Annotated in this window: 116 protein-coding genes and 2 tRNA genes (2 of these 118 running past the window's edge); 42 read left to right on the top strand and 76 right to left on the bottom strand. The window is 70.2% G+C overall.

Annotation, left to right across the window (positions count from 1 at the left end):
• On the bottom strand, positions 1-1,708 hold the 5' portion of the coding sequence (locus EXE57_RS14710; protein ID WP_135078749.1) for a helix-turn-helix transcriptional regulator. The gene continues 1,034 nt to the left of window position 1, outside the view; the window shows 1,708 of its 2,742 coding nt (coding positions 1-1,708); it begins with the start codon at positions 1,706-1,708; its stop codon lies off the left edge, out of view.
• A gap of 135 nt (positions 1,709-1,843) precedes the next feature.
• Between EXE57_RS14710 and EXE57_RS14705 the strand changes: the two genes are divergently transcribed.
• Positions 1,844-2,923, top strand: coding sequence for a class I SAM-dependent methyltransferase (locus EXE57_RS14705; protein ID WP_135078747.1), 1,080 nt, complete (start codon positions 1,844-1,846; stop codon positions 2,921-2,923).
• Positions 2,920-5,055: an alpha/beta fold hydrolase gene (locus tag EXE57_RS14700; RefSeq protein WP_135078745.1), complete on the top strand. Its 2,136-nt coding sequence runs from the start codon at positions 2,920-2,922 to the stop codon at positions 5,053-5,055. Before EXE57_RS14705 ends, EXE57_RS14700 begins: the two co-directional genes overlap by 4 nt.
• Before the next feature lie 3 nt (positions 5,056-5,058).
• Here EXE57_RS14700 and EXE57_RS14695 read toward each other — a convergent pair whose 3' ends face one another.
• Positions 5,059-5,340 (bottom strand): MerR family transcriptional regulator, encoded by a 282-nt coding sequence (locus EXE57_RS14695; RefSeq protein ID WP_135078743.1) that lies wholly within the window; start codon positions 5,338-5,340, stop codon positions 5,059-5,061.
• Between the two features lie 103 nt (positions 5,341-5,443).
• Here EXE57_RS14695 and EXE57_RS14690 point away from each other — a divergent pair, with 103 nt between their 5' ends.
• Positions 5,444-5,866: an Hsp20/alpha crystallin family protein gene (locus EXE57_RS14690; protein WP_135081016.1), complete on the top strand. Its 423-nt coding sequence runs from the start codon at positions 5,444-5,446 to the stop codon at positions 5,864-5,866.
• A 32-nt stretch (positions 5,867-5,898) separates the two neighbouring features.
• Here the strand turns inward: EXE57_RS14690 and EXE57_RS14685 are convergent, their stop codons facing one another.
• Positions 5,899-6,171, bottom strand: coding sequence for a MoaD/ThiS family protein (locus tag EXE57_RS14685; RefSeq protein WP_135078741.1), 273 nt, complete (start codon positions 6,169-6,171; stop codon positions 5,899-5,901).
• 48 nt (positions 6,172-6,219) lie between these two features.
• On the opposite strand from EXE57_RS14685, the gene EXE57_RS14680 reads away from it, so the two are divergent.
• The 4 genes from EXE57_RS14680 (at position 6,220) to EXE57_RS14665 (ending at position 9,839) form a co-directional block, all read left to right on the top strand.
• A complete protein-coding gene (locus tag EXE57_RS14680) occupies positions 6,220-6,957 on the top strand; it encodes a response regulator transcription factor (RefSeq protein WP_135078739.1) in 738 nt (245 codons plus the stop codon).
• Positions 6,958-7,015: 58 nt separating this feature from the next.
• Positions 7,016-7,579, top strand: a complete 564-nt coding sequence (locus EXE57_RS14675; RefSeq protein WP_135078737.1) for a TetR family transcriptional regulator — start codon at positions 7,016-7,018, stop codon at positions 7,577-7,579.
• 218 nt (positions 7,580-7,797) lie between these two features.
• Positions 7,798-8,637 carry a mycothiol synthase gene (mshD, locus tag EXE57_RS14670; RefSeq protein WP_135078735.1) on the top strand — a complete coding sequence of 280 codons (840 nt, stop codon included), beginning with the start codon at positions 7,798-7,800 and terminating at the stop codon, positions 8,635-8,637.
• A 65-nt stretch (positions 8,638-8,702) separates the two neighbouring features.
• Positions 8,703-9,839 carry a nucleotide sugar dehydrogenase gene (locus EXE57_RS14665; protein ID WP_208543107.1) on the top strand — a complete coding sequence of 379 codons (1,137 nt, stop codon included), beginning with the start codon at positions 8,703-8,705 and terminating at the stop codon, positions 9,837-9,839.
• 5 nt (positions 9,840-9,844) lie between these two features.
• Here the strand turns inward: EXE57_RS14665 and ygfZ are convergent, their stop codons facing one another.
• From ygfZ to EXE57_RS14650, 3 genes are read right to left on the bottom strand one after another with little or no spacing between them, the layout of a single operon-like run.
• Positions 9,845-10,780 (bottom strand): CAF17-like 4Fe-4S cluster assembly/insertion protein YgfZ, encoded by a 936-nt coding sequence (gene ygfZ, locus EXE57_RS14660; RefSeq protein ID WP_135078731.1) that lies wholly within the window; start codon positions 10,778-10,780, stop codon positions 9,845-9,847.
• Positions 10,771-11,181, bottom strand: a complete 411-nt coding sequence (locus tag EXE57_RS14655) for a Fur family transcriptional regulator (protein ID WP_135078729.1) — start codon at positions 11,179-11,181, stop codon at positions 10,771-10,773. Before EXE57_RS14655 ends, ygfZ begins: the two co-directional genes overlap by 10 nt.
• A gap of 11 nt (positions 11,182-11,192) precedes the next feature.
• Positions 11,193-11,693, bottom strand: coding sequence for a heme-binding beta-barrel domain-containing protein (locus EXE57_RS14650; protein ID WP_135078727.1), 501 nt, complete (start codon positions 11,691-11,693; stop codon positions 11,193-11,195).
• Between the two features lie 23 nt (positions 11,694-11,716).
• Between EXE57_RS14650 and EXE57_RS14645 the strand changes: the two genes are divergently transcribed.
• Positions 11,717-12,079, top strand: a complete 363-nt coding sequence (locus EXE57_RS14645; RefSeq protein ID WP_135078725.1) for a DsrE family protein — start codon at positions 11,717-11,719, stop codon at positions 12,077-12,079.
• A gap of 9 nt (positions 12,080-12,088) precedes the next feature.
• Here the strand turns inward: EXE57_RS14645 and EXE57_RS14640 are convergent, their stop codons facing one another.
• Positions 12,089-12,940, bottom strand: coding sequence for a beta-keto acid cleavage family enzyme (locus EXE57_RS14640; protein WP_135078723.1), 852 nt, complete (start codon positions 12,938-12,940; stop codon positions 12,089-12,091).
• On the bottom strand, positions 12,937-13,359 hold the full coding sequence (locus EXE57_RS14635) for a VanZ family protein (protein WP_167305923.1): 423 nt from the start codon (positions 13,357-13,359) through the stop codon (positions 12,937-12,939). The genes EXE57_RS14640 and EXE57_RS14635 overlap by 4 nt, the downstream gene beginning before the upstream one ends.
• Positions 13,360-13,377: 18 nt before the next feature.
• Here EXE57_RS14635 and dtd point away from each other — a divergent pair, with 18 nt between their 5' ends.
• On the top strand, positions 13,378-13,803 hold the full coding sequence (gene dtd / locus EXE57_RS14630) for a D-aminoacyl-tRNA deacylase (RefSeq protein ID WP_135078719.1): 426 nt from the start codon (positions 13,378-13,380) through the stop codon (positions 13,801-13,803).
• Here the strand turns inward: dtd and EXE57_RS14625 are convergent.
• The gene (locus EXE57_RS14625; protein WP_135078717.1) at positions 13,781-14,830 is read right to left on the bottom strand and encodes an alpha/beta hydrolase; all 1,050 of its coding nucleotides are present in this window, start codon (positions 14,828-14,830) and stop codon (positions 13,781-13,783) included. The two genes, dtd and EXE57_RS14625, sit on opposite strands and share 23 nt — an antisense overlap.
• A gap of 70 nt (positions 14,831-14,900) precedes the next feature.
• Here EXE57_RS14625 and EXE57_RS14620 point away from each other — a divergent pair, with 70 nt between their 5' ends.
• From EXE57_RS14620 to EXE57_RS14610, 3 genes are all read left to right on the top strand, one after another.
• Positions 14,901-17,042 (top strand): RNA degradosome polyphosphate kinase, encoded by a 2,142-nt coding sequence (locus EXE57_RS14620; protein WP_135078715.1) that lies wholly within the window; start codon positions 14,901-14,903, stop codon positions 17,040-17,042.
• 85 nt (positions 17,043-17,127) lie between these two features.
• Positions 17,128-17,745: a DUF47 domain-containing protein gene (locus EXE57_RS14615; protein WP_135078713.1), complete on the top strand. Its 618-nt coding sequence runs from the start codon at positions 17,128-17,130 to the stop codon at positions 17,743-17,745.
• A 10-nt stretch (positions 17,746-17,755) separates the two neighbouring features.
• Positions 17,756-18,760, top strand: a complete 1,005-nt coding sequence (locus EXE57_RS14610) for an inorganic phosphate transporter (protein WP_135078710.1) — start codon at positions 17,756-17,758, stop codon at positions 18,758-18,760.
• Positions 18,761-18,858: 98 nt separating this feature from the next.
• Here the strand turns inward: EXE57_RS14610 and EXE57_RS14605 are convergent, their stop codons facing one another.
• From EXE57_RS14605 to EXE57_RS14555, 11 genes are all read right to left on the bottom strand, one after another.
• A complete protein-coding gene (locus tag EXE57_RS14605; RefSeq protein WP_135078708.1) occupies positions 18,859-19,911 on the bottom strand; it encodes a hypothetical protein in 1,053 nt (350 codons plus the stop codon).
• A gap of 167 nt (positions 19,912-20,078) precedes the next feature.
• Positions 20,079-20,858 (bottom strand): phosphate ABC transporter ATP-binding protein PstB, encoded by a 780-nt coding sequence (gene pstB, locus EXE57_RS14600; protein WP_135078706.1) that lies wholly within the window; start codon positions 20,856-20,858, stop codon positions 20,079-20,081.
• Between the two features lie 18 nt (positions 20,859-20,876).
• Positions 20,877-21,950: a phosphate ABC transporter permease PstA gene (gene pstA / locus EXE57_RS14595; RefSeq protein ID WP_135078704.1), complete on the bottom strand. Its 1,074-nt coding sequence runs from the start codon at positions 21,948-21,950 to the stop codon at positions 20,877-20,879.
• Positions 21,950-22,882: a phosphate ABC transporter permease subunit PstC gene (gene pstC / locus EXE57_RS14590; protein ID WP_135078702.1), complete on the bottom strand. Its 933-nt coding sequence runs from the start codon at positions 22,880-22,882 to the stop codon at positions 21,950-21,952. Before pstC ends, pstA begins: the two co-directional genes overlap by 1 nt.
• 93 nt (positions 22,883-22,975) lie before the next feature.
• A complete protein-coding gene (pstS, locus tag EXE57_RS14585) occupies positions 22,976-24,079 on the bottom strand; it encodes a phosphate ABC transporter substrate-binding protein PstS (protein ID WP_135078700.1) in 1,104 nt (367 codons plus the stop codon).
• Positions 24,080-24,225: 146 nt separating this feature from the next.
• Positions 24,226-25,326: an ArsO family NAD(P)H-dependent flavin-containing monooxygenase gene (locus EXE57_RS14580; protein ID WP_208542866.1), complete on the bottom strand. Its 1,101-nt coding sequence runs from the start codon at positions 25,324-25,326 to the stop codon at positions 24,226-24,228.
• Positions 25,327-25,328: 2 nt separating this feature from the next.
• On the bottom strand, positions 25,329-25,979 hold the full coding sequence (locus tag EXE57_RS20235) for an arsenate reductase ArsC (protein ID WP_135078696.1): 651 nt from the start codon (positions 25,977-25,979) through the stop codon (positions 25,329-25,331).
• Positions 25,976-27,082 (bottom strand): ACR3 family arsenite efflux transporter, encoded by a 1,107-nt coding sequence (gene arsB, locus EXE57_RS14570; protein ID WP_135078694.1) that lies wholly within the window; start codon positions 27,080-27,082, stop codon positions 25,976-25,978. Before arsB ends, EXE57_RS20235 begins: the two co-directional genes overlap by 4 nt.
• Positions 27,082-27,393, bottom strand: coding sequence for an ArsR/SmtB family transcription factor (locus tag EXE57_RS14565; RefSeq protein WP_135078692.1), 312 nt, complete (start codon positions 27,391-27,393; stop codon positions 27,082-27,084). The genes arsB and EXE57_RS14565 overlap by 1 nt, the downstream gene beginning before the upstream one ends.
• 45 nt (positions 27,394-27,438) lie before the next feature.
• On the bottom strand, positions 27,439-28,665 hold the full coding sequence (locus EXE57_RS14560) for an MFS transporter (protein WP_208542865.1): 1,227 nt from the start codon (positions 28,663-28,665) through the stop codon (positions 27,439-27,441).
• Positions 28,666-28,670: 5 nt separating this feature from the next.
• Positions 28,671-29,990 (bottom strand): FAD-dependent oxidoreductase, encoded by a 1,320-nt coding sequence (locus EXE57_RS14555; protein WP_135078690.1) that lies wholly within the window; start codon positions 29,988-29,990, stop codon positions 28,671-28,673.
• Positions 29,991-30,085: 95 nt separating this feature from the next.
• Here EXE57_RS14555 and EXE57_RS14550 point away from each other — a divergent pair, with 95 nt between their 5' ends.
• Positions 30,086-30,937: a helix-turn-helix domain-containing GNAT family N-acetyltransferase gene (locus EXE57_RS14550; protein ID WP_135078688.1), complete on the top strand. Its 852-nt coding sequence runs from the start codon at positions 30,086-30,088 to the stop codon at positions 30,935-30,937.
• 9 nt (positions 30,938-30,946) lie between these two features.
• On the opposite strand, the gene EXE57_RS14545 is transcribed toward EXE57_RS14550, so the two are convergent.
• The gene (locus EXE57_RS14545; protein ID WP_135078686.1) at positions 30,947-31,813 is read right to left on the bottom strand and encodes an NUDIX hydrolase; all 867 of its coding nucleotides are present in this window, start codon (positions 31,811-31,813) and stop codon (positions 30,947-30,949) included.
• Between the two features lie 56 nt (positions 31,814-31,869).
• On the opposite strand from EXE57_RS14545, the gene EXE57_RS14540 reads away from it, so the two are divergent.
• A complete protein-coding gene (locus EXE57_RS14540; RefSeq protein WP_135078684.1) occupies positions 31,870-32,919 on the top strand; it encodes a hypothetical protein in 1,050 nt (349 codons plus the stop codon).
• Positions 32,920-32,922: 3 nt separating this feature from the next.
• Here the strand turns inward: EXE57_RS14540 and EXE57_RS19825 are convergent, their stop codons facing one another.
• The 3 genes from EXE57_RS19825 to EXE57_RS14530 form a co-directional block, all read right to left on the bottom strand.
• On the bottom strand, positions 32,923-33,081 hold the full coding sequence (locus EXE57_RS19825; RefSeq protein ID WP_167305757.1) for a hypothetical protein: 159 nt from the start codon (positions 33,079-33,081) through the stop codon (positions 32,923-32,925).
• 186 nt (positions 33,082-33,267) lie between these two features.
• Positions 33,268-33,471 (bottom strand): transcription antiterminator/RNA stability regulator CspE, encoded by a 204-nt coding sequence (cspE, locus tag EXE57_RS14535; RefSeq protein ID WP_135078682.1) that lies wholly within the window; start codon positions 33,469-33,471, stop codon positions 33,268-33,270.
• Positions 33,472-33,730: 259 nt separating this feature from the next.
• Entirely contained in the window at positions 33,731-33,934 is a 204-nt protein-coding gene (locus EXE57_RS14530; protein WP_135078680.1) for a hypothetical protein, read from the bottom strand.
• Positions 33,935-34,245: 311 nt separating this feature from the next.
• Here EXE57_RS14530 and EXE57_RS14525 point away from each other — a divergent pair, with 311 nt between their 5' ends.
• Positions 34,246-36,765: a LuxR C-terminal-related transcriptional regulator gene (locus EXE57_RS14525; RefSeq protein WP_135078678.1), complete on the top strand. Its 2,520-nt coding sequence runs from the start codon at positions 34,246-34,248 to the stop codon at positions 36,763-36,765.
• An 8-nt stretch (positions 36,766-36,773) separates the two neighbouring features.
• Here the strand turns inward: EXE57_RS14525 and EXE57_RS14520 are convergent, their stop codons facing one another.
• Positions 36,774-37,313, bottom strand: coding sequence for a hypothetical protein (locus tag EXE57_RS14520; protein WP_135078676.1), 540 nt, complete (start codon positions 37,311-37,313; stop codon positions 36,774-36,776).
• A gap of 136 nt (positions 37,314-37,449) precedes the next feature.
• On the opposite strand from EXE57_RS14520, the gene EXE57_RS14515 reads away from it, so the two are divergent.
• The 3 genes from EXE57_RS14515 to EXE57_RS14505 all read left to right on the top strand — a co-directional run bounded on the left by EXE57_RS14515 (position 37,450) and on the right by EXE57_RS14505 (position 39,811).
• Positions 37,450-37,941: a DUF1269 domain-containing protein gene (locus EXE57_RS14515; RefSeq protein WP_135078674.1), complete on the top strand. Its 492-nt coding sequence runs from the start codon at positions 37,450-37,452 to the stop codon at positions 37,939-37,941.
• 160 nt (positions 37,942-38,101) lie between these two features.
• Positions 38,102-39,346, top strand: a complete 1,245-nt coding sequence (locus tag EXE57_RS14510; protein WP_135078672.1) for a S8 family peptidase — start codon at positions 38,102-38,104, stop codon at positions 39,344-39,346.
• Positions 39,347-39,490: 144 nt separating this feature from the next.
• A complete protein-coding gene (locus tag EXE57_RS14505; protein ID WP_135078670.1) occupies positions 39,491-39,811 on the top strand; it encodes a hypothetical protein in 321 nt (106 codons plus the stop codon).
• Positions 39,812-39,888: 77 nt separating this feature from the next.
• Here the strand turns inward: EXE57_RS14505 and EXE57_RS14500 are convergent, their stop codons facing one another.
• The 4 genes from EXE57_RS14500 to EXE57_RS14485 are packed head-to-tail and all read right to left on the bottom strand — an operon-like array spanning position 39,889 to position 43,097.
• Positions 39,889-40,485 carry a rhodanese-like domain-containing protein gene (locus EXE57_RS14500; protein ID WP_135078668.1) on the bottom strand — a complete coding sequence of 199 codons (597 nt, stop codon included), beginning with the start codon at positions 40,483-40,485 and terminating at the stop codon, positions 39,889-39,891.
• 32 nt (positions 40,486-40,517) lie between these two features.
• On the bottom strand, positions 40,518-41,342 hold the full coding sequence (locus EXE57_RS14495) for a sulfite exporter TauE/SafE family protein (protein ID WP_135078666.1): 825 nt from the start codon (positions 41,340-41,342) through the stop codon (positions 40,518-40,520).
• Positions 41,339-42,739, bottom strand: a complete 1,401-nt coding sequence (locus EXE57_RS14490; protein WP_135078664.1) for an MBL fold metallo-hydrolase — start codon at positions 42,737-42,739, stop codon at positions 41,339-41,341. The genes EXE57_RS14495 and EXE57_RS14490 overlap by 4 nt, the downstream gene beginning before the upstream one ends.
• A gap of 25 nt (positions 42,740-42,764) precedes the next feature.
• Entirely contained in the window at positions 42,765-43,097 is a 333-nt protein-coding gene (locus EXE57_RS14485) for a rhodanese-like domain-containing protein (protein ID WP_135078662.1), read from the bottom strand.
• Positions 43,098-43,293: 196 nt separating this feature from the next.
• Here EXE57_RS14485 and EXE57_RS14480 point away from each other — a divergent pair, with 196 nt between their 5' ends.
• From EXE57_RS14480 to EXE57_RS14470, 3 genes are all read left to right on the top strand, one after another.
• Positions 43,294-44,061 carry a CPBP family intramembrane glutamic endopeptidase gene (locus EXE57_RS14480; protein ID WP_135078660.1) on the top strand — a complete coding sequence of 256 codons (768 nt, stop codon included), beginning with the start codon at positions 43,294-43,296 and terminating at the stop codon, positions 44,059-44,061.
• Between the two features lie 78 nt (positions 44,062-44,139).
• Positions 44,140-44,382 (top strand): hypothetical protein, encoded by a 243-nt coding sequence (locus EXE57_RS14475; RefSeq protein ID WP_135078656.1) that lies wholly within the window; start codon positions 44,140-44,142, stop codon positions 44,380-44,382.
• 85 nt (positions 44,383-44,467) lie between these two features.
• A complete protein-coding gene (locus tag EXE57_RS14470; RefSeq protein WP_135078654.1) occupies positions 44,468-45,289 on the top strand; it encodes a hypothetical protein in 822 nt (273 codons plus the stop codon).
• Here EXE57_RS14470 and EXE57_RS14465 read toward each other — a convergent pair.
• From EXE57_RS14465 to EXE57_RS14425, 9 genes are all read right to left on the bottom strand, one after another.
• Entirely contained in the window at positions 45,286-46,182 is an 897-nt protein-coding gene (locus EXE57_RS14465; protein WP_244246853.1) for an HNH endonuclease family protein, read from the bottom strand. The genes EXE57_RS14470 and EXE57_RS14465 overlap by 4 nt on opposite strands.
• 843 nt (positions 46,183-47,025) lie before the next feature.
• Positions 47,026-47,934, bottom strand: a complete 909-nt coding sequence (locus tag EXE57_RS14460) for an SDR family oxidoreductase (RefSeq protein WP_244246852.1) — start codon at positions 47,932-47,934, stop codon at positions 47,026-47,028.
• Positions 47,935-47,950: 16 nt separating this feature from the next.
• A complete protein-coding gene (locus EXE57_RS14455; protein WP_135078651.1) occupies positions 47,951-48,754 on the bottom strand; it encodes an ABC transporter permease in 804 nt (267 codons plus the stop codon).
• A complete protein-coding gene (locus tag EXE57_RS14450; protein ID WP_135078649.1) occupies positions 48,751-49,674 on the bottom strand; it encodes an ABC transporter ATP-binding protein in 924 nt (307 codons plus the stop codon). Before EXE57_RS14450 ends, EXE57_RS14455 begins: the two co-directional genes overlap by 4 nt.
• A 40-nt stretch (positions 49,675-49,714) precedes the next feature.
• The gene (locus EXE57_RS14445; RefSeq protein WP_135078646.1) at positions 49,715-50,371 is read right to left on the bottom strand and encodes a hypothetical protein; all 657 of its coding nucleotides are present in this window, start codon (positions 50,369-50,371) and stop codon (positions 49,715-49,717) included.
• A gap of 118 nt (positions 50,372-50,489) precedes the next feature.
• Entirely contained in the window at positions 50,490-52,703 is a 2,214-nt protein-coding gene (locus EXE57_RS14440; RefSeq protein WP_167305922.1) for an MMPL family transporter, read from the bottom strand.
• A gap of 625 nt (positions 52,704-53,328) precedes the next feature.
• On the bottom strand, positions 53,329-54,072 hold the full coding sequence (locus EXE57_RS14435; protein WP_135078642.1) for a DUF4386 domain-containing protein: 744 nt from the start codon (positions 54,070-54,072) through the stop codon (positions 53,329-53,331).
• A 55-nt stretch (positions 54,073-54,127) separates the two neighbouring features.
• Positions 54,128-54,367 carry a hypothetical protein gene (locus EXE57_RS14430; protein WP_135078639.1) on the bottom strand — a complete coding sequence of 80 codons (240 nt, stop codon included), beginning with the start codon at positions 54,365-54,367 and terminating at the stop codon, positions 54,128-54,130.
• Positions 54,368-54,467: 100 nt separating this feature from the next.
• Complete coding sequence (locus EXE57_RS14425) at positions 54,468-57,194, bottom strand: winged helix-turn-helix domain-containing protein (protein ID WP_135078636.1); 2,727 nt, start codon at positions 57,192-57,194, stop codon at positions 54,468-54,470.
• A gap of 289 nt (positions 57,195-57,483) precedes the next feature.
• On the opposite strand from EXE57_RS14425, the gene EXE57_RS14420 reads away from it, so the two are divergent.
• Positions 57,484-58,695, top strand: coding sequence for an MFS transporter (locus EXE57_RS14420; protein WP_208542864.1), 1,212 nt, complete (start codon positions 57,484-57,486; stop codon positions 58,693-58,695).
• A gap of 168 nt (positions 58,696-58,863) precedes the next feature.
• On the opposite strand, the gene EXE57_RS14415 is transcribed toward EXE57_RS14420, so the two are convergent.
• Entirely contained in the window at positions 58,864-59,823 is a 960-nt protein-coding gene (locus tag EXE57_RS14415) for a GlxA family transcriptional regulator (RefSeq protein WP_208542863.1), read from the bottom strand.
• A 170-nt stretch (positions 59,824-59,993) separates the two neighbouring features.
• Here EXE57_RS14415 and EXE57_RS14410 point away from each other — a divergent pair, with 170 nt between their 5' ends.
• The 4 genes from EXE57_RS14410 to EXE57_RS14395 all read left to right on the top strand — a co-directional run bounded on the left by EXE57_RS14410 (position 59,994) and on the right by EXE57_RS14395 (position 63,673).
• Positions 59,994-60,623 carry a DJ-1/PfpI family protein gene (locus tag EXE57_RS14410; RefSeq protein ID WP_135078630.1) on the top strand — a complete coding sequence of 210 codons (630 nt, stop codon included), beginning with the start codon at positions 59,994-59,996 and terminating at the stop codon, positions 60,621-60,623.
• Entirely contained in the window at positions 60,623-62,122 is a 1,500-nt protein-coding gene (locus EXE57_RS14405; protein WP_135078627.1) for a serine hydrolase domain-containing protein, read from the top strand. The genes EXE57_RS14410 and EXE57_RS14405 overlap by 1 nt, the downstream gene beginning before the upstream one ends.
• A 362-nt stretch (positions 62,123-62,484) precedes the next feature.
• Positions 62,485-62,557 (top strand) — tRNA-Lys (locus tag EXE57_RS14400).
• Positions 62,558-63,232: 675 nt separating this feature from the next.
• Positions 63,233-63,673 (top strand): methyltransferase domain-containing protein, encoded by a 441-nt coding sequence (locus EXE57_RS14395; protein WP_167305921.1) that lies wholly within the window; start codon positions 63,233-63,235, stop codon positions 63,671-63,673.
• Positions 63,674-63,835: 162 nt separating this feature from the next.
• Here EXE57_RS14395 and EXE57_RS14390 read toward each other — a convergent pair whose 3' ends face one another.
• The 5 genes from EXE57_RS14390 to EXE57_RS14365 form a co-directional block, all read right to left on the bottom strand.
• On the bottom strand, positions 63,836-64,039 hold the full coding sequence (locus EXE57_RS14390; RefSeq protein WP_244246851.1) for a CDGSH iron-sulfur domain-containing protein: 204 nt from the start codon (positions 64,037-64,039) through the stop codon (positions 63,836-63,838).
• Positions 64,036-64,995 carry an iron-containing redox enzyme family protein gene (locus EXE57_RS14385; protein WP_244246850.1) on the bottom strand — a complete coding sequence of 320 codons (960 nt, stop codon included), beginning with the start codon at positions 64,993-64,995 and terminating at the stop codon, positions 64,036-64,038. Before EXE57_RS14385 ends, EXE57_RS14390 begins: the two co-directional genes overlap by 4 nt.
• Complete coding sequence (locus tag EXE57_RS14380) at positions 64,992-66,173, bottom strand: alcohol dehydrogenase catalytic domain-containing protein (RefSeq protein WP_135078623.1); 1,182 nt, start codon at positions 66,171-66,173, stop codon at positions 64,992-64,994. The genes EXE57_RS14385 and EXE57_RS14380 overlap by 4 nt, the downstream gene beginning before the upstream one ends.
• Before the next feature lie 334 nt (positions 66,174-66,507).
• On the bottom strand, positions 66,508-66,831 hold the full coding sequence (locus EXE57_RS14370) for an AzlD domain-containing protein (protein ID WP_135078621.1): 324 nt from the start codon (positions 66,829-66,831) through the stop codon (positions 66,508-66,510).
• Entirely contained in the window at positions 66,828-67,451 is a 624-nt protein-coding gene (locus EXE57_RS14365; RefSeq protein WP_244246849.1) for an AzlC family ABC transporter permease, read from the bottom strand. The genes EXE57_RS14370 and EXE57_RS14365 overlap by 4 nt, the downstream gene beginning before the upstream one ends.
• 369 nt (positions 67,452-67,820) lie before the next feature.
• Between EXE57_RS14365 and EXE57_RS14360 the strand changes: the two genes are divergently transcribed.
• From EXE57_RS14360 to EXE57_RS14350, 3 genes are all read left to right on the top strand, one after another.
• The gene (locus EXE57_RS14360; protein WP_135078617.1) at positions 67,821-68,864 is read left to right on the top strand and encodes a YihY/virulence factor BrkB family protein; all 1,044 of its coding nucleotides are present in this window, start codon (positions 67,821-67,823) and stop codon (positions 68,862-68,864) included.
• Positions 68,865-69,079: 215 nt separating this feature from the next.
• Complete coding sequence (locus EXE57_RS14355; protein ID WP_135078615.1) at positions 69,080-69,385, top strand: hypothetical protein; 306 nt, start codon at positions 69,080-69,082, stop codon at positions 69,383-69,385.
• Positions 69,378-69,872 carry a DUF6328 family protein gene (locus tag EXE57_RS14350; RefSeq protein WP_244246848.1) on the top strand — a complete coding sequence of 165 codons (495 nt, stop codon included), beginning with the start codon at positions 69,378-69,380 and terminating at the stop codon, positions 69,870-69,872. The genes EXE57_RS14355 and EXE57_RS14350 overlap by 8 nt, the downstream gene beginning before the upstream one ends.
• A 258-nt stretch (positions 69,873-70,130) precedes the next feature.
• Here the strand turns inward: EXE57_RS14350 and EXE57_RS14345 are convergent, their stop codons facing one another.
• Complete coding sequence (locus EXE57_RS14345; protein ID WP_244246847.1) at positions 70,131-70,739, bottom strand: endonuclease; 609 nt, start codon at positions 70,737-70,739, stop codon at positions 70,131-70,133.
• A 58-nt stretch (positions 70,740-70,797) separates the two neighbouring features.
• Complete coding sequence (locus EXE57_RS14340) at positions 70,798-70,977, bottom strand: hypothetical protein (RefSeq protein ID WP_135078609.1); 180 nt, start codon at positions 70,975-70,977, stop codon at positions 70,798-70,800.
• A 208-nt stretch (positions 70,978-71,185) separates the two neighbouring features.
• On the opposite strand from EXE57_RS14340, the gene EXE57_RS14335 reads away from it, so the two are divergent.
• The 3 genes from EXE57_RS14335 to EXE57_RS14325 are packed head-to-tail and all read left to right on the top strand — an operon-like array spanning position 71,186 to position 73,742.
• The gene (locus EXE57_RS14335; RefSeq protein WP_244246846.1) at positions 71,186-71,725 is read left to right on the top strand and encodes a flavodoxin family protein; all 540 of its coding nucleotides are present in this window, start codon (positions 71,186-71,188) and stop codon (positions 71,723-71,725) included.
• A gap of 3 nt (positions 71,726-71,728) precedes the next feature.
• The gene (locus EXE57_RS14330; RefSeq protein WP_135078607.1) at positions 71,729-72,160 is read left to right on the top strand and encodes an SRPBCC family protein; all 432 of its coding nucleotides are present in this window, start codon (positions 71,729-71,731) and stop codon (positions 72,158-72,160) included.
• A 4-nt stretch (positions 72,161-72,164) separates the two neighbouring features.
• A complete protein-coding gene (locus tag EXE57_RS14325; RefSeq protein WP_135078605.1) occupies positions 72,165-73,742 on the top strand; it encodes a phytoene desaturase family protein in 1,578 nt (525 codons plus the stop codon).
• A gap of 600 nt (positions 73,743-74,342) precedes the next feature.
• On the opposite strand, the gene EXE57_RS14320 is transcribed toward EXE57_RS14325, so the two are convergent.
• Together EXE57_RS14320 and EXE57_RS14315 are read right to left on the bottom strand one after the other, a co-directional pair.
• On the bottom strand, positions 74,343-74,549 hold the full coding sequence (locus EXE57_RS14320; RefSeq protein WP_135078603.1) for a hypothetical protein: 207 nt from the start codon (positions 74,547-74,549) through the stop codon (positions 74,343-74,345).
• Positions 74,550-75,379: 830 nt separating this feature from the next.
• The gene (locus EXE57_RS14315; RefSeq protein ID WP_167305920.1) at positions 75,380-75,982 is read right to left on the bottom strand and encodes a response regulator transcription factor; all 603 of its coding nucleotides are present in this window, start codon (positions 75,980-75,982) and stop codon (positions 75,380-75,382) included.
• A gap of 547 nt (positions 75,983-76,529) precedes the next feature.
• Between EXE57_RS14315 and EXE57_RS14310 the strand changes: the two genes are divergently transcribed.
• The 4 genes from EXE57_RS14310 to EXE57_RS14295 all read left to right on the top strand — a co-directional run bounded on the left by EXE57_RS14310 (position 76,530) and on the right by EXE57_RS14295 (position 79,528).
• A complete protein-coding gene (locus tag EXE57_RS14310; RefSeq protein WP_135078599.1) occupies positions 76,530-77,054 on the top strand; it encodes an RNA polymerase sigma factor in 525 nt (174 codons plus the stop codon).
• On the top strand, positions 77,051-77,377 hold the full coding sequence (locus EXE57_RS14305; protein WP_135078598.1) for a hypothetical protein: 327 nt from the start codon (positions 77,051-77,053) through the stop codon (positions 77,375-77,377). Before EXE57_RS14310 ends, EXE57_RS14305 begins: the two co-directional genes overlap by 4 nt.
• Positions 77,370-78,101, top strand: a complete 732-nt coding sequence (locus EXE57_RS14300; RefSeq protein ID WP_135078596.1) for a mechanosensitive ion channel family protein — start codon at positions 77,370-77,372, stop codon at positions 78,099-78,101. The genes EXE57_RS14305 and EXE57_RS14300 overlap by 8 nt, the downstream gene beginning before the upstream one ends.
• Before the next feature lie 212 nt (positions 78,102-78,313).
• Entirely contained in the window at positions 78,314-79,528 is a 1,215-nt protein-coding gene (locus EXE57_RS14295; RefSeq protein WP_135078594.1) for a mechanosensitive ion channel, read from the top strand.
• 117 nt (positions 79,529-79,645) lie between these two features.
• Here EXE57_RS14295 and EXE57_RS14290 read toward each other — a convergent pair whose 3' ends face one another.
• The 13 genes from EXE57_RS14290 to EXE57_RS14235 form a co-directional block, all read right to left on the bottom strand.
• Positions 79,646-80,266, bottom strand: coding sequence for an alpha/beta hydrolase (locus EXE57_RS14290; protein WP_244246845.1), 621 nt, complete (start codon positions 80,264-80,266; stop codon positions 79,646-79,648).
• 153 nt (positions 80,267-80,419) lie between these two features.
• Positions 80,420-80,641 carry a hypothetical protein gene (locus tag EXE57_RS14285; protein WP_135078590.1) on the bottom strand — a complete coding sequence of 74 codons (222 nt, stop codon included), beginning with the start codon at positions 80,639-80,641 and terminating at the stop codon, positions 80,420-80,422.
• Positions 80,642-80,691: 50 nt separating this feature from the next.
• Positions 80,692-80,982, bottom strand: a complete 291-nt coding sequence (locus tag EXE57_RS14280) for a gas vesicle protein K (protein WP_135078588.1) — start codon at positions 80,980-80,982, stop codon at positions 80,692-80,694.
• A complete protein-coding gene (locus EXE57_RS20000) occupies positions 80,979-81,185 on the bottom strand; it encodes a gas vesicle protein (RefSeq protein ID WP_208542862.1) in 207 nt (68 codons plus the stop codon). Before EXE57_RS20000 ends, EXE57_RS14280 begins: the two co-directional genes overlap by 4 nt.
• Positions 81,182-81,937: a GvpL/GvpF family gas vesicle protein gene (locus tag EXE57_RS19995; protein WP_208542861.1), complete on the bottom strand. Its 756-nt coding sequence runs from the start codon at positions 81,935-81,937 to the stop codon at positions 81,182-81,184. The genes EXE57_RS20000 and EXE57_RS19995 overlap by 4 nt, the downstream gene beginning before the upstream one ends.
• Positions 81,930-82,274, bottom strand: a complete 345-nt coding sequence (locus EXE57_RS14270; RefSeq protein ID WP_135078586.1) for a gas vesicle protein — start codon at positions 82,272-82,274, stop codon at positions 81,930-81,932. The genes EXE57_RS19995 and EXE57_RS14270 overlap by 8 nt, the downstream gene beginning before the upstream one ends.
• Positions 82,271-82,675 carry a gas vesicle protein GvpO gene (locus tag EXE57_RS14265; protein ID WP_135078584.1) on the bottom strand — a complete coding sequence of 135 codons (405 nt, stop codon included), beginning with the start codon at positions 82,673-82,675 and terminating at the stop codon, positions 82,271-82,273. Before EXE57_RS14265 ends, EXE57_RS14270 begins: the two co-directional genes overlap by 4 nt.
• Positions 82,668-82,922 carry a gas vesicle protein GvpG gene (locus EXE57_RS14260; protein ID WP_135078582.1) on the bottom strand — a complete coding sequence of 85 codons (255 nt, stop codon included), beginning with the start codon at positions 82,920-82,922 and terminating at the stop codon, positions 82,668-82,670. The genes EXE57_RS14265 and EXE57_RS14260 overlap by 8 nt, the downstream gene beginning before the upstream one ends.
• Positions 82,923-82,926: 4 nt before the next feature.
• The gene (locus EXE57_RS14255; RefSeq protein WP_135078580.1) at positions 82,927-83,715 is read right to left on the bottom strand and encodes a GvpL/GvpF family gas vesicle protein; all 789 of its coding nucleotides are present in this window, start codon (positions 83,713-83,715) and stop codon (positions 82,927-82,929) included.
• A complete protein-coding gene (gene gvpJ / locus EXE57_RS14250) occupies positions 83,712-84,125 on the bottom strand; it encodes a gas vesicle protein GvpJ (protein ID WP_135078578.1) in 414 nt (137 codons plus the stop codon). Before gvpJ ends, EXE57_RS14255 begins: the two co-directional genes overlap by 4 nt.
• A 24-nt stretch (positions 84,126-84,149) precedes the next feature.
• Entirely contained in the window at positions 84,150-85,334 is a 1,185-nt protein-coding gene (locus EXE57_RS14245) for an SRPBCC family protein (protein WP_208542860.1), read from the bottom strand.
• Between the two features lie 24 nt (positions 85,335-85,358).
• Positions 85,359-86,198, bottom strand: coding sequence for a histone H1-like repetitive region-containing protein (locus tag EXE57_RS14240; RefSeq protein WP_135078575.1), 840 nt, complete (start codon positions 86,196-86,198; stop codon positions 85,359-85,361).
• Positions 86,199-86,612: 414 nt separating this feature from the next.
• Positions 86,613-88,010 (bottom strand): FAD-dependent oxidoreductase, encoded by a 1,398-nt coding sequence (locus EXE57_RS14235; RefSeq protein ID WP_167305919.1) that lies wholly within the window; start codon positions 88,008-88,010, stop codon positions 86,613-86,615.
• A 271-nt stretch (positions 88,011-88,281) separates the two neighbouring features.
• Between EXE57_RS14235 and EXE57_RS14230 the strand changes: the two genes are divergently transcribed.
• Complete coding sequence (locus EXE57_RS14230; RefSeq protein ID WP_135078571.1) at positions 88,282-88,917, top strand: response regulator transcription factor; 636 nt, start codon at positions 88,282-88,284, stop codon at positions 88,915-88,917.
• Between the two features lie 544 nt (positions 88,918-89,461).
• On the opposite strand, the gene EXE57_RS14225 is transcribed toward EXE57_RS14230, so the two are convergent.
• Positions 89,462-89,695, bottom strand: coding sequence for a hypothetical protein (locus EXE57_RS14225; RefSeq protein ID WP_135078569.1), 234 nt, complete (start codon positions 89,693-89,695; stop codon positions 89,462-89,464).
• Positions 89,696-89,954: 259 nt separating this feature from the next.
• Between EXE57_RS14225 and EXE57_RS14220 the strand changes: the two genes are divergently transcribed.
• Entirely contained in the window at positions 89,955-90,191 is a 237-nt protein-coding gene (locus EXE57_RS14220; RefSeq protein ID WP_135078567.1) for a helix-turn-helix domain-containing protein, read from the top strand.
• 9 nt (positions 90,192-90,200) lie between these two features.
• On the opposite strand, the gene EXE57_RS14215 is transcribed toward EXE57_RS14220, so the two are convergent.
• From EXE57_RS14215 to EXE57_RS14175, 9 genes are all read right to left on the bottom strand, one after another.
• The gene (locus EXE57_RS14215) at positions 90,201-90,566 is read right to left on the bottom strand and encodes a hypothetical protein (protein WP_135078565.1); all 366 of its coding nucleotides are present in this window, start codon (positions 90,564-90,566) and stop codon (positions 90,201-90,203) included.
• 61 nt (positions 90,567-90,627) lie between these two features.
• Positions 90,628-91,782, bottom strand: coding sequence for a tyrosine-type recombinase/integrase (locus EXE57_RS14210; RefSeq protein WP_244246844.1), 1,155 nt, complete (start codon positions 91,780-91,782; stop codon positions 90,628-90,630).
• The gene (locus EXE57_RS14205; RefSeq protein ID WP_208542859.1) at positions 91,775-92,020 is read right to left on the bottom strand and encodes a helix-turn-helix domain-containing protein; all 246 of its coding nucleotides are present in this window, start codon (positions 92,018-92,020) and stop codon (positions 91,775-91,777) included. Before EXE57_RS14205 ends, EXE57_RS14210 begins: the two co-directional genes overlap by 8 nt.
• Before the next feature lie 1,476 nt (positions 92,021-93,496).
• Complete coding sequence (locus EXE57_RS14200; RefSeq protein ID WP_135078561.1) at positions 93,497-94,612, bottom strand: PD-(D/E)XK nuclease domain-containing protein; 1,116 nt, start codon at positions 94,610-94,612, stop codon at positions 93,497-93,499.
• 7 nt (positions 94,613-94,619) lie between these two features.
• On the bottom strand, positions 94,620-95,261 hold the full coding sequence (locus tag EXE57_RS14195; protein ID WP_244247094.1) for a metallophosphoesterase: 642 nt from the start codon (positions 95,259-95,261) through the stop codon (positions 94,620-94,622).
• 20 nt (positions 95,262-95,281) lie between these two features.
• Positions 95,282-96,055 (bottom strand): nucleotidyltransferase domain-containing protein, encoded by a 774-nt coding sequence (locus EXE57_RS14190; protein WP_135078557.1) that lies wholly within the window; start codon positions 96,053-96,055, stop codon positions 95,282-95,284.
• Between the two features lie 360 nt (positions 96,056-96,415).
• On the bottom strand, positions 96,416-97,072 hold the full coding sequence (locus EXE57_RS14185) for a hypothetical protein (protein ID WP_135078555.1): 657 nt from the start codon (positions 97,070-97,072) through the stop codon (positions 96,416-96,418).
• Positions 97,073-97,362: 290 nt separating this feature from the next.
• Entirely contained in the window at positions 97,363-98,295 is a 933-nt protein-coding gene (locus tag EXE57_RS14180) for a hypothetical protein (RefSeq protein WP_135078553.1), read from the bottom strand.
• 202 nt (positions 98,296-98,497) lie between these two features.
• Positions 98,498-99,109, bottom strand: coding sequence for a hypothetical protein (locus tag EXE57_RS14175; RefSeq protein WP_135078550.1), 612 nt, complete (start codon positions 99,107-99,109; stop codon positions 98,498-98,500).
• A gap of 455 nt (positions 99,110-99,564) precedes the next feature.
• On the opposite strand from EXE57_RS14175, the gene EXE57_RS19820 reads away from it, so the two are divergent.
• Positions 99,565-99,629, top strand: a tRNA-Lys gene (locus tag EXE57_RS19820).
• A 121-nt stretch (positions 99,630-99,750) separates the two neighbouring features.
• Here EXE57_RS19820 and EXE57_RS14170 read toward each other — a convergent pair.
• A complete protein-coding gene (locus tag EXE57_RS14170; protein ID WP_135078547.1) occupies positions 99,751-100,857 on the bottom strand; it encodes a ThuA domain-containing protein in 1,107 nt (368 codons plus the stop codon).
• A 196-nt stretch (positions 100,858-101,053) separates the two neighbouring features.
• Here EXE57_RS14170 and EXE57_RS14165 point away from each other — a divergent pair, with 196 nt between their 5' ends.
• Positions 101,054-102,256, top strand: coding sequence for an ROK family protein (locus tag EXE57_RS14165; RefSeq protein WP_167305917.1), 1,203 nt, complete (start codon positions 101,054-101,056; stop codon positions 102,254-102,256).
• Between the two features lie 25 nt (positions 102,257-102,281).
• On the opposite strand, the gene EXE57_RS14160 is transcribed toward EXE57_RS14165, so the two are convergent.
• Both EXE57_RS14160 and EXE57_RS19815 read right to left on the bottom strand, forming a co-directional pair.
• The gene (locus tag EXE57_RS14160) at positions 102,282-103,829 is read right to left on the bottom strand and encodes a sensor histidine kinase (protein WP_244247093.1); all 1,548 of its coding nucleotides are present in this window, start codon (positions 103,827-103,829) and stop codon (positions 102,282-102,284) included.
• A gap of 78 nt (positions 103,830-103,907) precedes the next feature.
• Positions 103,908-104,282, bottom strand: a complete 375-nt coding sequence (locus EXE57_RS19815) for a response regulator (protein WP_167305916.1) — start codon at positions 104,280-104,282, stop codon at positions 103,908-103,910.
• A gap of 178 nt (positions 104,283-104,460) precedes the next feature.
• Here EXE57_RS19815 and EXE57_RS14150 point away from each other — a divergent pair, with 178 nt between their 5' ends.
• Positions 104,461-105,543 (top strand): hypothetical protein, encoded by a 1,083-nt coding sequence (locus EXE57_RS14150; RefSeq protein ID WP_167305915.1) that lies wholly within the window; start codon positions 104,461-104,463, stop codon positions 105,541-105,543.
• Positions 105,544-105,583: 40 nt separating this feature from the next.
• Here EXE57_RS14150 and EXE57_RS14145 read toward each other — a convergent pair whose 3' ends face one another.
• Together EXE57_RS14145 and EXE57_RS14140 are read right to left on the bottom strand one after the other, a co-directional pair.
• Positions 105,584-106,795 (bottom strand): sodium/calcium exchanger protein, encoded by a 1,212-nt coding sequence (locus EXE57_RS14145; RefSeq protein ID WP_135078536.1) that lies wholly within the window; start codon positions 106,793-106,795, stop codon positions 105,584-105,586.
• An 11-nt stretch (positions 106,796-106,806) separates the two neighbouring features.
• Positions 106,807-110,403, bottom strand: a complete 3,597-nt coding sequence (locus EXE57_RS14140) for a UPF0182 family protein (protein ID WP_167305914.1) — start codon at positions 110,401-110,403, stop codon at positions 106,807-106,809.
• A 318-nt stretch (positions 110,404-110,721) separates the two neighbouring features.
• Here EXE57_RS14140 and EXE57_RS14135 point away from each other — a divergent pair, with 318 nt between their 5' ends.
• Positions 110,722-110,840: the beginning of a response regulator gene (locus EXE57_RS14135; protein WP_135078532.1), read on the top strand. 556 nt of this gene lie beyond the right edge of the window; the window shows 119 of its 675 coding nt (coding positions 1-119); the start codon lies at positions 110,722-110,724; the stop codon falls past the right edge of the window.

Genomic DNA, 110,840 nt, shown 5'->3' with positions numbered 1-110,840 from the left:
GCAGCCACAGGGCACCGTGCACGCGGACGGGGTGGCGGAACAGCTCCGCGGTGGGCGGCTGGGTGTCGACCAGGGAGCGCAGCGCCTCGCGCACCCGCTCGACGCCCGCCGGCCCCCGGCCCGCGTGCACCAGTGCCATCCCGGTCGCCATCAGGCCGATCGCCCGGGTGTCGGGGTCGACGACGCCGGGGAGCAGCCGCTCGACGACAGCGCACGAGCGCATCCCCGCCTCGGCGTCGGCGAGGTAGAAGCAGACGTGGACCGCGTCGGCGTGGATCCGGACCGCGAGCCCCGGGTCCGCGCTCTCCACGGTGGCGGCGGCCTCCAGCAGCGTGGCGTGGGCGTCGCTCAGCGAGCCCGACCGGGTCAGCACCGCCCCGCGCAGCTCCAGCGCCCGGGCCCGCAGGACCGCGTCGGGCTCGCACACCAGCGCCCGCTCCACCAGCGCGAGCGCCAGGTCCATCCGGCCCGCCAGCCAGCTCGCGGCCGCGGCCTCGACCAGCCGTTCGGCCCGCTGCGACCGGGACGCCGTCAGCGCGGCGGCCCGCTCGTGGGCGGTCGCGGCGATCGCGTGGGCACCCCGGACCGCGGCCCGCCGCGCCACGTCGTCCAGCGTCCTGGCGACCTCCTCGTCGGGGGCGACCGCGCTCTCCGAGAGGTGCCAGGCGAGCCGGTCGGTCTCACCCGGCGCGACGACCTGCGCCAGCGCCCGGTGGACCGTACGCCGGGTGGCCGGTGGCGCCGCGCCGTACACCGCCGAGCGGACCAGGGGGTGGCGGAACTCGACCCGGTCGCCCCGGACCGCGACCAGCCCGGCGTCCACGGCCTCGGCCAGCGCCGGACCATCGACCCCGAGCACCCGGCAGGCGTCGAGGACGGTGGCCGCGCTCGCGCCGTCGGTGGCCGCGACCAGCAGCGCCGTCCGGGCCTCCTCGCCCAGCCCGGCCACCTGGCCGATGAACGCCCGACTCACCGCCTCGGGGACCGCGACCGGGGAGTCCGCCGGTGCCGGGTCGAGGAGGTCGGCCCGGTCGCCGAGCTCGAGCAGCGCGAGCGGGTTGCCGCCGGTGGCGCGGTGCAGGCGGGACAACCAGGTCGACGGCTGGCCGGGCACCGTGGCGGCGAGCAGGTCCGCGGCGGACGGGAGGTCCAGACCGGTCAGGGTCAGGGTCGGCAGCGCCGCCCAGGTGTCGGCGCCGGGTTCGCCCTCCCGGACGGCCACGACGAGAGCGACCGGGTCGGTGAGCAGGCGACGTGCGGCGAAGGCGAGCGCCTCCGCGGAGGCCTCGTCGACGAGGTGGCCGTCGTCGACCACGACGACCAGCGGCCGTTCCTCGGCGGCCCGGCTCAGCAGGCTCAACGTCGCCGCCCCCACCGCGAACCGCGTGGGTGGGCCGTCCGGTCCCGGCGGCGCGAGCAGCAGCGCGGCCGCGAGCGCCGACGCCTGCGGGGTCGGCAGCAGGTCGAGCAGCGGGAGCAGCGGGTGCAGCAGCTGGGACAGTCCGGCGAAGGGCACCAGCCGCTCGGACTCCACGCCCTCGGCGCGCAGCACCCGCATCCCCTCGGCCAGCGGCAAGACCTCGCCGAGCAGGGCGGTCTTGCCGATGCCCGGCTCACCGCTGAGCACCAGCACCCGGCTGTCACCGACGCGCGCCCCCGCGAGCAGCTGCTCGAGGGCCCGCCGCTCGGTCTCCCTCCCGACCAGCACCTGCCCACTCTAGGCCCGTCCGGCCTGCTCCTAGGGGGGTCACCTGATGCGATGCAGCGGCTGGCCGACCTAGGTTCGCCGACGGTGAGGGGTCGCCGGAGGGGGACGGCTCCCACCGCCACCGGAGGAGAGACCATGACCGACGTCCAGCAGCCCGCCGAGGTGGACTTCGACACGCTGATGGGGTTCGTGTTCCGCGCCGTCGACGAGGTCGGCGCCACGCTCAACACCGCCCTGGTCGTGATGGGCGACAAGCTCGGCTACTACCGCACGATGGCCGGGTCGGGGCCGATCACGCCCAGCCGCCTCGCCGACGCCACGGGCACCGCCGAGCGGTACGCCCGCGAGTGGCTCAACGCCCAGGCGGCCGGCGACATCGTCCGCTACGACCCCGAGGCCGGCACCTACGAGCTCCCGGCCGAGCACGCGGTCGCGCTCGCCGACGAGTCCAGCCCGGCGTACCTCCCGGGCTTCTTCCAGATCGCGCTCGGCACGGTGCAGGACGCGACCCGGATCGTCGAGCTCGCCCAGAGCGGTGCCGGGCTCGGCTGGCACGAGCACAACCACGACGTCCACGAGGGGTGCGAGCGGTTCTTCCGGCCCGGCTACAACGCCAACCTGGTCGGGGAGTGGCTGCCCGCCCTCGACGGCGTGGTCGACAAGCTGGAGCGCGGCGCCCGCGTGGCCGACATCGGCTGCGGCCACGGCGCCTCCACGATCATCATGGCGCAGGCCTTCCCGCACTCGACGTTCGTCGGCTCGGACTACCACCGCGAGTCGATCCAGCAGGCCCGGGCACGCGCCGAGGAGGCCGGCGTCGCCGACCGGGTGCAGTTCGAGGTGGCGAGCGCGCAGGGCTTCACCGGGAGCGGCTTCGACCTGGTGACGACCTTCGACGCGCTGCACGACATGGGAGACCCCGTCGGGGCGGCCCGTCACGTCCGGCAGGCGCTCGCCGAGGACGGGACCTGGATGGTCGTCGAGCCGATGGCGGGCGACCGGGTCGAGGACAACCTCACGCCGGTCGGGCGGGCCTACTATGGGTTCTCCACGCTGCTGTGCACCCCGGCGTCCCTCTCGCAGGAGGTCGGCCTCGCGATCGGCACCCAGGCCGGCCCCGCGCGGATCAGGGACGTCGTCACGACGGGCGGGTTCACCCGCTTCGCCAAGGTCGCCGAGACCCCGTTCAACCAGGTGCTGGAGGTCAGGCCGTGACCGAGGCCGTGCTCCGCCGGGCCCGCGAGCCGGACCGCTCCGGCGTCACGGTGCGCGACGGCGTACGGCTGGCGTGGGAGGTCTTCGGCGACGGCGACACCACGGTGCTGCTGATGCCGACGTGGAGCCTGGTCCACTCCCGGGTGTGGAAGGCGCAGGTCGCCTACCTGGCCCGGCACCACCGGGTGCTCACGTTCGACGGACGGGGGTGCGGCCGCTCGGGACGGCCGACGGGGGCGGCGGCGTACACCGACGGGGAGTACGCCGCCGATGCCCTGGCCGTCATGGACGCGACCGGCACGCGGGAGGCCGTGCTGGTCGCGTTGTCCTGCGGGGCGGCCTACTCGGTGCACCTCGCCGCCGACCACCCGGATCGCGTGCTCGGGATCTTCGCGATCGCACCCTCGTGCGGCTTCGCCGGCATCCACGCCGACCGCGACGACGTGTCCTGGCACGACCGGTACGAGGACCACGACGGGTGGCGCAAGTACAACCGGCACTACTGGCTGGAGGGCGACTACGAGGACTTCCTGTCCTTCTTCTTCGCCCGGATGTTCAGCGAGCCGCACTCGACCAAGCAGATCGAGGACGCCATCGGCTGGGGCCGCGAGATCGACCCGCAGACCCTCGTCGACACCACTGCCGGGAGGATCGGCTGCGACGGGGCGGTCTGCGAGCCGCTGGAGCCGGTGTGCGCAAGGGTCAGGTGCCCGGTGACCGTGGTCCACGGCACCGACGACCGGATCCGGCCGCACGCGATCGGCGAGGAGCTGGCCCGGGCGACCGGTGGGTCGCTGGTGCTCTTCGAGGGGAGCGGCCACGGTCCGCCGATGCGGCAGCCGGTGCGCGTCAACCTGATGATCCACGAGTTCGTCGAGCAGCTGCGGCCACCGGTGCGGCGACAGACCTGGCTGCCGGCCGTACGCCGACGCAAGCGGGTGCTCGTGCTGTCCTCGCCGATCGGGCTCGGGCACGCCCGGCGCGACCTGGCCATCGTCGAGGAGCTGCGCAAGGTGCAGCCCGACCTCGAGGTCGACTGGCTCACCCAGCACCCCGTCACGGCGGTGCTCGAGGCCGCCGGCGAGCGGGTGCACCCGGCCTCGCGGTGGCTGGCCAACGAGTCCGCGCACATCGAGCACGAGGCCGGCGAGCACGACCTGCACGCCTTCGAGGCGATCCGCCGGATGGACGAGGTGCTGGTCAACAACTTCATGGTCTTCGAGGAGGTCGTCCGCGACGACGGCTATGACCTCGTCGTCGGCGACGAGGCCTGGGACGTCGACCACTTCCTGCACGAGAACCCCGAGCTGAAGCGGTTCTCCTTCGCCTGGCTGACCGACTTCGTCGGCTGGCTCCCGATGCCCGACGGCGGCGACCGGGAGGCCGCGCTGACCGCGGACTACAACGCCGAGATGCTCGAGCAGCGGGCCCGCTTCGCGCGGGTCCGTGACCGGTCGGTCTTCGTCGGTGACCCCGAGGACGTGGTGCCCGCGAGCTTCGGGCCGGGACTGCCGAGGATCGACGAGTGGGTGCGCGAGAACTTCGACTTCTCCGGCTACGTCAGCGGCTTCGACACGGCCGCGCTCGGCGACCGGCAGGCGCTGCGGACCCGGCTGGGGCTCGATCCCCAGGCCCCGCTGTGCGTCGTCACGGTGGGCGGGTCGGGGGTGGGCGAGCCGATGCTGCGCCGGGTCCTCGACGCCGTACCCCTGGTCCGCCGGCGCGAGCCCGACCTGCGCTTCCTGGTCGTCGCCGGTCCGCGGATCGACCCGCGCACGCTCCCGCGGCGCAGGGGTGCGTCCGTCCGGGGCTTCGTGCCGGACCTGCACCAGCACCTCGCGGCGGCCGACGTCGCGGTCGTGCAGGGCGGGCTGACGACGACCATGGAGCTCACGGCCGCCGGCCGGCCCTTCGTCTACGTGCCGCTGCGCCACCACTTCGAGCAGAACATCCACGTCCGGCACCGGCTCGACCGCTACGAGGCCGGCCGCTGCCTCGACTACGCCGACGCGGCCGATCCCGACGCACTGGCCGAGGTGGTGCTGGCGGAGCTGGGACGCGAGGTCAGCTATCGGCCCGTCGCCACCGACGGCGCGGCCCGGGCGGCGGCGATGCTGGCCGAGCTGGTCTGAGGCTCACCGCCGGGCGTCGAGCTCGGCGAGCCGGGAGCGCAGCCGGCGTACCTCCTCCTCCAGGGCGACCACCCGAGCGATGCCCGCCAGGTTGAGTCCCTCGGCGAGCAGCTCGCGGACCCGATGCAGCCGTTCCACGTCTGCCCGGCTGTAGCGGCGGGTGCCGCCGTCGGTGCGCTCCGGGGCGACCAGGCCGTGGCGCTCGTAGACGCGGAGGTTCTGCGCCGGCATGGCGACCATCTCGGCCACGACCGAGATCGCGAAGACCCCGCTCTCACGACTCATTCCGACCTCCTGCTTGAAATCTCCGGTGCAGGGAATCTATAACAGTCATTGCAGGTTACACCTGAGGGACATCACCACACACGACCCGGAGGAGGACTTCGTGATGTTGCTTCGTACGACGGACCCGTTCCGCGACTTCGACCGCCTGACCCAGCAGATCTTCGGCACCACCAACCGCCCCGCGGTCATGCCGATGGACGCCTGGCGCGAGGGCGACCACTTCGTCATCGAGTTCGACCTGCCCGGCATCAGCCGCGACAGCATCGACCTCGACGTCGAGCGCAACGTGCTGACCGTGCGGGCCGAGCGGGTGGCGCGCAACGGCGACTGGGAGATGCTCGCCTCCGAGCGGCCTCGCGGCGTCTTCAGCCGGCAGCTGGTGCTCGGCGACAACCTCGACCTCGACCGGATCGAGGCGGCGTACGACGGCGGCGTGCTGCGGCTCACCGTCCCGGTCGCCGAGAAGGCGAAGCCGCGCAAGATCGAGATCGGCGGCACCTCGGACCGGACCGCGATCCAGGCCTGAGCCTCGAGAGCCCTCCCCCCGGGCGCCGGCGCTCAGCCGCCCGCGAACGGGGGGAGGAACTCGACCGTCTCGCCCGGACGGACCTCGACGGTGGTCGGGTCCTCGGTGGCGACCGGTCGGTCTCCGACGAGCACCGAGCAGATCTCCAGCACGCCGGCGAGCCGGGTGCCGGGGTGGGTCGCCACCGCCCGGCGCACGACCTCGTCGAGCGTCAGCGGGCCGTCGACGGGCAGGGCGTCCTGGCCGACGCCGGCCGCGGTCCGGGCGGCCGCCCAATAGCGGACAACGATCTCGGAGTCACTCATCGTTGACTATCCTGTCGCATCAGACCCACCTGTGGAGGAGGCGGCCTGATGAGTCAGGTGCTGTTGCTGACGAGCGCACTGCAGCCCTCGGCGGAGGTGCTGCCCGGGCTCGCCCTGTTGTCGCACCAGGTCCGCATCCTGCCCGCCGAGGGCAGCGCGCTGATCGACGCGCCCGACGCCGACGTGCTGCTGGTCGACGGTCGACAGGACCTCGCCCAGTCGCGTGACCTGTGCCGCCTGATCCGGACCACCGGAGTGGACGTCCCCCTCCTGCTCGTCATCACCGAGGGCGGCCTGGCCGCGGTCACCCACGACTGGGGCATGGACGACGTCGTCCTCAACACCGTCGGCCCGGCCGAGCTCGAGGCCCGGATCCGGCTCTCGATCAGCCGGCTGCGCGCCGAGCGAGACGCCGACGACCCCGACGCCCACGTGATCCGCTCCGGCGAGGTCGTCGTGGACGAGGCGACCTACACCGCCAAGCTCGGTTCCCGGGTGCTCGACCTGACCTTCAAGGAGTTCGAGCTCCTCAAGCACCTCGCCCAGCATCCCGGCCGGGTCTTCAGCCGCCAGCAGCTGCTGCAGGAGGTGTGGGGCTACGACTACTTCGGCGGCACCCGCACCGTCGACGTCCACGTACGCCGGCTGCGCGCCAAGCTCGGTCCCGAGCACGAGACGCTGATCGGGACCGTCCGCAACGTCGGCTACCGGTTCGTGCTCCCGTCCAAGCCGGACTCCTCGTCCTCCGCCCCGCAGGGCTCGCGGCGGGACTCCCAGGACGCCTGACCCGGCTGCCTGTGGAGGAGCTCGGCGAGCGACTCCTGATCCGTGATCTGCTCGCGACGTGGACGACCTCCGACACCTGATGCTCGTCCCCGACTCGATGTCGCGGGAGGACATCGCCGCCAACGCGGCGATCCCGCTCGTCGCGGCCGGGGGGCCTGCGGCCCTGACGCTGCGAGCCGTGGGCGAGCAGTCGGGCTACAGCCCGCAGGCGGTGCACCAGTGGTTCGGCTCCCGGGCCGCCCTGCACCGTGCCGTGGCAGGACGGTTCGTGGCGCGCTGGACGCGCTGGGTCGACCTACGGACCGGGCGCCAGGGCATCGCCTCGCTCCTCCCCGAGAACGACGAGGTCGCCGGGTGGGCGCGGGTGTGGTTGGCACTGCACCACCTTGCCCGTGCGGACGACGAGGTCGCCTCCTACCTGGCGTACACCCGGTCCGTCGAACGGGACTCCCTCGCCAGGCTCGCCGGTCCCGGCGGATCGCCCGAGGCCCTCGTCGAGCTCCACGCGCTGGTGGAAGGGCTGCGACTGCAGCTGTGCAGCGAGGTGTCGACGGACTCCTATGCCGAAGCCTGCCGGCTGCTCGACCGCGCCCTCGCCCGCAGCCAGGTCCCGTCCGCTTGATTGACTTCAAGCAAGCACGCGCCGCGGCCCCTCCGGCCACGACCCGCGAGGGGCCCGTCCGGGTGCCCGCCCCGGCCACACCCCCGTCGCGCCCGCTTGATTGATTTCAAGCAAGCCTCCGGAACGCCCCCCTTCAGGCGCCGCGGGCGAGCAGGCCGCAGCGGCGCCAGGCTCGGACCACCGGCCGGCCCGCCGACGGCACCGCCTACCCTCGAAGGGTGCATGCCGACGGACTCCGCCAGATCGCCGACATCGCCGCCGACGCCGAGGCCAGCGACGGGGCGGCCCCCCTCGACGAGGCCACCTGGCTGGCCCTGCGCCACCGCGGTGACGAGCTCGCCGCGTGGGTCGAGGCCGACGGGTTCGCGCTGGTCATCGAGCACGACCTGTCCCTCGTCGTGCGCCCGGGGAGCCGTCGCCACGGCCTCGGCGCCCGGTTGCTCGCGCAGGCGCTGGCCGAGAGCCCGACCGACGGCGTCGCGCTGCAGGCCTGGTCGCACACCGACCACCCCGCGGCCGCGAGCCTCGCGGAGCAGCACGGCTTCGAGCGGGTCCGCGAGCTGTGGGTGATGCGGCGACCCAGCCACGAGCCGATCGGCAGCGTCGAGGTGCCGGAGGGCGTCCTCGTCCGCCACTACCGCCCCGGCGACCGTGACGAGCTGCTGCGTGTCAATGCCGCGGCCTTCGCCCACCACCCCGAGCAGGGCGGCATGACCGAGGAGGACCTCGAGGAGCGGATGGCCGAGCCCTGGTTCGACCCCGCCGGACTGATCGTGGCGAGCCGGGGCCGGACGCTGCTGGGCTTCCACTGGACCAAGCAGCACTCCGCGGACCTCGGCGAGGTGTACGTCGTCGGCATCGACCCTGCCGCCCAGGGCACCGGCCTGGGCCGTGCCCTCACGCGCGCGGGCCTCCGGCACCTCGCCGACCACGGCATCCGCGAGGTGCTCCTCTACGTCGAGGCCGACAACGCCCCGGCCATCCGCCTCTACGAACGTCACGGGTTCACCCACGCGTCACCGGACACCCACGTCATGTACCGCCGTGGGCCGGCCTGACACGGCCTAGACTCGCCGCCGTGCCCACCATCGCCGTCGTCGGCCTCGGATACGTCGGCCTCTCCATGGCCGTCCTCCTCGGCCAGCACCAACGCGTGGTCGGCATCGACCTCGACGAGGACCGGATCGAGCTGCTCCGGTCGGGGCGGTCACCGATCGCCGATCCCGAGCTCGAGCAGTACCTCGAGCAGCACCGTGTCGGCGAACGTGCGCTCGATCTGACCTTCACGACCGACACGGCGGCCTACGCCGGCGCCGAGTACGTCGTGGTCGCCACCCCGACCAACTACGACCCGGAGACCGACGCCTTCGACACGACGAGCGTCGAGCAGGTCGTCAGGGACGTGGTCGCGGCCAACCCCGACGCCACGCTGGTCGTGAAGTCCACGGTGCCGGTCGGCTTCGTCGAGGACGTCCGGGCGCGGCTCGGCACCGACCAGGTGATCTTCTCCCCCGAGTTCCTCCGGGAGGGGCGGGCCCTCAAGGACAACCTGCACCCCTCGCGGATCATCGTCGGCGAGAAGTCGGACCGGGCGCGCCGCTTCGCGGACATGCTGGTGGCCGGGTCGCTCGAGCCCGACGTACCGGTGCTGCTGACCGATCCCACGGACGCCGAGGCGATCAAGCTGTTCGCCAACACCTACCTCGCGATGCGGATCGCCTTCTTCAACGAGCTCGACTCCTTCGCGATCGGCCACGGGCTGTCCTCGCGGCAGGTGATCGAGGGCGTCGGGCTCGACCCCCGCATCGGCACCCACTACAACAACCCGTCGTTCGGGTACGGCGGCTACTGCCTGCCCAAGGACACCCGGCAGCTGCTGGCCAACTACTGGAACGTCCCGCAGAACCTGATCCGCGCGATCGTCGACGCCAACACGACCCGCAAGGACTTCATCGCCGTCGACATCCTCAACCGGTCACCGAAGGTCGTCGGCATCCACCGGCTCGTCATGAAGTCCGGCTCCGACAACTTCCGCTTCTCGGCCGTGCAGGGCGTGATGAAGCGGATCAAGGGCAAGGGCGTCGAGGTGATCGTCTACGAGCCCGAGCTCGAGGAGGACACCTTCTTCGGGTCGACGGTGTGCCGCGACCTCGAGGCGTTCAAGGAGTCTGCCGACCTGATCGTCGCCAACCGGATGGTCGAGGAGCTCGAGGACGTGGCCGAGAAGGTCTACACGCGCGACCTGTTCGGCTCCGACTGACGCCTCTAGCGCAGCTTCGGTCGAACGTGGAGCCCCACCTCGGGGTCGACCACGACCTCCTGCGAGGCGACCAGCCCGTCGGCCTCCAGCGTCGCGTCGATCGCGACGTTCCGCTTGACCAGGGCCAGCGCGATCGGGCCGAGCTCGTGGTGGCGTGCGCTGGTGCCGACGAACCCGACGACCTTGTCGCCCAGGCGGAGCTCGGCCCCGCGAGCGGGGAGCCGGTTCTCGGACCCGTCGAGGTGCAGCAGCGTCAGCCGGCGCGGCGGCCGGCCGAGGGTGTGGACCCGGGCGACCGTCTCCTGGCCGCGGTAGCAGCCCTTGTCGAGGTGGACCGCCGACGGGATCCAGCCCGCCTCGTTGGGGATCGTCCGCTGGTCGGTGTCCATCCCGAAACGCGGCTCGCCCCGCTCGATCCGCAGCGCCTCGAAGGCCCAGAGACCGCAGGCCGGGCCGGCCGCCTCGGCGTACGCCGTGAGCTTCTCGCGCGGCACCAGGTCGTAGCCCTTGGGCCGCCACGCGACCGCCACCTCCCCGGTCACGTCGGTCATCTCGACCCGCGTCATGAAGACCATCCGCTGCAGGAACTCCCGCAGCGGCTGGCCGGCGCCGGGCTCGGTGTGGACCGTGAGCGCCTCGCCGTCGTCGACGCCGGTGAAGGCGTGCTCGACGTGGCCCTGGGGGCTCAGCACCAGCGACTGCGTCCAGGTTCCGGGCTGCAGGTCGGACAGGTGCTGGGTGGTCAGCGAGTGGAGCCAGGTGAGCCGGTCGGGGCCGGTGATCCGCAGCACGTCGCGGTGGGAGAGGTCGACGAAGCCCTCGCCCTGGGCGAGGCTGCGCTGCTCCCGGTTGAAGGAGCCGTAGTGGGCCGCGACGCCGGCGTCGACGCCCTCGGCGGAGACCGCGCCCGGCAGGTCGAGGAGGGGGCTGGTCAGCGGCATTCCTCGCACCTCCCGAACACGGTCAGGTGGCCGACGTCGACCGCGAAGCGGTGGTCGGTCTCGAGCTGGGCGAGCAGGGGTGAGAGCACATCAGGGTCAACCGAGATCACCCGCCGGCAATTCCGGCAGACCAGGTGGAAGTGCTCGTGGCCGTCCACCGAGTGGTACGTCGGCGCGCGGTCGGACAGGTGGGCGTGGCGCACCAGCCCGAGCTCCTCGAGCACCTCCAGCGTCCGATAGACCGTCGAGGCGTTGACCGCCTCGGAGTGCTGGCGCACCTCGACGAGCACCTCGTCGGGCGTGGCGTGGCCCAGCCGCTCGACCGCGGCGAGGATCAGCTCCCGCTGCGGGGTGAGCCGGTAGCCGCTCCCGCGGAGCCGCTCGCGCCAGTCGGTGCCCATCGCCGCCCCGGTCACTGCCTCTTCAGCTGGGCGTGGGTGTGGGGCTGCAGCTCGTGGCCCATGGCCGCCATGTCGAAGGCGTAGAGCAGGTCGCCGTTGACGTAGCCGTAGAGCCGCTTGCCGGCGACGTACTCCTTGGCGGAGCTGGTGCGGGCGACCGCGTCGGTGGTGATCTCGAACCGCGGCTGGTCGGCGTGGACGTCGCCGTGCCAGACCTCGACGAAGCCGAGGTTGTGGGTCATGACGACCTCGAGGGTGCCGTCCTCCTGCGGCCGGAGGAACCCGGTCTCCTGCGCGGCCGGCCGGATCGTGTTGCCCTCGGCGTCGGTGATCCACGCGCGGCTGAAGTAGTGGATGAACGGCCGCCCGTCCTGCTGGAAGATCACCTCCTGGCCGAACTGGAACGGCTCGATCCCGGGATACTCACCGTGGCCGTTGCCGACCCAGGTGCCGATCAGCCAGGCGAGCCGGGCACAGCTCGGGTGGATGTTCTGCGGGATCTCGAACGGCATGCCCCTGAGTCTAGGGTTTGGCCATGGCTCGCTCACTCGTGGTCAAGGTGACCTGCGGCGCGGAGGACCCCGAACGCTGCAACCAGGCCTTCACGGTCGCAGCGGCCGCGGTCGCCTCCGGGGCGACGGTCTCGCTGTGGCTGACCGGCGAGGCGGCCTGGTTCGCCGTGCCCGGCCGGGCCGAGGAGTTCTCGCTGCCGCTCGCCACGCCGCTCGCCGACCTGCTGGACGCGGTCGTCACCGGCGGGACGGTCACGCTGTGCTCCCAGTGCGCCGCCCGGCGGGAGATCACCGAGGCCGACGTACGACCCGGGGTGGGGATCGCCGGCGCGGCGCTCTTCGCCGAGGCGGTCCTCACCGACGGGGTCCAGGCCCTCGTCTACTGACCGCCGGGATCAGGCGGCGGGCCGGATGCCGAGGAAGCTCCGCGCCTCGTCGGTCGTCATCGGCGTGCGCTGGGCGATCGCGCCGAGCTCGACGACCCGCTCGACGAGCTGGCGGTTGCTCTCGACGGGCACCCCGCGGGCGATGGTGAGCACGTCCTCCATGCCCACCCGCAGGTGACCGCCCTTCGACAGCGAGGCCAGGGCGACGGCGAGGGTGGAGCGGCCGATGCCGGTCGCCGACCACGACGTGACCGCGTCCGGCAGGTCGCGTACGGCGGCCACGAGCGCGTCGGCGGTGCCGTTCATGCCGCCCGGCACCCCCATCACCAGGTCGCAGTGGACCCGGCCGCCGAAGGGCAGGCCGTACCGGTCGAGGAGCCGCTGCAGGGCGTGCACCTGGCCGAGGTCGAAGAGCTCGAACTCCGGGACGACCTCCCGCTCCTGGCTGAGCTGGTAGAGGTCGCACACGAACGGCCACGGGTTCGAGAAGACGTCGTCGCCGAAGTTGGTCGTGCCCATCGTCAGCGAGCAGGAGTCGGGGGCGGCGTCGAGGACCCGCAGCCGGTCGGCCAGCGGGTCGTGCACCGAGCCACCGGTGGAGAGCTGGACGACCAGCGAGGTCTGCTCGCGCAGCGCGGCGACCGTGTCCTGCAGCCGACCGAGGTCCAGGGTGGGCCGGTGGTCGTCGTCACGGATGTGGACGTGGACCATCGCCGCGCCGGCGGCCTCGCACTCCACGGCCGTCGCGACCAGCTCCTCGAGCGTGGTCGGCAGCTGGGGACAGTCCTCCTTCGTCGTCTCCGCGCCGGTGGGCGCGACGGTGATGAGGAGGCGGTCGGCAGGCAGTGGTGCGGTGGTCACGGCGCCATCCTGTCAGCCCAGGCGGCCGGGAGGACACGGCGCACCAGCAGCGCCAGGAGGATCCCCAGCAGCGCGCCACCGGTGTTGGCCAGCACGTCGCGCGCCGACGGGGTCCGCGTCGGCAGGAACGCGCCCTGCACCCCCTCCACCAGAAGCGTGCCGAGCAGTCCCACGACCACCCACCAGGCGATCCCCCACCTCCCCAGCAGGAACGCCCCGGGCAGGCTCAGCGGCACGAAGAGGACCACGTTGAGGAGCAGCTCGACGCCGTCGACGCCGACCGGCAGCCCGAGCGTCGCGAACAGCTCCGCGACCTCGACGACCGCACCGCCGGGCGTCGACGAGTCGGGGTTCCAGACCAGGAAGCCGACCGCCACGAGGTAGCCGGCGTACGCCACCGCCAGCAGGGTTCTCACCACGGCTGGGACACTAGCCGCGTGCGAGCGGTCGTCCAGCGGGTCCTGTCGGCATCGGTGAGCGTGGCGGGGGAGGTCGTCGGCGCGATCGACGAGCCGGGGCTGCTGGTCTACCTCGGCGTCACCCACGACGACGGCGACCGCGAGATCGCGTGGACCGCCGCCAAGATCCGCGACCTGCGGCTGCTCCGCGAGGAGCGGTCGGTCGCCGACGTCGGCGCGCCCGTGCTGGTGGTCAGCCAGTTCACGTTGTACGGCGACGGCCGGAAGGGCCGCCGGCCCACCTGGCTGGCGGCTGCTCCGGAGCCGGTCAGCCGCCCGGCGTACGAGGCCGTCTGCGCGGAGCTCGAGCGCTCCGGGATCCGGGTCGAGCGCGGCGTGTTCGGCGCCGACATGCAGGTCACCAGCGTCGGCGACGGCCCGGTCACGCTGATCGTGGAGACCTGACCCCGACCGAGAGACCGGTCGCCAGCGCGGCCGCGAGCTCCCGGTTGGCAGCCCGGCCGGTCCGGCCGACGCCGACGAACTGGACGAACCCGTGCACCTGCTCGGGGAAGCGGCGCAGCTCCACCGCCACGCCGGCGGCGGCGAGCGCCCGGGCGTACGCCTCGCCCTCGTCGCGCAACGGGTCGAACCCCGCCGTGGCGACGTACGCCGGCGCCAGCCCGCCCGGCAGGTCGGCCAGCAGCGGGGAGGCGCGGGGATCGGTCTCGTCACCGGGCCGGGTCAGGTAGCTCGCCTTGGCGACGTCCATGAACGACTGCTCGAGCACCAGCCCCTCGGCGAACGCCCGCCGGCTGTCGGTGCCGCCCCTCATGTCGGTGCCGGGGTAGACGAGCAGCTGGAAGGCCAGCGGCAGGCCCTCCCGCGCGGCCGCGATCGCGGTCGTGGCGGCCAGCGTCCCGCCCGCGGAGTCGCCACCGACGGCCAGCCGCTCGGGGTCGGCCCCCAGGTCGGCAGCGTGCTCGACCACCCAGCGGTACGCCGCGACGCAGTCGTCGTGGGCCGCCGGGAACGGGTGCTCCGGCGCGAGCCGGTAGTCCACCGCGAGCACGCGGACGCCCGCCTGCTCGGCGAGGAAGCGGCACACCGGGTCGTGGGTCTCGAGGTCGCCGATCACCCAGCCGCCGCCGTGCAGGAAGACCAGCAGCGGGCCGACGTCGGCGGCGCCCCGCGGGACGTACAGCCGCCCGGGCCGCTCGCCCACGGTCACGTCCCGCACCGACCCCACCGGCTGCTGCCCGCCCACGAGGACCGCCTGGCGGCGCAGCAGCGTCCGCGCACCGATCACCGGCAGGTCTCCCAGCCCGGGCTCCCGCACCAGCCGGGCGAGGCGCAGCGTGAGCTGGACGTCGCACGCCAGCGTCTGCCCCTGCCGGGCCAGCGGTCGACCCGCGAGCAGGCGTTGCGCCGGGGCGGGCAGGCCCATCAGGGTCCGGTAGGCCGCGGCCTCCAGCCGTTCGCGCACGCTCATGGGCGGCGAACCTACCCGGCGCCGGAACTCGGGACAGCCGCCGTTCACCTGTCGGTGCCAGACTGTGTCCATGACCACAGCCGAGGCCGCCGACACCGACATCGAGGTCGCGGAGACCGAGGACGCGGTGGTCGTGGACCTCCTCGAGATCGAGGCCGGGCTCGCCGAGGTCGAGAAGCACGACCACCGGTTCCTGGACCGCGAGCTCTCCTGGCTCCACTTCAACCGACGCGTGCTCGAGCTCGCCGAGGACCCCCAGGTCCCGTTGCTCGAGCGCACCCGCTTCCTCGCCATCTTCGCCAGCAACCTCGACGAGTTCTTCATGGTCCGCGTCGCCGGCCTCAAGCGCCGGATCGCGGCCGGCATGGCCGTCCGCGCCGCCTCCGGGATGCTGCCACGCGAGGTGCTGGAGGCGATCTGGGCCGAGACCCGCGAGCTCACCAGCCGCCACGCCAACCTGTTCCGCGACGAGATCGTGCCGGCGCTGGCCGACCAGGGCATCGAGCTGGTCCGCTGGGACGACCTCGACCGCGAGGAGCAGAAGAAGTGCAAGCGGCTCTTCCGCGACCGGGTCTTCCCGGTGCTGACGCCGCTGGCCGTCGACCCGGCCCACCCCTTCCCCTACATCTCCGGCCTCTCGCTCAACCTCGCCGTCCTGGTCCGCAACCCCAAGACCGGCAAGGAGCACTTCGCCCGGGTGAAGGTCCCGCCGACGTTCAGCCGCTTCGTCGCCCTCGGCAACCAGCGCTTCGTGCCCCTCGAGGACGTGATCCGCGAGCACCTCAAGCGGCTGTTCCCGGGCATGGACGTGCTGCAGGTCCACTCCTTCCGCGTCACCCGCAACGAGGACCTCGAGGTCGAGGAGGACGACGCCGAGAACCTCCTCGCTGCCCTGGAGAAGGAGCTGCTCCGCCGCCGCTTCGGCCCGCCCGTACGCCTCGAGGTCGAGGCCTCGATCACCCCGGCGGTGCTCGAGCTGCTGGTCTCGGAGCTCGGCATCACCGAGGAGGAGGTCTTCCGGCTGCAGGGACCGCTCGACCTCACCGGCCTCCACGACATCGCCGACCTGTCCCGCGAGGAGCTGAAGTACCCCGCGTTCATCCCGAGCGCCCACAGCCACCTCGCAGAGGTGGAGTCGGCCGCGCCGGTCGACGTCTTCAAGGCGACCCAGCGCCACGACGTGCTCCTGCACCACCCCTACGACTCCTTCGCCACCAGCGTGCAGCGGTTCATCGAGCAGGCGGCCGCCGACCCGCACGTGCTGGCGATCAAGCAGACCCTCTACCGCACCTCCGGCGACTCCCCGATCATCGACGCCCTCGTCGACGCGGCCGAGGCCGGCAAGCAGGTGCTGGTGATCGTCGAGATCAAGGCCCGCTTCGACGAGCAGGCCAACATCCGCTGGGCGCGCAAGCTGGAGCAGGCGGGCTGCCACGTCGTCTACGGGCTCGTCGGCCTCAAGACCCACTGCAAGCTCGCGATGGTGGTGCGCGACGAGCCCGAGGGCATCAAGCGTTACGTCCACATCGGCACCGGCAACTACAACTCCAAGACGGCCCGCAGCTACGAGGACCTCGGCCTGATCACGACCGACGACGTGATCGGCGAGGACGTCGCCCACCTGTTCAACAACCTCAGCGGCTACAGCCGCAACGCGTCGTACGAGCAGCTGCTCGTGGCGCCCGACTCGGTCCGCCAGGGGCTGCTCGACCGGATCCACCGCGAGATCGGCCACGCCCGCGCGGGCCGGCCGGCGCGGATCCGGATCAAGGCCAACTCGATGGTCGACGAGAAGGTCATCGACGCCCTCTACCTCGCCTCACGCGAGGGCGTCGTGGTGGAGGCGCTGATCCGCGGCATCTGCGCGTTGCGCCCGGGCGTCCCCGGCCTCTCGGAGAACGTCCACGTCCGCTCGGTCCTGGGCCGGTTCCTCGAGCACAGCCGGATCTACTGGTTCGAGGACGCCGGCCGGCCGCAGGCCTGGATCGGGTCCGCGGACCTGATGCACCGCAACCTCGACCGCCGGGTCGAGGTGCTGGTGCGGATCCCCGGCCAGGACAACATCGACTCCATCGGGTGGCTGCTCGACCTGGCCTTCGGCGACGACACCGAGGCGTGGGTCCTCCAGCCGGACGGGAGCTGGCAGCGCCACCCGGGTGACGTACATCTCCAGGAGGCGCTCATCGAGCGGCAGCGGAGCCGTCGCACGTAGTCAGGTGCGGGCCCTCGGTTGCCGGAATCGCCGGCGGACCCCCTAGTGTGGTCGCGGTTCGACCCCCGCTCACCAGGAGTTCGCCATGCGTTTGAAGTTCCGTCCCGTTGACGGGGACTTCTACGATCTGTTCACGGACCAGGCCCGTCACCTGCTGCTCGGCTCCGAGCTGCTGGCGGAGATGCTGGCCGAGGGCAGTGACCGCGACGACGTCGCCCGCCGGATGCGCGAGGCGGAGCACGCCGCCGACGAGACCACCCACGACATCGTGAGGCGGGTCAACAGCACCTTCGTGACGCCGTTCGACCGCGAGGACATCTACGCCCTCGCGTCCGGCCTGGACGACGTCATGGACATGATCGACGAGGTCGTCGACCTGGTGCTGCTCTACGAGGTCGCCACCCTCCCCTCCGAGGTCGACAGCCTGGTCGAGGTGATCCAGCGCTGCGCCGAGATCACCTGCGACGCGATGCCGCGGCTGAAGGCGATGAAGGACCTCGACGAGTACTGGATCGAGATCAACCGGCTCGAGAACGCCGGCGACAAGACCTTCCGCCGTACGCTCGCCAAGCTCTTCGGTGGGGGCTACGAGGCCCTCGAGGTGCTGAAGCTGAAGGACATCGTGACCTCGCTGGAGGGCGCGATCGACGCCTTCGAGAAGGTCGCGAACATCGTGGAGCAGATCGCCGTCAAGGAAAGCTGAGCACCCCCTGATGGAACTCGCGATCATCGTCGCGGTGGTCGTCGTCGCCCTCGTCTTCGACTACACGAACGGCTTCCACGACGCCGCCAACGCCATCGCCACCTCGGTCTCGACCCGAGCGCTGACCCCGCGGGTGGCGCTGGCGATGGCCGCCGTCATGAACTTCGTCGGCGCCTTCCTGGGCCAGGAGGTCGCCAGCACCGTCTCCGAGACGATCAACCCCGGAGCGGGCACGCACGGCCTGGTGATCGTGATGTCGGGCCTGCTCGGCGCGATCACCTGGAACATCATCACCTGGTACTACGGCCTCCCGTCGTCGTCCTCCCACGCCCTCATCGGCGGCCTGGTCGGCGCCGCCGTCGCGGCCGGTGCGACCGCGAACTGGGACGTCGTGGTGTCCAAGGTCGTGATCCCGATGTTCCTGTCGCCGGTCGTCGCCTTCGGGCTCGGCTTCCTGGTGATGCTCGGCATCATGTGGGCCTTCCGGCGCGCCAACCCCGGTCGCGCCCAGCGCGGCTTCCGCATCGCCCAGACCGTCTCCGCCGCCGCGATGGCCCTGGGCCACGGCCTGCAGGACGCCCAGAAGACGATGGGCGTGATCTTCCTGGCGCTGCTCACCGGCGACTACGTCTCCCCCGGCGACGACCTCCCGCTCTGGGTGATCTTCTCGGCCGCGGCCGCGATCTCGCTCGGCACCTACTCCGGCGGCTGGCGGATCATGCGGACCCTCGGCCGCCGGATCATCCACCTCGACCCCGCCCGCGGGTTCGCCGCGGAGAGTGTCGCTGCGTCGGTGCTCTACACCACGGCGTACGCCTTCGAGGCGCCGATCTCGACCACCCACACCATCACCTCCGCGGTGATGGGCGTCGGCGCCACCAAGCGCCTCTCGGCGGTCCGGTGGGGGGTCGCGCGCTCGATCCTCATCGCCTGGGTGCTGACCTTCCCGATGGCCGGTCTCGCCGCCGCGGCGTGCTACTGGCTCAGCCACCTGTTCATCGAGGTCCTGCCCTGACGGGTGGTTCGCCCCGGGTGAGATAGTCCCCGAACCTTCTGTCGTCTGGGTCGCCCCATCGCGACAGAAGATCCGGGGACTATCCATCCATCCGCCGGTCACGCCGTACGGCGGATCCGCAACAGGCGCTCCCGCTCGGCGTCGGTCAGGTTGCGCCGCTGCTCGACCGTCCACGTCGGGACCCACCACCGGGGCGGCTCGATCGTCCACGGCCGCTGCGACGGCGCCGCCCACCGGGCCCGGCTGCGGACCTCCCGCATCCGAGCAGCGAGGTGACCGCGGTCGCGGTCCCCGGCCAGGACGGTGAGGTACTCGATCCCGACCCGGCGGAAGGCCTCCTCCCGGTCGCGGTCCCTTCGGCGCTGCGACCCCACGAGGTGGACGGCCCCGTCGTAGTCGACCGCCACGCCGGCCTCCTCGTCGAGCAGGTCCGGCGTCCCGACCATCGTCCCCCACCGGTCGAAGACCGGGCGGTTCGTCCAGGGCCTCGGCAGCTCCGCGTCCTCGGTCCACACCAGACGGGTCCTGACCTCGCGTGGAGACCAGGCGTTCTCGTCGGCGTGGGCGGTCGCCTTCCTGCACTGCCCGATGCCCGTCCACGCCGGGAGCGTCTCCTGGTAGCGGCGGACCTCCGCGGTCGACACCAGGTCGTGGTAGGCGGCCATGTCGATGGCCACGACGGCGTCGCGCCAGTCGGCTGCGTAGCGGGCGAGGTAGGTGACCGACCGGAGCGGGATGGTGACCGGCATGCCGTCCACCAGGACGACGTCGTACGGCCGCAGGTGCTCCTCGGAGATCTCGAACCCGGGCTGCGCCACGATCGTGGAGTCGCCCGTCGCGAGGGTGACCGGCAGGCGGGTGAGCCCGTCGCCGCCGAGACCGTCGAACCAGTGTCCGCCGTACCACCGCAGCCCCGCCCACCCGGAGACCCCGCCCTCGCGAGGGAGGACGGCGGCGGCCTCGACGATCCGCTGCTCCACGACCGAGTCGTCGACGTCCGCCGGCACCCGCAGCCCGCGGCTGGTGGTGCGCCACCGAGGTCCTCTGGCCTGCCCGGGTGTCGGGCCGCTCCGGCCGGTGGGATCGGTCCGCACGGGCATGGTCAGGCCGGGCCGCTCCAGCTCCCACCAGGTGATCGTCGTACCTCGCACCCCCAGGATGCTGCCCCGGATCGGGTCCGCCGTGATCGGCTCTCCACAGGGCTGCCGGGGGGCTGGGTAGTCCCCGGATCTTCGGTCGCGGGAACCGCCTGCCGCCGACAGGAAGTTCGGGGACTATCCGTCCGTCGCGGGGCGCTACCGGAGAAGCAGCCGACCGCTCAGCCGAAGCGACCGGAGATGTACGCCTCGGTCGACTCGTTGTCGGGGGTGGCGAACATCTTCTTGGTGGGGTTGAACTCCACCAGGTGCCCGGGCTCGCCAGCGGCCTTGAGGTTGAAGAAGCCGGTCTCGTCGGAGACGCGGGCGGCCTGCTGCATGTTGTGGGTGACGATCACGATCGTGTAGTCGGTCTTGAGGTCGTGGATCAGGTCCTCGATCGCGGAGGTGGAGATCGGGTCGAGGGCCGAGCACGGCTCGTCCATCAGCAGCACCTGCGGCTCGACGGCGATCGCGCGGGCGATGCAGAGCCGCTGCTGCTGGCCACCGGAGAGACCCATGCCGGGCTTGCCCAGACGGTCCTTCACCTCGGTCCAGAGGTTGGCGCCACGGAGCGAGCGCTCGACGATGTCGTCGGCCTCCGCCTTCTTCATCCGCTTGGCGTTGAGCTTGTTGCCGGCCAGGACGTTGTCGTAGATCGACATCGTCGGGAACGGGTTGGGCCGCTGGAAGACCATGCCGATCTGCCGCCGCACCTCCACCGGGTCGACGTCGGGGCCGTAGAGGTCCTGGCCGTCGACGACGACCTTGCCCTCCACGGTCGCACCGGGGATCACCTCGTGCATCCGGTTCAGGGAGCGGAGGAAGGTCGACTTGCCGCAGCCGGACGGGCCGATGAACGCCGTGACGGAGCGTGCCTTGATCGTCATCGTGACCCCCTCCACGGCGAGGAAGTCCCCGTAGCGGATGTCGAGGTTCGAGACGTCGATGCTCTTGGCCATGATGTGGATTCTCCTCCGTCAGCGGCCGGTCTTGGGGGTGAAGTACCGGCCGATCGCCCGGGCCAGCAGGTTGAGGCCCATGACGATCACGATCAGCACCAGCGCCGCGCCCCAGGCGCGTTCACGCCCGAACTCGGGCGGGATGCCGGGCTGGGTGTACGAGTAGTAGATGAAGACGGGCAGCGTCGCCATCCGCTCCGAGAAGGCGTTGAAGTTCGTGCCGTCGGTGTCGCCCGCGATGATCAGCAGCGGCGCGGTCTCGCCGGCGACTCGCGCCACGGCCAGCATCACGCCGGTGAGGATGCCGGCCATCGAGGTCGGGAGCACCACCTTGGTGATGGTGCGCCACTTCGGGACGCCCAGGGCGTACGACGCCTCACGCAGCTCGTCCGGGACGAGCTTGAGCATCTCCTCGGTCGACCGGACCACGATCGGGATCATCAGCACCGACAACGCGATCGACCCGCCGAAGCCCATCCGGACGCCCGGGCCGAAGAAGATGACGAACAGCGCGTAGGCGAACAGGCCCGCGACGATCGACGGGATGCCGGTCATGACGTCGACCAGGAACGTGATCACCCGTGCCAGCGGCCGGCCCTTGCCGTACTCGATCAGGTAGATCGCGGCCATCACGCCGACCGGGACCGAGATCGCGGCCGCCCACGCGGTGACGATGACGGTGCCGATGATGGCGTGGTAGATGCCGCCGCCCTCGCCGACGACGCTGAACATCGAGTTGGTGAAGAACTCGACCGAGAGCGCCGGCGCACCGTTGCTGACGACCGTCCACACCAGGCTGAACAGCGGCAGCATGGCCAGGACGAACGCGCCCCAGATCAGGGTGCTGACCAGACGGTCCGTGGAGCGGCGTGAGCCCTCGACCGCCCTCGACCAGACCGGGAGCGCGACGACGTAGACCAGCGCCGCCAGCACGACGGCGCCGACGATGCCCCAGCCGAGGACGATCATCGGCAGCGCACCGACCGCTGCCGCGACCACCGCGACCAGCGCGGGCGCCCAGCGGGGAAGCTGCGGCCGTACGAGCGGCAGCGAGGACCGGGTCGGGGTCGGCCGGGTGTCCGTCGTGCTCATCAGCGGCTCTCCTTGACGACGCCGCGCGAGGCGATGGCACGGCCGAGGAAGTTGACGACGAACGTGACCAGGAAGAGCACCAGGCCGGTGAAGATCAGGACGTTCACGTCGACACCGGTCGCCTCGGGGAACTTCAGCGCGATGTTGGCGGCGATCGTCGACGGGTTGACGCTGGAGATCAGGTTGAAGGTGACCACGCCCGTGGCCGACAGCACGACGGCCACCGCCATGGTCTCGCCCAGGGCGCGACCCAGGCCCAGCATGACGGCGGAGACGATGCCCGAGCGGCCGTACGGGAAGACGGTCATCCGGATCATCTCCCAGCGCGTGGCGCCGAGGGCCAGCGCGGCCTCCTGGTGCAGCGTCGGCGTCTGGGAGAAGATCTCGCGGCAGATGGCGGTGATGATCGGCAGCGCCATGATCGCGAGCACGATGCTGGCAGTGAGGATGCTGCGGCCGTTGGCCGGACCCTCGAAGAACGGGAGCCAGCCGAGGTTCTCCGCGAGCCACTCGTAGACGGGGTAGATCTGCGGGCCCAGGAAGCCGATGCCCCAGAGGCCGTAGACGATGCTCGGCACCGCGGCCAGCAGGTCGATCAGGTAGCCGATGGGCTTGGCCAGCCGTCGCGGCGCGTAGTGCGAGATCACCAGCGCCAGGGCGATGCTCAGCGGCGCCGCCATCAGGATCGCGAGGAACGCAGCGAGCAGCGTGCCGAAGAGCAGCGGCCAGACGTAGACGATGATGTTGTCGCCGCCGAGCTCCTCGGGGGTGGCCGTGATGGCCGGCGCGCTCTCGAGGGTGAGGAAGATCGCCACACCCGCGAGCGCCACCAGGATCGTGATCCCCGCCGCGCGGGCGAGGCCCGCGAAGATCACGTCACCGCGGCGACGCACCACAGGGGGAGCCGCTGCTTCCACTGACACGCTGTTCATCCTTCCTGCGGACCGCCGCCACGCACAACCGGTGGTCCACTCATGCCGGTGGACCCTGCCCGGACGACTCCGGGCAGGGTCCCCAGTCTCACGTCACTCGCCGGCAGTGATGCCGTCGACGATGCCCTGCGCCTCCTCGGCCAGCTCGGGCGACAGCGGTGCGGAGCCGGCGTTCTCGGCCGCGGTCTGCTGTCCCTCCTCGCTGATGATGTAGGACAGGTAGCCCTTGACCAGCTCGCCCTCCTCGGGGTCCTCGTAGGACGTGCAGGCGACGAGGTACGAGGTGAGGACGATCGGGTAGGTGCCCGCCTCCTCGGTCTCGTAGTCGAGCTCGAAGGCCATCGACGTCTCGGGACGACCCTCCGTCCGCGGCGAGACCTCGAGGATCTGGGCGGCCGCCTCGGGCGTCGGACCGACGAACTCGTCGCCCACCCCGATCAGCGCGGTACCGAGGTCCCCGGCCTGGCTGGCGTCGGCGTACCCGATGGTGTTGGTGCCGTTCTGGACGGCGGAGACCACACCGGAGGTGCCGTTGCCGGCCTCGCCGGCGTCGATCGGCCACTCGCCGACCTCGCCGTGGGGCCACTCGTCCTCCGCGACCGTGCCGAGGTAGTTGGTGAAGTTCTCGGTGGTGCCCGACTCGTCGGAGCGGTGCACGGCGGTGATCTCGGCGTCGGGGAGGTCCGCGTTCGGGTTGTCCTCGGCGATCGCCGGGTCGTTCCACGTGGTGATCTCGTCGTTGAAGATCGACGCCAGCGTCTCGGGCGAGAGCTGGAGCTCGTCGACGCCGTCGACGTTGAAGATGACGGCGATCGGGCTCACGTAGTTGGGGACCTCGACGAAGTCGCCGCCGCAGCGCTCGGTCGCGCCCTCGACCTCGCCGTCCTCCTCGGACAGGGCGGAGTCGGTGCCGGCGAACGGGTAGCCGCCCCCGATGAACTGCTCACGGCCACCGCCGGAGCCGATCGGGTCGTAGTTGACCTGCACGCCCGGGTTGGCGTCCTGGAAGCCTGCACGCCAGGCGTTCTGGGCCGCCTCCTGCGAGCTGGCGCCACCACCGCTCAGGGTGCCGCTCAGGCCGCTCTCGCCCTCGCCGCCCTCGGCGGGCTGCTCGTTGGCGGCCGAGCAACCGGCCAGGGCCAGGGCCACGGCCGCGACGCCGGGCACGAGGGCCCGACGGATGGAAGTGGTCTTCACTTCGTACTCCTGACACGTCTGTATGTCTGTCGGAACTGACACTGCGAAGGTAGGGAGCGCAGGTGACCGGATCCGGGGTCGTCGGTGAACGGACGGTGAACGAGGTGCGGCAAGTCGTCCACAGCCAGGCGAGCGTGAGACGACCGTCACATGAAGGGAAGGTCGGCGAGGTCCCGGGCCGCGTCCCGGGCGGTCCGCCCCACCCCGATCAGGGTCGCCGAGGCCGGGCCGGTCCAGTCGCCGTAGCCCAGCAGGTGCACCCGGGGGTCCGCAGCGGCGCGGGTGCCGGCCACCGGCCCCACCGGCACGGTGGGGACGACCCCGTGCGCCCGGCCGAGGTGCAGCGGTGCCAGGTGGGCCAGCGCCGGCCGGAAACCGGTGCACCACAGGATCACGTCGGCGGGCTCGTGGGAGCCGTCCCGCCACGCGACGCCGTCCGGGACGACGTGGCTGAACATCGGTCGCGCGTCCAGCACCCCGCGGTCGCGGGCCTCGCGCACGGGCGGGACCATGACGATGTCGCCGAGGCCGCCGACCCCGGCGTCCCCCGTGTCGCCGGCGTCGAGCGCCCGTCTGCGGCGGGTGGCCACGCCGAAGAGCACGCGGCCGTCGACGTCGTCGGGCATGAAGCGGGGCGGACGCGGCGCCACCCAGGTGGTGTGCGCGACGGTAGAGACCTCGGCGAGCAGCTGGGCCGCGGTGTTGCCCCCGCCCACGACGACCACCCGGGCTCCCTCGAAGCCCTCCGGACGCCGGTAGTCCGCAGCGTGGAGGTGCCGGCCCCGGAAGCCGGCCATGCCGGAGTACGCCGGCCAGAACGGCCGCTCCCAGGTGCCGGTCGCCGACACCACCCCCCGCGCCCGCCAGGTGGCGCCGGCCTCGCTCTCCACGACGAGCCGACTGTCGGGCCGGGCCTCCTCCGCACGTACCGAGGTCACCCGCACGGGGCGCACCACGTCGAGGTCGTAGCGCTGCTCGTAGGCGGCGAGGTAGCTGCTCACGTGGCCGGCCGTCGGGAAGCCCGGACCGGGGAACGGCGGCATCCGCATCCCCGGCAACGACGAGTACGCCGCCGGGGAGAAGAGCCGCAGCGAGTCCCAGGTCCGCGGCCACGCGCCACCGGGCCGGTCCGCCGCGTCCAGGATGACCGGGTCGAGCCCGGCGCGCCTCAGGTGGAACCCGGCGGCGAGGCCGGCCTGGCCACCCCCGACGACGAGGACGTCGACGTCACGGTCGCCGGGGGCCAAGGTCAGGCGTTGCTGTCGCTGGGCTGTGCGGTCAGCTCGGCCAGCAGCCCGCGCACCCGGCCGTCGATGTCGTCACGGATCACCCGGACGGCGTCCGCGCCCTGCCCGGCGGGGTCGTCGAGCTGCCAGTCGAGGTAGCGCTTGCCGGGGAAGATCGGGCACGCGTCGCCACAGCCCATCGTGATGACGACGTCGGCGGCCTGCACCGACTCGGTGGTGAGGGGCTTGGGGAACTCCTGGGAGAGGTCGAGCCCGAGCTCGGCCATCACCTCCACGACGGCCGGGTTGATCGAGTCGGCCGGCGCGCTGCCCGCCGACCGTACGACGACGCTCCCCTGCGCGTGGTGGGCCAGCAGGGCGGCCGCCATCTGGGAGCGGCCGGCGTTGTGCACGCAGACGAAGAGGACCTCGGGACGGTCGGACATGATCGTGCCTTTCGTGACGGCGATCGCCCGCAGGCGCTCGCGGGCGAAGCGTTGGGTGAGCAGGGGGACGTACGTCGCCACGGAGTAGCCGGCCAGCGCGTCGTGGCTGTCGGCGACCACCTCGGCGACCGTCTCGCGTGCGAAGACGCCCGCGAACTCCTCGTGCAGGCGGTCGGCGGCGTGGTCGAGCGCCACCTCGAGGGCGGGGTCGACGGGGACGTGGGTCATCGGGTGCTCCCGACGGTCGTGGGGGTGTGGAAGGTGAGCCGCCGCCGGAGCCACAGCGACACGTAGACCAGGGCCACCAGCACGGGGACCTCGATCAGGGGTCCGACGACGCCGGCGAGCGCCTGGCCCGAGGTGACGCCCCAGACCCCGACGGACACGGCGATCGCGAGCTCGAAGTTGTTGCCCGCGGCCGTGAACGCGACCGTGGCGGTGCGCTCGTACGTCAGCCCGGCCCGGCGGGACATCTCGAACGCGACCACCCACATCACCGCGAAGTAGACGAGCAGCGGGAGCGCGATCCGGGCCACCGACGACGGGTCGCTGGTGATCGCCTCGCCCTGCAGGCCGAAGAGCACGACGATGGTGAAGAGCAGCCCGTAGAGCGCGACCGGGCCGATGCGGGGAAGGAAGACCTCCTCGTACCAGTCGGTGCCCCGGCGTGCGATGCCGATCCGGCGGGTGAGGTAGCCGGCGACCAGCGGGATCCCGAGGAAGACCAGCACCGCCTTGGTGATGTCCCACGTCGAGAACGTGACGTCCTCTCCGCCGAGGCCCAGCCACTCGGGGAGCCACTTGAGGTAGAAGGTGCCGAGCAGGGCGTAGGCGCCGATCTGGAAGACGGAGTTGACCGCGACGAGCAGGGCGCCCGCCTCGCGGTCGCCGCGCGACAGGTCGTTCCAGATCAGCACCATGGCGATGCAGCGGGCGAGCCCGACCACGATCACGCCGGTGCGGAACTCGGGCTGGTCGGCCAGGAAGGTCCACGCCAGGGTGAACATCAGGGCCGGGCCGATGACCCAGTTGAGGACCAGCGAGAGCCACAGCATCCGCCGGTCGGAGGTCAGGTGGCCGATCTCCTCGTAGCGCACCTTGGCGAGCACCGGGTACATCATGAGGAGCAGGCCGAGGGCGATCGGCAGCGACGTCTCCCCCACCTTCACCGAGTCCAGCCCCTCGGTGACGCCGGGGACCCAGCGGCCCAGGGCGAGGCCGACCAGCATCGCGGCGACGATCCAGACCGGGAGGAAGCGGTCGAGCAGCGAGAGCCGCTGCAGCACGCCGTCCTCGCCGGTGCGGGACCGCTCCGTCGTCGCGTCGCTCATCAGCACGGCCTCCGCGCGGCGGCCGCCGCCCGCGCGCCGCCGGAGAGGTGACCGAGGTGGTCGGACAGCTCGTCGAGGACGTCCGGGCGCAGGCTGTAGTAGGTGAAGCGGCCGCACGGCTCGGTCTCCACCAGTCCCATCTCGCGGAGCACCTTGAGGTGGTGGGAGACGGTGGTCTGCTTGGCGCCCGTCTCCTCGACGAGGTGGCACGTGCACAGCTGCTCGCGGGCCAGGAGCGCGATGATCTCGCAGCGGAGCGGGTCCGCGAACGCCGTCAGGCGTTGATCAATCTGAACTGATGTCAACGACATGTCTCGATGAGACAGGAGGGACACCGTCGCTGTCAAGGCGTCGGATCACCCGGTGCCGACCGGGTCCCGGCGTGGGTAGGACGCCAGGCACACCACGGCGGCCAGGCCGTTGACCGCCGCCAGCACCAGGAAGGCAGCGGAGTAGCTGCCGAGCAGTCCCGCCAGGGAGGCGCCCACCCACGGCGCCAGGGCGATCGCGACCGTCGCGGGGGCGGTGAGCACGCCGTTGAGGTGTCCGTAGTGACGGCCTCCCCACCGCTCGGTCACGGCCGTCGCCTGGAGCAGCGTGAAGATCCCCCGGCCGATCCCGGCCAGCAGGCCGGCGACGACGACCAGCGCCAGGGAGTCCACGACACCGAGGAGCGCGGTCGTGGCCGCGAGCAGGGCGAGGACGAGGACGGTCGTCCCCCGGCCGCCGAGCCGGCTGCGGAGCAGGCCGAAGCCGAGGCGCCCGGCGACCTGTCCCAGCCCACCGAGGCCGAGGACGAGGCCGGCGGTCGCGAGGCCGATGCCCCGCTCGGCCAGGAGGGGAACCAGGTTGACGATCACGGCGAACGCCGAGAGGGCGGTCAGCGTGAACGCGACCGCGAGCGCCACGAAGGCCCGGCTGGTGACGACCTCCCGGGGGACCGTGCCGGATTCGTCCCGGCCCGCCGGCGCAGCGGGCCACGGCCCCCGCAGGCCCCACAGGTGGGCGGGCACCGTCAGGGCGGCCAGCACGACCGCGAGCACGACGTACGTCGTCCGCCAGCCGAGCTCGCCGAGCAGCGACGCCGTGAGCGGGGCGAACACGGTGCTGGCCAGACCTCCGGCGATGGTCAGCACCGTCAGCGCGCGCAGCCGGTCGTGCGCGTCGTGCCACCGGGTGACGGCGGCGAACGCCGGTGGGTAGAGGACGGCCGACATCGCCGTCCCGGCCAGGACCCACGCCGCGACGAACCACGGCAGGGACGACGACGACGCGACGAGCAGGACGGCGACGGTGGCGAGGAGGGACCCGGTCGTCATCACGGCACGCGGACCGTGCCGGTCGATCCGGCGCCCCACCCAGATCCCGACCGCAGCCGACACCAGCTGGGCGACGGTGAAGGCCGCGATGACCGCGGACGTCGCCCAGCCGGTGTCCTCGGCGATGGTCGGCGCGAGGACCGGGAACGCGTAGAAGAGCACGCCCCACCCGGTCACCTGCGTGAGGCACAGGACCGCGGTCACCCGCCGCCGGCCGGCTCTGTCGAGCCCGGACGGCAGCGTGCTCGTGGCGGCGATCGGCAAGGCGCTCAGCGCGAGGAGATGGTGAGCAGCTCGGTCTCGACCGACGTGCCGCAGCAGCCACCCGCGGCCTCCGGCTCGTCGAACTGCCCCGCCCCGCCGCACACCCCGGTCTCCGGCAGCACCAGCTCGACCCGCTCGGCCGCCTCGGTGTCGCCGTCGATGGCCGCGACGATGCTGCGGACCTGCTCGAAGCCGGTCAATGTCAGGAACGACGGCGCCCGTCCGTACGACTTCATCCCGGCAAGGTAGAAGCCCTGCTCCGGATGCGCCAGCTCCCGCGCCCCGTGGGGGTAGACGGTGCCGCACGAGTGCACGTTGGGGTCGATCAGCGGTGCCAGCGCCCGCGGCGCCTGGAGGACCGGGTCGAGGTCGAGGCGGACCTCGGAGACGAAGCCCAGGTCGGGCCGGAAGCCGGTCACGACCACGACCTCGTCGACGTCGGTCACGACCTGGCCGTCGACCGACTCGATCGCGAGGCGCCCGGCTGCCTCGCGGACGGCGGTCGTACGGAAGCCGTTGCGGATCGTGACCACCGAGGACTCCGCGACCGCCTGCGCCCGCCGCCCGAGCGCGCCGCGCTCCGCCAGCTGGTCGTTGTCCCCGCCGCCGAAGGTGGCCGCGGCCCGGCGCACGAGCCAGGTGACCCGCGTGTCGGGGTGGTCGACGGCGAGCCTGGCCAGGGCGACGAGGGCGTTCTGGGCGGAGGCTCCGGTGCCGGCCACGACGACGTGGCGCCCGGCGTAGCGGTCCCGGACGGCAGGGTCGTCCACGTCGGGCATCCCGTGGTGGATGTGCTCCGCGTGCTCGTGCTCCCCGTCGGCGGGGTAGCCGTCGGCCCCCAGGGGGTTCGGCCCGGTCCACGTGCCCGAGGCGTCCACGACAGCGCTCGCGAGGAACCGCGCGGGCCCCTCCGGGGTGGTGACGTGGACGACGAACGGCTCGCTCTCGCGGCCGGCGTCGACCATCACGTCGCGTCCCTGGCGGGCGACGCCGGTGACGCGGTGCCTGAAGCGCAGCTCGACCGACGCCTCGTCGCCGAGCGCCGCGGCCAGCGGCTCGAGGTAGCGCTCGACCCACTCGTCCCCGGTCGGGTAGGAGTCGGCTGCCGGCGCGACCCAGCCGGTGGGCTCGAGCAGCGCGACGGAGACAGGGTCCAGCAGCTCCGACCACGGCGAGAAGAGACGGACGTGCCCCCACTCCCGGACCGACGCGCCGGCACCGGCGCCCGCCTCCAGCACGACGGCGCGCAGGCCGCGGGACCGGGCGTGGGCCGCGGCGGCGAGGCCGATCGGGCCGGCACCGATGACGACGACGGGGTGCACCATGACTGTCTCCTTGGATCGATGGGCGTCGATCGACAGAGTATCGAGCCGGATCGATGAAAGCAACCATCGATCGCTGTCGATGTAGAGTGTGTGCCATGACCACGGTGACGACGCCTCCCGCGACCAGGACCGGACTCAGCGGCGACGCCGCCCAGACGTACGCCGAGTGGTTCGCCACCCTGTCCGACGCCACCCGGGTGCGGCTGCTCCACACGGTGGCGACCAGCCCCACCGGCTCGCTGCGCGTCGGTGACCTCGCCGACCGGCTCGGCATCAGCCAGTCCACGTGCTCCCACCACGTCCGCAAGCTCGCCGAGGTGGGCTTCGTGCTGGTCGAGAAGGTCGGCACGAGCAGTGTCGTGACCGTCAACCAGGCCTGCTGCACCGGGCTGCCGCACGCCGCCGACGTCGTCATGGGCACGCTCGCCGAGCTCCCCTGCTGCCCGGCGGACCTGCCGGCGGACGTCGTGGTCGAGGCGACCTCGGACGACCACATGCCCGCGGTCCTCGACATCTATGCCCAAGGCATCGCCACCCGGCAGGCCACCTTCGAGACCCGGGTGCCCACGGTCCGCCAGCTCCGCGCCCGGTGGCTGCCGGGGCACGCGTGGGTCGCCATCCGCGAGGGTCAGGTGGTCGGGTGGACCGCCCTCAGCCCGACCTCCCAGCGGGAGTGCTACGCCGGGGTCGCGGAGTCGACCGTCTACGTCGCGGAGTCGGCGCGGGATCGTGGTGTGGGCAAGTCGCTGCTCCACACCCAGGTCAACCAGGCCGACGCCGGGGGCCTCTGGACGTTGCAGACCTCGATCTTCCCGGAGAACCGCGCCAGCCTGGCACTGCACCACTCCGCCGGCTACCGCACCCTCGCCGTCCGCAGCCGGATCGCCCAGCTCGACGGCGAGTGGCGCGACACGGTCCTTCTGGAGCGCCGCAGCACCGTCCGCTGACGCACCACCTCAGGGCCGTGCGTGGACCTCCGCAGCCACGACGACGCCCTTGCGATGGTGGACGACGAGCACCCCGCCCGGCTCGAGCCCGGTCACGGGCAGCCCGACCGCGTCGAGCACCATCGGCAGCACCGGGCGGTGGGTGCAGAGCACGGCACCGGCGGAGCCGTCGACCAGGCGCGCGACCACCTTGCCCACGGACTTCGGCGTCGCCTGCTCCTCGGTCAGCCCGTCGGACTCCTCCAGCTCCCAGCCGGTGCTGTCGACGTACGGCTGGACGGTCTGCACGCACCGGGTCGCCGACGAGCTCACCACCCGGGTGGCGTCCCACACCGCGAGCAGGGCTACCAGCCGCTGCGCCTGGTCGTGCCCGAGCGAGATCAGCGGACGCTCGGTGTCCGGGCGCTTGCGACCCCACGACTTGCGCGAGCGGGCCTTCCCGTGGCGGAGCACGACGAGCGCGCGGGTCTTCTTCCGCAGCCGCTTGGCCTCCTCGAGGGTGGCCCGGTCGTGCGCGTAGCTCAACCGCGCCATCGCCTCGTCGTAGGGCAGCCAGACCACCTCGTCGATCTCGTCGTTGACGAGGTAGGACTCGACGTCGTCGTCACCCACCGGCCAGCCGACCCAGTAGTGGACGGTCTTCCACCGCGAGCCGGTGGCGTAGCGCTGGTGCGACAGCGGGGGTCCGAGCCGGACGTGCACGCCGGTCTCCTCGGCGACCTCGCGCACCGCCGCGACCGCGCAGTGCTCACCCGGGTCGAGCTTGCCCTTGGGGAAGGACCAGTCGTCGTAGCGGGGACGGTGCACCAGCAGCACCTCACGACCCGGTCGGAAGACGACGGCGCCCGCGGCGACCACGTCCCTGCGCTGTGGCATGGGGTTAGTCTCACACCACCCGAGCCCGAACAGGAGACCCGATCAGAGGTGAGCACGTGAAGCGGTGGCCGGCCGTGGTCGTCGCCGGGCTCGTGGTCGTGCTGGTGGCCGGCGGCGTGCTCTGGTGGCGGTCCTCGCAGCAGACCGACCTGCAGCGGGCCGTCGCCCTGGCCCCCGAAGGGTCCCAACGGCTGACGTGGACCGACTGGGCCGGCGTACGCCGGGAGCTCGGTGCGGGCGGCCTGTCCGGCTCCTCGGGCACCGGGGAGCTGGCGACCTTCCTGGACGACGCCTACGACGCCGACCTGTCCCCGATGTCCTCGTTGGTCGAGTCCGCCGAGACGATGCAGGCGGAGTACGGCTTCTCACCCGCCACGCTCGAGTGGGAGCTCTTCACCCAGTCACCCGACGGCGCGGCCGTGCTGATGAAGCTCCCCGAGGACGCCGACACCGACGCCCTCGCCGACGGGCTCGAGGAGCTGGGCTACACGCCACCCGACGAGGAGGGCGGCACCTGGCGGGGCGGCGCCGACCTGCTGCCGGCGATCGGCACGCTGACCCCCGAGCTCCAGTACCTCGCCCTCGACGCCGACCAGGGGGTGGTGGTCGCCTCCGACACCGGTGACTACGCCGAGCGAGCCATGGAGTCGGTGACCGGGGAGGCCGACGCGGTGTCCGGGCTCGACGAGGTCGTCGAGGCGGTCGGCACCCCGCTCGCTGCCGCGGTCTACGACGCCGACGTCGCGTGCAGCTCGCTCTCGATGGGCAACGCCGGGCCGGCCGACCAGGACCAGGCCGACCAGCTGGTGGAGGCGGCCGGCGAGGTCAACCCGCTCACCGGCTTCGCCATGGGGCTGCTCCCCGACCGCGACGTGCGTGTCGCGATGTCGTTGGAGACCGAGGACCAGGCGCGGGCCGACGCCGACAGCAGGGCGGCCCTGGCCGCCGGACCCGCGCCGGGGCAGGGCGGTGAGTTCGGCGACCGGTTCCGGCTGGGCCGGGTGGCCGCAGAGGGCGAGGTCGTGACCATGGAGCTCGACCCCGTCGAGGGGAGCTACGTGCTCTCGGACCTCACCAGCGGTCCGGTGCTCTTCGCGACCTGCTGACCCTCAGCCGCGGGGGCGTACGCCGAGGATGCGGTCGATCTCCGCAGCACTCAGGTGCTCGTCGGACTCACTGGCGGCGATGATGAGGTTGGTGGTCAGCTCCACCTCGCCCAGCAGGTCGCCGTCCTCGAGCGACACGTCGAACTGGTCGTGCACGGACACCCACCCCCTCCCTGACAGCAGTCTTCGACGGCCCCGGTTCGTGCCCGGAGATCATCCCCACGACCCATTGTGCCGGGTCGCGGGTCGGAGCGGACCGCCTCCACCGGAAAATCACGGACGGCTCCGGACGCAACGAGGCCCCACCCTCGCGGGTGGGGCCTCGTCGAAGGTCTGATCAGAAGATGATCAGAGGGCGCGAACGTTCTCCGCCTGCGGGCCCTTGGGGCCCTGGGTGACGTCGAACTCGACCTTCTGGTTCTCGTCGAGGGACTTGTAGCCCTGCGACTGGATCGCCGAGTAGTGCACGAAGACGTCGTCGCCGCCGTCCTCCTGCGCAATGAAGCCGAAACCCTTCTCGGCGTTGAACCACTTCACGGTGCCTTGAGCCATGTGCTCGATACTCCTGTTATCGGAACGAGAGTCGCCACTTCGACGACCCGCATCAGATGCGGTGACACGTCGCTCCGTCTTGCGTGACTGGCAGACACACCCGAAGAAACGCCGTTGGATCACAAACTCCGCTGGCGTCAGACCATCTGGAACTTGCACCTTCTGCAACACCGAGCCTACCAACACGGACCGCGAAATGAAGCATGCCCGCCACAGTCCGGATGGCGGGCAGGTGAAGGTCCGACGACCACCGGGTGACTCAGCCTCCCGGGATGGTCACCACCTCGATGATCTGGATGCCGAGCGAGGCCAGGAGCTGGAGCACGCCCTGGAGCTCCTCCTGGTCGGTGAGGTCGCCCACGAGCGTCGTCTGCGGGCGGTGGTGCTGGACCGCGAGGTGGGGGAACGCGCCGGCGAGCTCGTCGGACAGCTCGGCGTCGACGCGGATCAGCATCTTGGTCATGCCCTGGGCACCTCCTGGTCCCCCTCCTCCCGCCTCGTGGACGGCCATGACCCACGGTAGGCAGGACCGGCCCGGCCACGCCCCACCCGAAATGGGCGGACCGTCGGCGCTCCGGACCACCCCTTGTGCCGAGGCGAGCGCTGGTCGAGACTTTCCCCTTGAGGACATGGGGCTCAGCGTCCGAAGGGAACCTCATGACCGGGGGAGCGGGAACGACGGGGACCAGGCAGGCGGCCCTGCCGCGCCTGCCGCGCGTCTACGTGCCCAGGCCAGACCTGTGGCGACGGCTGGACGACGCGTGCGAGCGTCCGATGACGCTGCTCGTGGCCCCGGCAGGCGCCGGCAAGACGCTCGGGATCAGCGGCTGGCTGCACCACTCCGGCCAGACCGGCGAGGTCACCTGGGTGCACGCCGACCGGACCTGGCGCCCCGAACGGCTGTCGTCGTTGCTGAGCGAGGCGCGCGGCGACCGGGAGGGCGTACGCCCTCGCCTGGTGGTCATCGACGACGCCCACGCCCTGCCGGCGTCCTCCCTCCACGAGCTCGACCGCCTGCTCGGCGAGGACCCGCTCTCGATGCGGCTGCTGCTCGCCGCCCGCTGGGACCTGCCCGTCACCCGGTTGGTCCCCGAGCTGCTCGGTCACTTCACCGTGCTGCGTGGTGACGTGCTGCGGCTCGACGAGGCGGAGGCCCGCTCGCTGATCGAGGCCCACACGGGGACCGCGGACCCGGCGGTCGTCGACCCGCTCGTCGAGCGGACCCAGGGATGGTGCGCCGCGACCGTGCTCGCCGCCCGGGCCGCCGGGAGCGCACAGGACCCGGCGGCGGCGGCCGCCCGGATCGGCGCCGGCGGCGCCTCGGTCACCGACCGGGTGGCGCGCGAGGTCTTCGAGAGCCTGTCCCCACGCCAGCGGCACGTGCTGCTGTCGCTCGCCGCGGAGCCCGTCGTCACGACCACGACCGCCGCCCAGCTGTCCCGCGACCGCGGTGCCGGCGACCTGCTGGCCGACCTCGAGTCGACCGGCCTGCTCGTCTCGCGGGTGCCGGCCACACCCGACGGTCCGGTAGGTCTTCCGCAGGAGGCAGCGGACGAGGTCACCTACCGGATCCATCCCCTGCTGACCGAGCTCGCCCGGCGTACGCTCGCGGCCGGCGGTGCGGAGGTGGAGCGGGCCCGCGAGTCGGTGGTGGACGCCGTCCGGCTGGACCGCTCCCGCGGGGACACCCGGTTCGCCCTCCCCCGGCTCATGGCCGTGGGGGCGCTCGATGCCTGCGTCGAGCTGCTGGCCGAGGAGGGCGTCACGCTGACCGCGCAGGGGCGGGGCGAGCGGATCGGTGACCTCGCCCGGCTGCACCCCGACACCGTCGACGAGCACCCCGAGACGTGGTTCAGCCTGGCGATGAACCGCTGGTTCGCCGGCGACATCCCGCAGGCCACCCACTGGATGGACCGGATCCTGCGTTCCGACCTGCCCACCGAGCACCCCTCGCAGCTGGCGATGCTGCGGCTGATGCGGGCGCGGCTCGGCCTGGAACCGATGTTCGCGGCGGTCGGCAACGCCAAGCGCGTGGTCCTCGCGGAGGACCGGGAGCGGGCCGGCAGCGAGCTGCCGCTGCTGCTCACCGAGCTGGCAGTCACCCAGAACTGGCTCGGCGAGCTCGGCGAGGCCGAGGTCAACCTGACCGCCGCGATCTGGCTGTGCCGCACCCGCGACCTGCCCGCGCTCGAGGCGGCGGCGCTGTCCCACCTCGCGGTCACCCAGTTCATGGCCGGTCACGAGCAGTCCTGCATCGAGCTGGCGACCGAGGCACTCGCCAGGCTCGAGGCGATGCCCTACTGGCGGGCCCGGCACACCCCCGCCCGCGCGCGGCTGGCGCTGCACCTCGCCCGACTCTGCGAGGCGCCCGCGGTGCTCGACCACGCCTGGCTGGCGGCGCTCGACCCTCCCGAGCACCTGCAGGGACCCTCCGCGCCGATCCACCCCGCCGACCTGTGCTCGAAGTTCTGGACCCGCGAGCTCGTCGCACGGCTCGCGCTGGCGCGCAGCGCCCTCATCGACGCCGAGCGGGCCCTGGAGTCACACCTGGACCTCCCGCCCCTGCCCGACCACCTGGCCGTCGTGGTGCTGCTCGAGCAGTCCTTCCTGGCCCACCTCTCCGCGGACGCCCACGTCCTGCGCGACAGCGCCGACCGGCTGCTCGAGGTCGGGGCGCTCGGTGAGGCGGCCCTGGTCGAGGGGCTCGCCCGGGACCTCGCCGGTGACCGCAAGGGCGCGGCGGCCGAGTTCGTCCGGGCCGCCGCCGACACGACCTACTCCCAGCCGGCGACCCGGCCGCTGGCGCTCGCCTGCGCGGCCCAGCTGCTCGACGCGCTCGGCCAGACCGAGGATGCCCTCGAGCACCTGCGGGAGGCGGCGGTGGCGACGGAGGTACGCCGGAACGCGGTCCCCTTCATGGGCTGGTGCCGTCTCGGCACGCCGATCCGCGCGCTGCTCGGCGCCCTGGTCCGGAGCACGCCCACGCCGTGGTCGGTCGAGCTGGACGAGGCGGCGGCGCAGCGACCCGACTACGTCACGATGATCGCGTCGAGCACGCCGACCGGGCGCGAGCGGTCGACGCCCACCGAGGCGACCGTGCGGCCGCCCCTGAGCCCCCGCGAGCGGGAGGTCCTCAACGAGCTGGCCCGCGGGTCGACGTACGCCGACATCGCGGCCGCGCTGTTCGTCTCCGAGAACACCGTGAAGACCCACGTCTCCAGCCTCTACGGCAAGCTGGCCGTCGGGCGGCGCAGCGAGGCGCTGACGGTGGCTCGCAACCTGCGGCTGATCTGACCCTGAGCTCAGCCGCTGCGCCGGGTGTCCCGCGCGGCCTGGCGGCGGGTGCCGGCAGCGCGGGTGTGGGCGTCCTTCTTGATCCCGCCCGTGGTCTTGGTCGTACGTCGGCGCGTGCTCGCCCGCTCCGGCGTCGACGCCGCTGCGGAGCCGCCCACCGCCGGCCCGGCGCCCTTCTCGGCACGAGCAGCGGCCAGCCGCTCCTGACGCAGCTCCGCGGCGGTCCGGTTAGCGGCCCGGCCCACCTCCCGGCTCACCCGCGCCAGGGCGGTCTCGAAGACCTCGGCCTTGTCGCGCGCCCGCTGGTTGGTCCGGAACGACGCTCCCCGGCCGCCGCGCTCGGCCACCGCGGAGCTGGCGCCGCGGCGGTACTGGCCGAGGTACTTCTTCCGCGCCCGACGTACCCGGTCGTGGAGCAGGAGGAGGTCGTCCTCCCCGAGGGAGGCGAGGGCGGCGGGCTCGGTCTCCTGCACCAGCAACCACTCCGCTTCCGTGAGGCTGTTGAGCACGGCCCGGTTGGTGCGGCCGCTTGCGCGTGAGGTGGTCATGGGTCCCACAGTGCGCATCCCCTGGGCGGGCCGGGTTCACCCGTTCCGGGGGAACCCGGGCGACACGGGCGGACCGGAGTCTGGTCCCCGGCCGGGCGGTCCCGCGCGGCCCCACCGACGAAGGGGAGAGAGCCCGATGGCCACGCTGACCGTGTGGAAGTTTCCCGACGCAGCCGGGGCGGACGCCGCCACCGACACGTTGCGCAACCTCGCCACCCAGAAGCTGATCACCATCCACGACGCCGCGACCGTCTCGTGGCCCGAGGGGAAGAAGAAGCCGAAGACGCGTCAGCTGCAGAACCTCGCCGGCGCCGGCGCCCTCGGTGGCGCCTTCTGGGGCATGCTCTTCGGGCTCATCTTCTTCGTGCCGCTGCTCGGGGCCGCCATCGGTGCCGCGAGCGGCGCCCTGGCCGGGTCGCTGGCCGACGTCGGCATCGACGACTCGTTCATCAAGAAGGTGCGGGACCAGGTGACGCCCGGGACCTCGGCGCTGTTCGTCATGTCCTCGGACGCCGTGATGGACAAGGTCCGCGAGGCGTTCACCGGCCAGCAGCCCGAGCTGATCTTCACCAACCTCAGCGACGACCAGGAGCAGGCGATCCGCGACGTCTTCGACGAGACCGACTGAGTCCGGTCACGGAGAACCGGACGGAGGCCGTGGCGCGGCACCTTGCAGGATCCTGCGCTGCAGAGACCTGAGGCCGCCGTGTCCGTGACCCGGACGCCCCCGGCCGCGTTGCACCCCGGTCAGGCCGCCCCCAGCGGCACACCGGAACGCAAGGACCTCCATGCACAGGACCTTCCTCGTCACCGCGGCGGCCACGGCCTCCGCCCTCGCCCTCGCCACCACGGCCCTCACCTCGTCCGCGACCGCTGCCCCCCAGGACGCCTCGGCGCCCAGCGGCTACGTCGTCGTCCTCGAGGACTCGATGGTGGCCCGCAGTGTCGCGAACCTGCACGCCGACCGGTTCGGGCTGGACCTCGGTCACGTCTACTCCTCGGCCCTGCAGGGGTACTCCGCGACGATGACCCCGCAGACCGCCGCCCTGGTGGAGGCCCTGCCGGGCGTCGACTTCGTGCAGCCCGAGCGGCAGCTGACCGCGACGGCGCAGGAGACGCCGACCGGGGTCGACCGGGCCGAGGCCGACGTGAGCCCGACCGCCGCGATCGACGGGACCGACCAGCGGGTCGACGTCGACGTGGCCGTCATCGACACCGGGGTCGACCTCGACCACCCGGACCTCAACGTGAACACCGCCGGCGCGAAGAACTGCACCCTCTTCGGGATCGGGAACGCCGACGACGGGAACGGCCACGGCTCCCACGTCGCCGGCACGATCGGCGCCCTGGACGACACCAACGGCGTCGTCGGTGTCGCGCCCGGCGCTCGGATCTGGCCCGTCAAGGTGCTCAACGCCGCCGGCAGCGGCACCAACGCGGACGTGATCTGCGGCATCGACTACGTCGCCGCCCACGCCGACGAGATCGAGGTCGCCAACATGAGCCTGGGTGGTGGCGGTGAGGACGACGGCAGCTGCGGCGCCAGCAGCGGCGACGCGATGCACGCCGCCATCTGCGAGGCGACCGACGCGGGGGTGACCTTCGTGGTCGCCGCCGGCAACGAGTCCGCCGACGCGGCCACGTCCACGCCCGCGGCGTACGACGAGGTGATCACGGTCAGCGCCCTGGCCGACTTCGACGGCGCCCCCGGCGGCGCCGGTGCGTCGACCTGCCGGGCCGACGAGGACGACACCTTCGCGTCGTTCTCCAACTTCGGCCAGGACGTCGACATCATCGCGCCCGGCGTGTGCATCGACAGCACCTCGATGCAGGGCGGGTACGCCACGCTCTCGGGGACCTCGATGGCCGCACCGCACGTGGCCGGTGGCGCCGCGCTGCACGCCGCCACCCACCCCGGCGCGACGCCGTCGCAGGTGAAGGCCGCGCTCCTCGGCTCGGGCTCCTCGGCGTGGAACGACGTCGACGACCCCGACAGCACGAAGGAGCCGCTGCTCGACGTGTCGACCTCCTGACCCGTCACGACACCGCCCGGCCCGTCCCCCGCGGGCCGGGCGGTGTCCTGGCCGGGAGGACGACGAAACTCCCTCGTCACCTTCCGCACACCGCCGGTTCACGCCCGTGGGGCAGGCTGGCCGAGACACAGGTGGAGGACGAGCATGACGACGTGGACCGGACCGGTCCGGCAGCGCCGGACCGTGCGGGGTGACCGGCCCGCCGCCGAGGCGATCGCGGACGCGATCGCGCGTGAGGTCGACCGCACCGCCAGCCTCGAGGACCGCGCGCAGGCGGTGCGCGAGCTGGAGGAGCTGCTCGACCGGGTCGACAGCCAGCTCGACGCGCTCCGGCTGGAGCAGCTCACCGCGGTCAGGTCGCTGCGCCGCCAGGGCTGGTCGTTCACCCGGCTCGCCGAGGCGACGGGGCTGCCGGTGGCCCGGGTCGCCGCCCTGGTGAGGGCCACCCGGGCCCGCCGGCTCTGAGGGCGTAACGGTGTCGCCGCCGCTTGCTTGATCTCAAGCAAGCGGCCGAGGAGGGCGCCGCTTCCGCGGGCGGCGGCTCACCCGGCGCGCAGCGACGCCATCACGTCGTGGATGTCGACCTGCGCGGCTCCACGGTTCCACGGCAGTCGTGAGAGCACCGCGCCCATCGCGCAGGTGTTGGTGACGGCCGCGACGGAGAGCCCGGAACCGACGGCCGCCGCCAGCCACTTCAGGCGGGGAACCCGGCTGCTCGCGATCACGCTGGAGGCGACGAGCGAGCCGGCGGCGAGGCGTACCTGCCGCTCGAGGTCCCACGTCTGCCGGCCTCGGATGACGGGCGCGCCGCTGGCCTCCCAGCCGGCCATGCCGCCGGTCAGCACGCGCAGCCCGGTCAGCCCGGCCTCCGCCAGGGCGTGCTCGGCCTGGTCGGCCCGGGCGCCGGAGCGGCACACCAGCACGGTCCCACGGCCGAGGCGGTCGGCGAGGTCGGCGCGGTGCTCGCGCAGCAGGTCGAGGGGGACGTTGTCGGCACCGCTGATGTGCGAGGTCTCGAACTCGGCGGGCGTGCGGACGTCGAGGATCCGGGGGGCGTCACCGGCGTCGATCGCTTCGCGCAGCGTCGCGGGGTCGATGCCGAAGCCGGTCGAGGGGGTGGTGGGGGCGTACGAGGACACAGGGTTCCTTTCGGGGATGGGGTGGATCGGGGTCAGACCAGGGAGGGGACGGCCTGCCAGGCCGTGTAGCCGGCGACGGCCAGCAGCAGCCCGGTGAAGCCGGCCTGCAGCCGCTCGGTGGGGGTCCGGCTCGCGAGCCGGGCGCCGAGGTGTCCGCCGACCACGGCGAAGATCGTGAGCAGCGCCACCAGGCCCCAGTCGGGCTGGACGACGGTGCCCGCACGGACGGCGAGCGCCGAGGCCGAGGTGATCGTGATGACCACCAGGGAGGTGCCGGCCGCGAGCTCCATCGGGAGGCCCAGGGCGAGCACCAGCGCCGGCACCACGAGGAAGCCGCCGCCGACACCGAGGAAGCCGGTCAGCAGGCCGACCGCGGTCGCGGTGACCAGCACCTTGAGGGCGCGCGGGCAGGCGCACGCGAAGTGCGGGCTGAAGGTGATGATGGGGTCGTCGAGGCGTACGTCGCGGCGGCGCCGTCCGGTGCCGCGGCCGCGACGGACCTGGCGGATCACCATCAGGGCTGCCACGACCACGAGCAGGACCGCGAACGACGCCAGCAGCACCGCGTCGGGGACCAGGCCGGACGCCGTGGCCCCCAGCGCCGCTCCCCCGATCGCGACCGCACCGAAGGCGATCCCGCGACCGAGCATCAGGTTGCCGGACCGATAGGCGGTCACGGCGCCGACGAGGCTGGTGAGCCCGACCACCACCAGCGAGCCGGTGGTGGCCTGCCCGGCCGTCTGGCCGAGGGCGTAGACCAGCACGGGCACGGCCAGGACGGAGCCACCGCCGCCGAGGGCGCCGAGGCTCAGGCCGATGAGCAGCCCGGCCACGACGGCGACGAGGGCGAGGGTCATGCGTCGCGACCGACCGTCGGGAGCCCGACCTCGGCCACCTGGTCGAAGGAGTCGTCGACGGCGACGAGGGGGCGCCCGGCGGCGGACAGGAACGACGCCGCGACGGAGGCGCGGTAGCCCCCGGCGCAGTGCACCCAGAGCTCGCCGGCCGGAACGTCGGCGAGCCTCGTCGGCAGCTCGTGCAGCGGGATGTTGACCGCGCCGTCGATCCGGGACGCGTCGTGCTCGTCGGCACGGCGTACGTCGAGGACGGTGACCGTGCGGTGGTGCCGCACCTGGGCGAGGTCCGCGAACGTCGCGGTCGGGAAGCTCGCGAGCTCGTGACTGGTCCCGGCCACCCAGTCCTCCGGCTTGCCGGTCGCAGCCGCAGCGGGTCGGTCGATGCCGATCCGGACCAGCTCGCGCTGGGCGGTCGCGACGTCCTCCGCGGTCTCGCCGAGCAGCGTCAGCGGGGTGCCCCACTCGACCAGCCAGCCGAGGTATGTCGCGAAGCCGCCGTCGAGCCCGAAGTTGAGGGAGCCGGGCACGTGGCCGGCCGCGAAGACGGTCCGGTTGCGCAGGTCGACGACCCACTCCCCCGCGTCGATGCGGCGGCGCAGCTCGTGCGGGTCCGCCTGGGCGGGCGTCGAGAGGTCGGGCTCGACCGGTCCGGCGAGGTTGGCCGGCGCCATGTGGGCGTAGTAGGCGGGGTACGCCGACAGTCCGGCCAGCAGCTCGCGGACATAGGTCTCCTCGTCCTGGACGAGCACCGGGTTGGCCTGCTTCTCCTGGCCGATGGTCGACGCGGTCGCCTCCGACTGGGTCGCGGAGCAGAAGGACCCGAAGCCATGGGTCGGCAGCACCTCGGCGTCGTCGGACAGCGTGTCGGCCAAGCGGCGCGCGGAGGCGTGCTGGGCACGGACCAGGTCGTGCGTGTGCTCCTCGCCGAGCAGGTCCGGACGGCCGGTCGCACCGAAGAGGAGCGACCCGCCCGAGAAGACCGCCACGTCGGCACCCTGCCCGTCGTCGGCGGCCGCGTCGGCCAGGGCGTACGACAGGTGGGTGAAGGTGTGGCCCGGGGTCGCCAGCGCGGTGACGCGCATCCGCTCGCCCACCGCGACCACCTCGCCGTCGGCGATCGGCGTCCGTGCGAACGAGACCGGGTCCTCGCCGTTGACGAGGTAGGCGGCACCGGTGCGCTCGGCCAACGCCAGGCCACCGGTGACGTAGTCGTTGTGGATGTGGGTCTCGAAGACGTGGGTCAGCCGGACACCGTGCTCCTCCAGCAGCGAGAGGACGCGGTCGATGTCCCGCTGCGGGTCGACGACGAGGGCGACCTCGCCGTCGTGGGCGAGATAGGACCGGTCACCGAGGGTGGGCGTCTCGATGGGGACGATGGTCAGGTCGGGTGCGCTCATGGCGATCTCCTCTCGGTGGCGGCGGTCAGGCGGTGGGCCGCGGCCCGGGGACGACGGCGCGGCCGGACTGCAGCCAGCCGCGGGTGCCGCCGGCCACGGACACGGCGTCGAAGCCGGACGCGGTCAGCAGGTCGGTCATCGCGGCGCTCCGGTTGCCCGACGCGCAGACGACGTACACCGGGGCGGTGCGGTCGAGCTCGTGCATCCGGGCGGGGAGCTGTCCCATCGGGACCAGGTGGGCGCCGGGGACATGGCCCTCGACGTACTCGCCCGCCTCGCGGACGTCGATGACGGTGGCGCCGTCGCGCAGCGCGGCGTCGAGGACCTCGACGGAGACCTCAGGGGTGGGACCGGGCATCGTTCATCTCTCCCGACTCATACCTAGGGGGGTATCTGGTCGTGGTCAACCGTAACACCCCCTGGGGTATTCCTCGCAAGTCGGTCCTCACCGAATCGGGGGATCACAGCGCGAGCCGCCGCCGCCACGGTGGACAGCGGCGGAGGGCCGGCCCGGCCAGGGGTTTCCGCCCGGTGACACATGACTGGGAGGACCCATGACCACCACCTCGACCGCGCGCCCGCGCTACCGCATCGCCCCCACACCGGCGATCGGGATCGGCGTCCTGGCCGCCTACCTCGTCGTGTTCTACGCCGTGTGGATGTTCAACGACATCGACTACGAGCGCGTCGGGGACTCGGCCTCCACCCTGCTTCGCTGGTACGTCTCGCCGTTGGCTGCGGGCGCCGTGGTGCTGGTCGTGGCCACCACCTGGCTCGGCTGGTGGCGCCCCGCCCTGCACGAGGAGCACCGCGCCGGCCCTCGCTGGCTGGTCATCGCCCCGCTCTACATGGTCGGCGTGAGCCTGCTGATGCTGGCCACCAAGAGCTACGACTCCACGACCTCCACGATGTTGCTGTGGCTGGTGCTGGGCAGCATCGGGGTCGGCTTCTGCGAGGAGCTCGCCACGCGGGGCGTGCTGCTCACCGGCCTGCGTGGCGGGATGGGAGAGATGGGGGCGTGGTTCCTGAGCTGCCTGCTGTTCGGCCTCCTGCACCTGCCGAACTGGTGGTTCGGCGCCGGCCCGGGCGCCATGGCCCAGGTGGCGTTGGTCTTCGGAGCCGGCTCGATGCTCTACGTGGTCCGCCGGTGGAGCGGCACCCTGGTCCTCGCGATGTTCGTGCACGGGTTCTGGGACTTCTCCAGCTTCATCGGCGAGGACGCCCCAGCCTGGATCACCCCGCTCGTGTTCCTCAACACGATCCTCGGCGTGGCGCTGGGCCTGGTCGTCGTACGCCGGAACCGGCGGGCCGTCGCCGCCTGACCCACGACGGTCGAGGGTGTGCGCAGATCACACCCGCCAGGACTTGGATCGTTCCAAGGACACGCGCACACTGGTGTCATGCGCCTGATCGACGAGCTCAACGAGCTGCACGCGTCCTACGTCCGCGCCATCAACGCCGCGGTCGCCGAGGACGACTTCGCCCTCGCCGACCAGCTCGCCGAGGCCTACGACGACGACGCCGTGCGGCTGGTCGCCGAGCGCGAGGGGAAGACCCACCTGCTCCCCCTCCAGCGCCCCCAGGTCCACGAGTCCTCCCTGCGTCGGATGGTGCGGATGCTGCGCGCCGGCCGCGCCGCCTGAACCGCGAGAACAACCCCGATGGCTGATTCGCCCGGGGTGTGACCTCGACTAGCCTCGCCACCTCGACGGGTGAGGGAGGCACACCATGCTCAAGGCCACCACCGCAGCGCTCAGCCTGCTGCTGACGGCCTCGCTGTGGGCCGCGACGCCCGCGACCGCGAAGGACTCCCCCGGCGAGACGATGCCCAGGGAGCCCCGTGGCGACAGGTTCCGCTTCACGGTCGCCACCGACGAGGACAACAGCGGCAAGGCCGAGTCCCGCGCCCTCGACATCATCTACGAGCGCAACCTCTTCCGGGGCCCGAACCGGACGCGAACCCTCGACGCGGAGGCCGGCTGGGTCGACGGCGACCGCCGCGCCTACCGCTGCGGCTTCGCCTTCCTGCGCTACCGCGGGTTCATCGTCGGCCGCGTCACCGTGTCGAAGTTCCAGGACCCGGAGGACAAGAAGAGCGGCTACCTCAAGCTCAACGACAAGTTCATGATCGAGGAGTCGCGCGATGCCGACGGCACCGTCAACCTCACGGACCGGCAGACGCGGGACTGCACGGTCGCAGCCGAGGACTACGAGCCGTTCTCCGGCAAGGCCGAGTCGCCCGTCGTGACCTTCCAGCACGGCCCGCACGCGATCGACGTACGTGACTTCGGCGATCCGGACGACGTGATCGTGAGCAACCGGTCGGTGGCCTTCGACCTGGTCTCAGCCACCGCCACCCGGGTCGTGGTGCTCGCCTACGAGGACGTCGAGGGCGAGACGCTGCCGATGGCGTCGATCTACTACGACCTCGTCCCCGACCGGCTCCAGGGTGCCCGCGTGGGCCGACTGACGCCGGACACCCTGCACCCGGTGACACTGCACGTCGGCTGCGGCCTGCGGTGCGGCGGCCACGAGAGCCACGCCCACTAGGACTCGCAGCCCCACCCGTCGCCGTCGCCGTCGAGGTTGTGCGGGTCGGACCCGGTGACCCGGATGGGGCCGTCGAGGTCGGAGCAGTCCAGGTCCGGCGGCGGCGGGGGGACGCACGGGGAGTAGCCGGGCGCACAGTTCGCCGACCCTCCGCCGCCGCCACCTCCACCGGTGTTCTTCCGCCGTACCGTGGCGCGTCGGACCTTCAGGACCGTGTTGTCGCAGTTCCCTGCCCGCCTGGCCAGCGCCCGCTTCTCCGGCCGGTCCACGGCCAGCCGCCATCGGATCTTCACCGCGACCCACTCGCGCACGTAGCGGCACCTGCCGAGGGCCGGCATCCACTCGGCGGGGTCCTGGTCGGACTTGGACTGGTTGACGTTGTCGGTCACCGCCGCCAGCGCCCGCCGATCACCCAGGTCGTTGGCGAAGCGCTGGCGGGTGCCGGCCGTCCACCGGCGGGCACCGGAGTCCCACGCTTCCGCGAGCGGGACCAGGTGGTCGATGTCGACGTCGGAGGAGCTGGTCCACTCCTCACCGTCGTAGTAGGAGCGCCACTCGCCCGAGGTGATGTCGCACCCGGACACCGCGGTCAGCGACTCGGCCTTCAGCACCTCGTCGCGGGTGTCCTGGCAGTCGCCGTTGGCGTCGATCCAGTGCCGGAACTTGTCCCGGTCGTAGCCGCGACGCCGCTCGGTCGCGACGGGCAGCTTCTTCACCGCCCGCCGAAGACGCAGCTTGACGGTCTTGCCGGTGAACCCGGTGGCCACCCTCGCGGTGCTCGGCGCGGAGGACGCAGCGTGGTCCGTGGCGGGCGCGGCCTGCGTGGGCCCGAGGGTGAGCAGCGCAGCGGTCAACGTGACCACGGTCCCGGCTGCGAGCGAGGCATGGGGCACGAGAGTCTCCAGCGTGGTGGTCAGGGCGAACCCGGGGCGTGTGCTGCCGCCACTGTGCCTGCGGGCGCGCCCGCGCGCAGCCGAATCCGGGATTCACGAGCTCCGGACCTCGCCTCCCTCGCGCCCCACGCGGGGACGTGGCTAGGGCATCACCGCCGGGACGGGGCGCCGGGGCCAGCCGGCCGCCCGACCTCCGGGAGGTCGAGCTCGCCGGACGACGCGAGGCATCGCGGCAGCCCTCCACTCCTCTTCGCGGCTGTCCCTGGCGAACGCCACCGTCTGACGGCTGGTCGGGGAGAACGTCGTGAACATGTCAGGCCCCCCAGTGGTGGGTGAGCCAGCCGACCCGCCACTGGACGCGCGCCCGCGGTGCAGCGGCGACGAGGGGCTCGGAGCGTCGGGCTCGTCGCTCCTCCGCCCTGGCTGCACGCAGCTCACGCCGCATCGCGGCCATGTCCCGGCCTGCCTCGGCGCCCCGGAGGCGAGCCGCCATGTCTGCTCGCATGACGTCTGCGGAGAGGATGGGGGTGGTCGATCCGATCACGATGCCTCCCTGGGTTGCCGTGCTCGGCGCTGTGCCGACGAGTCCGACGATTCCCCTAAGACGCAGTTCCCGGATCAGGCGAACTACCTACATGGCACCTCAGACAGCTGGGCCGAAGCGGGCGCGGCGGCCCATGACCGTCGAGGGGTCGACCGAAGAGTGGAAGCCCGGGCCCTGGGGACATGGGGACTGAATTCCTTTCAGCAGGGATCCGACCCCTCCCTGTCCGGGGCGTTGATCGTCCAAACCGCCATGCGGAACGCCCCCGTGGATTCGCGGGAATGGGTCGTCGAGCGCTCTCAGCCGCCGTGAGGGTCGTCCCGCGCCGTCGGCTGTTGGGCGAGCCCGGCCAGTTCAGAACTGACGCGCCACAGCCGTGCCGCCACCGCTTCGTCGTGGCTGAGCTTGGTCGCGCGCTTCGGCTTGCTGTTGGCGAAGTAGCCGCCGCTCACCCGTTCGACCTCGGGAGCGGAGGCCAGGTGGATCGAGGTGGCGGCACCCTGGGTCGGGGACTTCATGACCGGCCGCAGCAGCGGGACCAGGAGCCGCTGGACGCGGGCCGGATCGTCGGCGCCGAAGGCGGTGCTCACCACGCCGGGGTGGAGGGCGTTGGCTGTGACGGCCGTGCCGGCAAGGCGCCGCGCCAGCTCGAAGCTGAACAGGACGTTGGCGAGCTTGGACTGGTTGTAGGCGCGGGCGCCCGAGTAGTGGCGTTCGCCTTGCAGGTCATCGAAGTCGATCCGACCCTGGGCGTGTGCGTGGGAGGCGACGGTGACCACGCGGGCCGGTCCGCCCAGGGTCAGCCGATCCCAGAGCAGGTGGGTGAGCAGGAATGGCGCGAGATGGTTCACGGCGAACGTGCGCTCCAGTCCGTCTTCGGTGGCGTGGCGGGTGTTCCAGTAACCGCCGACGTTGTTCACCAGCACGTCGATCCGGGGCAGCGCCGCGAGGACCTCGTCGGCGAGGTGTCGGACCTCCTGCTGGGAGGACATGTCAGCGATGAAGAGCACAGGTTCCGCCGTGCCAGCAGGACGGGCGTCACGGATCTCGCCGGCGGCGGCGTCGGCTCGGTCCCGGTCTCGGCCGGTGACCGCGACCCGGGCACCCATCCTGGCCAGACCCACGGCGGTCGCCCGGCCGATGCCGCCGGTGCCACCGGTGACCAGCACCGTCCGGCCGACCATCAGCCCGCGTAGGTGGTTCTCCATCTCGCCTCCTGACCGCCTACTTGACCTCGGCTCTCATCACGAACCCGAGCCCGACGGCCATCGGGATGAGGAGCCAGGTGACTCCGGTGACGGCGATGTGGGCCCACTGCTCACCCGTCAGGGACTGCTCGAACACGAACAGGCCGCTCTGGGCGAACTGGATGTCGACCCACGGCTGCAGGTCTGCGAACCACTGCTGGCTGGTCGCCAGCAGTCCGAAGACGGTGGGCAACAGGAACGTCAGGATGAAGTAGGCCACGATCGCTCCGGTCGAGGCACGGATCAGCACGCCGAGCATGAAGCCGACCATCAGGCTCAGCACCATCCCGAACACGTAGTACGCGCACTGCGTGATCGTCACGTCCCAGACCGGGGAGGTGCCGGTCACCGCTGCTCCGAGGAGGTTGCCGAGCGCGCCGACCGCGAAGGTCAGCACCATCGCGGCGACGGCGACGAGGACCGAGGAGACGGCCTTGGCGGTGATGATGCGGCTGCGGTGCGGGATGAGCGTGAACGTGGTGAGGCCGGTGCGTTGGCTCCACTCGCTGGTGACCGCGAGGATCGCGACCAGCGGCAGGATGATGACGACGGGGAACCGGATGGCAGTGGCGAACGTGGAGTAGGTCATCTCGCCGTCGGGGGCCCACAAGATGACGCCTACGGTCGCCAGGACGGCCGAGATGGCGATGCTCGCGACCAGCCAGAACCCGGAGCGGGTGTCGAGCATCTTGCGCAGCTCGACCTTGGTCACCCGGGCCAGCGGCACACGGTGGGGCACTGTGGCCGGTACGTGGACGTGGTCTGCTGTGATGGCGGTCATGCGATGGCCACGTCTCGCTGGGAGGTGGCGGTGAGCTCGAGGAACATGTCCTCCAAGCCGGCATCGGCGGCCCGGAGCTCGGTGAGGGCGACCCCGACCTCCAGCGCGACCTTCCCGACCAGGGCAGGGTCCACGTCGGTGCGCAACACGGCACCACCTCCGGCGCCGTTCTCGTCACCGTTCTCGTCGACGGTGGCGGTGATGCCCAGCTGTTCGAGCGCACGTTGGAGCACGGCGATGTCCGTGGCGCGGACGACCGTGCCGGCAGCGTGCAGCAGCTCGGTCTTGGTGCCTTGGGAGACGATGCGGCCGTTGCCGATCATCACGATGTCGTCGGCGATGACCTCGATCTCGTGCAGCAGGTGGGAGGAGAGCAGGACGGTGCCGCCGCGATCGGCGTAGCCACGGAGCAGGTCGCGCATCCAGCGGATGCCGGCAGGGTCCAGGCCGTTGGCAGGCTCGTCGAGGATGAGCACCTCAGGGTCGCCGATCAGGGCGGTGGCGATGCCGAGCCGCTGCCGCATCCCGAGTGAGTAGTTGCCGACCCGGCGGGACGCCTCGGCAGGGGTCAGGCTGACGACCTCCAGCATCTGGTCGACGCGCTGTCGTGGCAGGCCCATGAACTGCTGCGCGATGACCAGGATCTCGCGGCCTGTCCGGCCCGCGTGCTGTGCGGACGCGTCAAGGAGGACCCCGACCTCCAGGCCGGGGTTGGGCAGGTCGACGTAGTGGCGTCCGGAGATGGTGACGGTCCCCGAGCTGGCGCGGGTCAGGCCGACCATGACCCGCATCGTGGTCGACTTCCCGGCCCCGTTCGGGCCGAGGAATCCGGTCACCCGTCCCGGCCGGGCGGTGAAGGTGACGTCGTCGACCGCGGTGAAGTGGCCGTACTGCTTGGTGACGCCCTCGACGGCGATCATGGGCTGGTGTCCCGCCGGTGAGTTGTGCGGTGAGGGTTGGTCATGGCCGTGCACCTCGTTCTCTGGGTGGTGAGTCCGCGCTGGGTCCCACAACGGCCGGGTCCTCACCCGGCGACCGGCGGTGCGGCGGACGCCTGGCGCGGTCGGGGTGTGTCCCGGCCGGGAGGAGCCGGTGCAGCAGCAGCCCGGACAGGGCCGTGAAGGTCACCGCGCCGTAGAGGCCGAAGATGGTGAACTGCTCCTCGACGGTGATGCCGCCGAGAGTGGTGGCGGTCCAGCCGAGTGCCCACAGTGCGGGGAGGGCGAGCGCCCAGATCCAGCGGTGGGCCGCGCGGGCGGGCAGCGCGATGGCCTGCGCCGGACCGAGGACCAGGCCGGTGAGGACGCCCATCGCGGCCAGGTCAGCAAGCGTCGTGCCGTAGCCAACGGCCCATGCGCCCAGGAGCAACCCACCGCCCATCCCGACCGCGGTGCCGGGGATCCACCTGCGCGGGTCGAGTCGTCGACGGCTGGCCAGTGATTGACCGACTCCGAGGACGAGCCCGGCGACCGTCCCGCCCAGCAGTGCCGAGCCGGCGTCGTCGACGCGTCCCGCCACGGCGGTGCCGGCCAGCCCTGCGATCGGGAAGGCGAGGGCGCTGGCGAGCCACACCGACCACGTGCGAAGGAAGGCTGCTGGGAGGTTCGGTTCGGTCATGCTGCTCAGCTCCTCGAGGCGGCGGTACCTGGTGGCGGGGGGAGGAACTCGGCGTCACCCTCGACGTGCAGCTCAGGCAGCCAGTCCAGCCAGGAGGGCCCCGCCGGGGTCGAGGCACTCACGTGCTGCTCCCGGTTGCTACCGGGGCCGGGGGCTCGCTGACTGGTGTGTCCGGGAGACCGAGATCGCTGTCGGTGGCGTCATGGCCGTCGACGTCGATGGTGGGCAGCAGCCTGTCGAGCCAGCCGGGCAGCCACCAGTTCCGGTCGCCGAGGAGCTCCATGGTCGCCGGGACGAGCACCATCCGGACGATGGTGGCGTCGATGAGGACGGCGGCCGCAAGGCCGATGCCGAACATCTTGCCGTAGACGTCGACCCCGAGGGCGAAGGAGAGGAACACGGTGACCATGACCGCAGCGCCGGCAGTGATGACCCGAGCGGACTTGGCGAGACCGTCGGCGACGGCGAGTGCGTTGTCGCCGGTCCGGTCGTACTCCTCCTTGATCCGCGAGAGCAGGAAGACCTCGTAGTCCATGGACAACCCGAACAGGATGGCGAAGATCCCGATCGGCAGCAGGATCGGCACCGGGGTGGCCCCCGGGATCCCGACGAGCTCTCCCAGCCATCCGCCGCTGACCGCGACGGTGAGGACGCCGAAGGCGGCGGCGCTCGCGAGCAGGTTCATCAGCACCGCCTTGAGCGGGACCACTACTGAGCGGAAGACCATCATCAGCAGCAGGAACGACACCAGGAGCACGCCGCCGAAGAAGAGCAGTAGCCGGTCAGCGACCCCCCGGGTGATGTCGAGGTTCGCGGCGGCCATCCCGCCGACGTCGACGGTCAGGCCAGTGCCCGCGACGGCATCCGGGACGGCAGTGTCGCGCAGCACGTCGACCAGGTCCGAGGTGGCCTCGTCCTGCGGGGAGGTGGTGGCGACCACGCTGAGGACGGCGGTGTCGCCGTCGTCGTTGACGACGGCCGGGGAGACACGAGCGACGCCGTCGACCTCGGCCAACTGGTCGCCGACCGCGTCCGTGGCCGTGAGCAGCTCGCCGCCGGAGGCGCCCTGCACGGTGAGGACCAGCGGACCGGAGAAGCCGGGGCCGAACCCGTCGGCGAGCAGGGCGTAGGCCCTGCTGGTGGTGAAGGAAGGCGGGTCGTTCTGGGCGTCGGGGAACCCGAGCCGGAGTCCGAGGAACGGAGCGGCGAGCGTGAGCAGGACCGCGAGTCCACCGACCGCCGCGGCCCACGGGCGGCGTTGGACGAAGCGGCTCCACCGGTACCAGCGTGAGGTGTTGTAGGCGTGCGGGTTCTTGCCGAAGAACGGTACGTGCAGCCGCTCGATGTTGCGTCCCGTGAACCCCAGCAGCGCGGGCAGCAGCGTCACCGAGGCGGTCATGACCAGCAGCACGGCCAGCGACACGGTGAACGCGAACCCGTTCAGGGACGACAGGCCGACCAGCAGGATGCCGAGCATCGAGACGATGACGACGAGGCCGGCGAACACGGCAGCCCGCCCGGCGGTCGCGATCGCGCCCACGGTGGCCCTCCGTGGCTCGTGCCCCTCGGCGAGGTTGCTGCGGAACCGGGTGACGATGAGCAAGGCGTAGTCGATGCCGACCCCGAGGCCGACCATCGCCGCGGTGGGTGGGGCCCAGTCCGGGACGTCGACCACCCGGCGCAGGAGCTCGCCGAGTGCGATCGCGGTGCCGAGCCCGAACACGGCCGTGACTAGAGGCAGTCCCATCGCGACCGCGGACCCGAAGGTGAACAGCAAGATGACGGCGGCGGCGAGGAGCCCGATGCCTTCGGTGCCGAAGGGGGCCGTCTGGGACAGCGCAGCCACCGGGCCGCCGACCTCGACCTGGACGGTGTCGTCGCCGGCCTCGAGGATGGGCTCGACCAGTGCCTTGGCCTGATCGGGGGTGAAGTCGCTGTCGCGTTGGTCGAGGGCGACCTCGGCGTACGCCGTGGTGCCGTCCTGGGAGATCTGCTGGGCGCCGCCGTCCACGAACGGGCTGGCGACACCGACCACGTGGTCACTGTCGGCCACATCGGTGAAGATTGCCTCTGCGCGGGCTTGCGCCTGGGGTGAGGCGAAGCCGTCCTCGGAGTGGACGACGACCTGGATGGTGTCGCCGGCCCTCTGCGGAAAGTTGTTCTCGAGGGTGTCCGCGGCGGCTCTGGACTCCGAGCCGGGTTGCAGGTAGTCCTGCTTGAGCTCGCCGCCGAAGGTGTTGGCCAGGGCGAAGCCACCCACGAGGGCGGCGATCCAGGCGAGGACCACGAGACGACGGCGGCGGTAGCACCAGTCAGCGAGACGTACCAACATGTCGTTCTCCTCGGTGTCGGCCGTCCTGTGCGGGCGCCCGGGCATTGGCTCGGCGTGGGTAGACACCTGAGCGTGGAACTTCTGCGGTGGGGGCGGGCCCGCGTCGCGGGCATTCCCGAGGAGTGGATGACCGCTGGTGGCCCATAGGGCCGACGACGGCAGGCCGATGCCTGCGGGTGGCTAACCCCAGGAGCAGACGCGGTGGAGGCTCTGCCGGGCGAGCCAGACGGCCGTACCCGCGGCGAGGGGCATCCGGGTTGCACGGATTTTCGTCACGTTCGTGCCCCTCTCTGGTCTTGAAGCGGGGCGGCGATGACTTTCAGTGAACCACAGTCCGAGGGCGGTGGCGGCGTGCGAAGCCGACTATTTGCCGGCGGGCTCAAGGGCTGGGCCGCGCCCCGCTACGCGATCACGCCGGAACAGCTTCCCGCTTGCGACATCAACCAAAGGTCTCGCGTGCGATCCGGCAGTCGAGGGCCAGGACCGACCACCACTCGGAGGGTGGTCGACTTGCCGGTCCCATGCGGACCCAGAAATTCTTTGATGGGTCCAGGCTGGGCCACGATGCTCACGTCATCCACGGCCGTGACGTCGCCGTAGGCCTTGGTGACACCTCCGACGGTGATCATCGGGTGCTCACCTCGGCGGTGCTGGGCGAGGACTTGAAGCCCTTGACGATCAGATAGATGCCGAGGCCGAGCTCCCACACGAACTCGGGAGCGGCGGAGAGCATCTGCCACGTCCCGTCGAGCTCGATGTACCCCAGCATCGCGGCAGATCCGGACAAGATGATCAGAGGGCCGCCGATGAGACCGAACATCGCCAGTCGCCGAGGTACCAGACCCGTTCGGTACATGATGTAGCCGAGGATGCAGCCGTTCCCGACGCCGACGACGAACGACGGGCCGAGGCCAAAGGTCCACTCCTGCATGGCGAGGAACGCGTCGCCGACGACGGCCAGGCCGGCCGCGGACTGCTCGCCTGCTGCTGCGTAGTCCTGTCTGAGGGTGACCACGGTGAGGACCGCCAGGATGCCGACCGCGATGAACACGCTCTCCATGACGCGGGCAGCCACGAAGCTGAGGGCCAGGTTCGGGTGCCGCTTCTTGATGACGGTGTAGATGACGGTGGCGGTGCCGATGTTGGCGATGATGAGGATGGCCTCGGAGAAGGCCCCCCACAGGACGCGGGTGTCCTGCCCGGGTCCGGTGATGTAGTTCCCGTCGAACAGGGGTGGGTAGAACCAGATCTTGGCCGCGATGGACGTGACGTAGGTCAGGACGAACAGCCAGCCGACGATGGTGGCGGCACGTCGGGTCGGGTCGGTTGCCGTCCGGGAACGGGCGACGGTCTGCACTGTGGTGGTCATCTGGGACTCCTGGGTTGGTGGGTGAGATGGGCGGTCGGAACGGGCGAGGGACGTCTCAGGAGTGCGGGCCAGGTTCGGCTCGGGTGACTGAGAGGAGTGGAAGCCCGAGGTCGCGGAGCTTGTGCAGCAGGCCGTGGAGCGCCGCCTGGTCGGTGACGTGTCCGCGGAGGACGGTGGTGCCGTCTTCCTGCGAGAGGGTCAGGTCGTCGAACCAGGCCGACCAGCGCTCGTCGAGCCGGCCCTGGATGCGGATCTCGTACCAGTGGCCGTGCTGCTCGTGCGAGGTGCTGCTCATGCCGCGAACATAGGAACGGCGCTGATGAGCTCGCGTCATCACAGGTGATGAGAGTGCTGATGAACTTTCCGACTGCGCCCTCAGCGGACGGGACGCACGGTCACAGGTGCAGCTGGTGCCCGCGGCGGACGGCGGCGCGGCGGTTGTTGACGCCGAGCTTGGCGTAGATGTGTTGGGTGTGGGTCCGGACCGTCGGCAGGGACACGTTGAGGTGGCGGGCGATGGCGGGTCCGTCGAGATCTGACCCGAGCAGGCGAAGGACGTCGAGCTCGCGGCTGCTCAACGACACGACGAGGGGCGCTCCTGGCTCCGCGGCCGGCTCCACCGCGGGCGCGTGCGTTTCTGACGCCGTCAGGGTCCGAGCGGGAACCGGGGCGCCTGCCGCGGCTGGGAGCGGCGTTGCGTCGGGTAGCCGCCGCAGGAGGTCCTGCACCCGGGGTGGCGCATCGAGGAGCGGTCGCAGCCAGTGTCGTGGCCGAAGCAGGTCCACCACGCGCCCGAGCTGGTGGAGTGCCCCATCGTGTCCGCCGGCGATGTCGCGGGCGGCGACCAGCAAGAGGTCGGTCTCGACCACTGCGGCAGTGCGCCCGGCCTCGGCAGCCGCTCCGTGGAGGCGGGTCAGCAGCTCCACCGCCTGTCCCAGCTTCGCCGGGTCTCCGGTCGCCTCGTGGTCGGCCAACAGCAGCCGGGCCAGCGTGATGTGCTCGCACTCCCGCAGGTAGGTCAGCTCATCAGCCGCCGTGACCCCTGCGGCTGTCGCCCAGCCGTAGGCGGCGTCGAGGTCGCCGGCCCTGATGTGCACGCCGGCGCGTACCGCGGGGACGGGGCGAACGTTGGGCGAGAAGTCGCTGTTGAACAAGCGGTCGGCCTCGGTGAGCAGCGCGTCGGCGGCCGCCAGGTCACCCTGGCTCTCGCGGACGAGGGCCAGCGCGACCCGCCACCGGTACGGCTGCTGTGCCAGGCCTGCTGCCTCGCCCAGGTCACCGGCCCGCTGCAGGTGCTGGGCGGTCGCTTCGACGTCACCCTGCTCCCACGTCACGCGGGCCATCGCCACCCACATGTCTGCCGTCCCGCGCACCACCGCACCGGTCCTCGGCGAGGCCTCGTCCGCAGTGTCGACAAGGGCGAGCGCCCGGTGCACCGCGTCCCGGGCGGCGTCGAGGTCGCCGTGCAACAGCTCCAGCTCGACCACCGTGATCGTGCAGGCCAGAGCATCCGAGACGTGGCCCGTCGCCGCAAGCCCTCGCGTCGCAGCCAGGTATCCATCGAGTGCTGCGCTGAGGTTCCCGGACGTCCAGGACGCCAGACCCTTCAACGCCGCGGCAGACGCGCGTGTCAGCTCATCACCCGCCGTGGCCCGGGACATCGCCTCCTCAGCGTGTGCGAGGGTCCCTGCCACGTCCCCACCCACCAGCGCGAGGCCGGCCCGCTGCGTCGCCACCACGGCAGGCAGCCGCTGCCACTCGGCCTGGTCCCGAACCACCGGTGCCTCGGCTGCTGCCAGGCTGGCCTCGATGGCATCGAGCCTGCCGCTGACTTCGTCGAAGATGTTGCTCGCCATCAGGGCGCCGACGAAGGTGCTCCCCAGCACCGGCCGGCGTGCCACCACCTCCGGCGGCACCATCGACACCCAGCTGCGCAGCACCCCCTCCGCCCGCCGACGGCGCAGCTCCGGTGCGGCCACCTCGATGAGGTCCGCGGCCCGGTCCACGTCATCGGCGGCGAAGGCATGCCGCACAGCTGCCTCCACGTCCCCGACCTCGTCGTACCAGACGCTCGCCCGGCTGTGGAGTACCGGGATGTCGTCAGGGCGTTCGGCCCGCAGCCGTGACCGCAGGACGTCGGCGAACAGGTGGTGGTAGCGGTACCAGCGGCGGTGGTCGTCCAGGGGGACCAACAGCAGGTTGCGGCGCTCCAGCAGCTCCAGCACCGCAGTGCCCGGCATGTCGGCGACCGGGCCGGTCACCGCGTCACACAGCGGGCCATGCAGGCGTGCCAGCACGGAGGTGTCCAGCAGGAACCGGCGCAGCTGAGGAGGTTGCTGGTCGAGCACCTCGTCGGCCAGGTAGTCCACGACGTACCGGCCGTCGCCTGCGAACGATGCGATGAACGCGGGCGGGTCGTCACGGTTCCGCAGCGACAGGGCGGCCAGCTGCAGGGCTGCTGCCCATCCTTCGGTCCGCGACTCCAACGCGACCACGTCCGCCATGGTGAGACCGAGGTCGTGGACCACGTTGAGGTAGCTGTCTGCCTCCTCGGTGGTGAAGCGCAGGTCGGCAGCACGGACCTCGACCAAGTCGCCGCGAGCACGAAGCCGCGACAACGGCAGAGCCGGGTCGGCCCGGGTGCCGAGGACCAGGTGCAGCTGCGGTGGCCGGTGTTCCAACAACAAGGTCACGCCGTCGCTCACCTCGGGGCCGTCGGCGAGGTGGTAGTCGTCCAGGACCAGGGTCAGGTCCACAGGACGTACGCTGAGCTCGTTCACCAGGGCCGCCACGACGTCCTCGAACGACCCGTGGCCCGTCTCGAGGAGTGCCAAGGCGGTGGTCGCGCACCCGGGGCTCGCTCCCTCGAGGGCATGCAGGACGTAGGCCCAGAAGCGGGCGGCGTCGCTGTCGCGGGCATCCAGCGACACCCAGGCCACCCGAGGCTCGCGTGTCAGTGCGGAGGCGAGCAGGGTCGTCTTCCCGAAGCCCGCCGGTGCCGACACCAGGACCACGGCAGCGTCCCGGGCACGCACCAGAACCTCGGTCAGCCGCGCCCGGTCCACCAGTCCCGGCCGGGGGTGCGGCTGAGCCAGCTTGGTCCGCACCAGGGCGTCGACCATCGGCGCTCCCTCCCAGCGGCGACTCTTCTCCGAAAGCGTAGGGGAGCAGCAGCTGCACAGCCTGCCCGCTTCGGGTCAGGACCTGTCCGATCAGCCCCTGTCGCAGAGCGGCGTCGCGGGTTCATGCTGGAACCGACGACCGGTCGGCGACGGCGAACGACACGTCCACCACTGTCGGGTCGGGAACACCTCAGTGCTCGGGCGAACTTCACGGAGTGCCACTGTGTCCGGCTCCCAGTCACCCAGCGAAGGCCACACCGCCCTCGATGCCCCACATGCGCCACCACCTGTGGGGTGGGGGTTCATCGCCCTGTACGCCGCCTCCTACACCGGGGGGTCGCTGCTCTTCCTCGCCCCGCTCCTGGTGTCGCTGGCGTTGAAGGTGAACGACCTCGTCGGCATCGGCGCCGCACCCGGGAACCTGGCCATGGTCACCGGCATCGGGTCGCTGCTCGCCATCGTGGCCAACCCACTGTTCGGACGCCTCAGTGACCGAACCACCGCCAGGTGGGGGATGCGACGGCCCTGGATGGTCACCGGGGTCGCGGCTGGAGCCTTGGGAACGATGGTGGTCGCGACTGCACCGAACATCACCGTCGTCCTGGTCGGTTGGTGCATCTGCCAGGTCTTCTTCAACGCCACCCTCGCCGCGCAGGCCGCCGTCCTGGCCGATCAGGTCCCCACCCAGCAGCGCGGCGCCGTCTCCGGCCTCCTGGGTCTCGCCGTCCCCGCCGCATCCGTCGCCGGCACCTACCTGGTCCAGAGGTTCGACTACTCGACCGTGCTCATGTTCGCGGTGCCGTGCGCCGTCGGCGGGGCAGCCGTGCTGCTGTTCGTGTGGCGCCTCCCCGACCGGCGGCTCGCCGCCGAGGACAAACCGCCGTGGTCGCTGCGAGAGCTGGCGGGCACCTTCTTCGTGAGCCCGCGCCGCAACCCGGACTTCGCGTGGGCATTCCTTTCCCGCTTCCTGCTGGTCATGGCTTACGCGTTCCTCGTCACCTTCCAGGCGTTCTTCCTGATCGCGCAGGTCGGCAGCAGCGAGGACGCCGTGCCGCGGCAGGTGTACCTCGGCACGGTCGTCCAATCGGTCGCCCTGGTCCTCGTCGCGCCCGTCGCCGGACGCCTGTCCGACCGGCTGGGACGTCGCAAGGTGTTCGTCATGGTCGCGGCCGTCATCTATGCCAGCGCGCTCTTCGTCATCGCCGGCGCCGACTCCTTCGACGGATACCTGGTCGGGATGGCCATCGGTGGAGTCGGATTCGGCATGTACATGGCCGTCGACCTCGCCCTCGTCGTCGACGTCCTCTCCGACCCCCGGACGGCGGCCAAGGACCTTGGCGTCCTCAACATCGCCGGCGCCCTGCCCTTTGCTCTCGCGCCCGCCCTGGCACCCGGACTCTTGGCGCTCGGGGACGGTAGCTACGCCATCCTGTACGCCGTTGCCGGAGCCTGCGCGCTGGCCGGCGCTGCTTCGATCGCTCCCGTCAGGGGCGTTCGCTAGAGCGTGGGACTCAAGAGCGCACGGACCTCTCGGCCGGCCCCGGCGACGAGCCGCAGCCGCGTCTTCCCGACGCCTCCCATTCCCGTAGACGTGACCAGCCCGTTGCTCCCGACCGCAGCAGTCAGCCGGGCCAGATCTGCGTCGGCGCTACTTGTCCGGGGCCGATGTCTACAAGCCCTGGCGAACCGCGGGGATGTCACCCCGGAAGTGGTGGCGATGTTCGCCCGGGGTCGTGTCGAGCCGCCGCCGGAAGGTTCGGTTCATGGTCTCGGGTGTTCCGAAGCCACACGTCTTGGCGATCTGTTCGATGGTCCTGTTGGTGGTCTCCAGCAGCCGGCATGCGGAATCGAGCCGGACGGCTTCGACGTGGTCTGCAGCGGTGGCACCCACCTCGGCCTTGAAGACTCGGGTGAAATGTCGTTCGGAGAGGTTGAGCTGTCGGGCGAGTGCTGCCACGGAGAGGTCGTCGGCGAGGTGGTCGCGCAGCCAGGACAGCAAGTCCCGCACCGGCTCGGTGTCGGCGGTCTGCCCGGCCAGGAGGGCGGAGAACTGTGCCTGGCCACCCGAGCGCTGCAGGTAGACGACCAGCTGACGCGCGATCGTGGCGGCGGCCTGGTGCCCGTGGTCGTCGGCGACGAGAGCGAGCGCGAGGTCGATGCCGGCGGTGACGCCGGCAGAGGTCCACACGTTGCCGTCGTGAACGTAGATTGCGTCGGGGTCGACCGTGACACCTGCGTACGTGTCGTCGAGCAGCCCGCACTCTGCCCAGTGGGTGGTTGCTCGGCGCCCCTCCAGCAGTCCCGCTGCCGCGAGCAAGAACGCGCCTGAACAGACCGAGGTCACCCGGCGCGCCTCCGCGGCGAGGCGCCCCACTTCGTCGCGCAGGTTGGTGTCGGCGACTGCCGCGTCCATGTCGGCGCCACCGGCCACCAGCAGCGTGTCGACGGGCCCGGTCACTTCGGTGATCGGAGCCGAGGCGAACTCCAGCCCGCAGCTGGCTCGGACCGGGCCGCCCAGGGCGGACACGACGTGGGTGCGGTACTGGACTACGGGCAGGAAGCGGCTGGCGCTGGAGAAGACCTCGAGCGGCCCGGTGACGTCGAGGATCTGGGCCGTGTCGAAGGTCACGATGACCACGCCACGCTCAACGGGCACGCCGGGAGTCGGCTCGTTCGAGCGCGGCTTCGTCGATCCAGTCATCGGGAGTCCATGCGTCGAAGGTACGCCGGCGATGCGGAGGCCGACATCGTCAACAACGTGTCCTTGCGGGTGGCACGCCGCGGGCACACGCTGAAAGCATGTTGGTCGCCTACCTGCTCTACCCCCGGTTCACCGCCCTCGACGTGGTGGGACCCTTCCAGGTCCTTGCTGCCGCTCCGGGCATGCAGAGCGTGTTCGTGGCGGCCGAGGCCGGCACCGTCCTCGACGACACGGGGTTGTGTGCGCTCCAGGCGGGCACGAGCCTCGGTGGCGTCGCCTCGGCCGATGTGGTGCTCATACCTGGCAGCGACTGCTTGTGCGACCCGGACCCCGCCCTCGTCGAGTGGCTCCGTCTCGTGCACCCGGCGACGACCTGGACTCTCAGCGTCGGCACCGGATCCAGCTACCTCGCCGCCGCGGGTGCTCTCGAGGGTGCCGCGGCCGCCACCCACTGGGCCTCGGCACAGCGTCTGACCGATGTGGGCGTCACCTACAGCCAAGAGCGGGTCGTCCGGGCCGGAAAGGTGCTGACCTCGGCCGGCGCCTCAGCCGGGATCGACCTGGCGCTGACCTTGTTGGGCCTCAGCCACGGTCCGGACGTCGCGCAGGCGGTGCAGCTGGCCCTCGAGTACGACCCTCAACCCCCGTACGACGCCGGCTCCCCGGCGAAGGCGCCCGCTGAGATCGGCGAGCTCGTGAGTTCCTACTACGCGCAAAGGTGCAGCTGATGTCGCCGTCCGAGAACCTTCTGTCCAGCACGACCTCACCGCTCTTGCCCCACCAACCACCCCCGTCCGGTCGTCCCGCCTCCGGCGGTCGTCCCCGGACGGTCGAGGTGGTCGCCGGTGTCGGCTTCGTGGCCACCTGGCTCGTGCTCGGGTTCGTGCTGGGTCTCGGGTTCGTTGGTGTCGTGCTGCTGGGGGTGCTGCTCTGGGCAGCCTTCCAGACGCTGGTTCGGCGCCGGCCCCTGCGAGTGCTGCTCACCGCTGACACGGCCGGGTTCGCCCGCGGCTGGGCGGGTAAGGTGCTGGTCGCCACGGTCCTGCTCGTCATCCCCGCAACCATGGTGCTGCTCTCGCTGGTCGGCGGCAGGTACGGCCGGTACGAGGACGACAGCTGGAAGGCACTCCTCATGCTCGGCGTCCTGGCCGGGGGCTACCTCGTCTCGCGTCGCCTTGTCCTCACCGTGCTCGCCGCGGCCGCGACTGTCGCGGTCGTGTCCTGGTTGTTGTCCCCGGACCTGGCCACCGCCCGCAACGGCGACCCCGTGGTCCTCGCCCACCTGGACCAGCAAACCGACTGGGGCATGCTGGCCGGCTACCACGACGTGGCGGTCGCCGAGGTCGACCTCGACGCGGACCGACCCGTCCGGCTGGCCGGCATCGGCGCCGACGACACCACTCCGATGGAGGTCGGGTCGATGACCAAGGCGATGACCGGCCTGGTGATCGCGGACGCCGTAAACCGCGGCGAGATCCGCATGGATGCCCAGGTGGCCACCTACCTTCCGCAGCTGAAGGGTTCACCGGCCGGCACCGTGTCGATGCACGAACTCGTCACCCACACTTCCGGGTACGCCGAGTTCGGCACCGCCACCCTGCGCCGCGCCGCCTGGAAAGCGCCGCTCGGTCAGAACTTCTTCACCTCCGACAGCGCGGAGATGACCGAGGACACCCGGGCACAGACGCTGAGTGGCCGTGGCGACTACGCGTACTCCACCCTGGGCTCGGCCATCGCCGGCCAGGCCGTCGCGGCCGCAGCCCAGATGAGCTACCCGGACTTGATGCGCACCCGGCTGTTCGAACCGCTGGGCATGTCCCGCACCGCCATCGAGGTCGACCGCGAGCTCGTGGCCGGTGGACGGTCGCGGACCGGTCTCCCGGTGCAGCCATGGGTCATGGATGCCTACGCGCCCGGCGCCGCCGCCGTGTCCACCACCGGCGACCTCGCGAAGCTCGCCACCGCGCTCCTCGACGGAACCGCACCCGGCATGATCGCCCTGGAGCCCACGACCGCCACCGACCAGTCGAACAGACGCATCGGTCACTTCTGGTGGATCTCCACGTGGGATACCGGTCAGACCATCACCTCGCACGCCGGGCAGACCGGCGGCTACGCCTCCTACCTCGGCCTCGACCGTTCCCGGGGCGAGGCCGTCATCGTCCTGTCCGACGTCGCGAACGACGCCAGCGGCCTGGGCGACCAGCTTCTCGCCCACCGCAAGTAGAACTCCAGTTCTGCCCGCAACCGATCCATGTCAGCAGTGGGTCCAGCGAAGGGGTATCCCAATGGCTCCGCGGGGAGGACAGTGTTGTCGAGCGGCACCTTCGGGGAGACGGGTTGCCGTATCAGTCTGGAGCGCGCCGCTTGGTCGGGGGACGAGCGACGCACTCCGGTGGCGCGGCGTCGCGGTCCCGGTCTCACGGGACCGCGACGTGTCGCGCGCCTGGCGGTAGCTGACAGGCCCTAGCTCACTTGCGACAGCGTTGTCGGGGAGAGCCCCATGCAGTTCAAGGTCGGAACTCTGGGATACTCCTTCGGGGCGGGGACTTCTCCTGAGAGTTCGTCCCTTGACAGTCCCCACGTCCCGGGCCCTTAGCTCAATTGGCAGAGCTCCGGACTTTTAATCCGTTGGTTGTGGGTTCGAGTCCCACAGGGCCTACAAACGTTGCCGCAGGTCAGAGTGGGTGGGGTGCTCACCGGACTGAGAGGACACACGGCGTGTTGCTACCGCCTTGCTAACACGGCCGATCACGCCGACGACCCGGTGCCACCGTCATGCCCTCCTGCCGCGTCGCCTCGATGACGTCGAAGGTACGACCACGACGAGGGCCGCGGTGATGCATGACCGTGCCTAGGCGCCCCAGACGATTGCCCCAGACCTGCTGGCTTGCGCGGTAGCGTGGCAGTCCCCCCGGGTGCCCCCTTCGGTCGATTCCCCCGTCTGGCTGGAGGGGGTACTCCCCCGAAAGTAGGTCTCGCCGACTTCACCCTTTCGAGGCATCGCCACCAGAGCCACACGGGCGTAGCGTCCTCGATCAACGGGGGAACAACTGCCTGGTGGTCGGGGGACACCGCTTGGGGGGCAGAGACTGTGTGCCTCCGGGGACCCATCCCGCTCGTCCCCGGAGGCACCGCTCACGCGGCGGGACCGTCAGCGCGAGTCGCGAGGACCAGGACGCGCCACGTTGTCGTCCTGCACGGGTGCTCGTGCAGGCCGTTCCCCTCGACGCTCGATCTGGCGAATCCCGCGGTGAACATGGGGTACGGGGCGACCATGGCCCCGCAGACACAGCCGCAAGGCACGCTCCCGAACCCGAGCTCCCCCACGCGGACCATGAGATTCGGCTCGCTCCTCATCGAGTACGACGACCAGGTGCTGGAGCCGCGACCCTGGACCGCCCACCAGTCCCACTGGGCCGGTGACCTGCTGACAACGGCCCCTCCCGGTCCGGTCCTCGAGCTGTGCACGGGCGCCGGGCAGATCGGGCTGCTGACGATTGCGGCGACCTACCGCGAGCTCGTCGCGGTCGACCTCGACCCGGCGGCCGGCGAGCTCGCCCGGCGCAATGCTGGACAAGCCGGGCTCGCCTCCCGGGTCGAGGTGCGGCAGGGCGACCTACAGGAGGTGCTCGGTCCGCACGAGCGCTTCCCGCTGGTGGTCGCGGGCCCGCCCTACCTCGGCGCGGACGAGCGCGACCTCTACCCCGCGACCCACGCCTCGCGATCGACGGCGGACCGGGCGGCATGGCGCTCGTGCGGCGCTGCCTGTCCGTGATCAGCCGCCATCTGCTCACAGGCGGCAGCGCGATCCTGCAGCTGCGCGACTACCTCCAGCCGGGTGCGTCCGCGAGCGTCTCACGGCGGACGGCGGCCTGGGGCGCTAGCCGAGTCCCGAGACCACGGCCGCGGGACGCTCGCCCTGCTCAGGCGTCACTGATCACGGCCGCTGCTCACGCGGCAGCAGCCGGTGTGTGGAGTCACACCACGGCAGCGTGCCCGAGCGACCGCACCGGCACACCGCGCTCACCGGTCGCACGGTGCGGTGCCGGACCCCGGCATCGTCCTCCACGACGTGGTCGCCGCGCAGCAGCATCGGCCCTCCCGGACAGAGCACGACGTCGGGGTGCGTGAAGTCCTTCACGCCGGCACCTGCTCCGACGGCTGCCAGCCTTCAAGCATGCGGGCGGCATAGCGAGCCTCGAGGTCGAGGCACGTGAAGGCCCCGAAGAAGACCTCTTCCGCCTGCTCCGGCTCCTCCTCCACCAGCGCTCCGCACACGCTCCGGCAGGCCAGCTGGTCGTGGACGGCGTCGGCCGTGACGTGCTCGGTGTAGTACCCGACCAGGGCCTCGTCGAAGCCGAGCCGCTGCAGCCCCTGTGCGAGCCGGCGCGAGGGCGAGGAGCTCGTCGCCTCGAACGCCGCGAGGTGCCCGAGGGCCGCCGCGCGCAGCCGACGGTGCAGGCCCAGCAGCGTCATCGCGTTGTTCTGCTCGAGGATCTCGACCGGGGCGTCGTCCACGTACGCCCCGGGCCGGGAGTCGAGCCCGCTGGCAGCCATCCCGCGCGCGAAGAGGTGCGCGTGCAGTCGGTTGGGGTCACCCACGCCGTACTCGTCGAAGGCCAGCTCCATCAGCGCGGCCTTCGGCGCCGTCGGCAACCGGGGGATCACCCAGGCCGTCGGGTCGAACTCCTTGAGGTGGTAGAGCGAGCGGTGTCGCAGCAGCTCCCGCACCTGGTCGGCGTCAGCCGAGCTCTGCACGTACGGTGCGAGCGCGGGACCGTCGTGGGCGTCGACGTAGTCGAAGAGTGCGTCCGCGACGGCACCCTCGTGCCGGTGCCCCGTGAACCGGGCCCGCAGCCGCTGCTCCAGGTCCGTCTCCAGACGGCGGCGCAGCCGGAGCAGGTCGGGGTCCCACTCCAAGGCGTCGTCGACCCCATCGAAGCCGCGGTAGTGGAGCTCGTAGAGCATCCACAAGGACAGCTGGGCGTCCTCGTGGTCGTCCTCGACGAGGGTCAGCGACGCAGACCGGTCACGCTCCGACCCACGAAGACCGCGGAGGACGGCCTCGCTCAGCGCTCCTCGGGCGGTGGCGATCACGGCGTGAAGACCACCTTCACCATGCCGTCGTCCTTGCGCTTGAACCCGTCGTAGGCCGCGGCCGCCTCGGAGAGCGGCAGCCGGTGGGTGGCGAAGTCCATGGTGCCGAGCGGGTCGCTGTCGTCGAGGACAAGAGGCATGAGGTCGTCGGTCCAGGCACGGACGTTGGCCTGACCCATGCGCAGCTGCAGCTGCTTGTCGAAGAGCTGCACCATCGGCATCGGGTCGGCCGCGCCGCCGTAGACCCCCAGGATGGAGACGGTGCCGCCGCGCCGGGCGCATTCGAAGGCCGAGATGAGGGCAGCCGTGCGGTCGAAGCCCGCCTTCTTCATGATGGGCCGGACCACCGCGGAGGGAAGGAGACCCATCGCCCTGATCGCCCTTTCGGCGACCGGGTTGCCGTGGGCCTCCATGCCCACCGCCTCGACGACGGAGTCCGCCCCGCGGCCCCCCGTCCGGTCCCGCACCTCGGTCGCCAGGTCGTCGACCTCGTCGAGGTTGATGGTGTCGGCGCCCCGCGCAGCGACCCTGGCAAGCCGCTCCGGCACGCGATCGACGACGATCACGCGCCGCCCCTCGTGCAGGGCGATCCGGGCTGCCATGTCACCGATCGGGCCGGCGCCGATGACCAGGAGGGTGCCGCCGTCAGGGACCTCTGCGTAGCGCACGCCCTGCCAGGCGGTCGGCAGCACGTCGGACAGGAACACGAACCGGTCGTCCGGCGGCCCCTCCGGCACCTTCATGGCGGCGTGGCCGGCGTACGGCACCCGGAGGTACTCCGCCTGGCCACCGGGGACCGAGCCGTACAGGCTGCTGTAGCCGTAGAGGCTCGCCCCAGTGCCCTGGTCGCGGTTCTGGCTGGTCTCGCATTGGCTGTTGAGGCCACGCTCACACATCCAGCACGAGCCACAGCTCACGTTGAACGGAATGACCACCCGGTCTCCGACCGCGAGGTCGCCGACCTCGCTGCCGACCTCCTCGACGATGCCCATGGGCTCGTGGCCGAGCACGTCCCCGGGCGACATGAACGGAGCCAGGGGCTCCATGAGGTGCAGGTCGGAACCGCAGAGGCCGGTCGTGGTGACCCTGATGATCGCGTCCGTGGGGTCGACGATGGTCGGGTCGGGAACGTCATCCACGCGGATGTCGCGCGGACCTTGCCAGGTGACTGCCTTCATGTGGTGGGACGTACCCAGCGGGTCTGCCCCCATGCAGCGACCTGCGTCACAGGACGGGTCGCCCACCCGTGACCGCGACGCGGGCGCCGGACATGGAGCCACCCTCCTCCGAGGCGAGGAGGACGTGGGCCCCCGCGAGCTCGGCAGGCCTAACGTGCGGTGCCGGCCCGGAGGTCGATCTCGAGGGGCACCGTCGTTCTCGTCGCCGGACATCCCCCGACGTCGCTTTCGATGCCCCTGGCCCGGCACCTTCGACCACACGTGTGAAGAGCGCTACCACCATCATGGTCAGCGCCTCGCCTACGGAGCCCGAGCCACCACCGTCACCCCGCCGTCAGCCCGTCAGCGCTCGCAACACAGCTGTCACCACCACTGCGACCAGGCTGGCCAAGAGCAACGGCGCACGGCACAGCAGCATCACGGCCGCCACCCCAACGCCCACCGTCTGGGCGCCGACGGCCCACTGCTGGCCGTCAGCCAGCACCGAGGTCACGACCAGGGCCGACAGGAGCGCCGGTGCGCTGACCGCTATGACGCCGTTCCCCCACGTGGGCAGTTCGCGGCCGCCGACGAATGCGGGTCCCAGAGCTTTGGTGAGCACGGCCATCGCGGTGAGCGCCCCGATCAGCAGCCACACCTGGACTTCGTTCAGAGTCATCCGGATGCCTCCGCGCCGGGTGCCGGTTCGACCCTTCCCAGGCCGATCAGCGCTGCGGCGCTCGCTGCCAGCACCGGCACACCAGCGGGCGCGACGGGCACCAGTGCGAGCGCGATCCCGGCACCGAGCAAAGCCGCCACCCGGGCTCGGGGTCGGCGCAGCTCGGCTACGAGGATGCCGATGAAGAACGTCGGGAAGAGTGCATCCAGGCCGAGCCGCTCGGGGTCGCCGACAAGTGCGCCCCCGTAGGCGCCGAGCACGGTTCCGACCGCCCACCCGATGTACTGCGGCAGGGTGGTTCCGAACAGCAGGCCTCGATCGAACGTCCCGTCGCCCCGACTGGCGAGTGCCCATGACGAGTCGACCACCGCCTGGCCCTCGGCCGCCCGACGTAGCGGACCGCCCGACAGGGACGGGGCCAGCGCGATGCCCATGGCCAGGAACCGTGAGTGCATCAACGTCGCTGCGCCCACAGCAGCTCCGATGCCGCCACCTGCACCGACGATCGTCAGCGCGGTGAACTGAGCGGAGCCGCCGAACACCAGGACGGACATGAGCACCGCCTGTACGGGGGTGAAGCCTGCTTGGACGGCCAGCACCCCGAAGGACAGCGCCAGCACGAGCGCGACCGCGGCAAAGGGCAGACCCAGTCGCAGACCCCGACGGAAGGAAGGACTCACCGAGACAGGGTAGGACTGGGGCCTTCGTGGGCGCGCATCCGACGGAGCTGTGGACACCCCAAGGCGACATGACCTCCGCACCGGTGTGCGGCACGCGGAGTGACAGCTATCGGCTTCTGGATCTGTGCCTGCCAGTGTCGCGCGGGCGCCTCACATCTTCGAGGCAGAGATGATGGAGCTACGGCGTTGGCGGGGCAATGAGGTGACCCGGACAACGCCCGGCGACATCTGACCGCTGGCTCCAGCGCGGCGCTCCGGTCCCAGCTGACGTCTGGGTTACGAGGTCCCGATGTGGGGTACGTGCTCGGCATGACCCGCATACTCGGAGCCGCAGGTACTGATCGCGCCGGAGACGATCCCGCATCTCCGCTCGAGCTCACCCGGCAGTCATGGTGGTACGTCGTCCGCAAGACAGTCCGTGAGTTCTCCAAGGACGAGTGCTTGGACCTCGCCGCCGCGCTGACCTACTACGCCGTGCTCGCGTTGTTCCCCGCCCTCATCGCGCTCCTGTCGCTCGTGGGACTCGTCGGGCAAGGACAGTCGTCGGCCGAGGCACTGTTGGACATCCTGGAGGACATGGGTGCGGGCGCGGTCGCCGAGACAGTTCGGGCGACGCTGTTGGAGCTGAGCGCCGCGCCGAGCGGGGGCATCACCCTGCTGCTGGGCCTGGCGGGAGCGCTGTGGTCGGCGTCGGCGTACGTCGGGGCGTTCGGCCGAGCGATGAACCGGATGTATGGGACAGGTGAAGGGCGTCCGATCTGGAAGCTGCGCCCGGCCATGCTGCTGGTCACGTTGGTGTTGGTGTTGCTGGCGGCGCTCACGCTGGTGGGACTGGTGGTCTCCGGACCGGTCGCGGAGGCTGTCGGCCGCGCGCTCGGACTGGATTCCGCGGCGGTGCTGGCGTGGCAGATCGCGAAGTGGCCGGTCATCCTCCTCGTCGTGATGCTGATCGTGGCGACCTTGTACTGGGCCACCCCGAACGTAAGGCAGGCGAAGTTCCGCTGGCTCAGCTTGGGCGCCGCCCTCGCCATCGTGGTCTGGATCGTGCTGTCAGCAGCGTTCGGCTTCTACGTGTCCAACTTCTCGACCTACGACAGGACCTACGGTTCGCTTGCGGGGGTCATCGTCTTCCTCCTGTGGTTGTGGCTGACCAACCTCGCGCTCCTGTTCGGCGCCGAACTGGACGCCGAGCTCGAACGAGGTCGTGAGCTCCAGGCCGGCATACCCGCCGAGCGGACAATCCAGTTACCGGCTCGAGACACCGCCGGCATCCAGAAGGCGGAGGAGAAGGCAGAGGACGACGTACGCCGGGGTCGTGAGATCCGTCAGCGGCACGCGGAAGCGGACGAGTGACCATCAAGGCGCCCTGGCTGCAAATCGTCATTAACGTGCCAGCCCCACGTCCAGGTAGCCGCCGAGCTCTGGGGGCGAGCCCTGGGGTGGCCGATGGGACAGCGGTGGGCCGGGCCCGCACGGACTGGCAGCTCTTCGCACAGCGGCGGGCAGCAGGTGGCGTCGCATCGACTCTCACCCTCCCCGCGATGGCCGGCGGGCGCGCGGTCGGAAGCGTGGACCTCAAGACCGCCTCGGACAAGGCCTTCACCGGTCACCACGAGACGGCCAATCTTGGCGCTTGGGCCTCTGGAGCGACCGCCAGGGTGGGCCTGGGCTTCTCGACGCGCCGAACGGCCGAGCTGACGGCGCGCGAGGGCCTCCGGATCGACGTCGCCGCCGGCCTCCTGGCTCGGCTCGAGTCAGCGGACGCCGGAGGGGCGCACGCAAGACCTTTCGCGACTGCGCGCTACACCGGCGTGCGAGTCATCCAGGTGGCTGAGACCCTCATCGCCCTGATGGACGGGCAGAGCGGTGAGTAGAGCTTCTCGCCGTCCCTCCAGGCGGAGCACCCGGACGATCACACGCAACTGGAACGAGCTGCTCCAAGAGTTGCGGGTCACTCAGACGGGAGTCCAGATCCTCACAGGCTTCCTCTTGACGCTGCCCTTCACCTCCGTCTTCGGCGACCTCGAACCACGGCAGACCGTGACGTACCTGGTCGTCCTCGCGGGAGCGGTCCTCAGTACGGGCTTCGTGGTCGCACCCGTGGCCTTCCACCGCGTCCTCTTCCGGCGCCGTCAGCGTCCGTGGATCGTCGAGGCGGCCAATGTGTGCGCACGACTGGGGCTGGTGTGCTTCGCCCTCACCAGTTGCGGCGTCCTGTTCTTCGTGTTCGACGTGGTGCTGGGGCTGTGGCCCGCCAGCATCGCCTTCGCGGCGGCGTTCGCCTTCTTCCTCCTGCTGTGGGGCGTTGTCCCCTGGTGGGGCGACCACCACGCTGAGCGAGGAGATCCGCCGCAGCAGTGAGGCGAGCCATGCCTCGGGGCACTCCACAGTGGGACGTCGAGCGTCACCAGTCGCTCACGAACCACTCCGACGGGACCGGCGGTCACGCTCCCTCGCTGCTCGGTCCTGGGGTGCGCACCATCGCGTGGTGCCGACGGTCAGCTCAATCGTGGACGTGCTCTCGGGTGGCCCGCGGTCACGGTGCACCGCCGTCGTGGACAAGAGTTCGCGGGGCCCTCGCGGGAACGCACACGCCACGGTCTCGTGACCGCGGCCGGATCAGGAACTACGCCCGAGCGCTGCTGCGAGGTCAGTCAGCCGACCTCGCGGTGCGAGCGAGGCGAGAGCCTCGGGGTCGGTGGGCAGCCCCAGTGTCTCTGCCCTGCGCAGTGCCCGCGGGTCGAAGTACGGGCGGACTGCGGGCCACACCTCCTGCACCTCCCTGCAGAAGAGCCGGGCGCCGACCGGCCCGATGCGTGGAAAGGACGCGATGGCGTCCTCGAGATCAGGCACCGCGGATCGGGCGGACGGCCGCAGGGCTCGCAAGTCGCCGTCATGGTCCCTCAGCACCCGGGTGGCCGTCTCCTCCAGGCTGGAGGCCGTGCTCTCGTCGTAGCGGCGGTAGCCGCCCCGGCCCAACGCGTCCACACGCTGCTGCCACGTGGACTCAGCCAGGCGCTCGGGCGTTCTCCACCCGGCCCGGAACAGCTCTCGTGCCGCTGCGGCCGCCAGTCCCGCATCGATGCGGGTCGCCGCGAGCGTGCAGAGCACCAACAGCTGGAACAGCGGGGCGGGCTTGTCGCGCAGTGTGATTCCACCTTCGAGGGCGTACGTGCCGCGCCCGTGCTCGAGCAGGTCGGCCACGATCTCGTGGTGCGAGGTCGTCACGCGGGGCGCTCCGCTGTGGGGAGGGACTCGCATTCGGTTCCCAAGGCCGGCAAGCGCCTCACTCTTCCCATTCCGAGCTGTCCGGCCAGTCGGGAACGGTCCCGGTGGACTTGTCCGTGGCGTCGGCGTCACCCGCGGGCTCGGGTTCGTCGAGGGCAGATGTCTCGGAGAGCTGCCCTTCCTGCTTGACCGGTTCCTCGTCGAGCTCGGGCCTGTTCACGTCCTTGTGCGTTCTCATGGTAGGTGCGTACCCGATCCTTCTCGATCGACACCCACGGTTCGACCGGGGGGCCTCGGGCGAGCGGACACCGAGGCCCCTCCTGCAGTCATCAGGCAGCCCCAGCCGCTCATGTCCGGGGTGTCACCATCAGGACTGCCCGCGTACAGCGGTCCACATCACAGCCGGGCTGGCATGTCCCAGGACGGATCGGGGCACGAGGACGACCATGACCGATCGCTACCTGCGCGCCCTCGTCCTGGCAGGCACGCTCAAGCCGTCGCCGGCGCCGTCCAGCACTTTCACGCTCGGGCAACAGGTGCTCGACGCGCTGGAGGAGCACGGCACCGCGGGCGAGGTGGTCCGTGGCGTCGACCACCACATCCGCTGGGGGGTGAGCACCGACGAGGGCGGGGGTGACGCCTGGCCCCGCATCCGGCAGCTGGTGATCGACGCCGACATCCTGGTGCTGGCCACCCCGATCTGGATGGGCCAGCCCGCCTCCGTGTGCAAGATGGTTCTCGAGAGGCTCGACGGCGAGATCGCCGAGACGTCCCGGCCAACGCAAGCACCTACTGGGTGGGCACGGCCATGCAGGGCACCGACGACAACGACCTCGGGCAGACGCCCGAGGGGACGGACCAGACCACGCGTACCGCCGCACTCAACGCCGCCCACCTCGCACGACTACTGGCCTCGCGGAGCTTCCCGCCTCCGCCATCGCAGTGAACGCCCGACAGCGACCCGACCGCCCGACCTGAGGAGATAGCTGATGACCACGAACCGACGCCACGTCGACGCACCCCCGGGGAAGGTCTGGGACGTGCTCGCCGACGGATGGCTCTATCCGCTCTGGGTAGTGGGTGCCACGCGCATGCGGCAGGTTGACGAGACGTGGCCGGCCCCGGGGGCCAAGCTGCACCACTCCGCCGGGGTCTGGCCGCTCGTCATCGACGACACCACCGAGGTCCTCGAGGTCATGCCGGGCGCAGCGCTCCGGCTCAAGGCACGCGGGTGGCCTGCGGGTGAGGCCGAGGTGCTCCTCACCCTGACGCCGGAGGGCGAAGGGACTCTCGTGGAGATCCGCGAGGACGCGGTGTCTGGGCCTGGGCGGCTCATGCCCGCACCGCTGCGATCTCCCTTGCTGACGTGGCGCAACCGGGAGACTCTGCGCCGTCTGGCCTCGGTGGCGGAAGGACGCTGAGGGCATGGGCCACGATGCGATCGTCATCGGTGCCGGCCCCAACGGTCTCGTCGCGGCCAACCACCTCTTGGACGCGGGTTGGTCGGTGCTGGTCCTGGAGGCCCAGGAGGAGGTAGGCGGCGCCGTCAAGAGCGACCGGAGCCTCCACGCCGACTTTGTCCACGACACCTTCAGCGCCTTCTATCCTCTGGCCGCGACGTCGCCCACCATCCGTTCCTTCGACCTCGAGCAGCACGGTCTCAGGTGGACCCAGGCACCCGCGGTGCTCGGCCACCCCAGGCCGAACGCGCCGTGGGCCTTGCTGCACCCGGATCGTGACGCCACCGCAAAGCTCTTCGACGAGGAGGCGCCTGGAGACGGTCAGGCATGGCTCGATCTCTGTGCGGAGTGGGACCGGGTCGGTGAGCACCTCGTGGGCGCGCTCCTCACCCCCTTTCCGCCACTGCGCCACGCGACTGGGCTGCTGACCCGCCTGAGGTCCGTCGGTGGGCTCGACTTCCTCCGCACCTTGCTCGAACCCGCCGTCAGCCTCGGGGGCAGCCGGTTCCGGGGTGAGGCGCCCCGGCTGTTGCTCGCCGGCAATGCCGCTCACGCAGACATCCCGCTCGATGGGGCCGGGTCCGGCCTGATGGGGCTGCTGCTCTCCATGCTCGGCCAGACCGTCGGATTCCCCGTCCCGGTCGGTGGCGCTGGCAAGCTGACGCAGGCGCTCGCCCGGCGAATCGAGTCTCGTGGCGGCGAGATCCGCTGCTCCTCGCCCGTCACGAAGGTGGTCACTCGTTCGCGCACCGCGGTCGGGGTCGAGGTCGGTGGGGAGACGTACGTCGCAGCAGGCCGCGCGATCATCGCCGATGTGCTCGCGACTCGTCTCTACGGTGATCTGGTGGCAGCTGACCAGCTCCCGCCACGCTTGTTGCGCGCCATGCAGCGGTTCCGTCTCGACGCTGCCACGGTCAAGGTCGACTGGGCGCTCTCCTCACCCGTGCCGTGGGAGGTTGCCCCTCTGTGCGCACCCGGGGCCGTCCACATCGCCGACTCGGTGAGCGAGATGGCTGAGTCGATGAGCCAGGTCGCCGCGGGTGCCGTGCCGGCCCACCCGTTCCTCTTGGCTGGGCAGATGAGCGTCGCAGATCCGACGCGCTCCCCCGCCGGCACCGAGGCCCTCTGGGCCTACACCCACGTCCCCCAGAACGTGACGCGAGACGCTGGGGACAGCGGCATCCGCGGCGCCTGGGACCACACCGACCGGGAGCGGATGGCGGACCGGATGCAGGCGCGCCTCGAGCGCTTCGCCCCCGGTCTTGCGCAATGCATCGTGGCGCGGCGGGTCCTCGGACCCAGGGAGCTGGAGGAGATGAACGCCAACCTGCAGGGCGGATCGATCAACGGCGGAACCGCGCAGCTGCACCAGCAGCTGGTCTTCCGTCCGGTGCCGGGGCACGGGCGCGCCGAGACGCCGGTGAGGGGGCTCTACCTCGGGTCGGCCTCTGCGCATCCGGGCGGCGGGGTCCACGGCGCCCCCGGGATGAACGCCGCACGTGCCGCGCTCGCGCATGCGCGGTTACGTCCTTGGCGCCGATGACGACGGAAGTTCACGGTTCCCGTGCCGGTCCGCAAGGAAGGCGACTCGACCAAAACCCGACCAACCTGCCGAGGTGGTGCTGGTCCCCTGAGTCCGGCACCCACCCTGAGCACGTACGCCTGCGAACCAGGGCCTGGCTTCGCGAGGCCCGGCAGGGGACACGGCGGGGTCAGTGGCTGACAGACAGCGGTACGACGAGCTGACCTTTCGCCACGACAGCAGGGTGCACGTCACCGCGCCAGGCGGACCTCGGCGTCCGGTCCCTATGACATCACTCCGTTGTAAGTCACCGGCCCGTAGCGACTTCGAGGCGAGCGTCCGTTCTACACTGCTGGACGTGTCGACAAGCCAGTGGGTTCTCCTGATCGTGATCGTCGTCGGAATCCCGCTCGCGACGTGGCTCGGAATCCGAGTGCTGCGGGATCCGCACCGGAAGTAACCCCGTTGATCGTGCGAATGTCGGGTGATGCATTCCGGGTCCGGAGCGTCAGCGATCACACGGTCGTCGCATGGCTGCTGACGAAGCCTGGACGAGGACCGGACTTCTTCTGGGGACGACAGAGCGACCTCGGGTCGAGGCTGACTCGAGAAGCGATCGCTTCATCGGGAGAAGTAGCGCGTTGGGTCACTGGCGGGAGACGGCTCGGACTTAAGCCACTCATGCAGCGCCGCCGCATCACGTCGCTGAAGCTCCTCGAGGAGGCGTTGCCGCAGGTCGACCAGAGCCAGGCTGTCGGTGGAGTCGTCGGCCTCCGGCAGAGCCATGCCTGAGATCGCCCAGACCTCCCCCAGTTCGGGCGTGGTCATGGAGGAAAAGCGCGGGTGTCGAGGCACCATGGAGAAGGACGGACGGGTGGTTCCGCCGGCCCCCTGGCCCACCCGATCGCTCGACGCTTCGGGTGCTGGCCGACGTTCCGCCAACACGCGGAGAACTGGCGGTGAGCACGCCACGAGAGCGACGAAGAGCGCGATTCCTACGTAACCGAGCTGAGTCCACAACCCGCACGCTGTCAGGAAGACCAGCGCGGAAAGCAACCCGTCGCCCATCGCTCTGACAATTGCCCCAGGGCCACGTGCTCTCGTACGCCTGACTAGCCCGGAGCCGAGCAGGACCCAGAACCCGATAGCGGTGGCAGGAGCAATGAGAACTGGCGAGGGATCCCAAGCGGCGGCGTTCAGCGTGAGGACCAAGGCGACCAACCACCAGGTTCGGACTGCTGCGACCGCGTATCTGCTCATCGCTGCCTCCCCGGACACGCAACCGAGTTCACCAAGGTCCCCCCGGTCTGGCTTCCCGGGCAATGAATCGGACGGCCTTCCATCTGAGAAGCTCCCTCTCTCCCTGACGACTTCGTACCCGGACGACACCACGACATTCGTGTCGCGCCCGACGCTTCCCGGACTCACGATGTGCACTTCACGCCACCGATCAGACCCGCCACTAAAGGGGTGAGCCGCGCAGCCACTGTCGCTCCTAGCCTGAACGAGTGATGGGTGATGTTTCACCGCATCACGGACGAGGGAGTAGAGCCCGGGATCTGCTCCCAACTCCTGTCGCTGTCCCGCGTGTCAGTTGGGTGGCGACCACGCAGGAGTAGGCTCCCGTTCGCTGACGGCGAGCGGGGGCCGTCCGGCTGTCAGGAGTTCGCAGGGACCGGTGCTACGAGTCCGTGCTGGCTTGCCCAGATCACGGCTTGCGGTCGCCGCTCGGCGCCGATCTTGCGATAACCGGTCCGGATATAGGTCTTGACCGTGTTGAGGCTCAGATAGAGCTGCCCCGCAATCTCCTGGTTGCTGAGCCCTGCTGCGATCAGCCTCAGCACGTCGAGCTCGCGAGGGGTGAGTCCACTGTGCGCGATCTCAGGGTGGCAGTAGTCGCCGGAAGGAGGGCACTGCGCGCGGTCCCGCCTCCGGTGGATGCTCTCGATCCCCTCGAGCAGCCGCGCCTGCGGAAGCCGTTGGGAGAGTGCTCCGTGCGCGCCGCAACTCAATGCCGCCTCCACGACCGTCGGTGTGTCGTCCCAATGGGTCGCGATCACCGTGGACCCAGTACTGCGGAGCAGGTCGTGGAGGCCGGAGTCGTGCGAGCTCGCCGAGTCGCTGGAGTACACCCCGTAGAGCGTCACATCAGGGATCTCCGGGCAGTCGGGATCGGCGACCACGTAACGACCCGTCGACGCCGTCTCGAGCAGCTGCGTCCAGCCTGCGACCACCACGTCGTGCGGCTCGACGACCGCCACCCGCACGAGCCCGTGCGCCACTGGCCGCCGCTGGGGCTCGAGGTCAGCACCGTGCGTCGCTCGCACCCCGGGCAGGGAGTGGTGTGACGGGCTCGGCAGATGGCTGCGCGGAGAGGTGAGCATGCTCGTCGTCGCCATGCGGTTGTCCCTTCTTCGATGGGTGGGGTCGACCCTGACCTGCCAGCGAGGGCAGGAGGACCGAGGGCAGAACGGGTGTCGGCGGTGGCGTTCAGCGGGCGTCATGCGCATGCTGCGGCCGGCGCACGGTCCACAGAGTCCCGAAGTGCCGGCAACGGCGAGGACTCCGCAGTCCCGGTCACGTCGATCGACGTCCGGCACAGACGGTGGCCAGGCCTGCCGTCGAGAGGTCTTCCATGCGATCTTGCTCCTCGCTGGAGGGTCGTCTTCCACTCGGAGACGCGACAGGACGTGACAAAGTCGCAACGGAGGACCACATTTCTTCGAAGACCCCCTTTGGTGCGACTTTTTCGCCTCCGCCGGCGTCCTCCTCAGGGGGTTACGACTCAGGGAAGGCCATGATCAGTCAATGGCAGGAGAACCAGGTGCCGGGCAGCCACCTGCCCTGGACTCGGAGGCCGCACTACGACGGCTCTTCACCGAGCACGGCGCCTCGGTCTACCGGATGGCCCGATCCGTGCTCCGCGACCCTGGGCTGGCCGAGGACGTGACCCAGGAAACGTTCATCAAGGCGTGGCAGCACCACGACAGCTATCGTGGGGACGCCCCGATCCTGCACTGGTTGCTCCGAATCGCGCACAACCTCGCTGTCTCGACCCTGCGGACGATCCGGGAGGACTCGACCGACCCCCGGAGGTTGCCGATTCAGGAGCCCCGCCATCCCGACGACGTGGTGGAGGGTCGGTTGCTCATCGACGAGGCGCTCGACGCGCTCGACCCGCTCAGCCGGGCCGTGGTCGTGCTGCGTGAGGTCGAGCAGCTCACCTACGCCGAGATCAGCGACGTGCTCGGGGTCCCGATGCCGACGGTCAAGACCCGGTTGTTCCGGGCTCGGGCGCGGCTGCGCTCGGCCCCGAAGGGAGGCCCGCGATGAGCTGGCGCCACCCTTCCGACACCACCCTCGAAAGGTGGTCCACAGGCGGCCCCAGCCGCCGGGCGGCCCGACACGCCCAGCACTGCCCGCTGTGCCTGGAGCGGCTGGAACAGATCACTGACCTCGAGCCCCGGATCCGGGCAGAACTGGAGGCTGACACCATGCCCCGTCCCTCGTTGGAGGCGGCGCTGTGGGATCGTCTCGAGTCACGCATCGCAGAGAGGGAAGCCATCTCCGTGTTCACCGAGCTCATGGACGTCGGGCCCGCGACATCGCGGCTGCTGCTGGAGGGGACCGTGGACGAAGGAAGAGACGATGAGTGAACAGGTGATCTACGCACTGGCCGCGATCCTGGCCGGACTGGCGCTCGGATCCATCCTGGGCGCGCTGACACGCCGGCTCGTCGCTCCCCAGGAGCGTCGCCGCTCCCTCGAGGGCCTCGCGGGCCCTGCCGCAGCCTTCGTCTTCTGGGTTGTCCTGGCCCTGGGAATCGCCGTAGCGGTGGGGATCCTCGCGCCGGGCGCGCTCGAGCCACTGGGCGAGCGGGTGCTCGCCTTCCTGCCCCAGGTGCTGATCGCGATCCTCATGCTCATCGTCGGCCGGGCGGCGGCCACGTTGGCCGGCACCCTCCTCGGGGCCGGGCTGGCCCGCGCAACCGGCCGGACCAGGCGCGAGATGGTGATCGTGCTGCGAAGCGTGATCATGGTGGTGGTCGTCCTGCTGGCGCTCGGCCAGCTCGGCGTCAACACCGAGCTCCTCACGCTGACCTTCGCAGCGGTGCTGCTGTGCCTCGCCACTGCGATGGCGCTGCTGATCGGGCTCGGAGGTCGTCACGTCGCCCGCGAGGTCGCCGCCGGCCGCTACCTCCGGCGCATCCTGAGCGAGGGCGACCACGTACACACCGAGGGGGTCAACGGCACCGTCGTCGCCCTGCACGCGGCCACCACCGAGATGGAGGGTGACGCTCCGGGGACCACGCACGTCCCCAACACGGTCATGCTGGACGGCCCCATCACGGTCACCCGTCCGCCCCGTCCCGAGCAGTGACGACGGCTCAGCCCGACCGATCCCCCCTCAGTCGACCAGAGGTCACCTGCCCTGTCACCACCCGTGGGGATGGGCCCCTGCGGGAGGGTCCGGACTAGCGTCGCCGGGTACCCGAGGGGGCTTCCGGCAGGTCCGAGGGAGCGCGTGACCTGCAGTCCCCCAGGGAGAGCCGGCACCTCGTCGGCGTAGGTCTATCTCAGGGGAGAATTGCAATGACTCTGGACGATTTCGACGTCGCGGGAATCTTGACGCGCGTGGCCGCGGCGGTGGTCATCCTCATCGTCACGTGGCTGATCGCGAAGCTGATCAAGACCTTGTTGAGCAAGAGCCTCGAGCGGGTGAAGGTGCTGCAACGGGAGGACTCCAGCGGACAGTCACTCGGGCAGTCCCTGGCCACGATCGCCTCGCTGGTGGTCTGGTTGTTCGGGCTGATCGCGATCCTGAACCTCTTCGCGCTCACCGAGGTGGTGGCGCCCATCCAGGATCTGCTTCAGAGGGTCCTTGCAGCGCTCCCGGGCATCGCCGGTGCCGCCATCATCTTCTTCATCGGCCTGGTCCTGGCCCGGATCGTGCGGCAGCTGGTCGAGACGTCCCTGCGCACGGCCGGAGCGGACAACTGGCTGGGGCGCACCGATGAGCCGGCTGCTACCTCACCCGGGACGACGGGAACCCGCGCCGCCACGACCACGACGGCCCCGCCGCTCTCGCGCATCGCTGGTCAGCTGGTCTTCGCGCTGATCCTCATCGTGGTGTCGATCTCAGCCCTGCAGGTCCTCGGCATCGAGGCGATCGCGGAGCCGGCCACGCAGATGCTGACCCTGATCCTCAACGCCATCCCGTCGGTCATCGCCGCGGCGCTGCTGCTGGGGATCGGTTACCTGATCTCCCGATTCGTGGCACCGCTGCTGGAGTCGACACTTCAGGGCCTCGGCACCGACCGCGTCCTCGCCGACCTGGGGGCTGGCGGGACCACAGCCACCCCGCCTTCCAGGGTGATCGCGAGGGCCGTACAGGTCGCGATCGTGCTCTTCTTCGCGGTTGCTGCCACTCGCGTGCTCGGCTTCCCCGAAGTCACCCGCATCCTCGACACCGTCCTCGAGGTCGCCGGCGGCATCCTCCTCGGCGTCGCCATCATCGCGGTCGGGGTCTTCATCGCGAACCTGGCCCCCAGGTTTGTCTCCGGCCGGGCAGGACAGATCCTGAGGTACGCCACCATCGCATTGTTCGTCGCGATCGGTCTCGGCTCGATGGGTCTGGCCGACTCCATCGTCAACCTGGCTTTCGGAGCGATCGTCGTCGGTGGCGCCGCGGCCGCAGCCCTCGCCTTCGGTCTCGGCGGCCGCGAGGCTGCCGCCCGCCAGCTGCAGCGACTCGAGGCACGCGCTGAGATCGAGAGTGGCTCCTCCGCAGGTGGGACGACCTCGTAGAACGAAGCGGCTCGCCCGATCCACTGGCGTCGCGAGCCTCGTGATGCAGAGCGCCGCCCTTCTGCAGAAGGGCGGCGCTCGCTCGTGCCCGCCGCCAATGCTCGTCGGGACGAGGTCTCAGACGTCCACCCAGGTCTCACCCGCCAGGACCCGAGCGACCGGGCCCGACACCGTGTCGTCGAGCAGGGTCGCGCGGGTGAACTCGGCTGCGTACCCGTCGAACTGATGATGGTGACGCACCATGGCGTGGCGCCCGCCCTCGATGCAGATGTACCCCACCTCCGCAGTCCTGCGCAGGTCACTCGCAACCGCCGATGACCTGGCTGGGCTCGCGATGTGGTCCTCCGTGCCATGGACCAGCAGCACCCGCCGCCCCGACAGGTCTCGTCGGCCATCAGTGGCATAGACCCAGGGGGCTAGCGCGACCACGCTGCGAACTGATGGCTCGTCCGCCGAGAGGAGGGCGGCCCGCCCACCCAGCGAGTGCCCGACCAGCCCTGTCGGCAGGTTCCTGCCCAGACGGGAGCGAAGTTGCCCCAGCGCCCACGCGACGTCGTGCACCGGCGTGTGGTGGGCGTCCCACCCGCGTGAGGAGTTGAGCAGGCGGAAGACGGCGAGACGATCTCGTCCCCCCAGGGCGATGCGGCGCGCTATGGGCACCATCCTCACGACGGACAACTGGGTCGGACTGACCCGAACGCCGTGTCGACGTGCACCACCGCCGTGCAGCACCAGCACCTGGGCTGTCGGGTCTCGCGGCACGTGCACGGGTACCACCCGCGCCGACGTCATCGACCGCCGTCGTCGAGTGAGGGCATCAGGTCGCGCCACACGGCCCCCCACGGACGTGGACGGCGAAGCGTCACCGTCGTCCTGATGATGGCTCCTGGGTCACCGGAGAGCCATGACCCGTCGGATGAGCGAGTTGCTGGGATACGTCTCGCCCTCGAGCTTTGCCATGAGAACGCCGGCGTACTCCTCGACCTCGTCCGGGGAGACGAGCTCCTCGATCAGGTCAAGCATCGTCGACGAGGGGTACTGATCCTGCTCGACCTTGTCGAGCAGGAGCTCGAGCAGCTGCGTCCTCACGTCGTTCTGGGACTCCTGTGCCATTTCTCCTCCTTGGTGGGGCGGGTATGCCGCAACTGCGATCCGGGAAGCCCTCAAGAGCTGAGCAACGACCCCAAGGGCCCTAGGTCGATGTCCAGGTCCTCGGTCGTGAGGTCGTAGCGGGCCTTGAGCTCCTCCATGGCCCGCTCCAGGTGCATCAGTCCGAGCCCGAGGCCCTCGATCTGCTCGTCACTCAGGTCACCCTCGTCGACGCGCCTGAGTGCTTGCTTCTCCATCAGCTGACGGACCAGCTCGATGATGGTGAGGACGAGCTTGAAGAGGTCGCGCTCGACGCTCTCGTGATCGGTCTCCAGCCGCTGGGGGATGCTCGGACGCTCGGTCATGGCACCGTCACCATCTCCGCGCGGACGGTCGTGATGAGGGCGCGGAGGCTGACCTGCACCAGATCGACGCCGGCCAGCGATATCACGATGTCACCGGACAGCACGACGCCCGTGCCCAGGAGCCGGTCCAGCAGGTCCACGAGGGCGATCTGCTGTTGTGCTGCCGCGCGAGCAGGTCGGGCTTCGACGGCTGAACTGGTCACATCTCCTCCAGAACGGCGAAGGAGTAGGGCGGCCACGGCCCCGCCACCTCGACGCTGAGACCGGTGTGCCGGGCGCCGAGGTCGCGCACCCGGTCGGCGAAGGCCATTCCTGCATCGTGAGGGACCAGGTACGCGCCGTTGAGGACCATGGTCCCGCGGTGCCCCGTGAGCTGCGGATCCTGGGGCGGCAACAGGCGGGAAGCCACCGTGAGGGCGACCAGCTCCTGGTGGACCTCCTCGGCCGCGCGAGTGCCGTCCTCGAGATGCTGTTCGCGCTCCTCGGCCTCTGCCTTGCGCCGGCGCAGGAACTCCGCGCCGGAGGTCGGGGCAGGAGACTCGGACGCGCCGCCACGCGGCGGCGCGATGACTTTCACACTCCACTCGGCCCGCCCCTCGACACGGTCCAGCACCTCGGTGAGCTGACCTTGCAGCTCCTCGAGGCGCCGCCGCACAGCGTCGTCGTCGAGGAAGATTGTTGCCAGACGCAGGGGTGCCGTCGGCGCCGACGACGCCACTGCCCAGACCACGTCGTCGTGTGCCCGCGCCACGGCCTCGAGCCATGTGAAGTCCTCGAGATTCTGCTTGAGCCCCTGCTCGTCGAACTCTGGCAGGGGCACGTCACTCAGCACGGCGTCCAAGCCGCAGTGACGCACGACAGAGAGATCGGCGCCGTGCACCCCGGGGACGCCGTCCACGGCCGCCGCGTCCAGGTGGCGCGCGACGGCGTAGGCGTAGCGCGCGGTGTCAGTCACCGCGCTCACTCCTGTCGGACTCGAGCTCGTCGATCCGGCTCTGCAGACGCTGGTTCTCCTCGGTCAGCTCCTGCGCAGACGCATTCAACATCGGATCGTTGCGCCACCAGTCGATCCCCATCTCCTGCGCCTTGTCGACGGAGACGATCAGGAGCCGGATCTTGATGGTCAGCAGCTCGATGTCGAGCAGGTTCACACGAATGTCACCCGCAATGATGATGCCCTTGTCGAGGACACGCTCGAGGATGTCGGCGAGGTTCGCCGGCTGGGGACGGCCGAACTGCCCGGGGCTGCTCTGGTAGGACCGCGACGGGGGGCCAGCACCCTGTTCGGTCATGCGCCATCCTCCGCCTGTCCGCGGACGTACCGCCCCAGTCGTCGGTACTCCTGGAGCTCACCTGAAGCGTCGAGACCCACCTGGTAGGTACCGAGCACGTCCGTGGTCGAAGGGATCCGCCGGAGCTCGAGGACCTCCAGCTCGACCTGCCAGCCATCCTCGGTCCGCTGCAGCGCGGTCACTCCCTCGATCTCCTTCGAGGTCAGCTCGCCGAGCTGGCGCACTGCCTGCTCGGCCACCTTCGCGCCGGTGATCTTGCGAGCGGGCTCCGCCCGGGGTGCTCGCGCCGATGCGCCGGAGCGAGTGTTCTTCTTGGCTGGCGCTCGCTTGGCGCCGGTCTTCTTCGTGGGAGGTGTCCCGGAACTCTCCGACTCCGTGCTGGCCGCGCTCTTCTCAGCCATGTCGACCCTCTCGTGCTCGTTGGTTGCCGATCATCAGCCGTTCGATCAGCTCATCCTCGCGTGCGGTGGCTTCGTCGTCGCTGAGCTCGCCCTCCTCGCGCGCTCTGGAGGTCCGCTCCAGCTCGGCCCTGATGTTCGCCGGGTCGTAGAACTCGTCCTCAGCTTGGTGGAGCACCTGCTCCGCGACCGCCGCCACTCCTCTGACTGGCGCGAGCGGTAGGCCGAGAATCCCGGTGATCAGTCCCATCAGATCAGATCCCTCCGGTGAAGTCGTACGGCGCGGTGGGCCCCATGAGCCGGAGCCGCAGCCGACCGTGCACTTCCTCGGCCAGTGTCTCCAGACGGGCCTCGAAGTCCTCCCGGCGGTCGCTGTCGACGAGCAGGGCCACGTCCACCACCCGTTCGAGACCGGAGACGGCGCGCAGGGAGTGCGCTTCGCTGAGCGGGAGGACCTGCTCGAGCAACCACTCAGCGTCCATCGAGCGGCGGCCTTCGACCGCTGCGGCCACCAGCTCGCCCAGCCGCACTCGCTCTCCATAGGCGGCGTCCTCCGGGAGTCCGCTGGTGTAGCGCCGCAGCTCTGCGATCTCGGGTTCGGCCGCCACGACCTCACTGAGGATCTGCTGCTCGTCGTAGACCGCCTGGAACATGTACTGGTCCCGACCTTGCAGGCTGGCCAGGAGCTCCGCGAAGTAGTCTTCGTCAGGCGCCAGGAACTCCTCCACCACGGCCTGCTCGTCGCCGAGCACGGAGCCGAAACGGACCGGTGCCACCGCCGTCGGCCCCTGAGCCAGGGCGTCCAGCACGGCGTTGTAGGCCAGCAGCTCCGCTCCGCGCCCGGGAGGGCGCTCGATCGACACCCGGGTGACGATCGCCGCGACCCTCCCTGACGCCAGAGTCGTGACCGGCTCAGCGTCCAGGCCGGTCAGCCCGTCCGGCACCGAGTCACGTGAATCCATGACTCCGTAGACGAACAAGCCGGACTCGGTGGACGCCGGCGCAGCGTCCTCACGGCTGGCGGCACCGGTGACTCCACTCATGCAGAGGACCGCCGACGCGACGACGTCTTCTTCGCGGGACGACGCTCGCGGTCATCCTCGTCGTCGTCGCTGCTGGACAAGGCCTTCTTCGCGCCACTCACGGCACCCTTGACCTTGCGGCCTGCGCCGCTCTCCTGCATGTTGCCGATGAACTCGTCGAGGGGCTTGCCGCCGCCCTGCTCGAGAAGATCGAGCCGGTTCGTCGCCTCGGCGAAGCGCAGGTAGGTGTCGACGCTCGCGATCACGATGCGGGCATCGATCGTCAGCAGCTCGATGCCGACCAAGGAAACGCGTACGTAAGCATCGATGACGATGCCCTTGTCGAGGATGATCTCGATGACGTCTGCGAGTCCGCTCGGGGCCGGGCGCTCGAGGTAGCCGCCGCCCCGGCGCTGGGATTGAACAGTCATCCGTTTCTCCTTGCTCAGGTTGGGTCAGCGAGCCCGGCGCTTCCGCCTGGGCTTCTCTTCCTCTTGCTCCTCCGGCTCCTCTTCGGGAGCGTACTCGTCCTCGGCCTCTTCGGCCTCCGGCTCCTCCTCGTACTCCTCGGTCTCTTCCTCGGACTCCGGCTCTTCCTCGGACTCGGCGTCCTCGTACTCGTCCTCGGGCTCATCGCCCTCGGGCTCCTCGTACTCCTCGGCCTCCGGCTCTTCCTCAGCCTCGGCGTCGTCGTACTCCTCCGCCTCATCGGCGTCCTCGTACTCGTCCTCAGGCTCCTCGCCCTCGGCCGCTTCCTCGTCCTCCTCGTACTCGTCCTCGCCCTCCGGCTCGTCGGACTCGTCGGACTCGTCGTACTCGCCGCCGCCGTCCTCCTGCTCTGCGGCTTCGGCCTCCTCCTGCTCCTCGCGCTCGACGGCATCCTCGTGGGACTCCACGACCTCGCCGTCCTCGATCGTGCCGCGCCAGCCCTCCACCTCGTCGGGCTCGAGCAGGGTGCGAGTCATCACGTGGCGACGGAAGTGGCGGAGCTCGGCCCGGGCACGTCGTCCCTGCGCCTCCCAGATGTTGCCGGTCTTCTCGAAGAACCCCTTGGGGTAGTACTCGAGGACGACCAGGATGCGTGTCAGGTTGGGCCCGATCTCATGGAAGGTGACCGCACCGTCCACGTGCCCCTTCTGACCCTTGGAGCGCCAGACGATGCGCTCGTCAGGAATCTGGGACTGGATGGTTGCTTCCCAGCTGCGCTGGGACCAGAAGATCTTCGCGCTGAACTCGAGCTTGTTCTCCTCGGGCGCCTGCACGCTCTCGACCTTCTTCATGAAGCTCGGGAAGGAACCGAACTCGGTCCACTGGTTGTAGGCGACCTTGATCGGCACTCCGACATCGATGGTCTCGACGATGTTCGTCGACTTGGTCGGCTTGCCCCCTCCGCTGCTCTCGCCGCCCCCGGTGAGCTTGTCCTTCACCCCGGAGGCCGCGCCCTTGAGCGCGCCGCCCACTGCGGAGCCCCCCTCGGCCTTCGCCTTTCCGCCCTCGGCCACCGCCTTTCCGACGGGGCCGCCTCCGGCGACGCCGTCGAACTTCTCGGTCAGACCTCCGACCCTGTCTGAGACGGTTCCGAGGGCCTTCTTGCCCAGTGCGCCCAGAGCGTTCCGTCCGGCATCCTTGAACTTGTCCATCGAGTCAGTGCTTGACATGGCGCATCACCCCTTCGAGCTGCTGCTGCGCGAACGCGACGAGCTGCTCTTCTTGGCGCCGCTGCGCGACGATGTGGACTTCTTGGCAGGCGCCTTCTTGGCAGGGGCCTTCTTGGCGGCCGTCTTCTTGGCCGCAGAGGACTTCTTGGCCGCCGTCTTCTTGGCAGGCGCCTTCTTGGCAGGTGCCTTCTTGGCGGCCGTCTTCTTGGCCGCGCCAGTAGAGGAGGTGGCCTTCTTCGCAGCCGTCTTCTTGGCAGGCGCCTTCTTGGCAGGAGCCTTCTTGGCGGCGGTGCGACGTCGGCGTCGCGGAGGCTCTGGCTCCTCCTCGGCCTCAGCCTCCTCCTCGCCCTCGTCCTGGGGCTCCTCTTCACCCTCGTCCTGGGGCTCCTCTTCGCCCTCGTCCTCGGGCTCCTCTTCGGTCTCGTCCTCGGGCTCCTCTTCGGCCTCGTCCTCGGCAGGCTCCTCTTCGGCCTCGTCCTCGGCAGGCTCGTCCTCGTACTCGTCCTCGGCAGGCTCGTCCTCGTACTCGTCCTCGGCGGGCTCCTCCTCGTCGTCCGCCGGCGCGCTCAGCGACTGGGTCAGGTGCTCCAACCGCGACGTAGCGGTGGTAAGCGCAGCCGCCTTTGCAGATTCGACGAGCTTTCCGGTGATCTGGTCCTGGAGCCGCTTGAGCTCGGGGCTCTTCTCGATGAGCTCTGAGCCCTGCGCCAGGAGCGCCTGGGGATTGGTGGCGATCTTGCGACCGGCAAGCATGCTGCCGACCGTGATCGCGAGCTTGAGCTTCTTGGTACGCCCGAGCAAGTAGCCACTGGCCACCCCAATGGCGATCTTCGATGTTGCAGACATGTACTTGTCCCTCCTCAGCGTCGTGGGCGACGCCTGCTTGGTCCGTTCCCTCCCGAAACGGTCCGCATGCGCACCAGCGTTCGGCGGCCCGCACCGGATCTTTCATACGACCAGACCTCGCCCCGCGCTGTCACCCACCCGTGAGGATGGGTCTCCCCCCGGTGTCGGGCGATAGGCTCCGCGCGCTCGTGGCGACGGCGGAGCGTCAGGATCTGTGGCGGCCACGCGCCCCGTCGCCCCTTCTCGTACCGTCCGGTACCACCTACGCTGAGGTGAGTGCTGGGATGATCGCTTCATCACTCACGGGCAACGGGAGCATGGTCCTAGGTTCTTCTCCCGGCTTCCGAGTCCGCTTCGGCTGACTCGAGAGTGGGCTCTCGCTCTCGAGCGAGGGCCGTCCGCCCGTGGTCGCGGTCAGTTCCCATCCGCATCACGCCCGCGACCGATCGCGCGGGTGGCAGGGCCCTCGATCACCGAGCCGTCCGCAGCGAAGCGCGACCCGTGCAGGGGACAGTCCCACGTTCCCTCGGAGTCGTTGAAGCGCAGCACTCCCCCGAGGTGCGAGCACAGCGGTCGACGCCCCAGGCCACCCAGGTTCCTGCAGACGGCGACCCCGACGCGGGCGTTGAGCTGTGCCAGGCCCACCATCTGCCGCGGGCCCGTCAGCCGGGGTCGAAGGGCCTGCTGCCACCCGGGTGGGACATCGCCGAGGATCTCAGCCGAGATGGCCAAGGCCGCGGCAACCGCGTTGGTCATCCCCCACTTGTCGAACCCGGTGGCGACGTAGATCCGGCTCCGCCCACGCGGCAGCAGCCCTACGTAAGGAACCCCGTCCGGGGTGCTGTAGTCCTGAGCCGACCACGAGTGCGTGAGCAGGGCCTCGGGGTAGAACTCGCGAGCCCAGCTGCGGAGCTCGCCGACGCGAGCTCGCTCAGACTCGCTGCGGCCGACGACGTGACCGAGGCCGCCGATCATCAACAAGTCCTCGCCCCCTTGCACCACTCCCCTGAGAGACACTCCCGGGGATCCTGCGGACAGCAGCATCTCTCGCGGAGGAACCGCCCCTGACATCACCAGGACGTAGGAGCGGTGCGCCTCGACCTTCGAGAACACGAGGCCGCGATCGAGGATCGGTGTTCCTGTCGCCAGGATGACGTTGGACGTGGACAGTTCACGAGCGTCGTCCATCGTCACGCGTCGGCCGTCCCACGAGACGTCCGTCACCCGGCTGCCCTCGTGGAGCAGACCACCGTGAGCGCGCAGATCCTCCGCCAGCGCATCGACCAGTTGCATGGGATGAACGGCAAACTGGTCCTCCAGCACCGTTGCCCCTGCATGTGGGAAGGGAAGGTCCAGGCGTTCGTGCCACCGCACCGGGAGCCCGGCAGCAATCGCTGCCTCGTGCTCGGCGAGCGCTGCCTTCAGCTCGGCCCCCGTGGCCGCATAGGTGGCCGCCGGGCGCCGTTCCACGGCTACGCCGTGATCCTCAGCGAACCTCGACACCCAAGCCTGTCCCTCTCGGTTGGCATCGACGTAGTCGCTCACCAGCCGCTCCGAATGATGGCGGCGCATGCGCGAGAGCTTCGTGCCTTGGAGCAAGGACACCTTGGCCGTGGTGTGACCCGTTGTCACTGCGCCACGATGGCGCGCTTCCAGCACCAGCACGCGTCGCCCTGCCCGGGCAAGGAGCAGCCCCGTCGTCAGGCCGGTCAGTCCGGCACCGACCACCACGTCATCGAACGCACCTTCGGCGGTGTGGACGTCGGTGTAGCGCTTAGGCTCGGGTCGGTCGTGCCACAGGCTCTGGGTCATGCAGGGCGTCGTACCCATCGTTGGGCCGTCACACTCGGGGGCACGCGCCGATCATCTCGGTGGGGCTACCGTGATCTCAAGACGTGGGGCCCGGACTATGCCCTCTCTGGCGAAGTCTCCCCGTCGGCCCGCGGAGGGCTACGGATCCCAAAGGCCCCACTGCTCTAGTTGGCGACGACCTCACACGGAACGCGGCAGAGCATCGCTCTTGGGTGGGCGGGCTCCGGTGCCACAGACTGTTCCTGGGCCTGGACTGCACTAGATTCAGATCGTGAATGCGCTCCGAGTCGCGATCGAGCACGAGTCGGGCCTCGTTGTGGCCGGGATCGCGGCCCTCTTGGAGCAGTATCCCGACCGGGTGCTCGTCGTCGATGGAACCAGCGGCGTGGTCGACGTCATCCTCTACGGCCTGGCCGCGGAGGCAGAGACACCTACCTGGGAACCCATCCACGATGACACTCTGCACAACCTGATTCGTCGGTCGCAGGCCGCCGTCATCGCGCTCGGCTGGCCGGGCTCGCCCGGCGTGCACCTCGCCATGGCCTGCGGTGCCCGCGGCTGGTTGTCGTTGGACTCCACGGCCGACGAACTGGTCGAGGCGCTCAGCCGCATTCACGCCGAGGAGCCGGTTGAACTGCCGCAGGACGGACGGTGCCACCCTGGGGTCGCGAGGTCGGGCCTGACACCACGAGAGGTCGACGTGCTCGCGCTGATCGGAACAGGTGCGACCAATGCCGAGATCGCCGCTGAGCTGTTCGTGAGCGTCAACTCGGTGAAGACCTACATCCGGACCGCTTACCGCAAGATCGGTGTGTCGCGTAGAACGCAAGCGGTCCTGTGGGCTGAGCACCACGGCCTTCATCCCACTGTGCGACCCGAGGCGATCGCCACGGAGGCTGTGGGGTGATCCTCTGACGGTTCACGCCCGGGCCTGGAAGCCACCCGCGCAGTCTGCCCGCAGGACGCCGGCCCGGTCGTGGTGCCCGGGGCGCGCCCCCGCTGCCATGGGGGACGGCAGCGAGGGCGCAGCAGGCGAGAGTAGCGGGGCCAGGTATGGACGCCGATCTGGGGTCCCGCCTCACACGATGGCTTGGGTTGCAGTGCGAGCGCGGAGGGTTCTTCGGTCATGGTCGTGGGCCTCGTCGCCGCCGATGGCGCCGGCGACGAGGCGCCACTCAACCCGTTGGGAGTCACTGCAGTGAACGAGTTGTCGAGATACGTGCCCAAACAGCACGACCTAAAACATGAAGTCCAGTACTTCAGTCAGCCTGTGGCTCGTCGCTGATGAAGGGCACTCGTCGCTGCTCCTCAAGCCGAGCAATGGAGCTGAGGGCGGAGCGCGCAGTTGCGGATCCTCGTCGTGGGCGGGAAGACAGGCTGAGCGTGAGGTCAAGGTGGCGTTGCGCCACAGGTAGGTCGAAAAAGTTGTTGACCGGAGGCCTCGGCCTGGGTCAACGGGCGAGCACCTGGACAAGCCAGCCGACCTGCTCCTCGTCCAGCAGCAGCTCGACAACATTCGTCTGCGCACTGGTCGAACCATTGTGTTCCAGCTTCCTCAGTCGCAGGTACTGGTAGTGACCGTCCGCGACACGATCGAGGGTGAGCACCTCGTCGCCTTCCAGCCACGAACCTGTAGCGAGCCGGATCTCCCGTTCCCAATCATTCATGAGGTCCGAACCGATCATTCTCAGATCGTCGGGTCTCTTCGAATGCGCGAAGGGCCCGAGCGCGTGTGCGCTCTCGCGCCTCGACGCTGAAGGGGCGGGGGCGAAGGAGCCGGGCCAGTTCTTGATCGAACAGGATCAGCTCGGCTTCCCAAGACGCTGAGTACCCCCTCAACCGCAGTCGCGCTGAGCTTGTCCGTTTCCATCCACGTTCCATCACCCACCAATGATACTCATAAGTCTGTAGACCACTCGGCCCCGTGAACCCACCGTTCACCGGGTGGAGGGTGAACTGCAACGGCGGGTCGGCGCCAACGTCCGCCGCATCCGCCATGAACGTGGACTGTCGCAGGAACAGATGGCCGAGGCCGTCGGTGTTCACCGGACGTACCTAGGCGGGCTGGAGCGAGGCGAGCGCAACCTGACGCTCAAGGCGGTCGAGCGCATAGCCGACTGGTTGGAGCTGGACGCGCTCGAGTTGCTGCACCCGCCCCAGGCATCCCGCCCATCGTGCTAGGAAGCCCGGTCAGCCGCGGTTCGTGGCCGCGTGGGTTCGGGCCCCGCCGACGAACGTGTCGAGTTGATCCAGGGCCGCCGCCATGATGGTCATGACGCCATAACCCTCCTTCATCGCTGCCGCCAGGAGCTGTGCGATCGCGTCGTAGAAGAGGCACTCCTCCACCCGCAAGATGTCGGGCTGCATCATCGTGGGAAACAGTCCACCTGGTGTCTGCTCCCTCTGCGCCGAGACGATCTGGCGGCCGGCGTTGATCATCATCAGCACCTGGTATTCGTCCTCACCGATGAGGTGTGCCTCGTGGAGGGCCTGTCTCTGCTGCTCCCTGAGGTTCCAATAGTCAACGACCGGAGCCTGGGGACTGTTCTCGTTCATGCCGCCGTTCCTTTGAAGATGGGTTGAGTCATCGATAGGGCTTCAGATGTGGGCCGGTGGGTCACGAGGCGCCTCCCCATACAGCTTGGGAAAAGATCTGCACCGCCGACTGGTCGTCCTCGGGGATCACGTCGGCGTACACGTTCAAGGTGACGGAAGGGTCCTTGTGGCCCAGTCGCTTCGAGACGATGTGGACCGGGGTGCCAGCTCTGAGCAGGATGGTGGCGTGCGTGTGTCGCAGCTCGTGAAGAGTCAGGCGCGGCAAACCCGAGGCTTGTTGGGCCTTGATCCAGTTCTTGGTGACGTAGTCGGGCAGGAGGGGTCGACCGCTCTCCCACGTGAAGACCCAGCCCTCGGTGTGTTCGTACGCCTCACCCCAGGCAAGCCGCTCCTCAGCCTGCTGCTTGCGCCAGCTACGAAGGACGAGCACGAGGTGCGGGTCGATGGCGACGCGGCGCCGCTCATGGTTCTTGGGTGAAGTGGTGACACGGTCCTTGCCAATCTGAGTGGTGGACCGATCGACCGCGACGATCGCTTCGTCGAGGTCGATGTCCGTCCAGCGCAGCCCCATGAGTTCCCCGCGGCGCATACCAGTGCCGGCCGCCAGCTCCCACAGCGGCGCCCAACGAGTCTCCGCGACAGCGCCAAGGAAGGAACTGACCTGCTCACCGGTCCACGTCTTGTGTTGGGGCTTCCCGTCGCGCTTGGGCAACTTGGAGCCGAGCACCGGGTTGACCTCAAGGAGGCGATCGACGACCGCATCGTTGAGCGCCCTGCGCAATACGGCCCGCGCGAACTCCACGGTGCGCACCGACAGGCCCGTACCGCCGCGGCCACCACTGGCATACAGCTCGCGCCACACGGGTGACAGCCGACTGGGTGAGAGCGCCTGCAGCCTCAGCGAACCCAGGCTCGGCTTCAGGTACAGGTCGACCTTCTCCTGGTAGGACCGCAGCGTCGATGGCTTGACCTGGTTGGCGTGCGCCTCCAGCCACTGGTCGAGATACGCGGCCACGGTCAACTCCTGGGGCGCGACGTAGGTACCTCGATTCAACGCATGCCGCGCGGCGTCTCGTGCCGCCTGAGCAGCCTTGCGAGTCGGAAACCCGCCCACCCAACGCGGCCTGGTGCGCCCTGTGGCAGGGTCCGGCTCACGTACGACGTAGGACCAGGTTCGTCCTCGCTTGATGATGCCGTCCCGCATCTGGTCACTCATGCGCGACCGTCCCCTCGGGCCAGTTGCCGGCGGCCGTCCCCGTCGCAACATGCGGCGGCCCCACCAGCAGCGCCCTGAGACGCCCCGTAGGAACCAGCAACCGTCTGCCGATGCGGAGCACCGGCAGCTCACCCCGGTTGGCCGCGGCATAAGAGGCATCTCGCCCCAATCCCAACAACGTCCCGGCCTCTGGGACCGTCAACGTCGCCGGCAGCGTGTCCAACTGGTCGACGGTCATGACCGAAAGGTCCAACATGGCTCTATCCCCTCATCAGTGTCAGTAGGGGACTCCCCGTGTCTGTCACCTATATGAATGCCGGATGCGGCCAGTTGGTTACGGTCCTGCGCCAAACAATTCGATCGGCCCTCAGCCGGCCGCCCTGCGATGGCCAGATCTCGGCGCCTGGGTGGATTTCTACCGTCGAGATCTATCGCACGTCCAGACTTTGCCGACACGGACCGTTTGGGCTCTGACCAGCCCCTCCCTCCGGTGCCACGCACCCGCGCGCGCGTTGCAGACCCCCAACAACCCCCAACAATGGACGCGCTCCACGTCCGGCCGGTCGCTTACCGATGCGGAATTGTTCGCACGAGGTCCCAGTGCCCTGGCACCCCTGCTCGGGCTCGTCGTCGCGCCTCCCGAATGGGCAGAGGCGAGCCCCGCTCATCGCGGAAGTAGCCTCCGCTCTTGTGAACCAGCCGGCCGCCATTTGCCTCCAGGAAGCTGGCGGCGGAGGACCACATCGTCTCGGGGACGGCGGGACGGTCCCACAGGACCGCCTTCATCCCGTACTCCAGCGTGGGGACCCGGTAAGAGTCGCTGATGAATACGTCGCCAGCGGCTGCGTACGCACCTTGATTGGCGCGCGTAACGGTCATCGAGTCAAGGGGGTCTCCACGCCACCAGACGTGCGCATGCTGACCATCCCCCGCTGGGTTCAGCTCCACGTGGTAGGCGAACTCGCCACTGGCACCCCACCGTTTGAGTTGTTGGTGCCATCGAGTGAGCCGAGTCCGCGCCGCCTGCCAGCAGTCACCCACGCGTGTCAGGGTCACCCACTGCGTCGGCTTGGCCCAGGCAATTGCCTCTGCGGTGTGGATGGCATTGGGCACCACGCACGAGTGGCACTTCAGTCGGTCGCATCGGGCCGTCGCGACCCGACGAGTCCCGCTCTCGACCAACAGGAGACCTCGCTTCGCCGGGCACGGAGGCCAACCGGGCCGAAGATGGCCTCGTGTGTGTAATTGGCGGTACATATCAAGAACAGCGTTCGGCATCTCCCCGTGCAGAGTGACGCCGTCGCCAGCTTCAACACGTGCCGACTCGGCCACGGGGGCCTGAGCGGCTGGGCTGGTGTCATGGGTGAGGGGCATGGCAGTCTCCGCGAGCGTCGCGGGTCACCCGGTACCGGCTCAGGTAGGTGGGCCGGGCTTTCCGGCCTTACCTCCCTTCTAATGCCGCGCAAGCAGAGGTGGTTACGCTCTGGCTCGAACAAGTGAACGAGGGCACACCCGGCTGGTGCTGGTGGTCGACGACGCCGCCCGTTCGCTCACGGCTGGGGGTCCACGTGGGCGCGACGCGCCAGCTGCGAAGCCCTATCCGCCCAGAATGACGTTGTGACCCACAGCGGTGTCCGACTCCGACTCCGACTCCGTCCGTACGGCCAAGGCAAGTCACTCGGGTTGAGTCGTGCGCCGAGTGAGTCACGGAAGGTCAGCGATCGAGTATGCGTACGGTCACGGTGAGCCCGGGTTGGCTGTGCTCACGTTGGAGGTCGGATTCAAGACCTCTAGGGTTCCGAAGAATCCCGTCGTGATCAAACACGATCACGAGTAGGTGCGTGACATCAATGTGCTGTTGGTATCGCTCGCGGTCGATCAGCAACTCTGCTCCAAGGTCCCCGTCTCTGAGGCCTTCTCGGGTGTGTTTCAGCTCGATCGCGAGTCCGAAGTCCGGCAGCACGAAATCCACTCGGCTGTTCGAGCCGGCGTAGGAAGGGGTGTACTCCTCGTCGCGGACATCGTCGAAGAACTGCACTAACAGTGCGCGGAGCAAGAACTGGTCGTCGTACTCGGTCTCAAACTTCACCGGGTCACCGCCGTGAGGGTGCTTGCTCAAGCTGCGCTGTACCAGCAGAAAGCGCTCGCTGATGGCTAGGACCGTTCGAACTGCGTCGAGGCGCGATCCCGCGAAGTCGACCTGACCGGCGCTGACCGCCGTCTTCGCCGACCCGTCGAGGAGCCGCCGCGTGAGCTCCCCGATGATGCTGGCCTTGCTCGCTGAGGACCTCGCCAGCAGTGCCCAGTCCTTGGCCTCGAAAGCCTCGGCCTCTTCCTTGCCGCTCCGGAACGATCGGATATCCATGCCGTTCAGGCGGGCCATGCTCTCCAACTTCCCGTGCGGCGCGTAGTTCTCACCGAACTTCGCGTCGAAGAGGCCATCTACGTCGTACCTGAGCCGCGGTGCGACGAAGGCTGGATCGTCAGTGGTCAGATATCGCCAGCGCTTGAGCAGGGCGTCGAATCCGAATTCGGGTCGATCCATGTTCCAGTGCAGGACGTGTGACTCCTGACGTGTCGATAGTTCGCCAAACACTCGCCGGAGAATCGCGAGTTCGCAGTCGACCGGATCCGTTTCTGGCGGGCAGTCGGCTCGGCCGAACCCGATGATCTCGCCGCTATTCAAATCGTAGATGGCACAGCTCGCGATGGCTGGCGGATGATCCTTTGCCGTGAGAAACGACTCGCATGCGTAGTGCACTGCGATCACACTTTCTCCGCTGCCTATGGCGCGGCGGAGAGGTTCCAGAGCGGTCGTCTCGATGTCCATGGGCGTCCTAGAAGGTCTCGATGTCTCGACTGGGTAGATACAGGGCAGTCAGGGGACCGTCGTCGACGCTGCCGCAGCCTGTGTCGAGGCAGATCAGCCTGTCCGACAGGAAGGGCCGTTGGTCTCGCTGGATGAAGTGACCACACACTGTCAAGGGACTGGGCCAGGTGCCGACGTGGTCAAACATGGCCCGGAACCCCGCCCCGCGCATGTCAGCGGCCGAACGTGATGAAGGGTCAGACGGATTGAAGCCGGCGTGGCTCACCAGAACAGAATCTGTCTCGAACGAGTCCTCAGTGGAGTTGAGGAGGGCTAAGTGCTCCTGCGGAACGGAATCGCGGAACTCGTCAAAGCCACCTCGCCGACGGTCCAGGTACGAACGAGCAGTGGGGACGCCACCGTGGGCGACCAACACTTGTGGGTCGCCCCCATCCAGAAAGTCGATCAGCGCCTGATCGTGGTTTCCCCGTAGCAGGGTGACGCGTTCGCCGAGACGTCGCTTGGCCAAGAACAGTTGATCAAGCACGCCGCGGCTGTCGGGTCCCCTGTTTACGTAGTCACCAACGAACACAATCGAGAGTGTGGTGTTCGCCAACCGATCCAGGGCGCGACGAAGTCGGCGAGATTCCCCGTGAATGTCGCCAACCACGGCGAGCGTGTCTGTCGGCCTCAAGACATTGGGAGTGACAGAGACGTGTAGTCGATGGATGCTGCGTCGGCCAGGACTGACTCGAGTAGCGCTCCTGAGATTGGATGCGCGATACCGGTCCAAATGACGGCTTCTTCGAAAGAGTCCCCCAGGTCGCTCGGAACTACCACGGCCGCCTGCTCAAGGAGCCATGCGGCATGAGCGAGTAAGTTGTCTAAGCCCGGCTCAGGATCCCGCAGGTCAATGCCTATTTGGGGTCGACCGAGTCGTTCAGAAGCCCTGAGCACGTCGAACTCAGAGGGTCCGTTCTCAGCGCACGCGGCGTACAGCAGCGAGCGGACAGCGAATGAAGCTGTCTTGCATGCAGATGGAAGGTATGCCTCGATCCCCGCGAGCTGCAGGGCCGCCACCACCGTCGCGAGCTCACGGCGCATGGCGGTGTAGGACTCTGGTGTTCGATACGCCGACAGACACTGCTGCAGGACGCCGACGGGGTCTTGAAGCGTGATGCCCTCGTCCCTGAGGTGCCGCACAAACAGACTCCCCCGGTCAGCGAGAAGCCGCAGATGGTCCACGGTGTAGGCACTCACGTTCAGATTTCCTACCGAATAGGACCGCGGTCCATGGTCGACGACTTGAAGCACATCGACGTCGCTGTCTGAACGCGCTTCGCCCCGCGCTCGGCTTCCATACAACATCGCCGCGACGACCTGGCCTTGCAGGTGCTCGAGGATGTCTTCGGGCTCCCAGCGGTCGGCCAGGACGACTCTGTCGCTGTGCTTGGCCACCTCCATACCAGAAGGCTAGACGAGAGTGCCGACACTTCGCCGCTGCTGCATGTGCAGAGCCTCCACAGGCTGAGTTGTCCTCAGAAAACCAGTGCCGGGCGAAGCCCGACGAGCGGAGTCGAGATGGGCGCCTTCGGACGCTTGCGCCAGCTACTTCACCACGCTCACGCAAATGCCGGCGTCCCGCTACGTGATGCCCAGATTCTCGCCAGGCACGCCGACCCACGAACCACCTAGCATTTCGACCGTCCCCGCAGGAACCTCGACCGTCACGCCGTCCAGTTCTTGCCGTCTACGTCGTCGGCCTCTAAGTCTGGGCACAGATCGATGGCGACGCACGAGCGACCAGACAGACAGACACGAACGTCACCCCGGCCTCGACGTTGCCGATCCATCTGGGTCGGGGACCGTTGGCTTCCAACCCGAAGGGCGACTCCATGGAACGTGTGAGAAATCCGCCTTATCCTTCTCGCGCCAGAACCCTGCCTGCGTGTTCTCAGCAGGCACCTCGAAAACCAGTCCGGCGACACTCCGCTCCCAGCATCGACCTGCGCTATCCCTGTACGTCGAGCGAACGCCGAACAGACCTTGTGGGCTCTTCAGCGATTCGGGATCAATGTCGTTCCAGTTGGCGAGGACCTTCAGGTCGTTCGTGATGTCCTCGACCAGATCCGCAGCCGGACCAACCACCAAGGCGATGATTTTCTGGCCCGTGTGTCGAGTCATCAAGCTGATCGGTTGGGCTGTGATGTCGTACACGGGCCGCTCACCGGTGTTCGTCATATGCATCAGCACCTTCGGCGGTTCAGTGTCCGACCCGCTCGGAACTACCTCAAGCCATGCAACGAAGGCCTCGCCGTCGGAGCGCATGGACCGGAGACTTTGCGCGTGCAACTTGTCTTCAGCCACTTTGCGGGTGCGCATCTCCTTGAAGGCAATCGCAGCACTGAAGGTCACGGCCAGCACGGTACCCACGGCCGCCACCCAGTCGGGGATGGTGCCCCAGTCGATCGTGGTGCCCAAGTTTGCCGCGCCCCTTCGTCGATAGCCGTGCTTTTCCGCCCGCCCATGACATTGTGTCAGTCAGCCGACCGCGCTCCCACTGAGTGCGTGAACGCGAGCGTCCGCGCACGCAGCCGACGGCTTCCCGGAAGTCCGCGTAGTTGTACTGGGTCATAGGCGCTGGGTCAGGCAGCGCGAGCGCCAACGGCCCGAGTGTTCTTAGGTGCCTTGCACTCGCGCTGTCCCTCAGCCGCCTTGGCGCGTTGAAGTGCGTCAAACCGCCGCCTTGTCGGCGCATTACCGACCGAGGTTCACACCGAGGAGGAGAGCGCTTCCTTGTAGGCGTTCGCGACGCCAAAGCAGAATGCTAGGAGAGGCTCCACTCGGTCACTCGAGAGCCACCCCGGCTGAGTGCGAGCTTGCTTCTCCGTGCCGTTGAAGGCAAAGAGCGAGTCGGCGTCCTCGCGGAAGGCGGGAGTGACCAGAGCAGGGATCTCGATGCCACTGTTCACTCCGGCGTACGAACTGAAAGGGACGAAGATGCGGCCGTCGTTGAAGATCGCGATGACGGTCCGGATGCCGCTCGTCGCCGGGCCAGCGGCCTCGAGCACGACGTGATTCGACTCGATCCGCCGCCGATATCCGGCGCCAAGCCAGGCGGTCATCACCGCCTCCGCGGCGGCACGCGCATCGGGCACGGCGAACTGGCCGTAGAACTCTTCCAGCGATCCGGGCTTCTCGGCCATCTTCGCTTGCTCGACATTGGCGGTGAATGCGTTGGGCTCGACCACTGCCGTGAACAGCGGCGCCCATGGGCTTTCGCCAATCCGGACCGCCTTGGCTTCGACGAGCCACACGGAGATACCACGGTCCTGGTCGAGTTCAGCCATGTCGTTGAGGTACTGAGCGACAGCCTTGAACTCGTCTCTGTGTTCTTCTGCCACCACAACGAGGCCGCGAGCGTGACGGGCCACCGCATATGCCAACCCACGCGTCAGATGATCGTGATCAGCCCTCCCGTACTGGTTCTCGATGACGAACTCGGAACCATCCTCACCCTGGGCCACGATGTCGATGCGTCGGCCGCCTGTCGTGAGCACTTCGGACTTGCCGACAGCTGCCAGATCGATCCCGAGAGCGTCACCGAGATTGTCCAGTTGGTCGGCCAGCAACGGCGTGAAGTCGGTCGCTTCCCCTTTCCACGCCTCGCTCAGTTTGCCGAACATGAGTTTCGCCATCGTCATGGGGCAGGTCTATCAGGAGTAGGAGTCGGCACGCCTCGGACCCGGGTATCTTCCTGCAACAGGTGCGCGTCATATCGCCGCCTTAAGGCGCCCCAAGAGGCAGCGCGGCACCCTCCACGGTGGGCCGAATAGATGAGGCTGCGCGAAGTACGTGGCCCGAACGATGGCAGCGACGAGGTCGCGGCGCCGCAGGAAAGAGCGCCTACATCTGCTCCAGCTTCGCGGGTCTGATCAGGTTTTCGCCGCGGATTTCGTCTAGCGCCTCGAATGAGTCGCGGAACACCGCCTGCAATTGACGGATTGCGGCTTCAACCTTCAGCTTCTCCTCGTACGGGTCGGCATCCTTCGAGTGCGACTCCCACTGTTCAACGATGGGCTGGACGGCCCACTCGAACGTTTTGGCCGCCTCAACCGCCCCGGCCAGCAACCAGAACGCTCGAGTCTTCGTCTCCTTATCCGTCTCGGTATAGGCGATCGCGTTCGTCTCAGCTTCCTGCAGGTCATCTCGCCACGACTTCACACTGTCCAATAGCGCACGCCAATTCTCGTCCGTCACGACATAGGGCTCGTTCAGGTGGCTGCTTCGCCATCTGTTGATCAGGCGTTCAAGTGTCTGTCGCACGTCGGTGAGCTGTTGCTTTTGTTCGAGTTCCTCTGCCTTCCTCTCCACTCTTCGATTGCGCATCTCGGTCCGAACTGCCACAGCGACCGAGACGGCCAGCGCACCGGCGCTGATGGCTATGGGAATCCACGAAGCGGGCTGGGCCATGAGAGGAGTCGCTTTCGACGGGGCGTACTGCGTTGTCGAGTTCATCCCAGAGTCCTCGGGCCAGCACTCCTGGTCAACCGGCTGGACAGCGCTAGGCGAGCGGAGGCCGCTTGCGGCGGCCGCGAGAAAATCGCCCGAACCAGCCGACGGTGACGCCCGCCGACGAGACAGGCAACTGGGTCCTGCGATACGAGTCCCGCCACGAGTACGCGAAAGCTGCCTCAGACCGCCGCGTGTGGCCTGGGCCGCAGCGCGACGAGATTCCGACGCGAGAAGGTGTCGACAGACAACTAGCTCGCGACGATGGTGGCTCCCCACGAAGGTGTGTCAAACCTCCGCGAAGGCATCCGCCCACTCAAAGCTGACTGTCCAACCAGGTCAGACGGACCGCCACCGCTGCTAACACTGTGCTACTCCACCAGTCAGGACGCGCCACAACCGCCCAGGGCCGAACTCGCCACCGGAGCAACGATTCGCGCTCCAACAGAACGCCGCACTATGGGGCCGGATGGCGTGGCATGGACTTTTAATCCGTTGGTTGTGGGTTCGAGTCCCACAGGGCCTACCGAGATCGAGCATCGCCGACGTCGGCCCGACCACGATCCGGACGTCCCCCGGAGGGGTGTCCGGTCACGGCCGGGCCGACGATTCACTCACCACCGCGACCAAGGTCGACCGGTGATCGGTCAGAAGCCCACGAGGCCTTCCTGCCACTCGACGAGGTCAGCGATCTTGGCGACCAGGGTGCTGTCCTGCAGGCCGTGCGCCTTGCCCTTGGCCTGCTTCAGCGTGTGGGCGGCCTCGGCGTGGAGACCCGCTTCGTGCTCGGACTCCGCCTCGGCGAGGTAGGCCGCGACGTCGCCGCTCAGCTTCTCCCCGCGGACCCCAGCCCCCGCGCCGGCGGCCTCGTTGATGCCGTTGACCTCCTTGAAGGTCACGCAGTCACCGCCACCCTCGGTCACGCCGGCGGTCCACTCGATGCCGCCGAGCAGATGGGCGAGGAAGGTGGGGTCGGAGTACGCCGCGTCGACGTGCCCGGCACCTTCGTACCAGGAGCGTCCGCCCTCGAAGTTGTGGCACCAGGCGATCGGGTGGTCCGCCCCCATGGAGCCGCCGTTGTAGGTGGACTCGTCGAGGGTCAGCAGGACGTGGACGTCGTCGCGCGGGTTGGCCGTGAAGTTGTACCACTCGTCGAAGCGGATCCACTCCTTCGGCAGCATCTCGGTGGAGGGGTGGGTCGGGCTCTCGACCCGCATCGTGGCCGTCTGCTGGGCGGGGTGGTTGCGGAACCGCGCGCCACCGCCGGTGAGCTGGCCGTACCACGGGACGGCGTGCATGGCGTCCGTGGCCGCGTGCATGCCGACGAAGCCGCCGCCGTTGCGGATGTAGCCCTGGAAGGCGGCCAGCTCGGCGTCGTCCAGGGTCCGGGGACGCGCAGGGTTCTGGTCGTTCGTGCCGTCGACGTTCGAGGCGAAGATGATCGTGGCGTACTGGCCGAGGCTGTCGGCGCTCGTGAACGGCGTGCTGGGCAGGGTGAGTGCGGGCTGGCGGGAGTCCCACACGTCGACCGTGAAGCCGTGCTCCTGCCCCAGCGCGATCACCGCGTTGGTGGTGTCGTCGATGTGCGAGTGCCGGAAGCCGAGGGTCTTGCCGACTACGAGCACCTTGTAGGGGGCGGCTGCGCCGCCGTCGGGCTCCGGGGCGGCCTGGCTGGGCGCGACCACGGATCCTGCGAGCGCGACAGCGCCCACCAGGGCGCCGAGGGCAGTGTGTCGACGTGTTGGATGCCTCATCAGAGTTCCTCCTGGGGGTGGGGGACGGTGAGCGCACCGCCCGAGCGACCGAATTTGTTGGAGTTCCCAACAAATCGGGTACGGTGCACGGTATGACCCAGGTCACACCGTGTCAACGGCGGTCTGGCCCGGCGGAGCGATGACCACCTCCGCAGCACCTCGGCGACCTCGCGCCGATGACGGCAGGATGGGGGCCATGGACGTACGAGCACCGCGGTCACCGCGCGCGGGCACCCGCGCGTCCGTGGTCCGACGCCACAACCTGGGGGCGCTCCTGGAGTGCCTCCACCTCGACGGTGCGGCGTCACGTTCCCAGCTGGGATCGGTGACGGGACTGAACCGTTCGACGGTCGCCGACCTCGTCCAGGAGCTCGCGGAACGTGGTCTGGTCGTCGAGGACGGGCTCTCCCCCAGCTCGGGCCCCGGACGCCCCTCGCCCGTGGTGCACGTACGCCCTTCCGCTGCCGTGGCCCTGGCCGTCGAGCTCGGCGTCGACTCGGCGGCGGCGGCGGCGATCGGCCTGGGGGGCCACGTCCACGACCAGGTGCGGGTCGAGCTCCCCCGAGGTTCGTCACCGCAGGAGACCGTGCGTCTGGTGGCCGAGCTGGCCGCATCGCTCGGCGTCGCCCCGGCCGACCCCCGGGTGACGGGAGTGGGCGTTGCTGTCCCCGGGCTGACACGCAGGGTGGACGGCTTCGTCCACCTCGCGCCCAACCTCGGGTGGAAGGGCGTCGGGCTGGGCAGCATGCTCGCCGACGCACTCGGGGTCCCGACCGAGCGGGTCCACGTGGGCAACGAGGCGGACCTGGGTGCCTTGGGTGAGCATCGCCGCGGGGCCGGGCGCGGGTACGAGCACCTGGTGTTCGTCTCCGGGGAGGTCGGCATCGGAGCGGGCCTGGTCATCGAGGGCCGACCCATGCTGGGCGCGGCCGGTTACGCCGGGGAGGCAGGACACATGCTGGTCAACCCGAAGGGTCGCCAGTGCACGTGCGGGGCCTTCGGCTGCTGGGAGACCGAGGCGGGAGAGGCGGCGCTGCTCCGGGCGGCTGGTGTGCGCGGCGCGAGAGGCGTCGCCGCCGTCGACGCCGTGGTGGAGAAGGTGACGGCCGGCGACGAGTCCGCTGCGGCAGCGGTGGCCGAGATCGGCCACTGGCTGGGGGTCGGGGTGGGCAACCTGGTCAACCTGCTCAACCCGGAGGTCGTCGTCCTGGGCGGCATCTTCCAGCCGCTGTTCCCGTGCGTGGAGGAGCCGATGCTCAGCGCCGTCCGCGCCAGGTCGCTCGCCGAGGTGTCCGAGCTGGTCTCGGTGGTCCCGAGCGACCTCGGGACCTCGGCACAGCTCCACGGGGCCGCCGAGATGGTCCTGGCCACGGTGCTGGCCGACCCGTGCTCGAGGTGAGGCAGCTCCAGCTGGCGCATGACGATCACGTCCGCTGGTCCTCGACCCCCGCGACGTCCGTCTGGGCGCCGAGCGACGACCGGGTGTCGTCGGGCAGCGGAAGCAGGACACGGATCGAGGTGCCATGACCGATCGGACTGTCGATCGCGACGGTACCGCCAAGGGCATGGACGCGGTCCGACAGACCGACGAGCCCCGACCCGTTGCTCATGTCCGCGCCGCCCCTGCCGTCGTCGCGCACGGTCACCCTCACCACGGCAGGGTCGAAGTCCACCTCCACCCAGGCCCGCGACGCCCGTGCATGCTTCGCCACGTTGGCGAGGGTCTCGGAGACCACGTAGTAGATCCCGACCTCCACGGCCTCCGGCGGCCGATCCGGACCACGGACGTCGAGCTCGACGGGTACGGGCGAGCGGCGCGCGACGTTGCCGAGGGCCGGACGCAGGCCGCCCTCGGAGAGGATGGCCGGGTGAATCCCGTGGGAGATCTCCCGCAGCTCCTCCAGCGTCTCCATGATCCCCTCCCGGATGCCGCCGAGTGCGGGCAGGACGTCGGAGTCTGGGCCGGCGATGTCCTCGACCACCCGGACACCGAGACCCAGTGAGACGAGCCGCTGCTGGACCCCGTCGTGCAGGTTCCGCTCGATCTGTCGTCGCGCCTGGTCCGCCGAGGTCACGATGCGCGCCCTGGAGAGGTTGAGCTCCGCGCGGGTCTGCGCATTGGCCACCGCCGTCGCCGCGAGCTCGGTGAACTGGCTGAGCCGGGACTCGGTACCGGCCGGCATCCGCGCCTCGGACACGGATGCCGCCACCATCACACCCCAGAGCTGCCCGTCGACGACGACGGGACTCCCGGCGCTGGACTGAACGCCCAGCTCTCGCAGGCGTTCCGACAAGGGCCCGGAGGCCTCCGCGACGGTGTCCATACGAGCGGGACGGCCGGCCTGACGGACCTCGACTGCCACGTCGTCCCCCGTCAGGACCAAGCGGGCACCGACCCGGAGGGGCCGTCCCTTGGCGCTCCACGCAGCGACCACGGTTCCGGTGCCGTCCGTCTCGTAGTGGAGCAGGGCGGTGAGGTCGATCGACAGCAGTCGACCGACCTCCTCGGTGACGGCGGCGAAGACCTCGGACGGCGAGGTCTCGCGCGCCACGAGCGTGGCCACGCGTCGCAACGCTGCCTGTTCCTCCGCCAGGAGGCTGCGGGCCCGTTCGGCGATGACCGCCCTGCGGCGCGCCGTGATGGCGAGCTCCCCGAGCAGCACCCCGGCCACGAGGTACGCCGAGAGTGCGAACGCGTTCTTGGCGTCCGGCAGCTCGAGGGGATGCACAGGTGGGATGAAGTACCAGTCGAGGGCGACGACGCTCGCGATGCCCACCGTGACCGCGAAGTTGATCCCCCAGAATCGCGCGGCCGCGAGGACCGCCGCCACGTCGAGGATGACGACGCCCACCACGACCACTGGACTGTGGGGAAGCAGCGCGCCCAGCAGGAGCGAGCTCAGCGCGAAGGATGCAGCACCCGCGGCGAAGACGAGGGCGGCCTCCGCCCCGATGCGCCCGGTCGCGGCCATCGTCACCTCACGGACAGTAGCGGCGCGGCCCGGACTCGGCGAGCGTGTCCTGCCCTTGTCTCGTCCCACGGTGGAACCTCAGGGCAACGTCCTGCGGCGGCGCACCTCGTCGATCGTCGCCGCCGACAGCTCACTCTTCGTCACGAACCCGGCCACCGGGGCATCGGCCACCACCATCGCCAGATCCACCTCACTGTGGGTGGACATCAAGATGGCACTCGAACCTCGGCAGTGCTCGTCGGCATGAAGCGTGCGTACCAGATCGAGACCGCTCTCGGCGCCCAGGTGCACGTCGACCAGGACCGTGTCCGGACGGAGTCGCCTGACCTGCTCCAGCGCGCTGGACGACGTGGAGGCGACCCCGACGACGTCGACTCCGTCGCGCTCGAGGAGGGTGCGTGCGACCTGCAGGAACGACCGGTTGTCGTCGACGATCACCACGCTGAAGCTCATGGGTCCAGCCTGCCGGTCCCGAGGCGCCGGCACATTGCAGGTAGCCACCATCGCGGGACCTCCGGGTAGCAGGTAGACGCGACCCCGCTGGCCTCCAGGGTTGTCGGCCGCTGCCTCCGATGCCACCAGGGTCACGCATCGACCACGCTCCACAGAGTCGGGCGAAACGAGATCCGGGGTGAGGCAGATGTTGCAGGTGCAGGCGTTCCTGGCCTTCATGGCTCAGCCCCGCGCGTGGCTCGACGGCCTCGTCGTGGTGGCTGCCGAGCTCGCACGCCACCTTGCCCGCGTCGTGGGCGCCGAGGCCGTCGCCAACGGGCTCCTGCGGGTGCTGGACGTCGTGGCAGGGCTCGGGCTGAGCGACTGCATGTGGCTCGCCCTCGTCCCCGCGGACGTGGCGTTCAAGGTTCTCAGGAGTGGCGTCGCGGCCTTCTGCCGCATCTCCACCGCGATGCCTCCCTCGGGGTGGGCGACCACCCCGCTGCCCGGGTTCCCGGGGCCTGACATGCGGTGTCACCGGACATCCGCGACAACACCTTCGATGAGAGGAACCGTCATGCACGACCTTCGAGACCACTTCATCCCCCGCCGACGGCCGCGCAAGCGGGGGGCTCGCGCCCTCGGAGCCGTGGCCGCCGTCGTCGTGAGCGTGGGACTGACCGTCGGCGCCCTGGGCGGCGCTCCGGGCTCAGCCGCGACGGCCTCTGCGGGGAGCCACATCCGGGCTGCGGACGCAGCGCTCGCCAAGGCGTCCGCCCAGGTGCGGGCTCGGCAGTACCGCAGGGCCGTCCGCTCCCTGGCCAGCGCCGCCCGCCACACCGGGAGCGCCAACACCGCGGCGCAGGCGCTGATCGGGGCGCCCCCCACTGACCCCGAGAGCGACGATCCACCCGGTCCGCCGGCCGTCCTTGCCGCCACCAAGCTCGACTACCGGGTGAGCACGGGTGCGGTCGCGCTTCTCGACGACCTGCGGCGGCCCACGGTCGTACGAGCGCTACGCCGGACCGTGAGGGTGGCCCAGGTCCGTCGTGACGAGATGCTCGACGAGGTGATCGCACTGCCCGAGGAGGGTGACGGTGCCGACTACGCAGACGGCCTGGCCGACACGCTCGGCCAGTACCAACGCGAGGTGGACTCCCTCGCAGCTGCGCTCGACTCCTTCACCCTCTCCCCCGGAGCGAGGATCGGCGTGACGAACGCCCTCTCCCGGGCCAGGGCGACCAACGCGAAGATGGTCGAGGCGTTCGGGGGAGGTGAGTGACCCGACCCCTCTGCCCGCGGCCCCTACAGGTGACCCCAGGTCACCGTGGGGACGCGGGCGTCGGGTGACGTCGGCCGACCGCCGACCGGAGCATGGGGCGGAGGGTGCGCCGACGTGCACACAGAAGGTCGATCGCGAAGACGAGGAGCACGAAACCGCAGGCGAAGCGTACGAAGGGAGCCGGGTAGATCAGCTGGACCAGGAAGACTCCGAGGATCAACGACGCGTCGGCCCGCTCCGGACGCAGGGTGGCGAGCGCGGCCACGACGAACAGGGTCACCGCGATCGTGAACCCGAGCTCCAGCTGCTCGCGCCCGGACAGCGGCATCGAGGTCCCCCCTCCCCCGGCCGCGAAGGCGATCGGAAGCAGGCCCAGGCCGACGGTCCACTGACTCACGGACGAGGCGAGGAGGAGCGCCAGTCCCTGTGCCGGTCGGTGGTTGGCGACCAGCACAGCGACGATGACGAACTCGGGTGACTCCGTGGCACCCGGGACGACCGACTGGATCAGCAGGTAGGGGTCGAGACCCATCGACGTCCCCGTGACCAGGAGTGCGTCGGCGAACGGGTTGGCGACCACGAGCACGACACAGCCTGCGATCAGGATCAACCCCACGACGGCGCCGCGAGCGTTCTCCCGCGACAGGGATCGCAGACCGGCCGGTACCCCGACCACGGCGGGCTCCTCGTCGGCGGCCCCCTGCACCCGCATGGCGAAGAGCACGTAGAGCGCGAGCAGCACCGCCGAGTCGACGACCGTCAGGCTTCCACGCACCACGATCTGGACGGCGAACACCGCCGTGATGATCAAGATGCCGAGGTCCAGGCGGCGATGGGGCGCCAGCTCGAGGGGCGCTTCCTGCCGGGCGCGGCGGCGGGAGACGAGGAGCACCAGCAGGGGCAACGCCGCCGCACCCGTGAGCAGCAGCCGGGTCGCCCCGGTCAGGTTGGCGGTGACCAGGCCGACCTCCTGGATGTAGGCGTAACGCACCTCGATCACGAACTCGGGGAGGATCGCCACGAGTGCTATCACCGCGAGCACCGCACCGCCGGAGAACACCGCCTCCCCCGCGTCCGCTGCCCACGCCAGCATGAAGCCGGCGCCGACCAGACCAACACCCAGGCCGATCAACGCCAGGGGTACCGGGAGGAACGGGCTGGCCAGGTGGACCGCGACACCGAGGAGTGCGCAGGAGCCTGCGATCACGAGGTGCCTTCGCCAGCCGGTGCTGCCGGCAGAACCCTCGGGCACTGGTGGCACCGTCACTGTCCCGTCACCCTCAACGTCGTGGTCGCCTGGGCGCTCGAGGCGTCTCCGACAGCCGTGGTGGTCAGCAGATAGCGCCCGCTGGCCGGGGGGCTCCAACGGATGGTCGCGCGGTCGACCGGACACGCGGACTCCCACGTCCAGGTCTCACCGTCGGCTGACTCGATCCGGGTGATGACCCTTCGGCAGTCTTCCCCCCGGACTGTGAACTCGGCTGCGGAGCCGACCCGCAACCGCTCCGGCACCCTGAGCAGCTCGACGGAGGGCGGTGGTTCCTCGGGCGGCCGGCGTTGGACGGTGAGCCGCAGCCTCGTCTCCGCCACCTGGCGCTGGCCGCCGCGGGCCCGGATGAGCAAGGTCGCCCTGCCGGCCGACTGCGGCGTCCAGCTGATCACTGCCCTCCCGTCCCGGAGCAGGTACTCCCGGTCGAGGACGATCCCCGAGCGAGTCGACAGCCTGGCCGAGACGCTGCGGCCGTTGACGACCTCGAACCAGACGCGCACCCGCCTTCCGACCTCCAGCCGGTCCGGAGGCTCGATGAGCCGGATCCTCGGAGGAAGGTCCAGGACCGTGAGGCTCGTCCGGCCCGAGACGCTGGTCCCATCGAGACCGGTGACCTCGACCCTGACAGTGACGTCGCCTGCGGCGGTGGGAACCCACTCGACGACCTCCCGACCACTGGTGAGATCGCTACGCACGACCTGCCGACCGGCGCCGGACGTGATGGTCACCTCGTGGCGCTTCGCGTTGTCGACCACGTAGGCGATCGCGACCGGCTCCCCGACCACGGCGGGTTCGCGAGGACGCCGCACCTCGACGCTCGGCGGCTCGTTCAGCGCTTGTCGCAGCGCGCTCTCGATGTCCGGCCCCAGCCCGACCCGCCCGTCGAGGAACGCGGTCACGCCGATGAGGCGCGCGGCACCTGGTCCTTTCGAGCCCTCGTACAGACTCTGGATCTGCACCGGTCCGCCCGGCAGGAAGAGCACGCGGGGCCTCCCGAGCAGGACCGTGTCCAGCGAGGAGAGCGCGAGGTCGCGGATCTCCAGGTTGCGCAGTCCCAGGAGGTTGCGGACCCGGGGGGTCGCGAAGGTCAGCCGACTCATCTGGGCGGGTCCGAGGACGACCGGGTCGCGGGGCAGGTCGAGCGCGGCGAGCCTGACGTCGCCCTCGTCGTCCACCCAGCCGTTGAGCGAGGACACCAGGTTCTGACCGCTGCGTGGGGTGTAGTACGTCCGGAGCACCAACCGACGGGCCTCCTCCCCGGGAGGACGGCCGTAGTAGTAGCCCGGCTGGAGCGTCAGTCGCAGATCGTCCTCGTCGTCCTCGTCGAAGTCGACGTCCCCGGCCACCTCGATGGGGCCCGACAGTGCGATCGGTCGCGCCCAGTGATCGGCACCGCTCACGAACTGGTCGGGCCGCACTGCGTGGTAGCGCTCGTACGCCGTCGCCTGGGCCGCGAAGAGGTCGGCCGGGTATCGAACCCGGTGGCGCAGTGCGGCGGGCATCTCGTCCACCGGCCGGAACAGGTCAGGGAACACCTCGGACCATGCCCGGGCCACGGGCTCCTCCCCGTCGGTCAGGTAGAGGTCGACCTCTCCCGAGAACGCATCGACGGTCGCGCGCACGGAGGCCCGGGCGTAGCTCACCGGCGACCCGGCGAGGTCCACCTGCTCGGCGTAGGGAAAGTGCTGGCTGGTGGTGTAACCCTCGACGACGAAGACGATGCGGCCCTTCGAGGTCAGCGGCACCGCCTCGGAGTCCCACTGGATGAACGGAGCCAGCGCGTCGAGACGGTCGTGCACGTCGCGGTGCAGCAGCAGCCGCGACTCGGGTGTGATGTCGTCGGAAAGCAACAGGTCAGCGCTCCCCAGGGCCAGTGCGAACACCGCTCGGCGGGCCCACCCGGGGAGCCCGATGCCAGCAGGGCCGTCGTAGTGGTAGGTCGCCCGGGCAGCTCCGTGCGCGACCGGGGCGTCCACCTCCGGGCGGCGGGTGTCCACGAGGACCCACGGCGACTCCGCCAGAGTGGGGTCCTTGATCGAGGCGACGATTGCGGAGTCATGGGCGGGGACGTTCGCAGGGGGTGCCGCGAAGTCTCCGAAGTAGATGCGAGGCTGGCGCAGCCCGAGCCCGGCGTCCAGCAGCCGCGGCTGCCGGTTCGCGTCGAGGTGTGAGCCGGAGAACCGCACGAGCCCCAGCCCGTGCGTGAAGGCCAGGCGGTTGTTGCCCCAGGTCTGGGCCTGCCCCGCGACCCGTTCAAGGTCGAGCTGGCGGGCGCTGACCACGGTCAGCCGGCGCCGTCCGTCGATACGAGGTACATCCAGGGTCGCCGGCCCCGGACGGTAGTAGGGCGTGTCGTTGACCAGCTGCTGCATGCGCGCCTCCAGGACCCAGGAGTCCCAGAGGGGAACGGTGGCGAAGCGCTCGAGGATCTCGGGAAAGTCGGCTGCGGCGAAGCTGCCGGTCGGTCGGTAGGGCTCGACCTCGATCGTGTGCAGCCCCAGACCCGACCGCGTGCCCGTGATCGACCGTGCGACGAACGGTCCCTCGCTCAGGAGCGGGTTGGGGTCCACGACGAACTGCCGGACGACCGCAGGGACGACAGCCCCAGACAGCAACGCCGTGGCTCCCAGCAGCAGGCCCGGAACCACGAGCATCGCAGTCGCGCGTCGGGAACCACCTCGGCCGACGAACGGAGCGGCGAGGCAGGCGACGGCGAGCAGCAACGCGAACACAACCATCCAGGACAGCCCCGGTGAGTGCACGTGGACGTCGACGTAGCCGGCCCCCGCGAACGAGCCCGGGTCTTCCGGGGAAGGCTGACCGAGCTCGAGTCGGTACTGCTCGAGCCGGAGCCTCCATGCAGCGAGGCCCAGGAAGCCGGCGGCAAGCACCGCCAGGTGGCACTGCGTCCCGAAGGTGGCACGGAACGGGCGGATGCGGAGATCACCACGCACGGACCTCACGATCGTCACGAGGACGGCGGACACCAGGACCAGCGCCATCGACATGGAGGACGCGAGGAGCTCGAAGGGCAGGCGGAAGACGAAGAACCCGACATCCCTGTCGTGGATGGGGTCCACCTCGCCGAAGGACTGCTGGTGACGCCAGAGCAGGTACGTCTGCCAGTGCTGTGGCGCGGACGAGGCGAACAGGCTCCCGATGACGAGCGACGCCACGAGCACTGAGAGCACACGCGCGCGAGGTCGCCGAAGGGCGGTCCAGCCCACCGAGACGGCGAGGTTCACTCCCACCACGAGGGCGGTCAACCCGGCCACCGCGAGCGACAGCTCGAGCTTGGCGCCGACCGTGCGTCCGTAGACGCTGGTGCGGTCGAGCTCAGCGAACCACAACGCCCCGGGCAGGATGCGAGCGGCCACGTACGCCGCCACCATCGGGAGGCCGAGCAGGACGACGACGACCGTGGCGCGGCCTCGTGGGCGGAGGATGAAGGGTCTCGGATCGGGTGCTGCAGGGCGAAGCAGAGCATCGAAGGACGCCTCGGCCGGCACCGACGGGGAGCGGGCGGGTCGACGTCGACCGTCGAGCCTGCCGTACTCCGAGAGGAAGTCGTCGAGTCCCTGCCGGCTCACCTCCCAGACGTACCGCGATCCCCACTCCCGCCGGCGACCATCGAGCTCGCCCTTTCGGAGGAGGGTACGTACGGTCTGGGGGCTCGTTCCCAGCGCGTCGGCGGCCTCCGCCACGGTGACATGCTCCCCCCCGGGCATGTCGTGAAACTACGCCTGTGCTTTCGCAGGCACAACGCGTCTCGCGGAAGCATCTTTCGCAGCTCCGGCCGGACCGGTCGCTCACTGAGGCGTGCTCGCCCACCTCTGCTGGGCGCCGCGGCACCCTACACCTCGTTCGGGGGATGCCCCTTGCAACCCCGGTGTGCATACTGCTCTTCCATGACGGTGGAGGCGAGTCCGGACCGTGTGATCCGCGTCGTCCTGGCCGATGACGACGTGCTGCTCCGTGCGGGTCTCGCACGCCTGCTCGAGCAGCAGGGCTTCCAGGTGGTGGGCCA

The sequence above is a fragment of the Nocardioides euryhalodurans genome, assembly GCF_004564375.1.
In the GTDB taxonomy this organism is placed as follows: Bacteria; Actinomycetota; Actinomycetes; order Propionibacteriales; family Nocardioidaceae; genus Nocardioides; species Nocardioides euryhalodurans.
The sequence above is the reverse complement of the archived record's forward strand: the minus strand, read 5'-3'. Positions and strand labels throughout refer to the sequence as shown.

Excerpts from the sequence above, each read along its gene's own strand:
- EXE57_RS14650 (WP_135078727.1), bottom strand. The coding sequence starts at position 11,693 with ATGCCGTTCGAGATCCCGCAGAACATCCACCCGAGCTGTGCCCGGCTC.
- EXE57_RS14225 (WP_135078569.1), bottom strand. The coding sequence starts at position 89,695 with ATGATCGGTTCGGACCTCATGAATGATTGGGAACGGGAGATCCGGCTC.
- EXE57_RS14335 (WP_244246846.1), top strand. The coding sequence starts at position 71,186 with ATGACCGATCGCTACCTGCGCGCCCTCGTCCTGGCAGGCACGCTCAAG.
- arsB (WP_135078694.1), bottom strand. The coding sequence starts at position 27,082 with ATGAGCGACGCGACGACGGAGCGGTCCCGCACCGGCGAGGACGGCGTG.
- EXE57_RS14265 (WP_135078584.1), bottom strand. The coding sequence starts at position 82,675 with ATGGCTGAGAAGAGCGCGGCCAGCACGGAGTCGGAGAGTTCCGGGACA.
- pstA (WP_135078704.1), bottom strand. The coding sequence starts at position 21,950 with ATGAGCACGACGGACACCCGGCCGACCCCGACCCGGTCCTCGCTGCCG.
- EXE57_RS14300 (WP_135078596.1), top strand. The coding sequence starts at position 77,370 with ATGAGTGAACAGGTGATCTACGCACTGGCCGCGATCCTGGCCGGACTG.
- EXE57_RS14610 (WP_135078710.1), top strand. The coding sequence starts at position 17,756 with ATGGAACTCGCGATCATCGTCGCGGTGGTCGTCGTCGCCCTCGTCTTC.
- EXE57_RS14260 (WP_135078582.1), bottom strand. The coding sequence starts at position 82,922 with ATGGGACTGATCACCGGGATTCTCGGCCTACCGCTCGCGCCAGTCAGA.
- EXE57_RS14620 (WP_135078715.1), top strand. The coding sequence starts at position 14,901 with ATGACCACAGCCGAGGCCGCCGACACCGACATCGAGGTCGCGGAGACC.
- EXE57_RS14665 (WP_208543107.1), top strand. The coding sequence starts at position 8,703 with ATGGCCGTCCTCCTCGGCCAGCACCAACGCGTGGTCGGCATCGACCTC.
- EXE57_RS14545 (WP_135078686.1), bottom strand. The coding sequence starts at position 31,813 with ATGCCACAGCGCAGGGACGTGGTCGCCGCGGGCGCCGTCGTCTTCCGA.
- EXE57_RS14330 (WP_135078607.1), top strand. The coding sequence starts at position 71,729 with ATGACCACGAACCGACGCCACGTCGACGCACCCCCGGGGAAGGTCTGG.
- EXE57_RS14655 (WP_135078729.1), bottom strand. The coding sequence starts at position 11,181 with ATGGGCACCGACTGGCGCGAGCGGCTCCGCGGGAGCGGCTACCGGCTC.
- EXE57_RS14475 (WP_135078656.1), top strand. The coding sequence starts at position 44,140 with ATGCGCCTGATCGACGAGCTCAACGAGCTGCACGCGTCCTACGTCCGC.
- EXE57_RS14255 (WP_135078580.1), bottom strand. The coding sequence starts at position 83,715 with ATGAGTGGAGTCACCGGTGCCGCCAGCCGTGAGGACGCTGCGCCGGCG.
- EXE57_RS14170 (WP_135078547.1), bottom strand. The coding sequence starts at position 100,857 with ATGAGGCATCCAACACGTCGACACACTGCCCTCGGCGCCCTGGTGGGC.
- EXE57_RS14360 (WP_135078617.1), top strand. The coding sequence starts at position 67,821 with ATGACCCGCATACTCGGAGCCGCAGGTACTGATCGCGCCGGAGACGAT.
- EXE57_RS14685 (WP_135078741.1), bottom strand. The coding sequence starts at position 6,171 with ATGAGTGACTCCGAGATCGTTGTCCGCTATTGGGCGGCCGCCCGGACC.
- EXE57_RS14680 (WP_135078739.1), top strand. The coding sequence starts at position 6,220 with ATGAGTCAGGTGCTGTTGCTGACGAGCGCACTGCAGCCCTCGGCGGAG.
- EXE57_RS14440 (WP_167305922.1), bottom strand. The coding sequence starts at position 52,703 with ATGTTGGTACGTCTCGCTGACTGGTGCTACCGCCGCCGTCGTCTCGTG.
- EXE57_RS14380 (WP_135078623.1), bottom strand. The coding sequence starts at position 66,173 with ATGAAGGCAGTCACCTGGCAAGGTCCGCGCGACATCCGCGTGGATGAC.
- EXE57_RS14550 (WP_135078688.1), top strand. The coding sequence starts at position 30,086 with ATGACCACGGTGACGACGCCTCCCGCGACCAGGACCGGACTCAGCGGC.
- EXE57_RS14520 (WP_135078676.1), bottom strand. The coding sequence starts at position 37,313 with ATGACCACCTCACGCGCAAGCGGCCGCACCAACCGGGCCGTGCTCAAC.
- EXE57_RS14245 (WP_208542860.1), bottom strand. The coding sequence starts at position 85,334 with ATGGACAAGTTCAAGGATGCCGGACGGAACGCTCTGGGCGCACTGGGC.
- EXE57_RS19815 (WP_167305916.1), bottom strand. The coding sequence starts at position 104,282 with ATGAGCTTCAGCGTGGTGATCGTCGACGACAACCGGTCGTTCCTGCAG.
- EXE57_RS14325 (WP_135078605.1), top strand. The coding sequence starts at position 72,165 with ATGGGCCACGATGCGATCGTCATCGGTGCCGGCCCCAACGGTCTCGTC.
- EXE57_RS14180 (WP_135078553.1), bottom strand. The coding sequence starts at position 98,295 with ATGACGATGGCGAAACTCATGTTCGGCAAACTGAGCGAGGCGTGGAAA.
- EXE57_RS14645 (WP_135078725.1), top strand. The coding sequence starts at position 11,717 with ATGGCTCGCTCACTCGTGGTCAAGGTGACCTGCGGCGCGGAGGACCCC.
- pstC (WP_135078702.1), bottom strand. The coding sequence starts at position 22,882 with ATGAACAGCGTGTCAGTGGAAGCAGCGGCTCCCCCTGTGGTGCGTCGC.
- EXE57_RS14555 (WP_135078690.1), bottom strand. The coding sequence starts at position 29,990 with ATGGTGCACCCCGTCGTCGTCATCGGTGCCGGCCCGATCGGCCTCGCC.
- EXE57_RS14190 (WP_135078557.1), bottom strand. The coding sequence starts at position 96,055 with ATGGAGGTGGCCAAGCACAGCGACAGAGTCGTCCTGGCCGACCGCTGG.
- EXE57_RS14280 (WP_135078588.1), bottom strand. The coding sequence starts at position 80,982 with ATGACCGAGCGTCCGAGCATCCCCCAGCGGCTGGAGACCGATCACGAG.
- EXE57_RS14460 (WP_244246852.1), bottom strand. The coding sequence starts at position 47,934 with ATGGAGAACCACCTACGCGGGCTGATGGTCGGCCGGACGGTGCTGGTC.
- EXE57_RS14530 (WP_135078680.1), bottom strand. The coding sequence starts at position 33,934 with ATGACCAAGATGCTGATCCGCGTCGACGCCGAGCTGTCCGACGAGCTC.
- EXE57_RS14205 (WP_208542859.1), bottom strand. The coding sequence starts at position 92,020 with ATGACCGTCGACCAGTTGGACACGCTGCCGGCGACGTTGACGGTCCCA.
- EXE57_RS14240 (WP_135078575.1), bottom strand. The coding sequence starts at position 86,198 with ATGTCTGCAACATCGAAGATCGCCATTGGGGTGGCCAGTGGCTACTTG.
- EXE57_RS14310 (WP_135078599.1), top strand. The coding sequence starts at position 76,530 with ATGGCAGGAGAACCAGGTGCCGGGCAGCCACCTGCCCTGGACTCGGAG.
- EXE57_RS14410 (WP_135078630.1), top strand. The coding sequence starts at position 59,994 with ATGTTGGTCGCCTACCTGCTCTACCCCCGGTTCACCGCCCTCGACGTG.
- EXE57_RS14505 (WP_135078670.1), top strand. The coding sequence starts at position 39,491 with ATGACGACGTGGACCGGACCGGTCCGGCAGCGCCGGACCGTGCGGGGT.
- EXE57_RS14340 (WP_135078609.1), bottom strand. The coding sequence starts at position 70,977 with ATGAGAACGCACAAGGACGTGAACAGGCCCGAGCTCGACGAGGAACCG.
- EXE57_RS14470 (WP_135078654.1), top strand. The coding sequence starts at position 44,468 with ATGCTCAAGGCCACCACCGCAGCGCTCAGCCTGCTGCTGACGGCCTCG.
- EXE57_RS14235 (WP_167305919.1), bottom strand. The coding sequence starts at position 88,010 with ATGACCCAGAGCCTGTGGCACGACCGACCCGAGCCTAAGCGCTACACC.
- EXE57_RS14320 (WP_135078603.1), bottom strand. The coding sequence starts at position 74,549 with ATGACCACGCCCGAACTGGGGGAGGTCTGGGCGATCTCAGGCATGGCT.
- EXE57_RS14285 (WP_135078590.1), bottom strand. The coding sequence starts at position 80,641 with ATGGCACAGGAGTCCCAGAACGACGTGAGGACGCAGCTGCTCGAGCTC.
- EXE57_RS14615 (WP_135078713.1), top strand. The coding sequence starts at position 17,128 with ATGCGTTTGAAGTTCCGTCCCGTTGACGGGGACTTCTACGATCTGTTC.
- EXE57_RS14175 (WP_135078550.1), bottom strand. The coding sequence starts at position 99,109 with ATGAACTCGACAACGCAGTACGCCCCGTCGAAAGCGACTCCTCTCATG.
- EXE57_RS14370 (WP_135078621.1), bottom strand. The coding sequence starts at position 66,831 with ATGACTCTGAACGAAGTCCAGGTGTGGCTGCTGATCGGGGCGCTCACC.
- EXE57_RS14695 (WP_135078743.1), bottom strand. The coding sequence starts at position 5,340 with ATGAGTCGTGAGAGCGGGGTCTTCGCGATCTCGGTCGTGGCCGAGATG.
- EXE57_RS14515 (WP_135078674.1), top strand. The coding sequence starts at position 37,450 with ATGGCCACGCTGACCGTGTGGAAGTTTCCCGACGCAGCCGGGGCGGAC.
- EXE57_RS14455 (WP_135078651.1), bottom strand. The coding sequence starts at position 48,754 with ATGACCGCCATCACAGCAGACCACGTCCACGTACCGGCCACAGTGCCC.
- EXE57_RS14295 (WP_135078594.1), top strand. The coding sequence starts at position 78,314 with ATGACTCTGGACGATTTCGACGTCGCGGGAATCTTGACGCGCGTGGCC.
- EXE57_RS14705 (WP_135078747.1), top strand. The coding sequence starts at position 1,844 with ATGACCGACGTCCAGCAGCCCGCCGAGGTGGACTTCGACACGCTGATG.
- EXE57_RS14165 (WP_167305917.1), top strand. The coding sequence starts at position 101,054 with ATGGACGTACGAGCACCGCGGTCACCGCGCGCGGGCACCCGCGCGTCC.
- EXE57_RS14305 (WP_135078598.1), top strand. The coding sequence starts at position 77,051 with ATGAGCTGGCGCCACCCTTCCGACACCACCCTCGAAAGGTGGTCCACA.
- EXE57_RS14445 (WP_135078646.1), bottom strand. The coding sequence starts at position 50,371 with ATGACCGAACCGAACCTCCCAGCAGCCTTCCTTCGCACGTGGTCGGTG.
- EXE57_RS14430 (WP_135078639.1), bottom strand. The coding sequence starts at position 54,367 with ATGAGCAGCACCTCGCACGAGCAGCACGGCCACTGGTACGAGATCCGC.
- EXE57_RS14200 (WP_135078561.1), bottom strand. The coding sequence starts at position 94,612 with ATGGACATCGAGACGACCGCTCTGGAACCTCTCCGCCGCGCCATAGGC.
- EXE57_RS14495 (WP_135078666.1), bottom strand. The coding sequence starts at position 41,342 with ATGACCCTCGCCCTCGTCGCCGTCGTGGCCGGGCTGCTCATCGGCCTG.
- EXE57_RS14625 (WP_135078717.1), bottom strand. The coding sequence starts at position 14,830 with ATGAGCGTGCGCGAACGGCTGGAGGCCGCGGCCTACCGGACCCTGATG.
- EXE57_RS14210 (WP_244246844.1), bottom strand. The coding sequence starts at position 91,782 with ATGAGTGACCAGATGCGGGACGGCATCATCAAGCGAGGACGAACCTGG.
- EXE57_RS14510 (WP_135078672.1), top strand. The coding sequence starts at position 38,102 with ATGCACAGGACCTTCCTCGTCACCGCGGCGGCCACGGCCTCCGCCCTC.
- EXE57_RS14425 (WP_135078636.1), bottom strand. The coding sequence starts at position 57,194 with ATGGTCGACGCCCTGGTGCGGACCAAGCTGGCTCAGCCGCACCCCCGG.
- EXE57_RS14525 (WP_135078678.1), top strand. The coding sequence starts at position 34,246 with ATGACGCTGCTCGTGGCCCCGGCAGGCGCCGGCAAGACGCTCGGGATC.
- EXE57_RS14395 (WP_167305921.1), top strand. The coding sequence starts at position 63,233 with ATGAGATTCGGCTCGCTCCTCATCGAGTACGACGACCAGGTGCTGGAG.
- EXE57_RS14160 (WP_244247093.1), bottom strand. The coding sequence starts at position 103,829 with ATGGCCGCGACCGGGCGCATCGGGGCGGAGGCCGCCCTCGTCTTCGCC.
- EXE57_RS14435 (WP_135078642.1), bottom strand. The coding sequence starts at position 54,072 with ATGACCACCACAGTGCAGACCGTCGCCCGTTCCCGGACGGCAACCGAC.
- EXE57_RS14485 (WP_135078662.1), bottom strand. The coding sequence starts at position 43,097 with ATGCCCGGTCCCACCCCTGAGGTCTCCGTCGAGGTCCTCGACGCCGCG.
- EXE57_RS14405 (WP_135078627.1), top strand. The coding sequence starts at position 60,623 with ATGTCGCCGTCCGAGAACCTTCTGTCCAGCACGACCTCACCGCTCTTG.
- EXE57_RS14490 (WP_135078664.1), bottom strand. The coding sequence starts at position 42,739 with ATGAGCGCACCCGACCTGACCATCGTCCCCATCGAGACGCCCACCCTC.
- ygfZ (WP_135078731.1), bottom strand. The coding sequence starts at position 10,780 with ATGCCGCTGACCAGCCCCCTCCTCGACCTGCCGGGCGCGGTCTCCGCC.
- EXE57_RS14480 (WP_135078660.1), top strand. The coding sequence starts at position 43,294 with ATGACCACCACCTCGACCGCGCGCCCGCGCTACCGCATCGCCCCCACA.
- cspE (WP_135078682.1), bottom strand. The coding sequence starts at position 33,471 with ATGGCTCAAGGCACCGTGAAGTGGTTCAACGCCGAGAAGGGTTTCGGC.
- EXE57_RS14565 (WP_135078692.1), bottom strand. The coding sequence starts at position 27,393 with ATGTCGTTGACATCAGTTCAGATTGATCAACGCCTGACGGCGTTCGCG.
- EXE57_RS14690 (WP_135081016.1), top strand. The coding sequence starts at position 5,444 with ATGTTGCTTCGTACGACGGACCCGTTCCGCGACTTCGACCGCCTGACC.
- EXE57_RS14215 (WP_135078565.1), bottom strand. The coding sequence starts at position 90,566 with ATGAACGAGAACAGTCCCCAGGCTCCGGTCGTTGACTATTGGAACCTC.
- EXE57_RS14450 (WP_135078649.1), bottom strand. The coding sequence starts at position 49,674 with ATGATCGCCGTCGAGGGCGTCACCAAGCAGTACGGCCACTTCACCGCG.
- gvpJ (WP_135078578.1), bottom strand. The coding sequence starts at position 84,125 with ATGACTGTTCAATCCCAGCGCCGGGGCGGCGGCTACCTCGAGCGCCCG.
- pstB (WP_135078706.1), bottom strand. The coding sequence starts at position 20,858 with ATGGCCAAGAGCATCGACGTCTCGAACCTCGACATCCGCTACGGGGAC.
- EXE57_RS20235 (WP_135078696.1), bottom strand. The coding sequence starts at position 25,979 with ATGACCCACGTCCCCGTCGACCCCGCCCTCGAGGTGGCGCTCGACCAC.
- EXE57_RS14270 (WP_135078586.1), bottom strand. The coding sequence starts at position 82,274 with ATGACCGAACAGGGTGCTGGCCCCCCGTCGCGGTCCTACCAGAGCAGC.